The sequence below is a fragment of the Rhizobium sp. L51/94 genome (assembly GCF_019355555.1).
In the GTDB taxonomy this organism is placed as follows: domain Bacteria; phylum Pseudomonadota; class Alphaproteobacteria; order Rhizobiales; family Rhizobiaceae; genus Rhizobium; species Rhizobium rhododendri.
In genome coordinates, this window is sequence record NZ_CP072141.1 from 570,979 (window position 1) to 686,321 (window position 115,343).

The window sequence follows — 115,343 nt, forward strand, 5'->3', positions numbered from 1 at the left end:
AACTGACCATGCTCGGCACGATACTGCTCGTCGTACTCGTATTGCTCCTGGTGGGCGCACTGCCAAACTGGGGCTACAGCAGCAGCTGGGGTTATGGTCCTTCTGGTGGCCTTGGTCTCATCGTCGTCATCATTCTGGTGCTCGTCCTGATGGGGCGGATTTAATTCGTAATTTGTGCTAGACCAATATGGTCTATTATCTAGGGAGCAAGACATGAAAAAACTGATTATCGCAGTTGCACTCATCGGCACACTCGCATCGTGCACGCCGGAAGAGCGCGGCACAGCCATTGGTGCAGGCACCGGTGCCGTCATCGGTGGTGCCGTCACCAATAGCTGGGGCGGTGCTGCTGTCGGCGCCGTTGCAGGCGGCCTCGTCGGTAACCTGATCGGCCACTCGGAACGTCGTGGCTACTGCATCTATCGCGACCGTTATGGCCAGCGCTACGAAGCACGTTGCCGCTAAGCTTCGGCATGAAGTTGGAATTGGGCGCTTCGGCGCCCTTTTTCATGCCGTCAACACACTGTTGACGATGACGTGAACTTCAACCCCTTTCAATTCGGTGTTGCTGTACCGATATTGATGGAACGCGAGCAATATTGTTTGAGCCGGGCTACCGGGTGCTCGCCGAAAGGATCGACTTTTCCATGGTTGAACTCGTCACATATATCGCTGCTTTGGGTGTCATCGCTGCCGCTGCCGTTACCTCGACCGTTGCCGTGCGGGCGGCCCAGCGCAAGGAGCAAAGCCGGGTGCTCGTGCCTGTTCGCTCGCGCCCGCGGAATGCACGCCGCTAGCTCGCCACTTCATAGACGAAGATAAATCCGTCAGACGAAAAGCTGGCCGCCATTTGCCGTGATCGTGGAGCCGGTGATGAACCCGGCGTCATCGGCAACGAGGAATACGACGCAACGGGCAACTTCTTCCGGCTCCCCCAGCCTGCCAACCGGAATTTGCGGCAGGATATAACCGTTCATTACCTTTTCCGGCACCGACAGCACCATCTCCGTGCCGATATAGCCAGGGCAGATCGCATTGACGGTAATGTTCTTGGCAGCGCCTTCTTGCGCCAGCGCCTTGGTAAAGCCGATATCCCCCGCCTTTGCGGCCGAATAGTTGGCTTGGCCCATCTGGCCTTTCTGGCCATTGATCGACGAGATATTGACGACCCGCCCAAAATTTCTCTCCCGCATGCCCGCCCACACATGGTGCGTCATGTTGAAAAGACCGTTCAGGTTCGTATTCACCACCTCATGCCACTGCTGCGGCGTCATCTTGTGGAACATCGCATCGCGGGTGATGCCGGCGTTGTTGACCAGGATCTCCACCGGGCCGACGTCAGCCTCGACCTGGGCAATGCCCTTGCCGCAAGCCTCGTAGTCCGTGACGTCCCAGCGATAGACGGCAATGCCCGTCACGCTGTTAAAGGCTTCGGCTCTTTCATCGTTGCCGGCATAGGTCGCGACGACCCGATAGCCGGCATTGTGCAACGCCATGGAAATGGCGGCGCCGATGCCGCGGGTGCCCCCGGTGATGAGTGCTACTCTGCTCATAGTCCGTTCCCCAGTGCCGCTGCCTACCACGCAGCCCGCAGACCCCATGGCAGACTGTTTAAAACGCCTCGATACACATGGCTACCCCCATGCCGCCGCCAATACACAGGGTCGCAAGACCCTTACGTGCACCGCGCCGCTTCATCTCGAACAACAAAGTGGTCAGAATACGGGCGCCCGATGCGCCAATCGGGTGACCGATGGCAATCGCCCCGCCGTTGACATTGACGATGGCGGGATCGAAGCCCAGTTCGCGGCTGATCGCGCAGGCCTGTGCCGCGAAGGCCTCGTTGGCCTCCACGAGGTCGAGGTCGCCAACCGTCCAGCCAGCTTTTTCCAGCGCCTTCCGCGAGGCCGGAATGGGGCCGGTGCCCATGATTTGCGGATCCACGCCCGCGGTTGCCCAGGAAACGATCCGGCCCAGTGGACGGATTCCACGACGTTCGGCTTCCCCCTCGCTCATCAGCACCGTTGCGGCAGCACCGTCGTTTAGCCCGGATGCGTTGCCGGCGGTAACCGTCCCCTCTTTGTCGAACACAGGACGGAGCCGCGCCATGCCCTCCAGCGTCGATCCGTGGCGGATGTACTCGTCGCTATCGACGGTCACGTCGCCCTTACGGCCGGCGATTGTGAAGGCCACGATCTCATCCCTGAAACGTCCGGCCTGCTGGGCTGCCTCGGCCTTGTTCTGGGAAGCGACGGCAAAGGTATCCTGGTCATCGCGGGACACCTCAAACTGCTTGGCGACGTTTTCGGCGGTGATACCCATGTGATAGCCGTAGAATGCGTCGGTCAGGCCATCCTTGATCATCGTATCGACCATGGTCATGTCGCCCATCTTGGTGCCCGCGCGCAGGTGGGCCGCGTGCGGCGCCATCGACATGGACTCCTGGCCGCCGGCCACGATAATTTTCGCATCGCCAAGCGCAATCTGCTGCATGCCAAGCGCCACGGCCCGCAGGCCCGAGCCGCAAAGCTGGTTCACGCTCCAGGCCGTCGCCTCCTGCGGCACGCCCGCCTTCATCGCAGCCTGGCGCGCCGGGTTCTGGCCCTGCGCTGCCTGCAGCACCTGGCCGAGGATAACCTCGTCCACCTCGGCAGCCTCGATGCCGGCGCGCTCCAGAGCCCCCCGGATCGCCGTTGCTCCCAGTTCGTGGGCCGGGATCGCTGCAAAAGCCCCGTTAAAGGCGCCCACTGCGGTGCGCGCGGCACTGGCGATGACGATGGATGGTTGGCTCATGAAAATCCTCCTCGAGAGCTGGCTCGGCCGGCGAAAACTGTCAAAGGCGGGCTCCCGAGTCAAACACGAAGATTTCAACCCTGCATGTTTTGTTTCGACATGCTGATGGACCGAAAAACCAACCTGCGGAAAGGGATTGCCGCAGCGCACAAACTGATTGTCACCGGCCTTCCTTTCCGTCTACACTCTTTGGTGGAGGAGTATCCATACAATCAGACGGGGTTAGGAGACTGATAATGGCAAAAAACGAGGGCCAGGTCGTAATAAAGAAATACGCCAATCGCCGCCTCTACAACACAGGAACCAGCACCTACGTGACACTGGAAGACCTGGCGGAGATGGTGAAACGGGGGGAGGAGTTTACAGTTCAGGATGCCAAGAGCGGCGATGACATCACGCATGCGGTATTGACGCAGATCATCTTCGAGCAGGAATCGAAGACCAATAATACCCTGATGCCGATTTCATTCCTGCGACAGCTGATCGGCTTTTACGGCGATCAGATGCAGATGGTCGTGCCGAGCTTTCTCGAGCATTCGATGAAGTCCTTTACTGAGCAGCAAGTCCAGATGCGCGAGCAGATGAGCAGCGCTTTTGGCGAAACGCCGCTCGCCAAGAATTTCTCGCTGCCGATCAAGATGGTCGAGGAACAGGTGCGCCGCAACACGGACATGTTTCAGCAGGCCATGGAGATGTTTGCGCCCTTCATGAAGTCACCGCCGAAGGAAACCCGCAAGGCCGAAGCCCGTGACATCGACGAGTTGAAGGAGCAGATGAAGGCGCTGCAGGCAAAGCTCGACAGCTTGTGAGAGACGACTGAAGCAATTGCCCAAGGGCCGCAGCCAAGGCTGCGGTCATCGTCAAAGGCCGATGGAGACATCCCGGCCGGCCGTGCGGATCGAGACGGCAAAGCCGCCGATAACGTCGATAAAGGCGGTGGTCATCAGGATGAAAAATATCTGCGTCGCCGCGTCGCGCACCAGCAGGAATTCCACCAGGAAAGCGATGAAAACCAGCATCGACAGCATGTGATTGGCGAGCGAGCCGACATTGCGGGTGGATTTAAGGATCTCGAAGAACAGCAGCGCCAGCGCGATGACGATGAAAAGATCGCCGAGCGCCATCTTCCAGGTTGCTCCCGACAGCATCGACAACATGATTAGGTCGTTGCCGAGAGCCGCAATGCCGCCACCGCCCATCAGCCCGACCATGGCGAGATTGTAGAGCACGAACGGGATAACCATCAGCGGGAAAGCGGCAATCATGATCGACTAACTCCATCGTGGACGAACGGCCGCACAGCCATAGCGCAAGTCGCATCGCTTTTAAACCTGGGCGAGAAAAGCAAAAAGGCCGGCCAAAGGCCAGCCTCAATACCGATATTGCAACCGCAAGAAATTATGCGGATTCTTTTGGAGTCAGAACCTGGCGGCCGCGGTACATGCCGGTCTTCAGGTCGATGTGATGCGGGCGGCGCAGTTCGCCGGAGTTCTTGTCTTCGACGTATGTCGAAGTCTTGAGCGCATCAGCCGAACGGCGCATGCCGCGCTTGGACGGGCTTGTTTTTCTCTTCGGTACAGCCATTTTCTCATACTCCACTGTGCGGGATAGACATGACAACGGCCAGCCAGGCGGCCGAAACGACATGCAATCGATTTCGGAATTTTGGCGCGCTTATACATCGGGGTTGGGCCTTTGACCAGTCCCTAGCCGCATTTTTTGCGGCAACGGCTGATTCAGGCATCAAGCCTCGTCTTCAGCGACGATCCAGGTTTCTTCCAGCGCCGCCGTCTGCCACTTCTGCCAGGCCGGATGGGCTTTCATGACCGCCATATAGCTCAATGTATCTTCAGCGACAACCAGGTCATAGGCTTCGAAGCGATTGACGACCGGCGCGAACATCGCATCGGCGGCCGAAAAGGCGCCAAACAGGAACGGCCCGCCCGACAGCGCCCGCATCTCGCGCCAGATCGTTTCGATCCGCGCCACGTCGACTGCCACGTCATGGGGCTGATCGAGCAACCGGCGCCTGGGCCGGCGGAAGTTCATCGGGCAGGCGTTGCGCAGACCCCGAAAGCCGGAGATCATCTCCATGGAGATCGACCGCGCCTGCGCCCTGAGAGCTGGGTCCGCCGGCCAGAGACCCGCTTGCGGAAACAATTCGGCGACGTATTCGATGATGGCCAGCGATTCCCAGACCCTGAGGCTCCCGTGGTGCAGCACCGGAACCCGCGCCGTCGGGGAGATCTCGCGGAAGCGCGGATTGCCTGCCGGAAAATCGAAGGGAACGAGCACTTCCTCGAAAGGCACGCCGCACCCCTGCATCGCCAGCCATGGCCGGAAGGACCAGGACGAATAGTTCTTGTTGGCGATGTAGAGGGTGAGCTTGTCCATGGTGCCATCCTGTCTCAGGGCTTGAAGTTAAAGACCAACAATTCTTCGAAATGGTTCATGTCATCGAACGCGCAGAATGCCGGCGGCCTCAACTCGAGGATCGGGCAGCGTTCGAGAACGTCGCTGGCGACCTCGTCGAGCAACTGCTGCCAGCGCGGCAGGGCTTCGTCAGACAGGCGCTCGATGACATAGGCGAAAGTGATGTGAAATGCGTAGCTATCGTGGTCCGGATGACGATAGCCAAGGAGGTCGGCAAAGGCATCGCGCCACCCCCGCATGATGCGTCGATCCTCTGCCGTCGCGCCGTCGACCAGCAGCCCGGCCGGCCGGGCTCGGGTGACGCTGACCTTGAAAGGATCGCGCATCGAAAAGGCCTTCAGCCGCTCACCCATGACCTCGGTCATCTCGTCGATCGGCATGTCGGTCGGTAGGTCCGCCGGCCAGAATTGCCGGTCACGGCGATGTTCGATGATGCCCTGGAAGAGCGTCATGTGCAGGCTGGACATCGCCGTGAAGGTGAATTGTCCGGCTTCCGGCATGGCGAGATATTTGGCGCGCGCGTCGATCAGCGCCTGCTGGGTCTCGGATCCCTCGACGACATGGCAGACGATCGTATTGCCCGGTTCATACTGGAATGTCCCGGAGAGATCAAAGCGCCGCCCCAGATGCACGGAAGGCTCGGGATGGCGGCTCTTGGAATAGAACAGCAGGTCGGGTGACAGGTTTGCGGCGTTCATCGGGGCATCCGTATGTTGATGGAGACAATCCGCCCCTTAAGTCACTCGCAAGAATGGCAGATGACAACAGTCTGTCGAGCCACAAGTTATGATGTCAGTCATAAAGGCATTTGATGTAATCGCCGGCGCCCTGTGCACGTCGCTGGATCAGCGCGGCCAGTTGCCTGAGGCCACGGCCAGGCTTGCTGGCAACCCGCTCGATCGGATTTGGCAGCGACACAGCAAGCAGTGCCGCCTGCCGGGCAGTCAATCGTGAGGCCGGCACCTTGAAATGGTGCTGGGCGGCGGCCTCGATGCCATAGATGCCAGGCCCCCATTCGGCGACATTCAGGTAATTCTCCATCATCCGCCGCTTCGACCAGACGATGGAAGCCGTGACTGCCAGCGGCAGCTCCAGGGTCTTGCGCACGAACGACCGTCCGTTCCAGAGAAACAGGTTCTTCACCGTCTGCATCGGAATGGTGCTGCCGCCGCGGGTTGATTGGCCGTGCAGCGTATCTGCCACCAGCATCCCCATTTCACTCCAGTCGACGCCCCCATGGGAGCAGAACTGCCCATCTTCCGAGACCATCACCGATTTTACCAGCACCGGCGAGATCTGCTCGAAAGACACCCAGCGGCGATCGTAACCGCGCAACAGCACGACATCGCGCAGCATCAGGTTCGAGACAGGATGGACGAAGGGCAGGACGTAAAAAAAGATCAGCACATAGGGCAGCAGCAGAAGACCGAGGAGGCCGATGACGACGCGCTGCCAGATGGGACGGCCGAAAAACCAGGCCAGCCTGTCCCGTTCTTCAGGCACCTCGTCCTGCTCGTCGTTCTGCGTCGATATGTCCAATTCCGAACGCCCGTCCTCGCCTCTACCTCAACGTCATACCGCCTGCTTCCGGCAATGGCCAGAGTGGGGCTGACAGGCAAAAGATCTCTCCCGACAATTTCGTTGCGAGTATCCGGCACTCATGGCAAACAGCGGCAATGGATAGCACGACCACCCTCTTCGAACAGCGTCTCAAGGCCAGCGCCCTCAAGGTGGAGGCGATGCTGGCAGCGCTCATCGACGATACGCCTCTTGCAGACGAGATCGACCGGCCATCAGGGCTGATGGCCGCAATGCGCCACGGCGTACTCAACGGCGGCAAGCGCCTTCGCCCATTCCTGGTGCTCGAGACGACAGCGCTGCTTGGCGGCGATCCGGACGCGGCACTGCGCATCGGCGCCGCCCTTGAAGCCGTCCATTGCTACTCGCTAGTACACGACGACTTGCCGGCGATGGACAATGACGACGTCAGGCGCGGCAAACCGACCGTGCATATCGCCTTCGACGAAGCGACAGCCATTCTCGCCGGTGACAGTCTGCTGACCTACGCCTTCGATATCGTCGCCGCACCCGAGACGACGTTACCTGCGGCCCGGAAGATCGACCTCGTCCTTGCCCTTTCACGGGCTGCCGGCATCGGCGGCATGGCCGGTGGACAGGCGCTGGACCTTGCCGCAGAAAAACAGGCGCCCGGCGAACAGGGCATCAAGACACTGCAGGCCATGAAGACCGGCGCCCTGATCCGCTTTGCCTGCGAAGCCGGTGCCATTATTTCCGGTGCCTCGACAGACGACAGGCAGCGGTTGCGGACTTTCGGTGAAAAGATCGGCCTCGCCTTCCAGCTGGCCGACGATCTGCTCGACCTCACCGCCGATGCAGAAACCATGGGAAAGGCCACCGGCAAGGACGCCGGCCGTGGCAAGGGAACGCTGGTGGCGCTGCATGGCATCGCTTGGGGCGAGGAATATCTGGCACGTCAGGTCCAGGAAGCTGCAGGCTTGCTGGAACCCTACGGAGACAAGGCCGCCGTCCTCGCCGAAGCCGCCCGTTTTATTGCCAGCCGCAAGAGCTGAACCCAGTCATTAGGCAACGGACCGCGATTTGCATTGCAAATCGAGACGCCTGACTTTCGAAACCGGGAGCATGACCGCATGCATGAAGCGTTTGCCTACCTTCCCCAGATCCTGCCTGCCTATGCGGCCTATCTGGTGGCTGCCGCGAGCCCGGGGCCGGCAATCATGGCCATTATTTCGACCTCGATGACTCAAGGCCGCAAGGCCGGCATGATGATCGCCCTTGGTATCTTCGGTGGTTCGATGACCTGGGCGTGCGCCGCCGCGCTTGGTCTTGCGACCCTGCTCCAGACCTACGCCACGGCGCTGGAGATCCTGAAGATCCTGGGCGGTCTGTATTTGCTGTATCTTGCCTATAAGGCATTTCGCGCCATGCGCTCCTCAATCGAAATGCCGCCCGCCGGCACGGTCAGGCGGGATAGCGCCCGATCACTGCTGCTGCGCGGTTACGGCATCCACGTCACAAATCCCAAGGCGATCTTCGCTTGGCTGGCCATTATCACCTTGGGCATGCCGCAGGGAGCGCCGACCTCGGTGGCGGCGCTGATTATCGGCGGCTGCATGATCATGGGGTTCACGACCTTCATGAGCTATGCAGTGATATTCTCAACGCCGCATGCTCTGGAAGTCTACAAAAGTCTTCGACGCTGGATCGAGGGCGCGATGGCGACCTTCTATTGCCTTGCCGGGCTGAAGCTGCTGGCCAGCCGTATTTGAGGCTGACGCCGCTGGCGCTATTCTGCGGCCAGGGTTTTCTGGCCAAAGCGCTTTTCGATGTATTCCGCAACCAGCGCCTCGAAATCGGATGCGATGTTCGGGCCACGCAGCGTCATCGCCTTCTGTCCATCGATGAAGACGGGAGCGGCAGGACTTTCGCCGGTGCCGGGAAGCGAGATACCGATATCGGCATGCTTGCTTTCGCCGGGACCGTTGACGATGCAGCCCATGACCGCGACGTTGAGCGCTTCGACGCCCGGATATTTCTCGCGCCAGACCGGCATGTTCTTGCGCAGGTCGTTCTGAATGTTCTGCGCCAGTTCCTGGAAAACCGTCGACGTCGTGCGACCGCAGCCCGGACAGGCGGCAACAACGGGCACGAACTGGCGGAAACCCATGACCTGCAGCAGTTCCTGCGCCACCTGGACTTCGCGCGTCCGATCGCCATTCGGCTCCGGCGTCAGTGACACGCGGATGGTGTCGCCGATGCCGTGCTGCAGGACGTAGCCCATGGCAGCCGACGAGGCGACGATGCCCTTGCTGCCCATGCCGGCTTCTGTGAGACCGAGATGCAGTGCGTGGTCGGAGCGCTCGGAGAGCATTGAATAGACAGCAATCAGATCCTGAACCTGGCTGACCTTGGCCGAAAGAATAATCCGATTGCGCGGCAGGCCGATCTCCTCGGCAAGCTGCGCTGAAATCAGCGCCGACTGCACGATCGCTTCGCGCGTCACCTGCCGTGCCGATAGCGGGAAGCCTTCGGCCTGGTTCTTGTCCATCAGTGCGGTGAGAAGATCCTGATCCAGCGATCCCCAGTTGACGCCGATACGGACAGGCTTGGAATAGCGGATCGCCATCTCGACGATCTCGGCGAACTGCTTGTCCTTCTTGTCCTTGAAGCCGACATTGCCAGGATTGATCCGGTACTTGGCCAGCGCCTCGGCGCAATCCGGATGATCGGCCAGCAATTTGTGGCCGATATAGTGAAAATCGCCGATCAGCGGCACATCGAGCCCGAGGCGCAGCAGACGATCGCGAATGCGCGGCACTGCGGCCGCACTTTCGTCGCGGTCGACGGTGATCCGCACCATCTCCGAACCCGCCTTGAAGAGCGCTGCCACTTGCGCCACCGTGCCGTCGATATCAGCGGTATCGGTGTTGGTCATCGACTGCACGACGACGGGCGCGCCGCCGCCGACAATGACGCCGCCGACATCGACGGCAACGCTGGCGCGACGGGGTTTCGGATCGAATTCGGTCGGTGAAGACATGAAAAGCTCGTGTTGGCTCAAGGATAATAGGGCTTTCAGGTGGAGTACCGCGTCCGCCTTGTCAACCATATAAGGTATCACATTTCCCGGCTTACGCCTCAATGGCCGGACTGCTCTCCATTGTCGGCATAGCGGGCAAGGCCGGAAAACGCGAGCACGATGAGCAGCAGCAGCGGCAACATCATGAAGACCGCCGAAAAGCCGATATGCTCGGCGGCAAAGCCGATTGCCGAGGGCGCTACCAGCATGCCGGAATAGCCGAGCGTCGTGACCACTGAAATGCCGATGCCAGGCTGCAAGCCGGGAATGTTGCCGCCAGCCGAAAAGGCAATCGGCACCATGTTGGAAATACCGACGCCGCAAAGCGCGAAGCCGAGGATCGCCAGTCCGGCATTCGGCGACAGGGCGGCTATCAGCATGCCGACGATGGCAATCACCGTGCTCACCCGCAGCGTGTTAACGGCGCCGAACCTGTCGCGCACCGCGTCGCCGGCAAAGCGCATGATGGACATGGTCAGCGAGAATGCGGCGAAGGCAAAGCCGGACAGCGTTGGCGTGGCAGCGAATTCCTGGCGAAGATAAAGCGCCCCCCAATCGAGAACGGCGCCCTCGGGAACCATGCAGAAGAGCGCGATCACCCCCAGCAGCCATGGCAGCGGCGTCATCGGCAACTTTGCCTTTTGCTTGACTTCGCCTGGATGCGGCTGATCGCTGAAGATGATCGGCCACGCTGCCACCAGGAAGAGGATGGCGAGACCAGTCGCCACCTCCGCATGCGCAAGCACACCCCAATGGCCGATGAGATAGCCACCGATGCCTGAACCGATGAGGCCGCCAAGGCTCCAGAAGGCATGGCAGGACGACATGATGGCACGGCGCATGGATTTTTCCACCACGACAGCATTCGCATTCATCGCCACGTCCATGGCGCCAACGAACCCGCCGAACAGAAAGAGAGCGATGGCGCCCGTCCAGACATCGGGAACCAGCGACAGGATGATCAGCATCGGCAGAAGCAGGACCGCCGTGACCTTGGCGACGAACTTCGAACCGCGTCCGGCGATCTGGGCACCCGCCACCGGCATCATCACCAGAGACCCGATGCCGAAGAACAGGATCATCAGTCCGAGTTCGAACTTGCTCAGTTGCAGGCGTTCGGCAAATTCCGGAATTTTCGGCGCCCAGCATCCGACGACAAAGCCGTTCAACAGGAACAACAACGATACAGCCACGCGCGTCCGTGTCAGCCAAGGCGTCTTTGCGCCACTCAAAATTTCAGTCGTCTCCACCGATTCTCTCCCCAGCAAATCAGCCCCCACCCTATTTAAATCGATTGAATTCGCAAGCGCTGATCGCCTGTGGCAAATTCACGTTTGATCTCGCGGCGTAACCGGAAGCAATTTGCTCGTTTGATCCAGATTTAGTTGCCAATGAAAAAGGCGACCCCTGCGGGCCGCCTTTGTATCGATTGCAATGCATCTATCAGGATCAGGCCTTGTAGACGACCAGCAGGTCCTTGGCGTCGATCTGGTCGCCGGCATTGACCAGCACTTCGGCAATGGTGCCATCGGCTTCGGCGTGCAGCGCCGTCTCCATCTTCATCGCCTCGATCGAAACGAGGACGTCACCAGCCTTGATCGCCTGTCCCGCCGTCACGAAGACGCGCGAGATGACGCCTGGCATCGGCGCGCCGACCTGAGTGGCATTGCCTGTTTCGGCCTTGCGGCGCACCGCTCCGCCGGCGGCGCCATGCACGCGGTCAGGCACCTTGATATGACGTGGCTGACCGTTGAGCTCGAAGAATACAGTGACCATGCCCTTCTCGTCGGTACCGGTCATCGCCTGGTTGAGAATAACAAGGGTCTTGCCCTTCTCGATCTCGGCAAACAGCTCTTCGCCTTCGGGAAGGCCATAGAAATAAGCGGGCGTCGGAAGGGCCGAAACCGGACCGTAAGTGTCATGCGCCAGCGCGAAATCGGTGAAGACCTTCGGGTACATCAGGTACGAGGCAAACTCGAAATCATTGACCTTGCGCTCGATCTTGGTCTCGATCGCCGCACGCTCGGCATCGAGGTCGGCCGCTTCCAGCAGGGAGCCGGGGCGAACTGTGTAGGGCTTTTCGCCCTTCAGCGCCTTCTTCTGCAACGCCTCCGGCCAGCCGCCGGGCGGCTGTCCGAGATCGCCCTTCAGCATCGAGACGACCGATTCCGGAAACGAAACATCCTTGGCCGGGTTGATCACGTCGGCAACGGTCAGGTCTTGACTGACCATCAGCAGCGCCATGTCGCCAACCACCTTGGAGGACGGCGTCACCTTGACGATATCGCCGAACATCTGGTTGACGTCGGCATAGGTCTGGGCGACCTGATGCCAGCGGCTTTCCAGACCTAGCGAGCGCGCCTGTTCCTTGAGATTGGTGAACTGGCCGCCCGGCATCTCGTGCAGGTAGACCTCCGAGGCCGGCCCCTTCAGGTCGCTCTCGAATGCCGAGTACTGATGGCGCACCGCCTCCCAATAGAAAGATATACGGCGGATCCATTCGGGATCGAGACCAGGATCACGCTCGGAACCGCGCAGCGCTTCGACGATGGAGCCAAGGCACGGCTGCGAGGTATTGCCCGACAGCGCATCCATGGCCGCATCGATAGCATCGACCCCCGCATCGACGGCCGCCAGCACCGTTGCGGCGGCGATACCCGACGTGTCGTGCGTGTGGAAATGGATCGGCAGGCTGGTGGCCTCGCGCAACGCCTTGAACAGCACCGTGGCCGCCGCAGGCTTCAAGAGGCCCGCCATGTCCTTCAGCGCAATGATATGAGCGCCGGCCTTTTCCAGCTCGACGGCTAGATCCGCGTAATATTTCAGATCGTATTTCGGCCGTGCGGAATTCAGGATATCGCCGGTGTAGCAGATCGCCGCTTCGCAGAGCTTGTTCTCTTCGATGATCGCGTCCATGGAGACGCGCATGTTCTCCACCCAGTTCAGGCAGTCGAAAACGCGGAACAAGTCGATGCCGCCCTTGGCCGCCTGGCGAACAAAGTATTTGACGACATTGTCCGGATAGTTCTTGTAGCCGACCCCGTTGGCGCCGCGCAGAAGCATCTGCAGCAGCAGGTTCGGCGCGCGCTCGCGGACCGAAGCCAGCCGTTCCCAGGGATCCTCGGTCAGGAAGCGCATCGACACGTCGAATGTGGCGCCGCCCCAGCATTCTAGCGAAAGCAGTTCCGGCAGCGCCCGGGCGTAGGTGCCGGCCACCTGCGCGATGTCGAAGGTCCGCATGCGGGTGGCGAGCAGCGACTGGTGACCGTCGCGCATTGTGGTGTCGGTGACCAACACGCGCTTTTCGTTGCGCATCCATTCGCCGAACTTCTTCGGACCGAGCTGGTCCAGCCTCTGCTTGGTGCCGTCAGGGATCTTGGCGTCGATATAGGGGAGGACAGGCTTGGCGATATTGTCGGACGGCGCGGGACGGCCACGCGCTTCGGGGTGTCCGTTGACGGTGACATCAGCCAGATAAGTAAGAAGCTTGGTGGCGCGGTCCTGACGCTTGACCTGCTGGAACAACTCCGGCGTCGTGTCGATGAAACGCGTCGTGTACGTATTGTCGCGGAATTTAGGGTGGGTGATGATGGCTTCGAGGAAGGTCAGGTTGGTCGCAACGCCGCGAATACGGAATTCGCGAAGAGCGCGATCCATGCGCGCGATGGCCTCATCCGGCGAGGGCGCCCAGGCGGTCACCTTTTCCAGCAGCGGATCGTAGAAGCGGGTCACGACGCCGCCGGCGTAGGCAGTGCCGCCGTCGAGACGAATGCCGAAGCCGGATGCCTGCCGGTAGGCAGTGATCCGGCCATAATCCGGAATGAAGTTATGCTCTGGATCTTCCGTCGTGATGCGGCACTGCAGGGCATGGCCGTTCAGCCGGATGTCCTTTTGCGCCGGAACGCCCGAGCCAGGCGTGCCGATGGCAAAGCCGTCGAGGATGTGGATCTGCGCTTTGACGATATCGATGCCGGTGACGACTTCGGTGACGGTATGCTCGACCTGAATGCGCGGATTGACTTCGATGAAGTAGAATTTGCCGGTGTCCATATCCATCAGATATTCGACCGTGCCGGCGCCGACATAGCCGGTGGCGTTGGCAATCTTCAGCGAATAGGTAGCCAGCTCCTGGCGCTGCTCCGAGGTAAGATAAGGCGCCGGAGCACGTTCGACGACTTTCTGGTTGCGCCGCTGCACCGAGCAGTCGCGCTCGAACAGATGCACCGCATTGCCATGGGTATCGCCAAGGATCTGGCTTTCGACATGGCGGGCCCGCTCGACCAGCTTTTCGAGATAGACCTCGTCCTTGCCGAATGCGGCCATCGCCTCGCGCTTGGCCTCGGTGACTTCCTTGGCCAGATCCTTGGGGTCGCGGATAGTGCGCATGCCACGCCCGCCGCCGCCCCAGGAGGCCTTGAGCATGATCGGATAACCGATGCTATCGGCCATCCGGGCGACTTCGGCCATGTCTTCGGGCAGCGGCGCGGTCGCCGGCACGACGGGCACGCCGATCTCGATGGCGAGGTTGCGGGCGGCGACCTTGTTGCCGAGGCGCCGCATGGTATCGCCTGTCGGGCCGATGAAGATGATCCCGGCCTCTTTACAGGCATCGACAAATTCCGGGCTTTCCGACAGCAGGCCGTAGCCTGGATGGATGGCATCAGCACCGGACATCTTGGCGACGCGAATGATTTCCTCGATCGACAGATAGCTTTCGATGGGGCCTAGATCACGGGCAAGATGCGGGCCGCGGCCGACCTGGTAGCTCTCGTCAGCCTTGAAGCGGTGCAGCGCGAGCTTGTCCTCCTCGGCCCAGATGGCCACCGTCTTAATGCCTAGTTCGTTGGCGGCGCGGAATACGCGGATCGCGATCTCTGAACGGTTTGCAACCAGGATTTTGGAAATGGGCAAGGCGATCTCCTCGGGGTCGAAACGGGCATGTTGCACCCGCGAAGAAAATTCTTAGCGCCTTGTCACAAGAAGTTCAATTTCCCCGCGAGCCTGCAAATCAAATTTCTTGATTAGACGATTAAGCCATACCGGAAAGCTAAAGCGACGATGTTCTGGCGGTTTTTGGCCTTCATCTTGTCCTGGATGCCATTCATGTACCAGTCGACAGTATGATTGGAGATCTTGAGCAGTTTGCTGATCTCCATCGAGGTCAGACCTTCTGCGAGATAGTTGAGAATCTCCATTTCCCGCCGCGTCATCTGGATATCGACCTCCAGGCCTCGCTCGAGCGCTTCGGCTTCGTTCCGCAACTCGAGGATTTTCCAGAAGGCATTGGAGGCGACGGCATTGAAAAGGCTGATCTCGATCGGCGAAAGATCAATAACGTCGCCACCGAGCGTCATCGTGCCGAGCAAGCCGTTACGCCCGTGGATGGGAAAGATGTAGCCGTCCAGCATTCCGTGATTCCGGGCATCCATCATCATCTGCTCCATCCGCCGGCGATGCGGATCGGCGCGAAATACGGCAATGGTATCTCGCCAGCGAAATGGGCGCTGGGCGCGCGCCAGATAGCGGACGGTTGGGTCGATCAGCACGTATTTCTTGGCGATGTAGAGCGGCGCCCATTTATCGGGCCACTTGCCGGCCAGCACGAGACTCATGGGATCGGCGCTTGGTTTCGGCTGCTTAAGCAAACCATAATAGGCAAATTTGTAAGAATGAACCACGCGTTCCAGTTCGGTAACGACGGCTTCTACAGTGCGGCACTCCTCGAAAATAACCAGCAGTTGAAGTAGGCAATTAATATTCACAAATACCCCCTGGCGCCCGGGTGCGGCAGCCGCGCCGCCATCGTCAGGCGCGGTAACAACACTTAGCCCATGCAATTAACCCCCTCATTTTTGCAGGAAATGCGGGAGGCGTCACCCGCGAATTTTCGCGTATCGATCAAAGGTAAGTCATGCCGGGCGAGAGGGCCTGCAAAACAGCAAGACTGACCGAATGGAGGGACCTCGGAGAACCGGTTTATCGCTGGTCGCGGAGTGGTCCAAAGCGACGAAAATGGTGCCGATAACGCCTTGTCAGGATTCGTTAATCGCCGGTTCAGGTAGCAAATCGTAAAGCTCACAACATCGGAATTCGCAGATGCACAAGAGGTATCGACGTGTCGCTTTTAAGAGTTTACGCAAGAGCTTTGCAATATCTTGCCGCCTACCGGCTCCGCGTTTCTTTTGTCGTGCTCGCAAACATCGTGCTTGCCGCAATCACCATCGTTGAGCCAATCCTGTTCGGCAAGATCATCGATGCAATGTCTTCCAAGGCACCGGTTCAGCCGATCCTCATCATGTGGGGCGCCTTCGCCGTATTCAACACGATCGCCTTCGTGGTGGTCGCGCGTGAAGCCGACCGCCTGGCGCACGGCCGCCGCGCCACGCTGCTGACCGAAGCTTTTGGTCGCATCATTTCCATGCCGCTGTCGTGGCACAGCAAGCACGGCACGTCCGCTGCCCTGCACACCCTGCTGCGTGCCTGCGAAACGCTGTTCGGCCTGTGGCTGGAATTCATGCGCAACCACCTGTCGACGGTCGTCGCACTGGCTCTGCTCATCCCGACCGCGATCTCGATGGACATCCGTCTTTCTGCAGTGCTCGGCGTGCTCGGCGTTGCATATTGGCTGATCGGCCGTGTCGTCATGAGCCGCACCAAGGATGGTCAGGCTTCTGTCGAAGATCACTATCACACGGTATTTTCGCATGTCAGCGACTCGATCAGCAACGTCTCCGTGCTGCACAGCTACAACCGCATCGAAGCTGAAACCCGTTCGCTGAAGGCATTTGCCGACCGTCTGCTGGCTGCCCAGTATCCTGTTCTCGACTGGTGGGCACTTGCCAGCGCCCTGAACCGCATGGCCTCGACCATTGCCATGATGATCATCCTGATCATCGGCACCACCCTGGTCCAGGCCGGTAGCCTGCGCGTCGGCGACGTCATTGCCTTCATCGGCTTTGCCAACCTCTTGATCGGCCGTCTCGACCAGATGCGCATGTTCGCCACGCAGATCTTCGAAGCCCGTGCCAAGCTGGTCGACTTCTACGCCCTGGAAGACTCCGTCCGTGAGCGTGAAGAAGCAGCAGGCCTGGCCGAGATCAAGGACGTCAAGGGTGATGTCGAGTTCCGCAACGTCTCGTTCGGCTTCGGTGGCGAAAGCTCGCAGGGCCTGCACGACGTCAACTTCACGGTAAAGGCTGGCCAGACGGTTGCAATCGTCGGCCCAACCGGCGCCGGCAAGACGACGCTCGTCAACCTGCTCCAGCGCGTCTTCGACCCACAGGTCGGCCAGATCCTCGTCGACGGCACGGATATCTCCAAGGTCACCCGCAAGTCGCTGCGCCGCAGCATTGCGACGGTCTTCCAGGATGCCGGTCTGCTGAACCGCTCGATCAGCGACAACATTCGCCTGGGCCGTGAAGATGCGACGATCGAGCAAGTCATGGAAGCCGCCAATGCTGCTGCTGCCGCCGACTTCATCGAGACACGCGACGACGGCTACGACACCCGGGTGGGCGAACGCGGCAACAAGCTCTCCGGCGGCGAACGCCAGCGGATTGCCATCGCCCGCGCCATCCTCAAGGACGCACCTATCCTGGTCCTCGACGAAGCCACCAGCGCGCTGGATGTTGAAACAGAAAACCGCGTCAAGGCGGCCATCGACAACCTGCGCCAGAACCGCACGACGTTCATCATCGCCCACCGCCTTTCGACGGTCCGCGAAGCCGATATCGTCCTCTTCCTGGAAAATGGCCGGGTCGTGGAAAATGGCAGCTTCGACGATCTGAGCAAGAGCAACGGCCGCTTCGCAGCCCTGCTGCGGGCCAGCGGCATCCTCACGGACGAAGAAGTCCGCAAGGCACACACCACCCACGAAGCCGCCTAAGGGCTTAACATCATACAAAATCGAAAAGGCCGGAAGGATGATCTTCTTCCGGCCTTTTTTGTATATCGGTTTGCTGATTACAGGCTTCGAAAAGACGCCCCCGCGTGCCGCGATGGAAGGCGGTTGCCCTCGCCGAACAGCCTGTTTCGCAACGATCCTTCCGCGTATTCCGTCTTGTAGATGCCGCGATCCTGCAGCGCCGGCACCACGTATTCGATGAAATCCTCGTAGCTCTCCGGCATCACCGTCCGCGTCAGGTTGAAGCCGTCGATCTCACCTTCGACGATCCAGTCCTGGAGTTCGTCGGCAACCTCCGATCCATCACCGACGATGGTCGGATAGCGTCCGCCAATTGTCATTTCAGCGAGCAACTGCCGTCTCGTCCAGCCGCGTTGCTGGGCAACCTGCGCCGCAGATTGGCTGGCATTGGACGGGCCGCCATAGGCAATGTTTTCATCCAGCCCATAGCGGGAAAAATCGATGCCGGTGCTTGCCGAAAAATGCGCCAGACCGGCCTCCGGGTTGGCATAGCGCAGATAGTCCGCATATTTTTCCTGAGCCGCCTTTGATGTGCGTTCGGCAACGACCGTGATGCCGACAAGGATCTTGATGTCGTTGGCGCGTCGCCCGGCTGCCACCAGTTCCTCTCGCAGCAGGCGCGACGTCTTGCGTGCAGCCGCCTTGTCGGTCGCGGTGATGAAAACGCATTCGGCATGACGGATCGCAAATTGCCGCCCTCGCCCCGACGTCCCTGCCTGGTAGATGACAGGCGTCCGCTGGATCGACGGCTCGCTGAGATGATAGCCGCTCATCTGGTAAAAAGGCCCGGCGTGGCTGACGGCATGCACTTTTGACGGATCGGCGTAGATGCGGGCTTCGCGGTCTGCCCGGACTGCGTCGTCGGCCCAGCTGCCTTCCCAGAGCTTGTAGAGTACCTCGAGGTAGTCGTCCGCGCTGTCGTAGCGTGAGTCGTGAGCTGCTTGAGCGTCCTGGCCGAGCGCCCGCGCAGCGCTGTCGAGATAACCGGTGACGATATTCCAGCCGATCCGCCCGCCGGTGAGATGGTCGAGCGTCGACATACGGCGCGCGAAAAGATAGGGCGCCTCGGCATTGACGTTGACCGTCACCCCGAACCCCAGATTCCTGGTGACCGCAGCCATGCCGGATATCAGCAGCGAAGGATCGTTGAGCGGCAACTGGATCGCTTCGCGCAGCGTCAGGTCCACAGAGCTATCGTAGACGTCATAGACGCCAAGGATATCGGCCAGGAAGACCCCATCGAACAGGCCGCGCTCCAGGGTCTTGGCGAGCGATGTCCAATGGTCCAACGTCTTATACTCGACGGACCGGTCGCGCGGATGGGTCCACAGGCCATGGTTGATATGACCCACCGAGTTCATGGTGAAGGCATTGAGGACGATATGCTTTTTTCCAGTCGTCATCGATAAGCCACCAGTCCCTTTTGCTGAACAATTTCAGACCCCATGACATCCCTCCGCGTAACGAACACAGCTGCCGTATGGCGCCGCTGCGCGATCATAGGGTCGATGACAGCCCCGACAAAGGGGGGCGTTCTCTCCAACATGCTTCCTGTGAAAAATTCGACCCAGTTTTCGTGCAACCGAGAAATTCTCGAAGTGCCGCTCGCCACGCCGCAGCAGTAACGAAATCACGCATGATCAGTGGACGCAATTGGCATTGCAATCAGTTGCCCGCTATATGTCGCTCCAGACCCTGAACATAAAATCGAGGCCTTGATGGCAAAGACCGAGACAGACGACAGCGAGGAAACGACGCGCGTGCGCGGTTCCGGCACGCAGAGCGTCTATGCCGCGCTGCGCGGTGAAATTCTAGCCATGGTGCTGGCTCCCGGCAGTCCGCTTGATGAGGTACGATTGTCCGAGCGCTTCAAGATGTCGCGCACACCCATCCGCGAAGCGCTTCTGCGCCTGGCAGCCGATGGCTTTGTTACGACGCTGCCGAACCGTAACACCATCGTCGCCACCATAGATTTTGCAACGCTGCCGACATATTTCGAAGCGCTGGCGCTGATGTACCGCGTCACCACCCGTGGGGCTGCGCTGCGTGGCAAACCTGCAGCCATGGCGAAAATCCGTGCCCATCAGCAGCAGTTCGCCGCTGCCGTCGAGGCGCGCGATGCCTTTGCGATGATTGAGGCCAATCGGGAATTTCACGTAGCGATCGCCGAACTCGGCGGAAATGCCTACTATACCAATTTCTTTGCCCGGCTGCTCGACGAGGGCCGGCGCATCCTCAGGCTCTATTATTCCACCTTCGACGATCGTCTGCCCCGCCAGTATGTCGATGAGCACGAGGAGATGATTGCCGCCATCGAGACGGGCGATGTCGAGCGCGCCGACAGGCTGGCCATCGATCACGCCGCCCAGATCGTTCGCCAGATACAGGATTACGTCGCGCGCCACCTGCAGGAGCCGATCGATCTAAAGATCGGTTGATGGGGCAAACTTTGAATTGGGGAAGCTTTTAGGGACGGCCACGTCGTTTCGCAGCAGCAGGAGAGACGTCAATCTACCCGCCCGATCCTACCCTAAAGCTGATAGCGATCGCGCCCTGCCCTTTCGGACGGGTGGCTTTTGGCAGATTTTTCGCGGCAGCGATATGGCAAATCGCAGCTCTGCTAAAATGTGGAGTTTTTTTCAAAAGCATATACAAACCGAACAGAGGTGACGCCGCTTGCGTTCGATAGCGGCACGAGCATCGGTCGCGCATGGCGATCGCTGCACTGCGGACCGGGGATTGTATTGAAGTCCATCCATCAGAGCATTTACGACGACATCGAAACCAAGATCATGGACGGCACCTGGCAGCCGGGCCAGCGCATCCCGTTCGAACACGAGCTGGAACGGGAGTACGGTTGCTCGCGGATGACCGTCAACAAGGCGCTTACGGCACTTGCCGACCGCGGCATGATCCTGCGCAAGCGCCGCGCCGGCTCCTTCGTCGCACCGCCGCAGATCGACCGGACCGTCATGGAAATCCAGGATATCGGCGCGGATGCCCGGACTGCCGGGCACGACTACACATTTCGGATCCTGTCCAGCAAGATCGAGCGCCTTGGCCCGTCGGAGGCCCTGAAACTCTGCGAGGAGGCCGGCAAGGAACTGTTGCGCCTCACCTGCCTTCACATCGTTGATCACAAGCCGCATGCTATCGAGCATCGGGTCATCATGCTGGACACTGTGCCGCGCGCGCGCTTCGAAACCTTCGAGACCAAACCGCCCGGCAGCTGGCTGCTTGAACAGGTCCCATGGTCGGAGGCCCGGCACGTCATCCGGGCAGTTGCGGCCGACAGCAGCACGGCAAAAACCCTCGATATGCAGAAGGGAGAGCCCTGCCTCGTGCTGTCCCGCCAGACCTGGCAGAGCGGCCGCACCGTGACGTTTGCTGAAATCATTCATCCCGGCGACCGCTATCAGTTCGCAGGTGTCTTCCGCCCCTTGAGTGCAACGGCGTGAGCACCGTACAATCTTATAGACATTAGCCGATGAACAGAACCATGGGGTCAGCATGACCGTCCTTCGTCTCAGCGACTACAAGCGGATGCCCTGGAAAAACGGCGGCGGGGAAACGCTGGAAATCGCGGTCTTTGCATCGGCTGTGCCGAACGCCGATTTCGACTGGCGGATCAGCATGGCAACCGTCGCCTCCGACGGTCCTTTCTCACGCTTTCCGGCGATAGACCGCATCCTCACGGTTATCCACGGCGATGCCATTGAGCTTGCGGTCGAGGGCCGCGCGCCGGCGATGCTCGACCAAAACACCGCGCCCTATGGTTTTCCGGGCGACACTGTGACCTCCGGGCGCCTGCGGGATGGCCCGATCGCCGATCTGAATGTGATGGCGAGACGCGGTATTGCTCATTCTGTCAAAAGGATCGAGGCCTCCGACCTGCCGCAATCGGAAGCAATGTCCCAGACCTCGTTTCTGTTTGCGCTGGCGCCGATGGCATTCCGCATAGGTTCGCAAGAGATCGCGCTGCTGCAACACGACACAGTGGATCTCTCGGGCGCAAGGATGACGGATATTGTCGTCGAGACATCCGGTAAAGGCCTGCTCATCGCCATAGGCTAGGGGAATTCGAGCGCATCAGATGCCGCTCTCTTTGATCGCCTGCATCACCACGAAGGTCGATGTACTCGCGACATGCGGCAGACTTGAAATCTTCTCGCCGAGCACCTGCCGGTATTTCCTGACGTCCGATGTACGGACCTTCAGCAGATAGTCGAACTGGCCGGCAATCATATGGCACTCCTCGACTTCCTTGATCTTCGCGACCCGGCTGTTGAATTCCTCCAGCGCCTTCTCGCGCGTATCGGACAGCTTCACCTCGGCGAAGGCGATGTGATCGAGGCCGAGTTTTTGCGGATCGAGCCTGGCATGGAAGCCAAGAATATAGCCGTCTTCCATCAGCCGTTTCAGTCGCACTTGGCAGGGTGTTTTGGAAAGACCTACCCTTTTCGACAGGTCCGTAATGGTCATCCGCCCGTCTTCGACAAGCGCATCCATGATTTTTCGGTCGAAATGATCAATTTCACCACCACTGGTCTCATTAGGCATCGATTTCACCATAAAATTACAAATAATCAGAGAAACTGCAATATCGTGGGCGACTATAAGGGCAGATCGACTTCGGCCACAATGCTATAAACGATTCACGTGAAATCACGCATTTGGCAGGGATGACCGCGATGCAGACAGCCGTTCCCGAGAAGACCGTCGAAACCGCTGGCAGCATGCCGATATTCGCGGATTTCGCCCCACCCATTTCTCCACCCACACCCCTGCGCCGGGCGATTACAGCGGCCTATCGCATTCCGGAAATGGAATGTGTACCGCGACTGGTGGAAGCGGCAACTCTGCCCGAAGATATCCGCACTACCGCTAGACAGACCGCTACTAAGCTGATCGTCGCCCTGCGCGCCAAGCATAAAGGCTCCGGCGTCGAGGGCCTGGTGCATGAATATTCGCTCTCCAGCCAGGAGGGCGTGGCTCTCATGTGCCTTGCCGAGGCGCTGCTGCGTATTCCGGATACTGCCACGCGTGACGCACTGATCCGCGACAAGATCGCCAATGGCGACTGGCGCTCGCACATCGGCGGTGGTCGCTCGCTCTTCGTCAATGCCGCCACCTGGGGCCTCGTCGTCACCGGCAAGCTGACGTCCACCGTCAACGATCCCGGCCTGTCTGCGGCGCTGACGCGGCTGATCGCCCGGGCCGGCGAACCGGTTATCCGCCGCGGCGTCGACATGGCCATGCGGATGATGGGCGAGCAGTTCGTCACCGGCGAAACCATCGACGAGGCGCTGCGCCGCTCGCGTGCGCTGGAAGCCAGAGGTTTCGGCTATTCCTACGACATGCTGGGAGAAGCCGCGACGACGGCAGCCGATGCGAAACGCTATTTTGCCGACTACGAGAATGCCATCCATGCCATCGGCAAGGCATCCGCCGGCCGCGGCATTTATAGCGGCCCGGGCATCTCCATAAAGCTGTCAGCCCTGCACCCGCGCTATTCGCGCGCCCAGAGCACTCGCGTCATGACCGAACTGCTGCCGGCCGTCAAAAAGCTCGCTCTCATTGCAAAAGGCTACGATATCGGCCTCAACATTGACGCGGAGGAGGCCGATCGCCTCGAACTGTCGCTCGACCTGCTCGAAGCCCTGCGCCTCGATCCCGATCTATCCGGCTGGAACGGCATGGGCTTCGTCGTCCAGGCCTATGGCAAACGCTGCCCCGCTGTGCTCGATTTCATCATCGATCTCGCAGAGCGGGCCAAGCACCGCATCATGGTTCGTCTCGTCAAGGGTGCCTACTGGGATGCCGAAATCAAGCGCGCGCAGGTCGACGGTCTTGCTGATTTCCCGGTCTATACCCGCAAGATCTACACAGACGTCTCCTATATCGCCTGCGCGAAAAAGCTGCTGGCATCGAAAGACTGCGTGTTTCCACAGTTCGCTACCCATAATGCCCAGACACTGGCAACGATCCACGCCATGGCCGGATCCGCCTTCAAGGTCGGCGACTATGAGTTCCAGTGCCTGCATGGCATGGGAGAGCCGCTCTATGACGAGGTCGTCGGCAGCAGCAATCTCGACCGGCCGTGCCGCATCTACGCTCCTGTCGGCACTCATGAAACACTGCTCGCCTACCTCGTCCGGCGGCTGCTCGAAAACGGCGCCAATTCCTCCTTCGTCAACCGAATCGCCGATCCGGCCATTTCCATCGACGAACTGACGGCCGATCCCGTCGAAATCGTCCGCGCAATGCCAACAGTCGGCGCCCGTCATGAGCAGATCAAGCGCCCTGCCGATCTCTACGGCGAACGTCGCAACTCCGCCGGGCTCGATCTCTCAGACGAAACCACGTTGTCCGAATTGTCGAGCGTGCTGCGCGAAGGCACGAAAGTCGAATGGACCGCAGTTCCGCCGCGCGACAACGGCAATCCCGCTTTGCCGGTCCGCAACCCCGCCGACATCAACGACATCGTCGGCACCGTCACAGAGGCGACCGACGCGGACGTAAAGCAGGCCGTCGCTCTCTCCACTGCCGCCACCGCATCCTGGAGCGCCACGCCAACGGCCGAACGTGCCGCGTGCCTGTTACGCGCCGCCGACCTGCTGCAGCAGCGGATGCCGGACCTTTTGGGACTGATCATGCGCGAGGCCGGCAAATCCCTGCCGAACGCCATCGGTGAAGTGCGGGAAGCGATCGATTTCCTGCGGTATTACGCCGAGCAGGCCAACCGCACCCTTGGCCTTGCGCACCACGCGCTGGGCCCCATTGTCTGCATCAGCCCGTGGAATTTTCCATTGGCGATTTTTGCCGGTCAGATTGCAGCGGCCCTGGTGGGGGGTAATCCGGTGCTGGCAAAGCCTGCCGAAGAGACGCCGCTCATTGCCGCCGAAGCGGTGCGTATCCTGCATCAGGCAGGCATTCCGGCAGATGCCCTGCAATTGCTGCCCGGCGATGGCAGGGTCGGTGCCGCATTGGTTGGAGACGACGCTATTGCCGGCGTCATGTTCACCGGCTCGACGGATGTCGCCCGGCTGATCCAGGCTGAGCTCGCAAACCGCCTCTCGGAGAATGGCAAGCCAATTCCTTTTATCGCCGAAACAGGCGGTCAGAACGCCATGATCGTCGACAGTTCGGCCCTTGCCGAACAGGTGGTCGCCGACGTCATCGCTTCAGCCTTCGACAGCGCCGGCCAGCGCTGCTCGGCGTTGCGCGTCCTCTGCCTGCAGGATGAGGTGGCTGACCGCGTGCTCGACATGCTGAAAGGCGCCCTCAACGAACTCGTCATCGGCCGCACCGACAGCCTGGCTGTCGACATCGGTCCGGTGATCACGGCCGAAGCAAAAAGCAATATCGAAAAGCATATCGACGCCATGCGCGACATCGGCGCCAACGTCGAGCAGCTCGCCCTGACAGCAGAAACCGCAAACGGCACGTTCGTTCCGCCGACGATCATCCAACTCCGCCAGTTGTCGGACCTGAAGCAGGAGGTCTTCGGCCCCGTACTGCACGTGCTGCGCTATCGGCGCGACGATCTCGACCGGCTGATCGACGATATCAACGCCACAGGCTACGGCCTGACTTTTGGCCTGCACACGCGACTGGACGAAACCATCGCCCATGTGACAAGCCGCGTCAAAGCTGGCAATCTCTATGTCAACCGCAACATCATCGGCGCTGTCGTCGGCGTGCAGCCGTTTGGCGGCAGAGGGCTATCCGGCACCGGCCCCAAGGCCGGCGGTCCGCTCTATCTCGGCCGCTTGGTCTCGACACCTCCAGTGCCCCCGCAGCACAGCTCTGTCCACACCGATCCGGCGCTGCTCGATTTCGCCAAATGGCTGGATGGAAAAGACGCCAAGGCGATCGGCAGCGCTGCCCGCGAGAGCGGCCTTTGGTCCGCGCTCGGCCTGATATCGGAACTTGCCGGCCCGGTTGGCGAGCGTAACCTCTACGCCCTGCACCCGCGCGGAACGATCCTGCTGATGCCGGAGACGGCGGATGGGCTCTATGGGCAGCTATCCGCTGTGCTCGCCACCGGTAACAACGCCATCATCGACGCATCGACCGGGTTGGAAGCAGCACTGGAGGGCTTGCCAGCCAGCGTTTCGTCCAGGTTTTCCTTCAGTCCGAACTGGACAGCATCGGGGCCGTTTGCAGGTGCGCTGATCGAAGGCGAGGCTGAGCGTATCCGGGCTACCAATACCGCGATCGCCCAGCTGCCGGGGCCGCTGATCATTGTCCAGGCCGCATCGAGCCTGGAGCTGTCAGACAAACCCGACAGCTATTGCCTGCACTGGCTGCTGGAAGAGGTCTCGACCAGCATCAACACGACAGCCGCCGGCGGCAATGCCAGCCTGATGTCGATCGGCTAACCGGCCGCACGCCGATTTGAAAAGTGGCCGCTCGAGGCGGCCACCGATGTCTGGCTTGCAGGATAGGCCGGAATTACTCCGGCGCCTTCTGGGTCTGCATGCACTCGGTCAGGCCCATGAATGCCTTCTCGACACCTTCGAGCGGAAACTCGACGCTGCTGGCATTGGCCTTGACCGCGAGCGTCTTGCCCGTCGTCAACGCCGTGACGGCCTCGGTCGTGTTCGGCACGTCAATGGTGGCGGTGGCGTCGGTATCGGCGGTCGAGGAGAAATCCGTCGGAGCCCCGCCATCCACAGACCACGTACCTTTCACCGCATCGCCTTTGGCAATGGTGAACTTGGGCGAATTGGCAAACAGCACGACCTTGTCGCCGACGGCGAGAAGCCCAACTCCGGCATCTATGTTCTGCGCCAGGCAGCCGGTGAAACTATCGCCGTCCTTCAACGGCATGACCGCAAAATCAGCGGCATCGGTAGCACCGGAAAGCAACAGGGCGGCGAGCGCCATGCTGGAGAATTTGAACCTGTTCACGGATGTTTCCTTTGTGGGAGAGGTTTGGGAGTTCGGCACGACAAGTCATCCACGAGGCAAGACAGCCTGTGCGGATGAAAATTGGACAGCGATGGCTACCCGCTGCAGGCTTAGTGATTATCCCGCGGAATTCCCTTCGTCTGGGCGATACGCTGGTAGTTGACCGCCGGCTCGAGCACCGCGCCGGTTTCCAGCTGACCGACATAGGCGCGCTGTATTTCCTGCCACGGCGTCTGGCTGTCGGGATAGGCATAGCCCCCGGCGGCCTCGAGCGCCCGGCGCCTTGATGCCAGTTCCTCATCATCGACAAGGATATTGGCCGATCCCTTGTTGAGATCGATACGCACGATGTCACCGGTGCGCAGCAGGGCCAGCGTACCGCCGGCTGCGGCTTCCGGTGAGGCATTGAGGATCGACGGCGAGCCTGACGTGCCGGACTGGCGTCCATCACCGATGCAGGGCAATGAGTTGATACCCTGCTTCAGCAGATAATCGGGCGCCCGCATGTTGACGACCTCGGCGGCGCCGGGATAGCCGATGGGACCGGCACCGCGCATGAACAGGATGCTCTTGAGGTCGATCGCGAGCGCCGGATCGTCGATCCGCGCATGATAATCCTCAGGCCCGTCGAAGACGATCGCCCGGCCGGTAAACGCATCCGGATCTTCGGGATTGGAGAGATAGTGCGCTCGGAATTCCGGCGAGATGACGCTGGTTTTCATGATCGCCGATGAGAACAGATTGCCTCGCAACACCCGGAAACCGGCTCGCTCCTTCAAGGGACGCTCGAACGGGCGGATGACCTTTTCGTCTTCTGTCCTGGAGTTCGAATAGTTCTCGCCGACAGTGCGGCCATTCACGGTCATCGCATGGGTGTCGAGCAGGCCGTGCTTGATAAGCTCGCCCATCACGGCCGGCACGCCGCCGGCGTGATAATAATCCTCGCCCAGATATTCGCCGGCCGGCTGCAGGTTGACCAGCAGGGGAACATCCTCGCCGTGGGTCTGCCAGTCGTCGATATCGAGCGCGACGCCGATATGCCGGGCGAGCGCGTTCAGATGGATCGGCGCATTGGTCGAGCCGCCGATGGCAGAATTCACCTTGATCGCATTGACGAAGGCTTCACGGGTGAGGATATCCGACGGTTTCAAGTCTTCGCGAACCATCTCAACGATCCTGAGGCCCGTCTCGTAGGAGATCTCCTGGCGATCGCGGTAGGGGGCCGGGATCGCGGCTGCACCGGGCAACTGCATGCCTAGCGCTTCGGCCAGCGAATTCATCGTCGTCGCCGTGCCCATGGTGTTGCAATAGCCGGTCGACGGCGCCGAGGAAGCAACGAGCTTCAGGAACCCCTTCTGGTCGATTTCACCCTTGGCCAGAAGCTCGCGTGCCTTCCAGATGATGGTGCCGGAGCCCGTGCGCTCGCCGCGAAACCAGCCGTTCAGCATCGGGCCGACGGAGAGCGCGATGGCCGGAATATTGACCGTGGCCGCCGCCATCAGACAGGCCGGCGTCGTCTTGTCGCAACCGATTGTCAGCACCACGCCGTCCAGCGGGTAGCCATAGAGCACTTCGACGAGCCCGAGATAGGACAGGTTGCGATCAAGTCCGGCCGTCGGCCGCTTGCCGGTCTCCTGGATCGGATGGACCGGAAATTCGATGGCGATGCCGCCGGCGTCGCGGATGCCCTCGCGGACGCGCTTGGCGAGCTCCAGATGGTGGCGGTTGCAGGGCGACAGGTCCGAGCCAGTCTGCGCGATACCGATAATCGGCCGCCCCGACTGCAGCTCGTCGAGGCTGAGGCCGAAGTTCATGTAGCGCTCGAGATAGAGGGCCGTCATGTCCGGATTTTGCGGATTGTCGAACCAGGCGCGCGAGCGCAGCGGCACGTCGTCCGGCAACGGGGTCGGAACGGAACGGGGTGTTTTCTTGTCCATTGACGGTATCCACGATTGGCGATGAATCAACCACCAGATTACTGGATCGTGGTGGATTGTATAAGCCAATTCGTATGGCTATGCGGAGTGCAGATCGCCGATTGCACCAATCTTGAGCCACCCGCTTTCGTGAACGACATCGGGGCGTTGACCGGCCGCAAACGGCACCGCCCGTCGGGCAAGCGGTGCCGTCGCCGGTCTCTCTATCAGGCCACGGGGGACGGTGCGCCCTGCAATTGGTCGACCGCTGCAATCACGCCTCGAAGCTCCGCCAGCCCCTTCAGCCGTCCGATGCAGGAATAGCCCGGATTGACGATTTTCTCCTGGTCGTCGATCAGCAGATGCCCATGGTCGGGACGCATCGGAATGACGCAGTCGCTGCGCCCGGTGGCCAGGCGCCGACGCTCCTCGCCGCGCAGCACGGAAATCAGCGACACCATGTTGACGTCGCCGCCGAGATGTTCGGATTCGACGAAGGACCCGTCTGCTTCCTTGCTGACGTTTCGCAAGTGGGCGAAATGAATATGCTCGGCGAAACGGGATGCGAGGCCGACCACATCGTTGCCGGCGCGCGAGCCGTAGGAGCCGGCGCATAGCGTGATGCCGTTGGCGGGTTCATCGACGGCATCGAGAAGGGTCTGGATATCCTCGGCCTGTGAGACAACGCGCGGCAGGCCGAACAGTGAAAACGGCGGATCGTCGGGATGGATCGCCAGCCTGACGCCATTTTCTGCCGCGACCGGCACGACCTCGCGCAGGAACTCGACCAGATTGGCGCGCATGTCATCCGAGGAAAGGTCGTCATAGGAAGCAATCTGGCCGCGAATGGTTTCGCGGGTGTGGCTGTCCTCTCCACCCGGCAGGCCGGCAATGATGTTCTTCTCGAGCGTCAGGATGTCAGTATCCGTCATCGCCTCATGACGGAGGCGGGCAGCCTCGATGATATCGACCGCATAGCTGTCTTCTGCCCCGCGCCGCTTCAGCACAAACAGGTCATAAGCGGCAAAATCCACCATGTCGAAGCGTAGCGCAAAGCCTCCCGCCTCGGTCGGAAAGAGCAGGTTCGTGCGCGTCCAGTCAACGACCGGCATGAAATTGTAGCAGACGACGGGAACGCCACCTTTGCCGAGATTGGCGAGGCTCTCTTTCCAGGCATCGACATAACGCCGCCAGTTCTGATTGCGCAGCTTGATAGCGGAGTTGACCGGAATGGATTCGCAGACCGACCAGACCATCCCGGCCTTTTTCACCAGCGCCATCCGCTCCGCGATATCGTCCGGCGTCCAGACGCGACCGTCATAGATGTGATGTAACGCCGTCACGACGCCATGTGCGCCCGCCTGCCGTGCGTGAGATAGGGTCACGGGATCTTCCGGCCCGAACCAGCGCCAACTTTCCAGCATGTCATCCTCCATGTAATGTTGGGCAATTAAAGCAAGAATATTTCAAATGACAAGTCGAGATCGCATATTGCGCCTTTAAGCCCAACATAATAATCTTGTTAACGGCGAGGAGTGAGGGACAAGGATGGAGGACGGCAGCAGGGCTTCGGCCGTCGACGACGTGGTCCGCCAGATCCGCGAGATGATCCGCGAGCGCGGCATGGGCGTCGGCGACATCTTGCCGGGAGAAGCGGAACTGGCCGTGCAGTTCGCCTCCAGCCGCAATACCGTGCGCGAAGCATTCCGGACGCTAAAAGCCTATGGCGTCGCCGAATCGCGACAAAAGATCGGCGCCGTTCTCACCGACCAGCATCAGCACGCCATGCAGCGGCTGTTCGCATTCGCGATGGATGTGTCGGTCGATGCCTTTCGCGATATCCAGGGCTATCGCCGGCTGACCGAGATGAACCTGTTCGACCCGCTCATGCAACGCCTGACGCCCGGAATGCTGGATGAAATGGACGCGCTCAACCAGACCATCCTTACATCCGAAAACGCCGAGCAGGCCTCCGAGCGCGATTTCCAGTTTCACACCCTGTTGGTCGATGCCGCCGGCAACCGCACGCTGTCGGAAACCTACGGCATGTTGCGGCCGGTCATCCAGCGCCTGATGATGGCCGGCAAATCGCAGCGGCTGACGCTGGAAGCCGTCGTCGGCGAGCATGCGGACATTGTTGCCGCCCTGCGCCATCGCAACCGTATCGCCTTTTCCTACCATATGGACCGACATCTCGACGCCGGTCTTCAATTCATTCCCGAGGCGCCGCGAGCGACGCCGCACGCCAATCGCAGCATGCCGCGTAAAGGACGCCGATAATGCCAGAGTTTAGTAACAAGGTAGCGCTCGTCACAGGAACCACCGGCATTGGCCGCGCCGTGGCCCTGCATCTCGCCCGCGAGGGGGCAGCGGTCGCAGCCGTCGGGATCGACGCGGCGGCAAATATCGAGCTGCAAGGCTTGGCAGACGCCGAACAGCTGTCGCTTATCGTCCTCACCGCAGATGCCTCTATCCCAGAGATGGTAGGCACCGCCGTGACGGAAACCGTATCCCGCTTCGGCGGCCTCGATATCATCGTCAACGCGGCAGCCGTTCACCCCTATGGCGATGCGACGGAGACATCCTTCGAGACCTTCATGCGCTGCATGGCGGTGAATGTCGGCTCGATCCACCTCACCGCGCAGTTTGGCGTGCCGGAGATGCGCAAACGCGGCGGCGGGGCGATTGTAAACCTGTCCAGCGTCCAGGGTCACGCCTGCCAGCAAGGCGTCTCCGCCTATGTGGCGTCCAAGGGTGCAATCCACGCGATGACGCGCGCCATGGCACTGGATTTTGCCGCTGACCGGATCCGCGTTGTCTCGATCAGTCCGGGGTCGGTGCGCACGCCCATCCTCGAACTCGCAGCCCGGACGTTCGGCGGGCCGGATGTCGATATAGACGATGCGTTCCGTCGCTTCGGCGAAGCCCATCCGCTCGGTCGTATCGGCGAACCGGAAGAGGTGGCGGCCTTGGCGGCCTTCCTTGCCTCCGACAAGGCGGCGTTCATCACCGGCTCCGACCACCGCATCGACGGCGGCCTGACCGCCGGCATCGGCGTCAAGTAATCATCAGGCAGGCGGAGACACACTATGACAGCATCGATGAAACGCAGCGAAATCAACAGGATCATCCGCGATGCCGAGGCGTTCATGCGCTCGTTCGGGTACATCCTGCCGCCCTTTGCAAAGTGGTCGCCAAGCGAGATGCAGGCGCGCAAGGCCGAGATCGGCAATATCGTCGATGCGAACCTCGGTTGGGATATCACCGACTTCGGGCTTGGGGATTTCTCCAGATCCGGTCTCTTCCTGTTCACCGCCCGCAATGGCAGGTTTGCGGATCTGCAGAAGGGACGCGGGATGCTCTACGCCGAGAAGGCGATGATTTCCCGCAACGGCCAGGTGACACCGAGCCACACCCATGTGCTGAAGGCCGAGGACATTATCAATCGCGGTGGCGGCACCCTGGTGATCGAACTGTTCGGCGATACCGACGGGCACTGCGACCGCACCAAGGGCACGCAGGTTTTCTGCGATGGCCTGTTACGGACGCTTGCCGCCGGCGAAAAGCTAAGGCTTGCGCCCGGCGAGAGCGTGACGCTGATGCCTGGTGACTGGCATGCCTTCTGGGCTGAAGACGGTGATGTCTTCTTCGCCGAAGTCTCGACTGTCAACGACGATGCCACGGATAACATCTTCGATGATCCCGCCGTGTCGCGCTTTTCCGGCATAGAAGAGGACGAGGCGCCGCTGCATCTGCTCGTTTCCGACTATGCGACATGGCTACGCTAACGGCGAAATTGATTTGTAGGATGGCAAAGGCTATCGATCGTTGAAATCGCAAGCTCAACCATGGAGGCGCTACATGTCCGAGAATTTACAAAACTGGCAGCCACGCCCGCGTCCGGAGCGCAAGATCCTCCAGGGCCGCTATGTCCGCCTGGAGCCCCTCAATGCCGCGAAGCATGGCGATGGCCTGTACGAGGCCTCAGCGGTATCAGACATCGACAGCCGGTTTGCATGGTTGCCGGATTATCCTCCGGAAAACCGGGCGGCCTTCCAGCCATGGCTCGACAATGCCGAAACAAGCAATGATCCACTCTTTTTCACATTGATCGACGAGGTAAGCGGCAAAGTCGCCGGGCGCCAGGCCTTGATGCGGATCGAACCGGCACCCGGAGTGATCGAGATCGGCAATATCTACTGGGGCCCGCTCGTCTCCCGCAAGCCGGCAGCCACCGAGGCGTTCTTCCTGTTTGCCAGCTATATCTTCGACGCGCTCGGCTACCGCCGCTACGAGTGGAAGTGCAACAACCGCAACGACCCCTCAAAGCGCGCCGCCGAGCGATTTGGCTTTCAGTTCGAGGGCATTTTTCGCCAGCATCTGGTGGTGAAGGGCGAGAACCGCGACACGGCCTGGTATTCAATCATCGATAAGGAATGGCCGGCATTGCGCAAGGCCTACATAGCCTGGCTCGACCCAGATAATTTCGACGCGGCTGGAAAACAAAAACGCCAGCTCGAGGAGTTTCGAGCCGGCTGATTATCAGCGCGGATCGCGCCTCGCTGGAAGAGCCATCGCTACAGCGGGAGTGATGCCCCGCGACCGATTCCGCTCTGCGAGACGCTTGGTCTCCAGATGGTCGGCATAATAAAACTGTACGACGATGCCGAACACGACGAACAGCGGGCCGACGACATGGTCGTTGTTGGTAACATAAAGCAGCACCTGACCAGTCATCGCCAGGATCGTGCCGGCCGCAAAGATGTTCAGCGAGTGGCGGCCAAGCACGGTCAAAGGATTGTCTGAAGACAAACGCAGCCAGCGCGAGATGGCGGGGATGTTGATCACCAGATAAGCCAAGGCCAGCACATGCAGCAGTCGCGGCAGCGACAGGAATGTCTTGTCGAAGCCGATGATGACCGGCGGCAGTCCTGTTGAGGCCAGGAACTCGCCCAAAACCCAGAGCTTGAAGGTCACCCAGACGAAGGACAGCGCGACATAGCCGGCGGCGAGGCCAAACAGCGCCGGATGCTGCGGCAGCTTTCCGCCGCGACGAACGTGCATCATGCAGACAACGCCGATGACGAACAGGAACTGCCAGGACAGCGGATTAAGGAACCAGAAGCCTGGAAGCAGGAAGTTGTGAGGCGCGATCTGGTAGACGCCGGCTGCCATCCAGACGGTTGCCGAAATCAGCAACAACAGCTTCGGGCTGAGCGCCTCGAGCCAGAGGATCGCAGGCACCATCAACAGCAATGCGCCGTACATGGGCAGGATGTTGTTATATCCGATCTGGTGACCCAGCAGCAGAAGCGATGGAATACCTGCCGTGAGGTTGGTCAGTACAGGCAGGATGTTGATCTCGCACAGAAGGCCGGGGCGGCTGAACAGCCAGGCTCCGGTGATGAACAGGCCAATGGTCATGAACGTTGTGATCATGTGGGCCATGTACAGCGTTCCAGCCCGCCTAATAGCCTTGTAGGAAGCCGCCAGCCTGTTGCCCACGACGAAGCGCCCGCCGTAGGCAAGCGCTATAGAGATACCCGAAATCAGAACAAAAGCCTCAGCCGAATCAGAGAAACCAAAATTCTTGGTCGTCAGATTTTCGAAGATCTGTCCTGGTACATGATTGATGAAGATTGCGATCAACGCCAGCGCTCGCAGCACGTCGAGTCTGGTATCGCGCCCTCCGGCACCCGCTTGTGGGCCTGTTTTTCCCGTCGACAACGGATTTGTCCTGAGATTGGGAGCCATCAGGTTCTCTCCTGTTCGGGCTTGAAACGCGAAGGCGGCCAAAGGGTTCCCCCTTTTGGCCGCCTGCGTCAATTCGAGTCGGTTCAAAAAAGAGTGACTATTGGCCGATCGCGAATCCTTCGTCGGGATTGGCGATCTCCGTGCCGTTGATAGTGACAAGGTAGCCTTCCGCATTGGACGGTTTTGAGACCGAAATGCGATATTTTGTGTCTGAAAGATCAAGTTCAGCCGTAAAGCCGTCCCATGCCGAGGGCAAGGCGGGCTTCACGTAAAGGTGACCATTGGCGACACGGATCCCCAGCAAACCTTCGATGGCGACACGGTACATCCAGCCCGCAGAGCCGGTGTACCAGCTCCAGCCGCCACGTCCGGCCAGTTGTCCTTCGCCGTAGATATCGGCAGCAACCACGTAGGGTTCGACCCGGTATTGGTCGCTCGCAGCCTTGTCCAGCGCGTGGTTGACGGGATTGAGCAGGTTGAAGCAACGCCACGCATCGTCACCACGACCCATTTCAGCCAGCGCCAGGACAACCCACGTCGCGGCATGGGTATACTGCCCGCCGTTTTCGCGAACGCCCGGCGGATAGGACCGGATGTAGCCGGGGTCGCGTGGCGACTTGGCGAATGCCGGTGTAAACAGCCGGATAATGCCCTTGTCGTCATCCACCAGCCGCTCAAGAACGGCATCCATGGCTTTTTCACCACGAGCCCGGTCGCCTTCGCCGGACAGGATGTTCCAGGATTGGGCAATCGAATCGATCTGGCATTCGAAGTTCTCGTTCGAACCGAGCGGTGTGCCGTCATCGAAATAGCCACGACGATAGTAACCGCCATCCCAGCCTGCCGTTTCCAACGCCTTCTTCAGTTCCGGCAGATGGGCCGACCAGCGTGCAACCCGCTCGCTGTCGCCACGGGCTTCGGCGTAAGGGATGAAGGATGTCAGCGTACCCGCCAGGAACCAGCCGAGCCACGTGCTTTCACCACGGCCGAGCATGCCGACGCGGTTCATGCCGTCGTTCCAGTCGCCACCGAGGATCAGCGGCAAGCCGTTTCCGCCCTTGCGACGGATAGCAAGGTCGAGGGCCAGCGCCGCATGTTCGTAGAGGCTGACCTTGTCCGAAGAAACCTCCGGCTTGTAGAAGGCATCGTGCATCCCCGATGTCAGGGAGGCGCCCTCTACGAAGGCAAGTTCTTCGTCGAGCAGTGCCCGGTCGCCGGTCACGGTGCAGTACTGGTTGATCGCGTAGGCGAGCCAGACCACGTCGTCCGAGATATGCGTCCGGACGCCGGCACCTGTTCCCGGCAGCCACCAATGCTGGACATCGCCTTCGTGGAACTGGCGCGAGGCGGCATTAAGGATCTGCTTACGGGCAAGCTCCGGCGAATGCGTCAGGAACGCCAGCGTATCCTGCAACTGGTCGCGGAAGCCGAAGGCGCCGCTCGCCTGATAGAAAGCGGTGCGTGCCATGATGCGGCAGCCGAGGCTCTGATAGGGGAGCCATGCATTGACCATGTTGTTCATCGCCTTGTCAGGCGTCGAGATCTGCAGCCGACCTGTGAAGCCGTTCCAGAAGGTCTTGCTGGCCTCGAGCAGGTCGTCGAAGCTCTCCGACCGGATTGCCGACACGAGAGTGCGAGCCTCTTCAGTGGACGCAGTATCGCCCATGTAGAAGCAGACATCCCGCTGTTCGCCAGCCTCCAGCGTCACGTCGATGGCCATCGCGGCGCACGGGTCGCCCTCGAGATCGAGTGAGCCGGATAGGACGGCACCAGAGACGACAGCCTGCGGCAGCTGGATCGAACCGGCCCGACCGATGAACTCACGGCGGCTGGAGGAGATGCTACCCACCGTTTCGCTGGCCGCCATGAAGGCAACATGACGCGAATAGTCGATGCTGTAGGGGTTGCTCGCAAACAACGCTCCGGTCTCGGAATCCTGCGACGACAGGATGAACGGCCCCGTCTTGCGCGGATTGTTGCCGAGAACCCATTCTGCATAATTGTAGAGACGCAGGCGGCGAACCGCCGTGCCCTCGTTGCGCAGCCGCAGGCGTGTCATCTTGACAGGACGCGTCCGGTCAACCGTCTGGGTGACTTCGAGCGAGATTTCGTCCTGCACGCTGGTGAAGACCGAATAGCCAAGGCCGTGACGGGCTTCGAATGCAGCGGATGGACGGCGCGACAGGGCCGCATAGGGCGTCATGACAGCACCGCTGACGAGATCGGCGACATAGAGCGCCTCGCCCGGACGGTTGATGACCATGTCGTTGGACCAGGAGGTCAGCTGGTAGTCGCGAGAGTTCGCGCTCCATGTGAAGGCAGCACCTTCGGCCGCGACATGGAAGCCGAAATTCTCGTTGGATATGACGTTGATCCACGGCTGCGGCGTCGACTGGCCACCGAACAGGCGCACGACATATTCGCGGCCGTCGCTGGAGAAGCCGCCATAGCCGTTCCAGAAGTCTAGATCGCCCTTGTCTACCATCGAAGCCGGCGCCGAAACTGGCTGCGTCGTCGTGGCAACCACGGTGGTACGCCGCATTTCGGGTTCACTTGTATGCGTCGATGTCGCAAGCGAAGGCGCACGGGTGATCTGGTCGACGATCGTCCCGTTGCGGGCATGGAAGACGACGCGCGATGCCGCCAGCACTGCCTGGTAGGTTTCAGGCTCCATCAGGTCCTTGCGCGCTGCAAAGATATGCGGGCGCAAGCCTTCGCCCTGGCTCGAATGGCGGACGGATTCGCAAAGCGCATCCAGATCGTGCTGCATGTCCTGCGCATAGGACGCAGCCCGCTCGTTCATGATCACCAGATCGGCGGTGATGCCGCGCGAACGCAGGTATTCCTGGGCACTCAGCGCTTCCTTGGCGATTTCGAGATCGATATCGTCATTGATGCGCAGCGTGAAGATCGGGTGATCGCCGGAGATCGCCAGCGGCCACAGCGCCGACTGCGGCTGCAGCCCTGCGTGGACCACGGCTGCTTCGGCCCTCAGGTGCATATCAGGATAAACCAGATAACGGGCCAGATGCTGGAATATCTTCGCATGTTGCGAAGTCACGCCGATCTGGCGCATCTGAACCTGTGTCCGGGTCCAGGCATGAACCATTTCCTGACCGAATGCATCGGGATTGCGGAAGCGCTCGACAGCCCTGTCGATATCTTCGCGGTTCGGGGCAGCGATCGTCCAGAAGATGACGCTGACCTTCTTGCCGGCCGGAACGCGGATGACACGGCGCAGCGAAAGGCAGGCGTCGAGCGTAAATCCATCGGTGCCGGAGAGGCTTATGCCAGGGTCGAAGGCGGCAGCCTCCCCAAGGCTGCGGCCGCGTCCGATGAAGCGACGGCGATCGGTTTCGAACTCGGTCGGTCGTTCGGAGCCAGCATTGTCGACGACCATGTGGGCCATCGTCATATCCGGTTCGTTAGGATCGCGCTTGTTACGCTCGACACGGATGACATCGCCAAGTTCACCGATTTCGGTCTTGACGAACATCCGGGCAAAGACCGGATGGGCTGCGTCGACATCCTCGTTAGCGATGACGGGCTCGAGATAGGACGTCACTTCGATGAAGCGATCTTCAGAGCCGGCATTGTGCAGAGTGACACGCCGACCTTCGGCATCGTGGTCGGTGGCGATGATGCACTCGACGTCGGAGGTCAGCTCCCCAACCGTCTTGCTGTACTCGGCCTTGTCGTCGCTGAAGATGACGCTGGCCTTCTCGCCCTCGATGCTGCGCGGCTCAGATGTCGCCGACCACCACTGGTGGGAGACCGTATCGCGCAGGAAGATGAAAGTGCCCCAGCGATCCTCCGTCGGATCGGGCTTCCAGCGAGAAACGGCAAGACCGTTCCAGCGCGAGTAGCCTGAACCTGTCGCGGTCAGCATGACGGAATAGTGGCCGTTCGACAGAAGGGCGATCTCGCGGTCCTGGCGCGCAGGATTGCTGATCTTGCGGACTTCCGCCTTCAGCAGGTCCTCCTGGATGTTGGCCGGAGCATCGGTCTCGTGCTTGGCGGCCATGACCGGGATATCGCGCGGTGCCTTTTCCTGAAGCAGCAGTTCGGCGGCCTCGATCACTGGATCGGCGTGGAACAGCTCGCGAAGCCTGCCGTTGAAGGCAACGTTGGCGACGGCTGCGATCGACATGCCATGATGGTGGGCATAATAATTGTAGACGATCGCGAACTTCTTGCCGTCCGGGACGCGGGTGGGCGTAAAATCGACGGCATCGTGGAAGCCGTACATGCCGAGAGCGCCGACCTTGCGCAGTCGGTTGAGGTTTTCGAGCGCTGCCTCCGGATCGTACATGGCGGCCAGCAACGAGGCATAGGGCGCGATGACGGCATTCTGTCCGAGACCACGCTTCAGGCCGAGCGAGGGCACGCCGAAGTTGGTGTACTGATAGTTCATCTGATGGTCGCGGGCGTTGAAAGCCGCTTCCGAGATACCCCACGGCACGCCGAGGCGACGGCCGTAGTTCATCTGCTCGATGACGATCAGGTTGTTCGTCTGGTTGAGAATACCCCCTTGGCGCTCCTGCATGACCAGCGGCGGCATCAGGTATTCGAACATCGAGCCCGACCACGACACCAGCGCACCACGCGAGCCGACCGGCACGACCTGACGGCCGAGACGATACCAGTGCTCCGTCGGCAGGTCGCCCTTGGCGATGGCAAAGAGGCTGGTAAGGCGGGCTTCCGAAGCCAGCAGATCGTAGCAGGCAGCATCGAGCTCACCGCTTTCGACACGGTAGCCAATCGACAGCAGGCGCCGTTCCGGGCGGAAAAGGAAGGCAAAATCCATCGAGAAGGCGATATCGCGGGTGCGATCGCGCAGGTCGATCAGCCGCTGGCGCAGTGCCTCGACATTGGAGAGGTCGAAGACGCTGTCGGCAATATGGGCTTCGCAGACCTGGATCAGCGATTCCGACCAGCGAATGACTTCGGCACTCTGCGGCGACTTGACCTCGTGATCGAGATTGGCCGCGAGCTTCTTGATGTCGCGCGCGAGCACGGCAAGGTTGATGACGCGGATCGAGGCAAACTCGTGCTCGCGCTTGACCGCAGCAAGAGCGTTCTGAAAACCGATGATGCGCTCTTCGAGACGGCGGCGCAGAGGACGCACGGTCTTGCGGTCGTCGGGAAGGTCCGCAAGGATTTCCTGGAGAACGCCGGAGACATCGCCGACGCCATCGAGATTGCCCTGCATATGCGCCGACGGTGCTTCTGCCCAAATACGGCATGCCGAGGAAACGGCGATCAGGTGTCCGGCAAGGTTACCGCTGTCCACGGCCGAGACATAGCGCGGCCCGAGCGTCTTCAACGTGTCCGTATGATACCAGTTGAGCAGGTGACCGCGGTATTTTTCCATCCGATCGACGGTGGCGATCGTCTGCTCGAGACGGGTGATTGTCTCCTCGAACGACAGCCAGCCGAAATGACGGGCTGACACGACCGACAGGAGATAGACGCCGATATTGGTCGGCGACGTCCGCGGGGCGACCACGGCGTGCGGCGTCTGCTGGACGTTGTCCGGCGGCAGGAAGTTCTGCTGCTCGACGACGAAGGCTTCGAAATAGCGCCATGTGCGGCGGGCAATCTTGCGCAACTCGGTCGACACATGCTCGGAGACATGCAGCTGGTCTTCGGTTTCCGCCGACTGGCTAACATAATAGGCAACTGCCGGCGACAGGACCCAGAGGACGACAAAGGGAATGCCGACCAGATAGGCGTTGCTGCCGCTGAGTGCGGCAAGCCCTAGGGCTAGCACCGCCAGAACCGGCGCCTGCCACATGACCTTGTAATGGCCAAGAATAGTCGTCTGGGCCGCGGCCTGGGCGCTTGCAGCCGTACGCCACTGCAGCATGAGCTTGCGGCTGACGAAGGTGCGGTAGATGGACCGGCCAATGGCGTCTGCCATGCCGCAGGCGGAATCCGCCAGGAACACGATACGCAACGCCACTTGGGCATTGGCATCGCGGATATCGGTCCAGACGGTATAGAGGTGAGCGCGGGCGACGATATCGCTGGTGCGAGGGATGATGCCGTTGATAAGGCCGAGCGTCGGGGCGACGAAGAGGCAGAAGATCAGCACGATCTGCCAGATCAGCGCCGAGAACGGCGCCATCAGATACCAGCCTAGCACGGACGCGAAGAACCACGCGATCGGCGTCAGCGAGCGGCGCAGGTTGTCGAACATCTTCCAGCGTCCGAGGCCGGTAATGCCGCGCGAGGGATTGAAGATGTACGGCAGCAGCTGCCAGTCGCCACGCGCCCAGCGGTGCTGACGCGAAACCTCGACCTCATAGCGGATCGGGAAGTCTTCGACGAGTTCGCAGTCGGTGACGAGAGCGCAGCGCGCCATCGAGCCTTCAAGCAGATCGTGGCTGAGAACGGAGTTCTCGTCGATCTTGCCGCGCAGGGCATTTTCGAAGGCGTCGACGTGATAGAGGCCCTTGCCCGTGAACGTGCCTTCGCCAGCCAGATCCTGGTAGACGTCGGAAACGGTGAAGACGTAGGGGTCGAGGCCGCGATTGATCGAAAAGACGCGCTGGAAGACGGACGCGTCCTTGCCCGTCGTCAGTGACGGCGTGACGCGCGGCTGCAGGACACCGTAGCCGCTGATGACGCGCTTGGTTTCCGGATCGACCACCGGCCGGTTGATCGGATGGTAGAGCTTGCCGACGAGCTTTGTCACGGTATCGCGCATCAGGCGCGTGTCGGAATCCAGCGTCATGACATACTGGATGTCCTTCGGGATGACATTGGCGCCAGGAAGGAATGTCGTGTCGCGGTCACCGCGCAGCAGCAGGTTCAACTCGTGCAGTTTGCCGCGCTTGCGCTCCCAGCCCATCCAGACGTCTTCGGCAGGATTGTAGAGGCGACGACGGTGCAGCAGGTAGAACCGAGTCTTGCCGTCGAAATTGTAGCGCTGTGACAGGTTGCCGATTTCGCGGCGCGCATAATCCAGTACTTCCAGATCGGCCGGCGTCTCCTCGACCTTGCTGTCCGGCCAGTCGCTGAGCAGCGCGAAGTAGATTTCGCCGCGCGGGTTGGCGAGATAGTGGACCTCGAGATTGCGCACCAGTTCGTCGACGCTGTCGCGATTGGAGATCAGCGTCGGGACGACGACCAGGGTGCGGGCGTCTTCGGGAATGCCCTCCTTGAATTCGTATCCGACAAGCCGAACTGGCGTCACGAAAAGGGTGATGAGGGTGTTGAAGAGCCCCGTGGCGCCTTCGGAGGCAGGCAGCGAGAACATCAGCAGCAGGACGATGGTCTCGGCCGCACCCATGCCGGCGCGCACCATGAAGGTGCCGACAATGGCCATGGCAAGAATGGTCAGCAGCACGACCGGGCCGGCGATCGCAAACCAGCGAAGTCTGCGGACTTGGCGGACAAAATGCTGCACCGGCAGTGGCTTGTAGTGGATAGCCTCTTCCAGCTTCATGCGCTGTGTGCCGACGAGGAAGCCGCCGACGTTCGGTTCGTGAGACTGGGGCTCGGCAGACGCCTTGGCCGCAGCCGTCATGTCGATGGCAATCTGGGCGATTTCGATTTCGGTCTTGTCAGACCGGCGCGCGAGCTTTTCGATCTGCTTGCGGTATTTGTTGCGCGACCCGGCATCGAGGGCGCCATAATCGGTCTCTGTCCAGAGCAGCTTGTCGACCTGGCTGACCTCCTCGACCCAGACAGACCATTCTGTGTCATCGATTTCGCGCAGGCTGCGGATGATATGCCCCATGGTGGCATTGCCGGCGGCAAGCCGCGTGTGCTCGGCCATCATGACTTCTTCGGAATCGGTACCGGCTGCCGCCATCCGCTGCTCGAGCCAGTCGATGGCGAGGCTCGATGTCTGCGATCCGTCGCGCAGGCGATAGAGGAACTGCGTCGCAAAGGTATTATCCTTCGTCAGCGGCTCCAGCGATTTCAGATATTCTGCGCATTTTGCAGGCTCGGCGAGCCGGATCAGTTCGTCAGCGGCCTCGTTCGCCTTGCCGCGCATGCGGCGGCTGTGCTCGACACGGATCGAGATGCGACGCAGATTGTCGACCAGCACGTAACGCACCAGCGACGGTAACGCCCAGAGCTCGCCGATCTTGAAGATCTCGTGCTCCTGGAAACCGTCGACGATGGCCATCAAGCCCTTGTAGGAGATCTGGCTGTGGGTATGAGCGACATAGAGCCAGGCCACGGCGAGCGCACGTGGCATGACCATGCCCTGAATGGTCATAGTCGGCAGCTGGCGATAGAATTTCTTCGGAAAATCCCGCCGAACTTCCTGGATTGCTTCTTCGACAATGTAGTGATTGTCCAAGAGCCATTCGGCCGCCGGCGTGATGGACTGGCCTGCCTCGACATCCGCTGCGGCCGCGCGATAGACGCGCAGGATTTCCGTTTCGTTTTCACGATGGCGGGCGAAGAATTCGAATGGCTTGAAATTCGGCAGCGTATCGGCGCCGTCACGTGCGAAGGCCTCCCCGCACTCCCTCAGCTGGTCGTTGGACAGGAAGCTTGCGCGTATCGAATCGTTGAGATCGACAAGCTTGGCTTCAGGAGCGCGCGGCGAAGGGGTCGGGGAAATTTCAGCTGACATGGGGCGGTCTGGATCCAAACGGAGTAAAGAGCATTCGCCGACAGAGCCATAAGCGCGATCACCATTCTGAGTTCAAATCCCGGAGCCCACCAGGCGCCAGGTATTTGCAAATGGCAACTTTACCGCTGCATGACCAAATTCGGCGGAGATTTTCACGGACCTCATGAGCCGACGGCATCGCGCCGTGGTTCACCCGCTCCATGAAACCTTGGAAGCACTCAATATAAATCAAGTGAGCGCGGCGGCAAGATTACATCAAGGCGATCAAATTCATCATACATTCCCCAAATTGCACCGCGAATCTCGCCGGCTGGAAGCCAGCGTGAGACGTGCCTACTCCCATAGGCCGGCAAAGATGAACTTAAACTGAACTGAGGCCAGAGATTGTGCATGACGGCAGCCGGGGCCTTATACACCGCTCCTCTCGGGATAGGAAATAATTGACAGAAAGCGGATCGGCAGGGTGATCAGAACCTCTGGACCGTGCGGCGCGTCGGCATCGAAGAACAGGCTGTCGCCCGGCAGCATCGTATAGAGCTTGTCGCCATGGCGGTACTTCACCTCACCCTCGAGCATGTAGATGAGTTCCAGGCCGTCGTGCTGGAAGGCCGGAAAGACATCTGAATCAGCGGTCAAGGTGATGAGGTACGGCTCGACCTGCAGGCCGCTGGCACTGTTGCCGATATGGCCGAGCAGGTTGTACTGGTGCCCGGCACGCGTGCCGCGCCGTTCGATCTCCAGCCCCTCCCCTGCCTTGACGAAAACCGCATTGCGCACCTCTTCAAACCGGCGGAAAAAGGCGGTGACGGGAACGCCCAATGCGGCGGCCAGCGACTGGAGTGTCGTCAGTGACGGCGAGGTGTTGCCGTTTTCGATCTTCGACAGCATGCCGAGCGAGATGCCGGTGGCGGAAGCCAGATCGGCGCCGGTAATGCCGAGGGTTTTGCGGAAAGCACGGACCTCGCGGCCGATGGCCACTTCGAGATTATTTTCCTTGGGGTCGCGCAGGGAATGCGGATCCTGCTTCAGGATCGGCTTGGCTGGGATTGTTTTACTCGACGTTACGGTCGCCTCGACGCTCTTGCGCGTCGCTTTGTTGTTTTCCATCCGAATATCCCATGCTGCTCGACATCCAAGCTTACTTGTTTCGGCAAATGCTTGCTATCGGGCATAGTCAGAATTTCTGAGTCGGCATGGACTTAACAACAAAACGGCGGCCGATGTGGCCGCCGTTTTCAATCGTATTGAATGTCGAAATCAAATCCGTCTTGCATAGACGACAGGACCGCAATCCGCGTGGAAAACGATCAGGTCCCGACGCCGCACACCATGGCAGCAACAAACGCGAACGCGGCAGCAAAAAGCACCACATGCAGGACTGTCTCCCACCGGCGCCGTTTGGAGATACCGGCCGTGACCGCAAGCCGGCGTCGCTCGGAAGACGGACCAAGCTCGTCTACAGACGCATTCGACAGGCCTATATTTGCCATATGCTGCCTCCGTTAGAAAGTTGCGCTCAAGCGCGAGCAGCTGTTATCGGGGATTGATCGTCGCATTGGGAGAGATGGATTTCCGCCCTCTGCCCCGGAGTGAAAAAATTAATCTTCACGAGGGTCAAAACAGAGAATTAGCAAAGAATGCGACGAGCCCAGAGCAGGGTCCGCTCAATGGCTCCGTCGACGACTGTCGGCGCCAACTGCTGGCGCTGTGTGACAGCGGTTTCCTCGTCAGCCACGGAAGCACCGGCTTCGATGCGCTTTGCCCGGACGGGCGGGTGAAGGTAACCAAGGGTCATGCCACCCATGAAAAACATACTGCACCTCCAGACCTTGGCGATCACGAAAGTTAACCGCCGTTAACGAGATCATGACAGAAATGCGGCAGCTGTCAATAGTCTATGGCGTTGGTCGTGTTTAAACCAATCGTTAACCATAACCTAAAAATATACACTTTAAAACAGAGACTTAAGCGCGGGCAAAACCCTTGCTGGCGACCATGAGATTGCGTGTGTACTCTTCCGAGACGCGGCCGGCAGCTAGATCGACCGAGGCAAGCCGCTCCACCACGGAGCCGTTCTGCATGACGGCAAGCCGGTCGCACATGTGGGTGACGACGCCGAGATCGTGGCTGACCATCACGAAGGTCAGATTGCGATCGCGCCGGATCTGCTCGAGAAGATTGAGCACCTCCGCCTGCACGGAAGCATCGAGTGCCGAGGTCGGCTCATCCAGCAGCAAAATCGACGGCTCGACGATCAGGGCCCTTGCAATCGCCACCCGCTGCCGTTGGCCGCCGGAAAGCTGGTGCGGATAGCGGAAGCGAAATCCGGCACCGAGACCGACTTCGTCCAGCGCCCGGGTAATGCGCCGTTCGCCATCGTCTATCCCGTGGATCAGCAGGGGCTCAAGCAGCAGCCGGTCGATCGTCTGGCGCGGATGTAGCGACCCGTATGGATCCTGAAACACCATCTGCACCTCGCGGTAGAAGCTCTTGCTGCGCTTTGCGCCCTTCAGCGTTTCGCCTTCGATGCGGATCGTGCCTTCGCTGACCGGTGCCAGACCCGCAACGGCGCGCAGAAGCGTCGATTTTCCGGAGCCGGATTCGCCCACCAGCCCGAAGGACTGGCCTTTGTCGACGGAGATGCTGACGGCGTTCAGCGCGTAGTAGCCGTCATAGATGACGCTGAGATTGTTGATCGACAGGGTGGTGTTCATAGGGCCCACTCCGGCTTGCGCTCGAGCACCGGCAACGGATGGCGATCCTCGCCGATGACGGGCATGCAGTTCAGCAGGCCACGCGTATACGGATGCTGGGCATTGCGCAGTTCGGACGCCGGCAATTCCTCGACGATCTTGCCGGCATACATGACGATGACGCGATCACAGAACGACGATACCAGCCGCAGGTCGTGCGATACGAAAATCAGCCCCATGCCGCGCTCGGATACCAGCTTGTCCATGATGCGAAGGACATCGAGTTGCACTGTGACGTCGAGCGCCGAGGTCGGTTCGTCGGCGATCAGCAATTCCGGGCCGGCAATCAGCATCATGGCGATCATCACCCGCTGCCCCATGCCGCCGGAGACCTCGTGCGGATGCAGGTCGAAGACCCGTTGCGGCTCCCGGATTTGCACTGCTTCCAGCATGGCGAGCGCCCGGTCGCGGGCCTCCGCCTTGCTGACGCGCTCATGCGTGCGCAAAGTCTCGCAAACCTGCTTGCCGATCGTCATGACGGGATCGAGCGAATATTTCGGGTCCTGCAACACCATGGCGATCCGCTTGCCGCGCAACGCACGCCGCTCCTTCGACGAGGCTTTCAACAAGTCTATACCGTTGAAATTCAAAGCATCGGCGGTGACGATCCCGTGCGACTGGGTGAGGCCCATGATGGCGCGGCCGGTCTGCGACTTGCCGGAGCCGCTTTCGCCGACAATGCCGAGCCGCTCGCGGCCGAGAGTGAAGGAAACACCGCGCACGGCCTCGATCACGCCGGTGCGCGTCGGATAGCTGACCTTCAGATTGTCGACTGTCAGCATGGTCATCGGCCACTCTCCTGCGGATCGAGGGCATCGCGCAAACCGTCGCCGAGCAGATTAAAGCCGAGACTGACGATCAAGATGGCAAAGCCCGGCATTGCCGCCACCCACCATTGGTCGAGGATGAAGCGGCGGCCGGACGCGATCATCGCGCCCCATTCAGGCAGCGGCGGCTGGGCGCCGAGACCGAGGAAGCCGAGGCCGGCTGCGGTGAGGATGATGCCAGCCATATCGAGCGTCACCCGGACGATCAGCGACGAGATGCAGAGCGGCATGACATGGCGAAAAATGATCCGCAGCGGCGAGGCGCCCATCAGCCGGACGGCTGAAATATAGTCGGAGCGCCGCACCGTCATCGTCTCGGCCCGGGCAATACGGGCATAGGGTGGCCAGGAGGTGATGGCGATGGCGATGATGGCGTTCTGGATACCGGGGCCGAGGGCCGCGACAAAGGCGAGCGCCAGCACGAGCTTCGGAAAGGCGAGGAAAATATCGGTGATGCGCATCAGCACCGCATCCAGCCAGCCGCCGACATAACCGGACACCGTGCCGATCAGCAGCCCTATCGGTGCCGAAATGATGGCGACAAGCACAATCACCAGCAATGTCAGACGCGAGCCGTGCATGATCCGCGAAAAAATATCGCGTCCCTGGTCGTCAGTGCCGAGCAGATAGCCCTGGGCACCGGGCGGCAGCAGCCGGGCATTGGCGAGATCGCCGATAACAGGCGACTTGGTGGCGATCACATCGGCAAAGACGGCAATGAACAACAGGCCAAGGATAATTATCAGGCCGAGCACCGCCAGATGGTTGGCGGAAAACTGCCGCCAGGTGATATAGGCGCGGCCAAGCCTCGCCTGCAGCCGCGATTGCGGCCGGTCGGAGAGCAGCCATTGGCGGCGGGTGAGTGGCGCTGTTGGTGAGGTTGGACCCGTCATTGGCGTCGTGTCCTTGGGTCTAGTGTTCGGTAGAGAATGTCGGACAGAAGATTGATACCGATGAACACCGTGCCGATGACGATGGTGCCGCCAAGCACGGCGTTCATGTCGGCGTTCTGCAGCGAGTTTGTGATGTAGAAGCCGATGCCCGGCCAGGAGAACACGGTTTCGGTCAGCACCGACCCCTCGAGCAGGCCGGCATAGGAGAGCGCGATGACTGTCACCAGCGGGACGGCCGCGTTGCGCAGCGCATGCGCCCAGATGACCCGGGTTTCGGAGAGGCCCTTGGCCCGCACTGCGACGATATATTCCTGGCCGAGCTCGTTCAGCATGAAGCTGCGCGTCATGCGGCTGATATAGGCCAGCGAGAAATAGCCGAGCAGGGATGCCGGCAGGATGATGTGGCGGAAGACATCAGCGAAGACGTCCCATTCGCCCTGCAAGGCGGAATCGAGCAGGAACAGGCCTGTGATCGGCGTGAACGTATATTCGTAGGTGATATCGATACGGCCGGGAAAGGCTACCCATTTCAGCTTAGCGTAGAAGATCACCAGCGAAATCAGCGCCATCCAGAAGATCGGCACGGAATAACCGATGAGCCCGATGACGCGCACCAGCTGGTCGATCAGGCTACCACGACGCACGGCGGCCAGCACGCCGAGCGGCACGCCGATCACCGAACCGATGATCGTCCCGAGCGTCGCCAATTCGAGCGTGGCCGGAAAGGCGCGACGGATATCGGTCATGACGGGGTTCGTCGTCAGCACCGAGGTGCCGAAATCGCCAGAAAGCACACCCTTCAGATAAATGTAGAACTGCTCGTAGAGCGGCAAATCGAGGCCAAGCTCACGCCGTACCCGCTCGATCACATGCGCCGGCGCCCGGTCGCCGAGGATAGCGAGAACCGGGTCGATCGGCACCACGCGGCCGATGAAGAAGGTGACGGCCAGAAGACCGAGATAGGTGGTGATGGCGATGCCGACGAAGCGTAGCACGGCCTTGACGATGGGCATGGTGCGGCCAGTCGCGGGCCGCACCTCCATCCTGCGTTCAACTGTACTCAAGCGACCGATCCTTCCGGACTACTCCTTCGATATCGGCCAGACGAAGTTGGTGTCGAAGCTCGGACCGAGCGCAAAGCCCTTCAGGTCCTTCTTGTAAGCGGCGACTTCAATCTGCTGGAAGAGGATCGCAAACGGGCTGTTGTGCAGGAATTTCTTCTGAACGTCCTGGTACATCGCAGCGCGCTTGGTGGCATCCGGCTCGAACAGGGCAGCCCGGGTGATCTTGTCGAGCTCGGGAGTAACGAACGTGTTGCGCCAGGCCAGCGTCTTGGTCTTGCCGTCGTCGGAATTGTCCGGATTGGTGGTGAAGGTTTCCGCGTTGGAATTCGGATCCCAGTAATCCATGCCCCAGTTGCCGATATAGATATCGTGGTTGCGGGCACGATATTTGGTCAGGGTCTGCTTGCCGTCGCCGGGAATGATCTCGAGCTTGATGCCGGCCTGTCCCAGCGTCTGCTGGATCGACTGGGCAACGCCGGTGATCGGCTCGATGTTGCGCACGTCCATGGTAACCGTGAAGCCATCCTTGAGGCCTGCCTTGGCCAGCAGTTCCTTGGCCTTGGCAACATCCAGCGTGAACGGCTTTTCCTCGAGCGCGCCGAGCACGCCCTTCGGCTCGAACGTCTGGCGGATTTCGCCAACACCCTTGATCAGGGTCTTGCCGATGGCATCATAGTCGATCAGGTAGCGGAAGGCTTCCTGGACTTCTGGCTTGGCAAGGTTCGGGTTCTTCTGGTTGAGGCTGATGTAATAGACCGTGCCCTTCGGAGCATTGGTCACGGATACCTTGCCTTCCTTGGTCAGTTGATCGAGATCGCCCGGCTCGAGGTTGCGGGCAACATCGATGTCGCCGTTCTCGAGTGCCAGCCGCTGGCCGGAGCTTTCCTTCATGAAGCGATAGATGACGCGGGCAAGCTTCGGCTTTTCACCGTAGTAATTATCGTTGCGTTCCAGCACGATCGCTTCGTTGGCGCGCCATTCACGCAGCTTGAAGGGGCCGGAGCCCGCATAGCCGGTCTTCAGCCACTCGTTGCCGAAATCATTGTCGTACTTGTAGTCGGCCGACGGGGTGACGGCCTTGACGTGGTCGAGCACGAGCTTCTTGTCGACGACATTGGCGACGGTAGACGTCAGGCAATTGAGAACGAAGGACGGCGCATAGGCCTTGTCGACAGTGAAGGTAAACGTGGTCGCGTCTACAGCCTTCGCCTTGGTAGCGACGTTATCGCCGGTCAGGCCGAACTGTGTGAGGATGAAGGCGGGGCTCTTATCGAGCTTAACTGCGCGCTCGAACGACCATGCGACGTCGTCGGCAGTGATCGGATTGCCTGAGGCGAATTTCAGGCCCGGTTTCAGCTTGAATGTGTAGGTCAGGTGGTCGTCGGACACTGTCCAGCTCTCGGCCAGGTCACCCTTGACCTTGGTGGTGTCGGCTGTGTCGAGCCGGACCAGAAGGCTATAGGTATTCCCGGTGATTTCGGCGGTCGAAAGCTCGTAAGCTTCGCCCGGGTCCATCGAGATGATATCGTCGAAAGCGAAGCCTTCGACCAGCGTATCCTTCGGTGTTGCCGCAAAGGAAGCGACCGGCGCCGATGCCATAACGAGTGAAAACGCAGCGCTTGCCGCAAGGAGGCGGAAGTTGCGGTGGATAGTGCTGATGGTCATTTTCTATTCCCCTGTTTTTTAAAGTCTTATTTCTGCGAAACCTCAGTGACCGCTCGTCTCCCCCCAGGCGGACGCCAGGACCCGAAGCCAGTTTTCCCGGCATAATTTCACCAGATCGTCCTCACCATAACCAACGTTCCGGAGCGCAGCAATCAGCTTCTGGTTGCCGGCGGCATCGCCTATCTCGTCGGGAATGGTTGCCCCATCGAAGTCCGAGCCGAGGCCGACACAGTCGATCCCCATGCGCTGCACGAGATGATCGATATGGCGCACCATATCCTCGAGCGGCGTATCCGCGTCGGAGCGTCCGTCGGCGCGCAGCATGGCAGTTGCGTAGTTCAATCCGACGATGCCGCGGCTTTCCTTGATGGCGTCGAGTTGACGGTCGGTGAGGTTGCGCGCTACCGGCGTCAGTGCGTGTGAATTGGAATGGCTGGCGACCAGCGGCTGGTCGGTGGTCTTTGCCACATCCCAGAAGCCCTTCTCGGTAATGTGCGCGAGATCGATCAAAATTCCGAGCTCGTTGCAGCGCCGGACCAGAGCGAAACCTGCCTGCGTCAGGCCGGGCCCGGTATCCGGCGACATGGGGAAGGCGAAAGGAACGCCGTGGGCAAAGACATTGTTGCGGCTCCAGACCGGACCGAGAGAGCGCAGGCCGGCGGCATGGAATGTTTCCAGCGCGACCAGATCCGCATCGATCGCCTCGCAGCCCTCCATGTGCAGCACCGCGGCAAAGACGCCTTTCGCCATGCACTCGCGGATATCGCTGATCGACCTGCAAAGCTTCCACGCGCCATCACGATCTAGGCGCAGCGCGATCGCAGCCATCTCATGGGCGATGTCCAGCGACGGAGAGCGCTCAAGCGGAGCTGCCATCGGCGTCACGTAATGACCGTTGCGGTCGGGTTCGGCAAAGACGAGATCGCCGGAGGGAATGTAGATGGCGCAAAGTCCACCGGCGAGGCCACCAGCTTTTGCGCGCGCTGCATCGATATGGCCGCTCGTCGTTCCGTCACGGAATTCGGCGACCGGATCGCTCCCCTTTTTCTGGTGCGACCATAGTCGCAGGAGAACATCGTTATGGCCGTCGAACACGAGTTGCATATGCTATCCTGGGCAGGCTGCCGATCCATCGGAAGTGGCCAGCATAAAAAGGCTGACAGGATTCGCCATCCCCCGGAGAAAATAAAAATAGCGGTGGCATCCTGCGTCGAACGCACCACCTAAGGGCGGCAATGACGGCGACCCATCGCCCGCTGCATTACAAGGGAGATTTCCATGGCGCTTTCGATGTACCGCATGAGCATTCCGGTGTTTCAGCGTGGCTTGGCCACACTCACGACCTATCTCGACAAAGCAGATTCCTACGCGACGGAAACGGGCAAGGATCCCGCGACATTGGTCGAGGCCCGCCTGGCACCCGACATGCTGCCGCTGTCAGGCCAGATCCAGCGCGCTTCCGACACGGCCAAGCTGACCGTGTCGCGCCTCTCCGGCATCGAGGCGCCACGCTTCGAAGACACCGAAACGACCATCGCCGAACTGCGCGCCCGCGTGGAAAAGACGACAGCATTCCTGTCCTCGGTTGCTGCCGACGCGCTCGAAGGCAGCGAGACCCGCGAGGTGACGATATCGCCCGGAGGAGTCGCCACGACGTTCCGGGGTGACGACTATCTCGCAAGCTTCGCGTTGCCGAATTTCTATTTCCACGTCGCCATGGCTCACGCCATCCTGCGAAACCAGGGCCTCATCATCGGCAAGAGGGACTATCTCGGCCCGCAAGGCTGACGTCCCGATCTCGCCGATTGCGGATCAGGGCCGGTATGTCACCGGCCCGTCTTCCGTCAACTCCGTATAAGCCAGCGTCTGGTCGAGATGCCGGGCCCGGACAGATAGAAGCCGCTCGGCATAGCGCAGCCGGGTAGCAAGGTAGGCAGGCTCTTCCGCCAGATTGTAGAGCTCAGCCGGATCGGCCTGCAGGTCGAACAGCAGCGGCGGCAGGCCGGCGAAATGGACATATTTGAAGGCCGCATCGCGGATGACCGACAGATTGCATTCGTTGGGCCGCAGACCGAAATGCTGCTCCGGCAGAGAGTGGCGAATATCGCGGAAATCAAACTCCCAGAATGCCGCATCCCTCCAGCCGGCGGGTGCCGCGCCGTTCAGGAACGGCACTAGCGTCTCGCCATCGAGGTGATTGTCCGCATCGAGGCCCAGCCTGTCGCAGAGCGTCGGAAAGATATCCACCGAGCTGGTGAACTGCTCGACGACGGTGCCGTTGCGGGTGGCTTTGGGATCGCGGACCACCAGCGGGATATGATAGCTGCCGTCGAAGAAGCCACCCTTGCCCAGCGTCCAGTGGTCTCCGGCCATTTCCGCATGGTCGGAGGTGAAAATGATGACAGTCTTGTCCCAGACGCCGGCATCCTTCAGCGCCTGACAAGCCTGTCCGATCTGCGCGTCAACCTCGGCAATCATGCCGTAATAGATGGCCCGGATGGCGCGAAAATCCTCTGACGACCAGTCGCTGAGCGGACCGTCGCCACCATGGATATAGTAGCCCTGATTGTTCTGCGGCATCGCATAGGCGAGATAGGGATGCAAAGCATGCTCGGCTGCGACCGTTTCCGCACGCGCAAACTCGGGGCCGTCCTCGGGCGCAAACATCGTGTTGTAGGGCGCAGGCACGGAAAACGGCGGATGTGGCCGCAGCAGCGACACATGCGCAAACCACGGCGCCTCCTGTTCGCCGAGCCAGCGCTCGAACTCGCCGATCAGAAAGGCCGTCTGGGTCTCGTCCTTGGAATAGGACGGCGCACCGTTCGTGATTTCGCCGGGGTTGGCGCCGACCGGAATGTGGATGTCGCGACTGGTCGCCTCCTCATGGCCGCGCGCCCTCAGCCAGGACAGCCACTGCTTTTCGTGCTCCGGCAGCAGTTGGCGGGCAGTAAAGCCTGGCAGGACGCCTTCATAGGTCGTCATATGCGGATCGGCACCTTGGAGGCTGCGCGGGTCGGGCGCCGTATCGGTATAGCCAAAGAGGGTCGGCTCGTAGCCGCCGCGCCGGGCGGCCAGCGCCAGGTTGTCGAAGCGTGCATCCAATGGCGACCCATTGCGGCAGACACGGGTGTTCATCTGGTAGAGACCGGTATAGAGCGTCGCCCTCGCCGGCGAACAGGGTGCGGTGCCGGCAAAGTGGCGCTTGAACAGAACGCCTTCCGCCGCGAGCGCATCGATATTCGGCGTCCGCACAGCAGGATGACCGACAGCAGAAAGACAATCGCCGCGCCATTGATCGGCGGTGATCAGCAGCACATTTGGCCGTTCCGAGATGTCCATGTCAGTGATGATTGGATTTTGCATGCCAGTTCCAAGCCGATTGAATGATCTGCGACAGGTCGTATTGCGGTGTCCAGCCGAGAACGGCTTTGGCATGATCGTTGTTTGCGACGAGCGTCGTAGAATCACCCTCGCGGCGGCCTGCATACTCTACCGGGAACGGCTTGCCGGTGACGTCCTCGATGGCCGACAGCAGTTCCTTGACCGTCGTTCCCGTTCCCGTACCAAGGTTGAGCGCCACGGAATCACCGCCATCGAGCAGGTACTGGACCGCTCGGACATGGGCATCGGCGAGATCGAGCACGTGGATATAGTCGCGCACGCAGGTGCCGTCGCGCGTCTCGTAATCGCTGCCGAACACCTTGAAGCCGGCCCGGCGACCGAGCGCCGCATCGATTGCCAGCGGAATTGCGTGAGTTTCCGGTTTGTGCCATTCGCCGACGCGGCCCTCGAAATCGGCACCGGCGGCATTGAAATAGCGCAGGATCACCGAGCGGAAGCCGGTATAGCGGTCATAGTCGGCGAGCGCCTGTTCGACGATGTATTTGGTCTGGCCGTAGGGATTGATCGGCACCTGCCGATGGGTCTCGTCGAGCGGCACGCTCTGCGGCAGGCCGTAGGTGGCGCAGGTTGAAGAGAAAACGAAAGCTTTTATGCCTGCCGCTTGCGCCGCAGAGAGAAGAGTGAGAGTGCCCACCACGTTGTTTTCATAAAACGCGACAGGATCCTTCACGGATTCGCCCACTTCGATCAGCGCTGCAAAATGCAGGATGGCTGCCGGCTTGTGCCGGGCGATCACCTCGTCGAGGCGGGCGCGGTCACGAATATCGCCTTCCTCGACCGGCCCCCATCTGACGAACTCGCGATGACCATTCGAGAAATTATCGTAGACGACGGGCACGAAACCCTTGTTTGCGAGATCGAGGCAAGTGTGCGAGCCGATATAGCCGGCACCCCCCACAACGAGAATTGTTTCCCCGGCCATGCAACGCTCTCCTCTATCTAAGCTGCGAAAGACTTAGACGAGTTGGGAGACAAGAAAAAGGCATCGGTGGTCGAAAATCAAAGTCTGACCGTCGCGCATCGCTGCGTGACGGATATGGGAGGAAAACCGATCTTACTTGTGCCCATCCCACTGCGATATGAGCGAAAGCGGCTCGACGCTCTTTCCGAGGAGCGCTATCCGAGCCGATTGCATGCAGAAGCGATAGACCTGCCAGTCCAGCCGGACACAGCAAAGCTGCCCATGCCGGCGACATGACCTCTCTCGATTTGAAAATACCGCGTGCTGACAAGGCGATGCTTTTAGGCCCGGCGGGATGCCTACTTGTTGCGCATCAGCCAAATCTTACCAGCCATGGTGATTTCATGGCAGTCCAGTTCGGGCGATTCTTCCTGGTTGCAGCGCTCGATGAGACCCATTTCGCGCAGTTCTTCCAGGGTGGTATTGGTGAGGAATTTAACCTTCTGCGGCCGCTCCTTGAAGCGGTCGGTCTTGGCATAGGTCACGACGGCGTTCAGGTGAGTCCACTTCTTCGGTGGCAGCGGAAAAAGCTTCCCGTCCTTGGCAAGCTTCAACCCTCTGATCTGAGTCGGTGTGAGCGTAATCATCGTGTGTCCTTGGATGCTAAAAGTTGTGCCTGACGGCCAAAAAGAGGGCTTGATCGACCCTCTTGTTTTTCTCTTGAAGCTCTCCCTAGCAGATCAATCGGCAAAAAGATAAGGATCTGTGCACGCCGACAGCGTTTCAGCGCGATCAAGGCTAACGCGACCCCGCAAAATGCGGGAAATGACGTAACTGTGACGCTTGTTGCGCGTGTCCTTGGGAGGAGCCAATGCCCGGCTATGCCACCGGCAATGGTTCACCCCATGTCAAAGTCCACAATGGCTCGCCGGCCGGCATATGCGTATAGGTAAAGCGCTCGGTCACATTAGTGCCAATCACATCGACGATCCATTCCGTCGGTGAGCGGCGACAAAGCGACTTCTGTTTTAACCAGGAACTGAATTGCTGTTTGCTCCCGCAGGCAGTTTCCGTTTGTCCGTTCGGCAGCTCAAAAGCCCAGTGTATCATCGCCATGCTCTAACTTTAAAAAAGTCGGATAGCAGGCAATACTTACGGCTGCCTGAAGGCAGACCGTCCAATAGCACAGACTTTTCGATTGGATTCCTGCAGTGCGCCAAGCGAAACCGGCAGGCCAGGCACAGAAAACGCGGCAACCCTTGGAGGCTGCCGCGTCTATGACACTACTCGGCTGCGTCGGCCGAATCGGCATTGAGCTGCCCGTATTTCTCGGCGCCGATCTTGGCGAAAAGTTCGAGTTGGGTTTCGAGGAAATCGATATGACCCTCCTCATCGGCAAGCAGCGTTTCGAAAAGCTTCATCGAAACATAGTCGCCGGCATCATGACAGATATCGCGCGAAATCTTGTAGGCGGCACGCGCGTCGTATTCGCCAGCGAGATCTGCCTCCAGCACTTCCTTGACGGTCTGGCCGATACGCAAGGGTGCGAGCGTCTGCAGGTTGGGATGGCCTTCGAGGAAAATGATGCGGGCGACGAGCTTGTCGGCATGCTGCATCTCTTCGATCGATTCGGCGCGCTCTTTCTTGGCAAGCTTGGTGTAGCCCCAGTCTTCGAGCAGCCGATAATGCACCCAGTACTGGTTTACGGCACCGAGCTCGAGGAACAATGCCTCGTTAAGCCGCTCGATGACTCTTATGTCGCCTTTCAATGTCCGCTCTCCTTTGGTCTTCGTGGAACTTTTTGAGACGGGACATGAAATCAACTATTTCGACATCCGTCGAGTGGCGACGGGCGTGATAGTCTTCGGTTGTCTGTATGATCAGGTCGACCACGCCGGGAAAACAGCCGCAGCAGCGTCCGCGCTTCGACATCGCATGATAGACCTTCGACGGCACGATCAGCTGCCAACAGTCTTCGTCGAGCAGCTCGTTGATGACTGCCCGGATATCGTGATCGGTGATGTAGTTACAGCTGCAGACCAGCATGGTTCTTCAGTCCGTCAAACATGACACTTGCTATCCTGTTTTTGATAAAGAAGAGACTGGATGTCAAGAAAGATTCTGATACCGGCTTCCACAAGGTGTCGTGAATGTGTCACATCGCCGTGAATGGCGAGTGTTTTCAATGGAAATTCCGACCCCTAGGCATGACACTGGCAGTCCCGGAGACATCCGCAAGATCTGGGACATCCCTTTTCACCGCCTTTTCCCGCGCTAGGCGCTCGAGTTGCAGGGCCAGTTTCTTCTGCCGATGGTCGGCTGTCGGACGCAGCGCCTCGTCCGCTCTCTCGCTCGCGCCGAAACGCCGTGCTTCACGCTGCAGGATACCGAGTGCAGGGGTCAGGTCCTCGAGGTGATCGGCAACCACGTGAATGACGCCATTGGCACTCTGCAGCCGCCCATGGATCTTCACCAGCCGCGCGCCCATCGCAATCGATCGGTATTTTTCGAAGATTTTCGGCCAGACAATAGCGTTGGAAACGCCTGTCTCGTCCTCGAGCGTCATGAAAACGACCCCCTTTGCAGACCCCGGCCTCTGGCGCACCAGCACCAGCCCGGCAATGATCAGCTTGCGGCCGGATGGAACGGTGAGCAGATCGACGTTGCGAACAATGCCCATCGCGGTGAACTCGGTCCGCAGGAATGCTACGGGATGGGCCTTCAGCGATAGCGACAGGGCACGATAATCCTCGATCACCTCTTCGCCTGGTAGCATGGCCGGGAGAGTGACCTCGGGCTCGACCTGCAGATCGGCCGCCCTGTCGGCAAGATCGAATAGCGGCAGGTTCTCCGCCGCATTTTTCGCATCCAGCGCCCGCACCGCCCAGAGAGCCTCCCGCCTGTTGAGACCGATCGACCGGAAGCCATCGGCATCGGCCAGCTTCTCGATATCGCTTCTCGTCAGCCCGGACCGCAGCCAGAGATCGCGCACGGAAACATATCCGGCGCCGCGCCGCGCCACGAGGAGGTTCCGCATGTCGTCCTCCGATACTCCACGCACCTGTCGAAAGCCCAGCCGGACGGCCTTCTGCGTCCGGATCACCCCCTGCATCGATGCATGCCGGGGGTCGATGGCGTTGGGAGAAGGTGCATCTTCTAGGATCGAATCCCATTCCGACAAATTGATATCGACCGGGCGAATGTCGACGCCGTGCTCGCGAGCATCGCGAACCAGCTGCGCCGGCGCGTAAAAACCCATCGGTTGCGAATTCAGCAGCGCCGCACAGAAGACGTCCGGATAATAGGTCTTGAACCAGCAGGATGCATAGACCAGCAAGGCGAAGGAGGCGGCATGGCTTTCCGGAAAACCGTATTCGGCAAAGCCTTCGATCTGGCTGAAGCAGCGCTCGGCAAACTCCTGCGAATAGTTGTTGGCAAGCATGCCCGCGATCATGTCGTCCCTGAATTCATTGACCTTTCCGGATCGCTTGAAAGTGGCCATCGAGCGTCGCAGCCGATCGGCCTTGGCGGGAGGGAAGCCCGCAGCAGTGATGGCGATCTGCATCGCCTGCTCCTGGAACAACGGCACGCCGAGGGTGCGCTTCAGCACCGCCTCCAGCGCCGGGCTCGGATACTCGATCTCCCGGCCACAGCGCTTGTCTTCCCGGCGCTTCAGGTAGGGATGCACCATGTCGCCCTGGATGGGTCCCGGCCTGACGATCGCCACCTCGATCACCAGATCGTAGAACACCCGTGGCCTCAGGCGCGGCAGCATGCTCATCTGCGCCCGGCTTTCGATCTGGAAAACGCCGATCGTATCCGCCCGGCAGATCATATCGTAGACGGGCTCGCCGTCCTGGTGATCGTCGTTACCGAGATCGGCGAGCGTCTTCTTCACCTCGTAGTGCAGCGCCAGCATGTCGAACGCCTTGGCAAGGCAGGTCAGCATGCCAAGCGCCAGGATATCGACCTTCAGGATGTCGAGGACATCGAGATCGGTCTTGTCCCATTCGATCATGTAGCGATCGGGCATGGCGGTGTTCATGATCGGCACGATCTCATCGAGCCGGTCGCGGGTGATGACGAAACCGCCGACATGCTGCGTGAGATGGCGAGGAAATCCCATCAACTCGGAGGCATAGGACAGCACCCGCTGCGTCGTTCGATCCGAAAGATCGAGTTTTGCGGCCCTCGCCTCGCGCTCCGACAGGTCGTCGGACGACCAGCCCCAGACGGTGCTCGCCAGCGCCGACTGCACGTCCTCGGAAAGCCCGAATGCCTTGGCGACCTCGCGGCCGGCTGAGCGGGCGCGATAGCTGGTCACCGCCGCCGTCAGGCCGGCATGGGCGATGCCGTAGGTCCTGTAGATATACTGGATGACTTCCTCGCGACGGGCATGCTCGAAGTCGACATCGATATCCGGTGGTTCGTCACGGTCCATGGAGATGAAGCGCTCGAACAGCAGCGTGCTCCTCTCCGGATTGACCTCGGTAATCTCGAGGCAGTAGCAGAGCGTCGAATTGGCCGCCGAGCCGCGCCCCTGGCAGAGGATATTCAGTTCGTAACGGGCGTGCTGGATGATTTTGTGGACTGTGAGGAAATAGGATTCGTAGCCCTTCTGCCGGATGAGATCGAGCTCATAGGCGATCTGCGTGGAGATTTTCTCCGGCACGCCCCCGGGATAACGGCGCGATGCGCCAAGCCATGTCAGACGCTCCAGGGTTTGCGCCGCCGTTTCGCCCGGTGCACTTTCATCCGGATAATTATGCTTCAGTTCGTCCAGCGAAAACTGCAGGCGGGCAAAAAAGGCCTGCGTATTCTCGACCGCCTTGGGATAGGCCTCGAAAAGCCGCGCCATTTCACGCGGTTGCTTGAGGTGGCGCTCTGCGTTGGGCGCCAAAAGAAATCCGGCATCGGCAATCGTCACGTGCTCGCGGATCGCCGTGACGATATCGGCAAGCGGGCGCCTCTGAGCGCCATGATAGAGAGGCTGGTTGGTGGCAATCAACGGCAACCGCGTCTTCGCAGCCAGCATTGCAAAGGCTTCGAAGACGAAGCGGTCTCGGCCGTCATAGGATGGCGAAAGGGCCAGATGCAGCTGCCGGGAAAAGCGACCGCGCAACCGATCGAGACAGGTCGTCAGCGCTTCCCAGCCGGGAGCATCGGAAATGAGGGCCGGGTCGGGGACAACGGCCAGCATCATGGCGTCCCCCCAGGCACATAGATCCTCTTCATGCAGGATACAGCCGCCCTTTTCCGTTCTGAGGTTGCCCGTACTGAGCAGCCGGCAAAGATGGCCCCATCCGGCCCTGTTCTCCGGGTACGCCAGAACATCCGGCGTTCCGTCGGCAAACACCAGCCGCGCACCGGGCTGGAACCGATAGCCGTTCTGCCGGGCGATCGCGTGGGCGCGCACCACCCCCGAAACGCTGTTGCGATCGGCAATGCCGAGGCCGGTCAGGCCACAGGAGCCGGCCGCCACGACCATTTCCTCCGGACTTGAGGCGCCTTCGAGGAACGAGAAGTTCGTTCTCGCCCCGATCTCGAAGAACATGGGCGCAGGGCGCGGGCTCATGCGAAAACCCCGTGCATCAGCCAGCGGGGCGGCGCGCCATGCCCATAGAGCCCCTCGCGAAACATCCAGAAGCGGTGGCCGCTCTGTACTTCCAGCCTGAAATAGTCGCGGGGCGGGGCCGCTTCGCCATCGATCCACCATTCGCGCGCCAGCCGCTCAGGCCCCTCGGCGCGCAGCACCTCGTGCATCGTGCGCCGCCAGCGAAATCTCTGTGGCGGACCTTCCGGCACCTCGGCCATGAACGTCTCGACCGGCTCCGGCGTCCGGAACAGCCGCAGCGGTCGCTCGGACCGGCCGGCCCCGACCGTCGTGCCGGTGGTCTGCCGCAGCTTGTCGGACAGCACGTCCGCTGCGGGCACGAACAGGGCCGCCCGCTCCGGCACGTGACTTTCCGCCAGTTCCAGTGCCTGCAGACAGGCCCGCCCGAGCCGCGCTGCGACCTGATCGACAAAGGCGGAAAGCGACTGCTCCGATGGTCCATCGGCAGTAAAATCCGCCTGAAGCGCATCGAAAACTTCGTGCTGCAGCACGTTCAGCCGGACAATCTCGTAACCGAAACCGGCATCGAGATCATCATGCACGGCCTTGATGCGCTCGGAAAACAGCGCGGCAATGCGTTTCGGCTCGCGCAACGGCTTCGACGCACCGGCCGAAATCCGGAACACGGCACCGTCGACCCTGAACAGCAGCAGTTCGAACATCCGGCCGCCGATACCACGGGCTTCCAGCCCCGGCTTCAGGGCAGCCCCGAGCTGGCCCGCCAGCAGCAGGATATCCTCCTCGGCCTGAACCGGCTCGATGAGGCGCCGTTCGGCAGAAAGGCTAGCCACCGGACGTCGCGGCGAAATCGGCTCCTCGTCAAGGCCCAACGCCTGATCAAGGCGCAAAAGCAGATGCGCGCCGAACCGTCGTGCCAATGGCGCCCGGGCGGCAGAGATGATATCGCCGACCTGCTTCAAGCCGAGCTTCTGCAGGGCGGCGACGGTCGGTCCGTCGAGCCTGAGCGACGCCACGGGCAATGGCGCCAGCACAGTCTCCATCTCATCCGCTTCGACAATGCCGCTGCGGCCAAAGCGGGCGACGGCCCAGGAGAGGCCCGGCGAAGATGAAATGGCGCCCCGCACCTCCAGACCGAGATGAAACAGCCGGTGCAGCACATCCTTCAGCAGTGCCCGCTCACCCCCGAAAAGATGGGCGCAGCCGGTAATATCGAGGAACAGGCCGTCACGACCATCCAGCGAGACCAGCGGTGTATAGCGGTCGCACCAGTCTGCCATCGCCTCCAGCAGTCGCCGGTCGGCCGCATCATCGTCCTCGACCACATCGAGGTCGGGACAGATGGCCCGTGCTTCGGCGACGCCCTGGCCAGCCTTCAGACCGATGCCCTCGGCCGCTGCTTCCAGGGCTGTCAGCCGCATGGCATTTTTCACCCGTCCGGCGCAAACCAGCGGCGGCGTCTCAGGACGCCCGGTGGTACGCCACGACAGACCCCAGCGCTTGCGCGCGATCCGATCTGTCGACAGCCGGGGAAACGTGAGGGCCAGAATGCGCTGCTGGCCGTTCGACAGCGGCAGGCTGCCGGTTGACAGGGAAAAATTGGCGGTCATGGGCATTCCATTCGAGGACAAATGACAGGGGAGCCGGGTTGCGGCTCTTTTCCAGGGTGAGACGGAAGGACGGGTTTCCGATGCTGCCGCCCAGCATCGATCCGTCCGGCAAAGGCCGCGCCGAGGCCGGCGCGGGTTCGATATGAAGGCGCAGAAGGGCGCTGCTTGCCTCTTCCTGCCCGGCTTGCCTGAGGACAAACAACGGTCGCCCGGCAGCCTTGGCCCGCAGGCTCAGCCGGCGACTTTCCGTCAGGCCGAAATGGGCGGGATTGCCGCGCACCTCGAGCACCACGAGGGTAAAGACGGCACTGGCAAGCGCCTCCTCCGCCAGCCACAGCGCCTCTTCGAGTTTTCGCGGCGCCGCGTGCAGGAAGCCGCGTGGCATGACGCCGAAATCCTGTAGGCCCAAGGCATAGGGCAGGCCTGCTTCCAGCATTACCATCGTCTCGCCGATCCAGAGGACCGGCGAGACGCCGGCATGGTTGTCGCGCGCCCTGAGCCTTGCTGCCAGCGCCAGCACGAAGCCGGTCGCAGCCCCTGCATCGCGCAAGCTGGAGGAGCGTATTTCGGTAAGCGCATCGAGGGGAAAGCCCCCCTTGAGCGCCACATCGAGATCCGCAACACCGCTCGAGAGCAGCGCCTTTCCCCCGGAAGGGACCCGGCCCGAGACAGCACTTTCGTTGCCCAGGCGATCGTGCTCGGCCGCCGAAAGGGCTGGCACGGACTTGCCTTCCAGACGGGCGATGGTTTCGCGCAGGGCAAAAAGCGTCTCCCGCGCCACGGCATTGCTAGCCATGGACGTTAGCTCCTGAGTGGATTGTTCCTGTTATGTTCTTATAGATTCCAGAGCGCTAAAGAAGAGTCAACAGGGATTCTCTGTGAATTTATTCCTGCCTTGAATTGGCTCTCGAAAAGTTTCCCCAAAGCCTCTATATGGGCCGAAAGAAGGGAATGAGATCATGGCCCGCATTGACCAGAGCGACGATTGGCGGGATCGCCACGCGCCGACAATCAGCGCATTCGAATCGCTCGCTGCCGAAGCCTACGGCCATCTGCCGGAGGAATTCCGCGCGCTGACCGGCAACCTGTCAATCGAGGTCGAGGATTTCCCAGATGACGAGATCTTCGATGACATGGCGCTGGAAACGCCCTTCGACCTGCTCGGCCTGTTCGAAGGCCGCGGCATTTCCGAGCGCTTTACGGTAGAGACCGGCGAGATGCCCAACCGCATCCGCCTCTATCGCCGGCCTATCATCGATTACTGGGCCGAGAACGACGAGACGCTGGGCGATATCATCACCCACGTCCTGATCCACGAAATCGGCCACCATTTCGGCCTCAGCGATGACGATATGGAACGCATCGAGGCCAGCGCCGAGGAAGCCACGGATCGCTGACGCCCGCTCTACTGCTCCGAGAGCTTCATCTCTGGATCGTAATCCTTGCCCGGAACATCCTTCACCACGGCCTGGCCGCACTGCATGACGCCGGTTGCGGCGTTGAAGGCATAGGTCGGCGAACCCGATAGCACCCAGCCCTTGGAAAGGGCCGCCGATACCTTGTGACAGAAGGCGGAATCGTCCGGACCGGTGAGGAAGCGATAGAGTTTCATGACGACGTCTTTCGGTCTGCAATGAGATCGGCTTTATGGACCAGTCCCTCCGCCTCGACAAGATGCAGCCGCTCGACCATCTGCCCGTCGAGATCGATGACGTTGAGCCCGGCAGCGGCCGGATCCGCAAACGCCGCAATGATCTTCCGCGCCTGCGCGACAGCGGCCTCATCGGGGCCGAAGTGACGGTTGGCGCCATCGATCTGGGCCGGGTGGATCAGCATCTTGCCGCCAAACCCCATGGCCCGACCTTGGGCGCATTCATCGGCGAATGCGGACAAATCCTTGAAATCGTTGAAAACGCTATCGATCGCGTCGAGCCCGTAGGCGCGCACGGCCAGCACTACCTGCATAAGCCAGGGCACCAGGTAAGTCCGTCCTGGCAGTGCCGGAACGCCGGTTTCCTTGCGCAGATCGTTCAGTCCGACGACGAAGCAATCGAGCCTGGAACCGCCTGTCCGGCCGAATTCGGCAAGGGCGGCAACATTGAGAATGCCCCTTGGCGTCTCGATCATTGCCCAGATGCGCAGCTCCTCCGGCGCGTCGGCATCGGCCAGTCGGTCGCCGACCGCCATGATATCCTGCGGTTCGTCGACCTTGGGCAGCAACACCGCATCCGGCTGTAGCGCCAGTACGAGGTCCAGGTCGGCCTTGCCGAACACGGAATCGAGCCCGTTGATCCGGATGATCAGTTCCTTGCCGGGAGGTTTAGGCCCGGCGAAGAAGGCACGCAGATTGTCCCGCGCTTCTGCTTTACGCTCCGGGGCAACGGAATCTTCCAGATCGAAGATCACCGCATCGCAATCGAGATCGTGGATTTTCTCGAGCGCCCGGCGGTTGATCGCCGGCACGCTGAGGACGGAACGGCGAAGGCGCGCGGAACGGGTGTGCGGAGAACGGCTCATAGACGACTTCTGCCAATCTTTGTCGCAGCAGGCAAGACAACAAAAAGCCACTCTCCTCTTGCATAGCAGCGGGTCTGGGGCCACATTGGCTGCAGAGAAAGGGTCCCAAAGCCATGAAGAATATCCGTTCGCTGTTTCTTGCCCTCACAGGCGTAGCAATCTTTGCAGGCCTGGCCCTACTCACAGTTTCCCTGACGCTGGTCTTTGCTGCCATTCTGACCGTCTTCCTCGCTGTTCGCGTGCTATCGACCCGCGCCAAGCCGGTGCCTGTTCGCGCCACCGCAAATGGCGCAAAGCCGATGCGTATATGGAACGACGGCCGCGGCACAATTATCGATCTCTGATCGCTGACGCTCCCTCGTCCACTCTCGCCATCACCCTCTCGTCATAGCGTGGCGAAATCTTCACGATATTTTTCTTCATTTCCTGCCCAATTTGCTCTATTGGCTGGAAAATTCGTTGATGCGGCGAAATCGTAGGCAGGAATTTCCATGGACAAGTTCGTGAAGCTGACGGGTGTCGCGGCACCTCTCCCGGTCGTCAATGTCGATACCGACATGATCATCCCGAAGGATTATCTGAAGACTATCAAACGCACCGGCCTCGGCGTCGGCCTGTTTGCCGAGGCTCGCTACCGGGATGACGGTACGCCGAATCCGGATTTCGTGCTGAACAAGCCAGCCTATCAGAACGCCAAGATCCTGGTTGCCGGCGACAACTTCGGCTGCGGCTCGTCGCGCGAGCATGCTCCCTGGGCGCTGCTCGATTTCGGTATTCGATGCGTCATTTCCACGAGCTTTGCCGATATCTTCTACAACAACTGCTTCAAGAACGGCATTCTGCCGATCACGGTTTCGCCGGAAGACCTGGAAAAGCTGATGGACGACGCTTCGCGTGGCTCCAATGCTGTCCTGACGGTCGATCTCGAAAACATGGCAATCACCGGTCCTGACGGCGGCTCGATCACCTTCGATCTCGACCCCTTCAAGCGCCATTGCCTGCTGAACGGCCTCGACGACATCGGCCTGACGCTGGAAAAGGGAGCGGCCATCGACCGCTTCGAAAAGTCCAACGCCGTCGCCCATCCCTGGGCCTGATCGTTTAGAAGCAGATATATCCAAGCCGGGCCAGTTGCCCGGCTTTTTTGTGCTTTTTCCGGGCACCACCCGCTCCCTTCACCGGCACCAGAGTGGATCTTTCTGGCACAAGTGGCGGGGACCAGCCGGTGGGCGGCTTAACGGTTTCTTTGCTCGAATCCCTTACCGCTCGCTCCGCTGCGGATAGCTGTGTGTTATCGGGAATAAAAAATGAATAGTTCCAAGAACTTTACCGGCTGGGCACTCGATCGGGCCGAAGCAATCGTTGCCGACCAGGGATTCGACATTATCGAATCGACCTGCGACCACCCTCGGTGGACGAAGGAGCAGAAGGTTGTCCGACTGACCCTGGCGATCATTGAAGCTCTTGTCGATGCTCACAATTTCGGCCGCGAAGACGAGAAACCGAACCGCGGGCTTCATTCCTGAAAACGCCAAAACCATAACAAAGGCAGTGAACAAGCGGCCAGATGGTGATCCCGCCGCATAATCTGGCAAAGCACTCTCACAGCACCCCGCCCATTGAGATAAGCTCATTGCTGTCTATAGCCATCACGTGTATTTTAGCTATGCCTTAAGGCTTTCAAAATAGGGTCGCCGCATCCACGAAAATCCCGGGGCTGGCCATGGACGAGGACGAAATAATTCCACCAGACGTGCTAGCTTCGATGCTGGTGCGGATGTTTGAATTGGCTCCCATCGCAATGGCGATTACCACCAGTGACACACGAACTTCCAGCTATGCGAAGGTCAATGACGCCTATCTTCGGCTGACGGGTCTCAACTGGGACAAGATCCGGGGAAAGAAGCTCATTTCCGAAGGATCGGCGATCGATAGCCCTGCGCGCGACCGTCGTCATCGGTTGCTGGCGGAAGAAGGCAGCTATGTGCTCGAAGAGGTCGATATCGTTCATGTCGACGGCACGACGATACCGACGCTGATCTCGGCCCAGCGCACTGTCGTCAACGGCGTCTCCTTCGATGTCGAAGTCATTGTCGACGTCTCATCGCGCGTCCGGCAGCAACGCGAGATCGAGAACGCCCTGAAGGCGTCGGCCTTGACGGATGCTCTTTCGGGACTTCCGAACAGGGCCAGCTTCGACGCTGTGATCGCCGACCATCTCAACGAAAATAGGCCGACTAGGAATATCCTGGCTCTTGCCTTCATTGATCTGAACGGTTTCAAGGCAGTCAACGACAGGCTGGGCCACGGCGCCGGCGACGAGGTCTTGCGAATTATAGCTGCCCGTTTGCGCGAGCACTCCCGCGCCAACGACTTTATCGCCAGGATCGGCGGCGATGAGTTCGCAATACTGATCGAGGCCGATCTGGCCACCGCATCGACATTACCGCAGACAATCCGCGAAACCATGGAGCGCGTCTTCAAGCCTATCGCCATTGAAGGGCATGTCACCGATACCGGCGCTGCGGTCGGCGTCGCATTTCTCGGCGCCGACGACGATCCCGCCTCCTTCGTCAAGCGGGCAGATGAGTTCATGTACCTTGCCAAGACGACGGAGCAACGCGTTGCGGTCGTCTGCTCCGGTCAGATCCTGACGCCGGTATCACCAATCGCGCGCGCGCGATAAGCGGCACCAACCCCTCGATAATCAATGGCCGCCGGCCGGCGCCCCGCCGGTCAGGTCGATCTTGCGCAGGATCAGCGCCAGCGGAATGACACAGAGTGAAATCACCATCAACGTATGGAAGACGTCGATATAGGCGAGATAACTCGCCTGGTTCTGAACCTGCGTGCTGATCCAGGCTAGCGCCCGCGATTGCGCATCCACCATGCTGGAGCCCCGGTCAACAAAATACTGGGTGACCGACTGCAGCGTGCTGGTATAGCCGGGATCCGAGGGGACCACCCCCTCGATCAGCCGGCTCTGATGGAATTGCTCCCGATGCGCAAGGACATTGGAGGCGATCGATACGCCGATGGAACCACCGGTATTGCGGGCTGCATTGATGAGCGCGGACGCCTGGTCCGTCTGATCTGGTCGCAACCCGTCGTATGAGGCCGATGTGATCGGGATGAAGATCAGTGGCAAACCGAGCCCGAGATACATACGCGACCAGACGAAAAAACCGAAGTTGAGATCGGCGTAGAGCCTCGTCATATACCACATGGCAAAAGCGATGATGCCGCCGCCGATGGCGATCAGGTATCGCGGCTGGACCTTAGTCGCCAGACGGCCGCAGACGAACATCATCATCATCGTAACCACGCCGCCGGGCGACAGGGCAAGCCCGGCCCAGGTGGCGGTATAGCCGAAGTTCTCCTGCAGCACCTGCGGAATGAACTGGGTCGTGGCAATGAGGATGGCGCCGGTCGCCAACATGACGATGAAGCAGGAGCCGAATTGCCGGCTGGCCAGCAGTCCGACGTCGATCACCGGATTTCGCTTTGTCAGCAGCCACGGAATAGCCGCCAGAAGCGCGGTTGCGCAAAGAGACGTGGTGACGACGATGAAGTTCGAATCGAACCAGTCTTCCGTCTGGCCGCGGTCGAGCACCATTTCGAGAGCGCCGAGGAAGGTGGCCACGAGAAGGAAGCCGATAATATCGAAGCGGATACCTTTCTTTCGCATCTCGGCCCGCTCCTTGCGGAGCTTTTCGGGCTCCTTCACCAGCATATAGACCAGGGCGAGAGCCAGCACGCCGACGGGACCGTTGATCAGGAAGCACCAGTGCCAGGAAAAATTATCAGACAGGTATCCCCCCAGCGTCGGGCCAACGACCGGGGCAACAACGACAGCCACGCCGAACAGCGCAAAGGCCTGCCCGCGCTTGGCCGGCGGAAAGGAGTCAGCCAGGATCGACTGCGAAATCGGCACCATGCCGCCTCCTGCAAAACCCTGGATCATGCGGAAGAGCAGCAGCGATTCGAGATTCCACGCCAGTCCGCACAGAATGGAGGAGATTGTAAAGACGGCGAGGCAGGCGAGATAGAAGCGCCGGCGTCCGTAGCGCTTGGCGATAAAGCTGCTGGCCACCAGCACGATGGCATTCGACACCAGATAGGTCGTCACCACCCAGGATGCCTCATCGGAGCTGACCGCAAGGCCGCCCGAGATGTAGCGCAGCGCTACGTTGGCGATCGTCGTGTCCAGCACCTCCATGAAGGTGGCGAGCGACACCACCATCGCAATCAGCCACGGATTGACGACCGGTGAAGACTTCTCAGCCGCTCCGCCGGCGGTAGTAGCGGCGCTCACCGTCAGTGCCTCGGCCGAACGGTGACGACCGGAATGACCGACATTCCGGGGCCGATCGAGACATCCGCCGGCCAGCTGTCGACGAGGATCTTGACCGGTACGCGCTGCGTCACCTTGACGTAGTTTCCGGTGGCGTTTTCAGCCGGCAGCAACGAGAAGGCGGTGCCCGAGCCGGGCTGTACTGAGGCTACCTTGCCTTTGAGCACGTGATCCGGATAGGCATCGATCGTGACATCCACCGGCTGGCCCGGACGCATGTCGGTAAGCTGGGTCTCCTTGAAATTGGCCGTGACCCAGATTTCGTCCGGCACGAACATGGCGACGGCCTGTGCCGCCTGGACATATTGGCCTTTTGAGCCGCTGAGACGGACGACGCGGCCGGGCTGAGCAGCCGAGATCGTCGTATATTTGAGGTTTTGCTCGGCTGTCTCGACCTGAGCCTCGGCCTGATGGAGGTCGGCGACGGCGCTGGCGCGCTGTGCCTCGGATGCGACCTTGTTCTTGACCGCAGAGGTGACGCTTGCCTGCGCCTGGGCAAGGTTGGCCTCGTTCTGGCGCAGGGTCGATGTTGCCTGCTGCTGGGTCTGCTGCGAGCCGGCGCCTGATTTCAGCAGCTGGTCCTGCCGGGTGGCCTCGTCCCTGGCAAATTGCAGGGCTGCCGCTGCCGACGCAAGCTGCGCCTTCTGCTGGTCGATCGATGCCGCGCTGGCGGCAATCTGCGCATCGGCGCTGGCAATCGCAGCATTCGACACGTCGATCTGGCTTTTCGCCTGATCGAGAGCAATCTGGTAGTCTCGCGGGTCGATCTTCAGGATGACATCGCCGGCGTTGACGTGCTGGTTATCGGTGACCGGCACTTCGGAGACATAGCCCGAGACCTTGGCGGCGACTGAAAAGCTGCGCGCGTCTACAAAGGCGTCGTCCGTCGTCTCGTAGGGATGCACGTAGATGAGCCAATAAACGTAGCTGCCGATAGCCAAAAGGATGATGGCGACGATCACCAGCAGCACGATGAACGGATGGCGGCGGAGGACAGAGGGTTTCTTCTCCTCATCCTGCTGCTCTGTGTCGTCTGCGGCCTTCGTGTCTGCGTCGTCCTCGACTGCGTCTTCAGGCCTCGCGGCGCGGCTGGTCGGAGCGTGCGGGTTGTTGTCCAACGTGACATTCCTGAGATTGTGAAGAATGGGCTTCAAACGTCGACGAAATCATTAGGTTCCCAATCGAATCCGCGGACCCGCCTTACTCGGTTTCGAAAAACACGAAGGACCGGTCCGCAGCTTCCAGCAGGGTATCGGCAATTGCGCCGTAGGAAAGCCGCTCCCCTGCCCTGCGGCTGACACCGAGCACGATGAGGTTGTAATCGCCCTTGCGCGCATGGCGAAGGATCGACAGCTCGGGCGCGGCCCCTTCCTGAACGATCTTGCGGACCTTGACCCCGTTGTAGAGAGCGATCTCGTCGATCTTCTTGAACGCGGCCACATGGGCATTGCTGGCGTCACTGACGCGCGGCAGCGAGCGGATCTGCTGCGGTTCGCGGATATAAAGCACCGAAATCTGGCACTCCGTCGCCTTTGCAATGACGAAAGCAAGCTCGGCGGCGCGCGTCGAACGTTCCGTGCCGCTGATCGGCACCAGGATGCGCAAATTCTTGTCGACCGGCAGTTCGCCCCGCGAGGACACGATCGCCGTCGTTCCCCTGAAGGCCGATGTCATGACCGACAGTTGCTCGTGGAAGCCACCGGCAGTATCGACCGTCGGCTCGACTCCGATGAACAACAGGTCGTGGCCCTTCTCCGCACCCTCGCCGAGGATCTTGCGCAGGTTGGCATCCTTGATTTTCGTAGTGATATGGATGTCGGTAGTTTCCGGCTGGTGCGGATCGGTGGTCGTTGCCACCGCGTCGTCGGCCGCAGCCTTGACGCGCTCTGCCCCCTCCTCGGCCCGGGCGACGGCTGCCTTCGGATCGCTATCGCCGGCAGCTTCCGGCTTTGCCGCCGGAGCCTCCTCGCCGATGATGTCGAGCACCGTCACCGGTGTCTTGCGCACCGCAGCGAAATGGCCGGCAATGCGCGCGGCCAGATGGCTGCTCGCGGAAACGTCGATCGCCAGCAGGATCCGTTCAAATTTCTGCAGGAAGCTGCGCTCCTCGAATTCCTCCTGTTTCAGCCGCTCGCGCTCCTCGTCGCGCATCGGCAGACGCGCCAGTGCCCAGCGCAGCGTCGGCGGCATTGCCATGGTCGTCACCACGGCCATGGCGACGATGACCGAGAACAGTCGCTCGTCGAGGACGCCGACGGAGAGACCGATAGTGGCGACGATCACTTCCGTCGAGCCGCGCGCGTTCATGCCGCAGCCGAGCGCCAGCGCTTCGGCATTCGAAAACTTGCCGATCTTGGCGCCGGCAAAGGCACCACCGAACTTGCCGAGGCTGGCAATGACGATCAGTCCGACGGCGAGCATCAGCGTCGAGGGATCGCCGAGCACGCTGAGGTCGGTATGCAGGCCGGTAAGCCCGAAAAACACAGGCATGAACAACGCCGTCGTCAGCGCCCGCAGCTGCTCGTCGATCTGGCGCGTCAGTATCGGCGATTCGCCGACCAGGATACCGGCCACGAAAGCGCCAAGTACCGTGTGGACGCCGATAGCATTGGTGATGATCGCCATGCCGCCCATGATGGCAATGATCGCACTCAGCACAGGCAGGTCGCTGCGGAACCGGTCATTGGTGAAGCGGATGATCTCGAACACCAGTTTTCGGCCGATGGTAAAGCTGAAGGCCATGAAGGCCAGCGTGCCGATGACCGCCTTGGCGAGCGTCGGCAGGTCGACGGCACCCTTTTCCGCCAGGCTGAAGGTCACGGCAATGATCACCCAGCCGACCGTATCGTCAATGATCGCCGAGGCGACGATCAGTTGACCGATGTTCCGGCGCATGAAGTCCATCTCGCGAACGACGGAGGCGACGATCTTTACCGACGAGATCGATAGCGCAGTACCGAGAAACAGCGACGTCACCAGCCGCTTGCTGGCATCCGGGAGGAACTCTGCGGGGATAAGCTGCCCCAGCGCGAAACCGGCGGCAAACGGCACGGCAATACCGGTCAGCGACACGCCGAGGGCTGCCCGCCGCAGCCGCTTGGCGAGCCCGAGATCGGTTTCCATACCGGCCAGCAGCAGCAGGAACAGGATACCGAGCTGCGCCACGGCATCCGTCATACTCTTCTGTTCGGGAGACGTCGGGAAGATATGCGCCTGGGCATCTGGCCAGATCTGGCCGAGGATCGAAGGGCCGAGAATGATGCCACCGATGATCTGCCCCATGATCGATGGCTGGCCGATCCTCACCATGGCCTCGCCGAGCAGGCGGCCGACGACCACGAGGATGACGATCTGGATCAGGAACAGACTTTCCGACGCGCCTCCCTTGGCGCCCTCTTCAGCAAATGCAGTTGCGGGCGCCATGAAGAAGCAGGCCGCTGCCGCTGTCTGTAGAATGCGATTTCGGGAGAGGTCGGATAATCTGGGGAAACGTATCAATAAGAAAGCCTCGCTATGTCTGCCAGCAACGTCGGATGGGACGCCGCGTTCCCTGGCATTAGCCTTGCAGATGGGTCGTATCCAGAAAAATCAACCCGGTAATCTTCCGCTGGCGTTGATGACTGCCGGCGCCGGCCCGCCGACCGGAACCGCGCATCAAAGCCGCAGCCGCGAGAGACACCCTTGCATAGAGGCTGCCCGAAGCCTAAATCGGCGCTTGCACAGACAGGATCGGAGACCAGATGAACCCGCTCGCCAAGCCGCAACGCGAAGGAAAATATCGCGACAGGGATATCGACTGCCAGGAGGCTTTGGAAAAGGCGTTCATGGAAATCGCCGGCGTCCAGTCCAACACGGTGGTCGCCGCTGCCGGCGGCACCATGTCTCCTGCATTGGCGGCCCTGGCGAAAAGCGCCGAGGCCGTCGGCTGGTCGCTTGAAGAGGCAGAAGTCGCCATCAGCGAACTGGCGCAGAACCTGCTGGATGAAGACGCTGCCGGCGCCGGCGAAGAGGAATAAGCAGATGTCCGAAGCGACGCCGTCAGCCTGCCAGGATGGCGTCGGCTTCGTCTGCACTCATCTCGAAGACCGCATTGCCGATCGTGAAGCCGAACCCGTTACGGGCGAACGCCGATAGCTCCTTGGCCTTGCGCTTGTCGTCGGCCTCTCCCCGCCGGTACGGGCCGAAGGCGCGCTTTCTGGCAAAGACCACAGCCGCATAGAGATCGTCGGTATCCTTGAGTGCCGAAGCAGCGACGTCCGTATCCACACCCTTTGCTGAGAGCGTCTGCGCAATGAACCGCTTCGACTTGCCGTTGCGCACGGCAGCATCCGTCTTCTGGCGGGCATAGGCGCCGTCATCCAGCGCCTTCTGTTCATAGGCCAACGCGACTGCCGCAGCGGAAATTGCACGCAGTTGGTCGCCTGTGATGTCTTCGAATTTCGCCTTGGCTTTTTTGACGATAGCTTCGGAAAGCTCTTTTTCCGTCATCATCCGCCGCTCGAGACGGGAGAGCGTTGCATTGCGCGTCCACGCCAGCATCCGGGGCGTTGGGACTGAACCCTGGTCCTCTTCGGGGACTTCCGGTGGACGCGCCCTGGCCTTCGGAAATTCGATCAGAATCGCCGCAGACCCCATTCGCGCTCGAATTCCGCGTCGGCATCGATTTCCTGAACAACAACAGGGGTAGGGCTGCGTTTCTGCTGCACGGGAGCCTCGACCTTGGCAACAGGAGCAGGCGGCGCGATCATCACCAGGTTCTCGGCGAAGACCTTGCCGTTCTTGTCGCCCAATGTGTATTCCAGGGATGTGCCGGGTTCGAGGGGCGGCAACTTGGCTTCCTCGATTTTCCGCAAATGCAGGAAGACATCAGCGCTGCCATCGTCCGGCGTGATAAAACCATAGCCCTTGGTTACGTTGAACCATTTCACCTTGCCCGTGGCCAAATCCGGCTTTCCTCATTCGCTGCAAATCATTTAACCCATAGTGGCACTACGGCCGGCAAAATTCAACGCCATGACCGTTTGAAGCCCCGAGTAACCGCGATTATTGTTACTATCCGGCACAAGAAATACGTCGGTTGCGGGTGCGCGGTCGCCGCTTCGTGACTGGTCCTTCGTCAGAGCTCAACTATAATGCTTCGAATACGGCGGAGATCGCCTGTAGAACCATCGACGAGGAAGAGGAAGCACCGTGAGCAAGAAGCGTCCCGAAGGCATCGAAACCTACGACGCGCCGGCCGGCGGCTGGGGCGCATTACGCGCCGTCGCCAAGACGCTCTCCCAGCAGCAGGTTGTGGCGCAAGGCACGACGACGTTGCTGAAAGCCAATCAGCCCGATGGCTTCGATTGTCCGGGTTGCGCCTGGCCGGACCCGAAACACACCTCCTCGTTCGAATTCTGCGAAAACGGCGCCAAGGCCATCACTTGGGAATCGACGGCAAAGCGCGTCGGTCCCAGCTTCTTTGCCGACAACAGCGTAAGCGATCTCTGGCACTGGACGGACCACAAGCTGGAAGGCGCCGGCCGGCTGACCCATCCGCTGGTCTACGACCGCGACAGCGACCGCTATGTGCCGATTGAATGGGACGAAGCCTACCGCCTGATCGGCGCCGAACTGAACAAGCTGCCTGATCCGCACATGGCCGAATTCTACACCTCGGGCCGCGCCTCGAACGAGGCTGCCTTCCTGTTCCAGCTCTTTGTGCGCGCCTACGGCACCAACAATTTCCCCGACTGCTCGAACATGTGCCATGAGGCGACCAGCGTCGGACTGCCGAAATCGATCGGCGTCGGCAAGGGAACGGTGACGCTGGAGGATTTCGACCACTGCGACGCGATCTTCAGTTTTGGCCACAATCCCGGCACCAACCACCCCCGCATGATGGGAACGCTGCATGAGGCAGCCCGTCGTGGCGTACCGATCATCGTCTTCAATCCGCTGAAGGAGCGGGCGCTGGAGAAATTCGCATCGCCACAAAGCCCGGTAGAGATGGCGACCTTCTCCTCGACGCCGATCGCCTCCGCCTATCACCAGGTCCGCACCGGCGGCGACCTGGCTGCCCTGAAGGGCCTGATGAAATCGATCTTCGAGCGCGATGCCGCAGACCTCGCCGCCGGCGGAACGGGCGTGCTGGATCGCGAATTCATCGAGACCCACACCGTTGGCCTGGAAGCTCTGAAAGCCGATATCGACGCCACCAGCTGGGACACCATCCTCGAGAGCTCCGGCCTGACGCGGGCAGCGCTCGAGAGCGCGGTCGATGTCTACCTCAATGCCAAAAAGGTCATCCTCTGCTACGGCATGGGCATAACCCAGCACGCCAACGGCACCGCCAATGTCCAGCAACTCGCCAACTTCCTGATGCTGCGCGGCAATATCGGCAAGGAGGGCGCCGGCATCTGTCCGCTGCGCGGCCATTCCAACGTCCAGGGCGACCGCACCGTCGGTATTACCGAGATCCCGACCAAGCCGCTGATCGACGGCATCGAGCGTGCCTTCGGCTTCCGCCCGACCATGGACAAGGGGCACAATGCCGTCGAAGCCGTCGAGGCAATCCGCGACGGCAGGTCGAAGGCGCTGATCTGCCTCGGCGGCAACTTGGCCGTCGCCATGCCCGATCCCGATGCCACCTTCGCTGCCATGCGCAAGCTGGATCTGGCGGTCCACATCACCACCAAGCTCAACCGCTCGCATCTGCTCTTGGCAAAGACCTCGATCCTGCTGCCGGTCTTCGGCCGTACCGACCTCGACACCCAGAAATCCGGGCCGCAATCGGTGACCGTCGAGGACTCGATGTCCATGGTGCACGCCTCACGGGGCTTCCTCAATCCACCAAGCGAGCACCTGCGCTCCGAACCCTCCGTCGTTGCCGGCATGGCAAAGGCGACCCTCGGAGATCGCTACGGCATAGACTGGGACGGCATGATCGAGAATTACGACCGCATCCGCGACAAGATTGCGATTGTCTTCCCGGATTTCCACGACTTCAACGCCCGCGTCCGCGTCAAGGGCGGCTTTCGCCTCGACATTCCAGCAAGCTATCGCCAATGGAAGACCGAAAGCGGCAAGGCAACCTTCCTCGTTGCCCCCGGCGTCGATGAGGATCCGCGCCTGTCCAGCGATAGCGTGCTGGTGCTGACGACCCTGCGCAGCCACGACCAGTACAACACCACCATCTACGGCATGAACGACCGCTATCGCGGTGTGTTCGGCAGGCGGGATGTCGTCTTCATGAACAAGGACGACCTTTCCGCACGTGGCCTCACGGAAGGCGACAAGATCGATATTATCGCGGCCCCCTATCCGAACGAAAGCCCGTCGGCCGGCAAGACGGTGCGTGGCTTTACCGTCGTCACCTACGATATCCCCAAGGGCTCGGTGGCCGGCTATTACCCGGAAATGAACAGCGTCATCGCGCTTGGCCATTACGACCGGAAGTCCGGTACTCCGGCCTATAAGGGGGTGCCGGTCGAGGTGCGTCGCGCCGTCTGACCACACGGGCAAGGCTTTCCATCCCGACTGGCCCGCAGCAGGGGACAGTGGGGATGGAAGTCACAAAAAGATCCCCGCAAGGAGAATCGCCGGGAGAGCTTAAAACTGTGATCTGCAGTCCCTATATGAGGAACGTCACAGTTCCGTGCCTCATAGGAGAAGCAATGTCCGCTGCCTCGCGTTTCGCCAAATTCGCTCTTATCGCCGTCGTTTCAGCGGCCAGCGTCTTTGCTACCATCGGTGATGCGGATGCCCGGCGCGCCGGCGGCGGCATGAGCTTCGGAAGCAGAGGCACCCGCACCTATACGGCGCCGCCAGCCACCAGCACGGCCCCGACCACTGCCGCGCCGATCGAGCGCTCGATGACACCCCAGACCTCGCCGCAATTTCAGCCGCAGCCTGGCGTCAACGCGCCCCGCACCGGCGGAATGTTCGGTGGCTTCGGCCGCTCGCTGCTCGGCGGCCTTGCCATCGGCGGCCTGCTCGGCATGTTCCTCGGCCACGGCTTTGGCGGTGCTGCCGGCTTCCTCGGTATGCTTCTGCAGATCGCCATCGTGGGCGGCCTGATTATGCTTGCGATGCGCTTCTTCGCCAATCGCCGGCAGGGTGCAGCCTCACCGTCGGCAGGCAACGCCTATGCCGGCCCGTCGCCAATGACGCCGTCCTTCCGCATTCCGACCTTGGGCGGCTCAGCTTCAGGCTACGGTTCCGGCAACGCCGCGCCGAAGACCTCGGCCAAGCCGAGCGACGAAATCGGCCTGTCGCCAACCGACTACAGCCGCTTCGAGGCCCTGCTGACCAAGATCCAGACCGCCTACGGCGCCGAGGACTATGGCGCCATCCGCGCCCTGACGACGCCTGAAGCGATGTCCTATCTGGCCGAAGAACTTGGCGAAAACGCCACCAACGGCGTCCGCAACACTGTATCGCAGGTGAAATTGCTGCAGGGCGACGTATCCGAAGCATGGCGCGAAAATGGTGTCGACTATGCGACCCTCGCCATGCGCTATTCCAGCATCGACGCCATGGTCGACCGCAACAGCGGCAAGCTCGTCGACGGCGACGACCGCAACCCGAGCGAATCCACCGAACTCTGGACCTTCACCCGCAAACCCGGCACCGAATGGCTCCTCTCCGCCATCCAGGGCACTGAGCCTGCAAGGCACTAAGGCGAACTGCGATCGCGGCCGGGGATCAATCCCGGCCGCATGAGCATCGGCAGAAAATTGCGATAACGTGCAATGGCCTGTGAGTGACACACGCCAATCTCTTTAGTGAGCACATCAGCAAAAAAACTGGAAAATAATGCGAGCTACCGCAGATAGCCGCTAAAGATGGCGGAATCCAAATCAGGAATTGGCGGAGAGGGTGGGATTTGAACCCACGGTGCCCTTGCAGGCACGCCGCATTTCGAGTGCGGTACATTCAACCACTCTGCCACCTCTCCGCGGAACCGGTTGACGCTGTGAAGCGCGCCGTCCTCATACCGATAGAAAGTCCGGATGGCAAGGGTGAAAGTCGAAGCTTTTCACCCTTTTGCCTTGACACAATTTGACCCCTCGCGTATGTGCCCGATCCAATAGGTGCGGAGAAGTCCGCTCCCTTTGCGCTTCCGCGTTCCGCGCAAGCATCACCGGCAGGCCGGTTCGGGCACAAGGCCCGCCTCGCCTGCTCAATGTCGACTGATAAAAAGACGGCCCCCAAAGCGGGAGAGCCGGAACGAACATGAAAGGATAACCAATGTTCGCAGTCATCAAGACCGGCGGTAAGCAGTACCGTGTGGCAGCAAACGACGTGCTGACCATCGAGAAGCTCGACGTCATCGCCGGCGATATCGTAGAATTTAACGAAGTCCTGATGATCGGCGTCGGCGCCGACGCTTCCATCGGCGCGCCCTTCGTTGTCGGCGCAACCGTCAAGGCTGAGGTTGTCGAACACAACCGCGCCCGCAAGGTCATCGCCTTCAAGAAGCGTCGTCGTCAGAATTCCAAGCGTTCGCGCGGTCATCGTCAGCATCACACGGTTGTCCGCATCACCGACATCGTCGCTGCCGTTTAAGATCACGGACAGGTTTAAAGGAGAAATCCCATGGCACATAAAAAAGCAGGCGGTTCGTCGCGCAACGGTCGTGATTCCGAATCCAAGCGTCTCGGCGTGAAGAAGTTCGGCGGCGAAGCTGTGATTGCAGGTAATATCATTCTGCGCCAGCGTGGCACGCAGTGGCATCCGGGCGCCAATGTCGGCCTCGGCAAGGACCACACGATCTTCGCGCTCACTCCCGGTAACGTCGCCTATCGCACCAAGGCCAATGGCCGCGTGTACGTATCCGTGATGCCGAAAGCCGAAGCAGCAGAATAAAGCCGGAAGCGTTTAAGCAGCCGGCGTCTCATCGACCCGGCTGACCGCATCAGGTTCAGTCTTTGAAAACGGGGAGATGGGGCGCCATCTCCCTTTTTTCTTTTCCCACAAGGAGGACTGAACGATGCAAAGCGAACTGTTAAGGGAGGACCAATCGCGGTCGCCCGAAGACCGGTTGAGGCCGGAGAGGTTAAGACCCGATTGCCCCGTCTTGTTATCGGAGCGGCTCGTTCTGCGCGCGCCCCACAAAGACGACATCGAAGCCCTTGCCCATCTCGCCAATAACGCCAATGTCGCCACCATGGTCTCGCGCATGCAGCACCCGTATACGACCCGGGACGCCGCCGATTTTGTGCGCCGCACGACGTCTGGCGAGATTGGCAAGTGCCTCTATGCGATCACCAAAATGGAAAACGGCGCCTTTCTCGGCTGTTGCGGCATAGAACCGGGCCAGGATCCGACGACTGTCGAAATCGGCTACTGGCTGGGCGAGCCCTACTGGAACCAGGGCTTCATGACGGAAGCGGCTCACGCGCTGATAGACATGGTGTTCCGCACGCGGCCTGAGGTCGACCAGATCGATGCCCGCTGCCGGGTCACCAACGTCGCCTCTCGTCGGGTGATCCACAAGTGCGGGTTCCAGTTCCAGGGCGCCGGGCTGGCAGCGTCCCTGGCGCTTGGCAGCACGGTCTCCGTCGAATGGTTCCGGCTGGATCGCCGCACCTGGATGTCGTTGCGCAGCTGGGGGGCACTGAGATGAACGCCGCTGTCCTCTCGCGCCGGTCGCAGCAGATCGCGGCACCCGGCCCGGAACCGGTTATCCGCACCGCCCGGCTGACACTGCGGCCGCATCGCCTTGGCGACGCTGACGCGATTACGGGATCTCTGTCGGATTTCGCGGTCACCCGCATGCTGGCGCGTGTGCCGGTCCCTTACCACCGGCAGGACGCGCTCGACTGGCTGGTGCCGCGAGCCTCCGGTCTGCTCGCGGACTGGGCGCTGGCGATTACCGAGGGCGATGACGATGTCCACATCGGCACGGTCGGCATCGAACTGCGCCACGATCGCTGGCACGTCGGCTACTGGCTGAACCGCTACTACTGGCGGCGCGGGTTCATGGGCGAGGCTGTGGCAGCCGCGCTGGAACGCTTCAGCCGGCGGATGCCAGGCGAAGACATCCATTCCGGTGTTTTCGTCGACAATCCGGCGTCGCTGAAGCTGCAGGAGAAACTCGGCTTCCGCATCACCGGTTGCGCGGAAGTCTTCAGCTTTGCCCGCAGCACCATGGTTCCGCACGTCGAAACCCTGCTGTTGCCGGGCGATCTGCGCACCAGCGCTAGTGCCAGTGCCTGACGCAGACAGAGCCTGACATAGACAAAACCGTCGCCGGTTCGCCGGCGGCGGCTTCTTATAGACCAGACAGCAAGACCCCCGCAGGCGGCTATGCTATAGCTGCTGCAGATGACGATAATCTTTGACCTCCGGCAGAACCGCCTATATCGAAGGCGGCATGACGGGCGCAAACTGACCGAATAGCGAAGAATACGATGAAATTTCTTGACGAAGCAAAAGTCTACATCCGCTCCGGCGACGGCGGTGGCGGCAGCGTCTCATTCCGCCGGGAAAAATTCATCGAGTTCGGCGGCCCCGACGGCGGCGACGGCGGACGCGGTGGCGACGTCTGGGTCGAGGCGGTCAACGGCTTGAATACGCTGATCGATTTTCGTTTCCAGCAGCATTTCAAGGCGCAGATCGGTACCCATGGCATGGGCCGCAACCGCACCGGTGCAAACGGCGAGCACGTCACGCTGAAGGTGCCGGTGGGCACGCAGGTCTTCGAGGAAGACGCCGAGACGATGATCTGCGACCTGACCTTCGAAGGCCAGCGCTTCCGCATCGCCGCCGGCGGTAATGGCGGCTTCGGCAATGCCCATTTCAAATCCTCTACCAACCAGTCGCCGGATTGGGCCAATCCTGGTCTCGAGGGCGAGGAAAAGACCATCTGGCTGCGGCTGAAGCTGATCGCCGATGCAGGCCTCGTCGGCATGCCGAATGCCGGCAAGTCGACCTTCCTCGGCGCAGTTACGCGTGCCCGCCCGAAGATTGCCAATTACCCCTTCACCACGCTGCATCCCAACCTCGGTGTCGCAACCGTCGACGGCACGGAATTCATTCTAGCCGACATTCCGGGCCTGATCGAAGGCGCCCATGAGGGCGTCGGCATCGGCGACCGTTTCCTCGGCCATGTCGAGCGCACCCGCGTGCTGCTGCACCTGGTCTCCGCCCAGGAAGAAAAGGTCGGCAAGGCCTACAAGACAGTCCGCCACGAGCTCGAGGCCTATGATGAGGCGCTGGGCGAAAAGCTGGAAATCGTCGCCCTGTCGCAGGTCGACATTCTCGACGATGCGGAACTGAAGAAGAAAACGAAGGAGCTTGCCCGCGCCTGCGGTCACACGCCGTACCAGATTTCGGCGATCACCGGCAAAGGCATGACGGACCTTTTGCGCGCGCTGCGCGACATCATCGCTATCGGCGAAACCGAAGACAAGCCGATGAAGGCGCTGAAAAACCGCCACCGGGATACGGTCGACCTGGTCGCGGATGAAGCCAACGAAAGCGGGGACGAGGAGCGCGAGGGATGACAGCCCGACAACCGCTCGACCGCTACCGGCGAATCGTCATCAAGATCGGCTCGGCGCTGCTGGTCGACCGCGGCACCGGGTTGAAGAAGGCCTGGCTCGATGCGATCTGCGCCGACATCGCCGCGCTGAAGGCAAAGGGCGTCGATGTCCTTGTCGTCTCCTCGGGAGCCATCGCGCTCGGCCGCTCCGTGCTCGATCTTGCCAGCGGCGCGCTGAAGCTCGAGGAGAGCCAGGCGGCTGCGGCGGTCGGGCAGATTGCGCTCGCCCGCGCCTGGTCGGGAAGCCTTTCCCGTGACGACATCGTTGCCGGCCAGATCCTGCTGACGCTTGGCGACACCGAGGAGCGACGCCGCTATCTCAATGCCCGCGCCACCATCAGCCAGCTCCTGAAACTCGGTGCGGTACCGATCATCAATGAGAACGACACGGTCGCCACCAGCGAAATCCGCTATGGCGACAACGACCGGCTGGCCGCGCGCGTCGCCACCATGACCGGCGCAGACCTGCTGATCCTGTTGTCCGATATCGACGGCCTCTACACCGCCCCGCCTCACCTCGACCCAAATGCCCGGTTCCTCCACACGATTGCTGAAATCACGCCCGAAATCGAGGCGATGGCCGGCGGCGCTGCCTCGGAACTATCACGCGGCGGCATGCGCACCAAGATCGATGCCGGCAAGATCGCCACCGGTGCCGGCTGCGCCATGATCATTGCATCTGGCAAGACTGACCGGCCTCTTTCCGCCATCGACCAAGGTGCCCGCTCCTCCTGGTTTGCGCCCTCTGGCACACCGGTCACAGCGCGCAAGACCTGGATTGCCGGGCAGCTGCAGCCGGCAGGCGAACTGCATGTCGATGCCGGCGCCGTCACCGCGCTCGGTGCAGGCAAGAGCTTGCTGCCTGCTGGCGTGCGCTCCGTGATCGGTCACTTCGGACGCGGCGATACCGTCGCCGTCATCGGTCCCGCCGGCCGCGAGATCGGCCGTGGCCTTGCCGGCTACGATGCCGAAGAGGCACGGCAGATTACCGGCCGCAAGTCGGCGGAGATCGAGGCCATTCTCGGCTATGCCGGCCGCGCCGCCATGGTTCACCGCGACGATCTGGTAATGACGGCGTCGGGAACGCAAGGCACAGCAAGCCGAAAGGACGAGGCGCATGCTTGATCACGTAGCAGCCAGCCCTGATATCGACCGGCTGATGGATGAAATCGGTCGCCGGGCCCGCGCTGCGGCGCGTCCGCTGTCGTTTGCCTCTGCTCAATCGAAAACCCGCGCCCTCAATGCCATGGCGGATGCCATTCTTTCAAAGCGGGACCACATATTGGCTGAGAATGCCAGGGATCTTGGCGACGTGGAAGGCACCGGCATGCTCGCATCGTCGATCGACAGGTTGACGCTGACCGAGGCACGCATCGACGCCATGGCCGACGGCATCCGCACGATTGCCGCACTGGCCGATCCGGTCGGCGAAGTCATTGCCGCCTGGGAACGCCCGAACGGGCTGCAGATCGAGCGCGTCCGCACGCCGCTCGGCGTCATCGGCGTCATCTTCGAAAGCCGCCCCAACGTTACCGCCGATGCTGGTGCACTCTGCCTGAAAGCCGGCAATGTCGCCATTCTGCGCTGCGGCAGCGATTCGCGCCGTTCCTCGCAGGCAATCCATGCCTGCCTCGTCGAGGGATTGAAGGCGGCAGGCTTGCCGGAATACGCGATCCAACTTGTCCCGGTTACCGATCGGGCAGCCGTCGGCGCAATGCTGTCCGGGCTCGATGGAAATATCGACGTCATCGTCCCGCGCGGCGGCAAAAGCCTCGTGGCGCGGGTGCAAAGCGAGGCCCGCGTTCCGGTCTTTGCCCACCTCGAGGGTATCTGCCACATCTACATCGATGCGTCTGCGAAACTGGAAATGGCAAAGCAGATTGTCGTCAACGCCAAGATGCGCCGTACTGGCGTGTGTGGCGCGGCCGAGACGCTGCTTGTCGACCGGGCGGCAGCGGCAACCCACCTCAAGCCGCTCGTCGACGCTCTTGCGGCGGCCGGCTGCGAAGTTCGCGGATCGGCCGACGTGCTTCATGCTATCCCCGCATTGAAGGCTGCCACCGAGGAGGATTGGTCGACGGAGTATCTCGATGCCATTATATCGATTGCTATGGTTGATGGCATCTCGGGCGCTATCGAACATATAGCCCGCTATTCATCCAATCACACCGAGGCTGTCATTGCTGAAGACCCCGAAGTGGTGGGGCGCTTCTTCACGGAGGTGGATTCAGCAATCCTGCTGCACAACGCGTCGACGCAATTTGCCGATGGCGGTGAGTTCGGCATGGGCGCGGAAATCGGCATTGCCACCGGAAAGATGCATGCGCGCGGACCTGTCGGCGTCGAACAACTGACGTCGTTCAAATACCGGGTACGCGGCAGCGGACAGATACGGCCCTGATGTGACAGCAGACAGGATCGACGCCCACTATCTTCGTATGCCCCATGCCGAGCGCGGAATGGTCGTCGGCCTGTTCGGCGGCTCCTTCAATCCGCCGCACCCCGGCCATGTGCTGGTTGCAGAAATTGCCATCCGCCGGCTGGGCCTCGACCAGCTCTGGTGGATGGTGACGCCCGGCAACCCTTTGAAGAATACCAATCAGCTCGCCCCGATGGCAGAGCGCATCGCACTCAGCGAAAAGATTGCGATCGATCCCCGCATCAAGGTGACCGGCTTCGAGCAGGCGCTCAACATGCGCTATACGGCCGATACGCTGGCCCGCGTCAAGGCGCTGAACAGCCACGTGCATTTCATCTGGATCATGGGCGCCGATAGCCTGAACACGTTCCACAAATGGCAGAAGTGGCAGACCATCGCCAATACTTTCCCGATCGCCGTGATCGATCGGCCGGGTTCGACGCTCTCGCACCTGTCGGCAAAGATGGCGAAGACCTTTCACTACGCCCGTGTCGACGAAGACGACGCAAGGGTGCTGTGGAAGAAGCGTGCACCGGCCTGGACATTCATCCACGGTCCGCGCTCGACGCTGAGCTCGACCGCTCTCCGCGAAGAGCAGCAGAAAACCTGAATTTCCGAAATTTGAAATCCTCAAAAATGAAAAGCCCGACGGGGGAGGAGATCCGTCGGGCCTATCAAAACTGATCGACAACCGGGAGGAGGAGTGTCATCGATCCAAAATCGAATGGCGCTGGGAGGAGGAGTGCGCCGTTCGATGAGTTAAATCTAGCACAGCTGTCGAGAAGTAAAATCGTTGATATCGCAACGCAGCCATGCATTTTACAAATGACAGAAAAGTGCAAATGCACAAAATTAAATCTTTCGTAAGCTTTCGCGCGAGATCACACCGACCACCTACGCTGTTGACGACGCCCTGCCCCCAAAAGACGCTGGGGCGCCATGTTGCAGCCCGATGGATGTCACAGGGGCCTACAGAGCCATGCGAAATCGACCAAGTCAGTAGGGAATAGCAATCGGCGAAATCTCTGAAATCATTGTCGATTAATCGTGTTGACGAAACCGACGCTGGTCAAATCGCGCGAAGCGATATATTCCTGAAAATACTTCGCCAATTTGGAGATTACCATGCCGACCCGCCGTTCCTGGATGAAACTTGCCGCTGTAGCCATTGTCGCCGGCTGGCTCGGATTGACCACCGGCGTCTCTCCCTCGGCAGCGGCGGAAAAAATAACCGTGTTCGCTGCCGCCAGCATGAAGAACGCCCTCGACAGCGCAAACGCCGCTTACACCGCCCAGAGCGGCAAGCAGATCACCGTGTCCTATGCCGCGAGTTCGGCGCTGGCAAAGCAGATCGAGAGCGGCGCACCTGCAGATATCTTCATTTCGGCCGACACCGACTGGATGGCATACCTCGGCAACAAGAACCTGCTGAAGCCGGATACGCAGGTAAACCTATTGGGCAACCAGATCGTGCTCGTTGCCCCCCGCGACAAAGCGAAGCCGGTTGATATCAAGGCCGGCATGGATTTCTCCGCCCTCCTCGGCGACGGTCGCCTGGCGATGGGCCAGGTCGATTCCGTGCCAGCCGGTAAATACGGCAAGGCAGCCCTCGAAAAACTGGGGATCTGGCCGTCGGTCGAAAGCAAGGTTGCCGGTGCCGAAAGCGTGCGCGCTGCGCTGGCGCTGGTATCGCGCGGCGAAGCCCCCTACGGAATTGTCTATCAGACGGATGCCGCCTCCGACCCGGGCGTCGCCATCGTCGGCACTTTTCCAGCAGACAGCCACCCGCCCATCATCTATCCGCTCGCCATCACTGCCAGCAGCAGGAACAAGGATGTCGATGCCTATTACGACTTCCTCAAGTCGTCCAAGGCGGAGCCTTTCTTCGAGCACGAAGGTTTCACCATCCTGAACTGAACATCGCCTGCCTGCTGCATGACCGGCGGACCAACAGGGAAAGAGAGCGGTTTTGGAGGGATGGCATTTAAGCAGTGACGAGTGGACGGCGATTCTGCTTAGCCTGCGCGTCGCTAGCGTGGCCATGCTGGTGAGCCTGCCATTCGGGGTCGCCGCAGCGCTGCTTCTCGCTCGCGGCCGGTTCTTTGGAAAATCGCTGCTGAACGGCATCATCCATATGCCGCTGATCCTGCCGCCGGTCGTCACCGGTTTTCTGCTGCTGATCCTGTTCGGTCGCCGCGGCGTCATCGGCGCCTTCCTCGACAACCATTTCGGCATCGTCTTTTCTTTTAGATGGACCGGTGCCGCGCTCGCCTGCGGAATCATGGGGTTCCCCCTGATGGTACGCAGCATCCGGCTGTCGCTGGAAGCCGTCGACCGCAAGCTGGAGGAGGCTGCAGGAACGCTGGGTGCCAGTCCTGTGTGGATATTCCTCACCGTCACCTTGCCGCTCACGCTCCCCGGTATCATTGCCGGCATGATCCTCTCATTTGCCAAGGCGATGGGGGAATTCGGCGCCACCATCACCTTCGTCTCCAACATTCCTGGCGAAACCCAGACGCTTTCGTCGGCAATCTATACCTTCACTCAGCTCCCCGGCGGCGATGCGGGCGCGCTGAGGCTCACCGTCGTCGCGGTGCTGATTTCCATGACCGCACTGCTGGCGTCCGAGTTTCTTGCCCGTTGGGTCGGCCGCAGGGTGGACGTCTGATGACGCTGACGGTGAACATCCGCCACAGGCTCGGCGCTTTTGCGCTGGACGCTGCCTTTACCGCAGAGGGCGGGGTTACGGCCCTGTTCGGCCGCTCCGGCTCTGGGAAGACCTCGCTCATCCGCAGCATTGCCGGGCTGATCCACCCCGACCACGGCCACGTTGCGCTCGATGGCAGGGTGCTGACGGACACGGACCAAAATATCTTCGTGCCCCGCCATCGCCGCCGTTTCGGCTACGTCTTTCAGGAGGCACGGCTGTTTCCGCATCTGTCGGTTCGCCACAACCTCGGCTATGGCCGCTGGTTCGCGCCGAAAACGACCGACCGCGACGATTTCGACAGCGTCGTCGATCTACTCGGGCTCGGCCCGCTTCTGGAGCGCCGACCCGGCAAGCTGTCGGGCGGCGAAAAGCAGCGGGTGGCAATCGGCCGTGCCCTGCTCTCCAACCCGCGCCTGTTGCTGATGGACGAGCCGCTGGCGGCACTCGACGAGGAGCGCAAGGCAGAGATCCTGCCCTATCTTGAACGGCTGCGCGACGAGACGAAAATCCCGATCGTCTATGTCAGCCACGCGATTGCAGAGGTCGCGAGGCTCGCAAGCCGCGTCGTCCTTTTGCGCGACGGCCATGTGGAAGCGGTCGGCAGCGCCGTCGAGGTTTTGAGCCTGCCATCGACGGCGGAGGGCGCCGAGCGCCGCGAGGCCGGCGTGCTGCTGGAAGGCCGCATCGACAGCATCTCGCAGACCCATCTCCTATCGACCGTCGCCCTGAAGACCGCGAAACTGCAGGTGCCGGGGACAGGATTTCCGGTCGGCAGGATGGTGCGGATCCACGTCCCCGCCCGCGATGTGATGCTGGCGACCGTGCGCCCGGAAGGCCTCAGCGCGCTCAATATTCTCGAAGGAACGATCACCTGGATCGGCGTGGTCGCCAACGGTGCGCTGGAAGTCCGCCTCAACTGTGGCGGCGACCCGATCCTGTCGCGGATTACCCAGCTGTCAGGCGAAAGACTGCGCTTGGCAGTGGGCATGACCGTTTTTGCAGTCATCAAGACAGTCGCCCTGCAAAACGGATGACCGGTGTTATCACGCTTCCGGCAACCCCTGCGGACGGTAGTGCTCCTGCAGCCACAGCAGATCGTCGGCGAGAACGAGGGCGACCGCCCGCTCCATCGCCCGGAACCGCTCGAGCAGCGCCTCGCCGAAGGGTGTCAGCACCGCACCGCCACCCTTCTGGCCGCCCCGCTGCGATTCGACCGAGGGCACGTCGAACATGCGGTTGAGGTCGCTGACCAGAAGCCATGCGCGGCGGTAGGACATATCCATGGCTCGCCCCGCCGCCGAAATCGAGCCCGTCCTGCGGATGTGCTCAAGCAGCTCCATCTTGCCCCGGCCAAGCCGATCCTGTCCCGTGAAACGGATGCGCAGGATGGCGTCTATCGTGTCGTTGGAATGTCTGGTCATGGCCCGCAGCTTTTGAGCGTTGTTCCCTATACGCGCAGCACTCTTGGCTGTATACGGCCGTACCCGAGGCATCGATATGGGCCAATGGGAAGGCCGACGGGCAAAAATTCGCAGATCGGTGCCGAAAACGCATCGCTGGCCGAGAAACTGAGCCCCGACCGCCGATGCCGAGCTGCACGCGTCTTGAAACCTTAGTGCTTTGATGCCTATCTTGAGAACTGATTTGAACGACAGTTCGAATCAATCGCGTGCATGTTCTGTTACTCCTGAAAGGAAAAGCACTGACAACAGTACACGCCAAGGGACGAACGCTAGCCGTTGCCCCGAAGAGCCCGGAACGTGGCGTTGATGCCGCCGCCCGCGCCCTGCAAGCCGTCCTCAACAGCCTTGAGGACTCCAAAGCTGAAGACATCGTCACCATCAACATTGCGGGCAAATCCGCGCTGGGCGACTACATGGTTGTGGTCTCCGGGCGCTCAAACCGCCATGTCCTGGCGATCTCCGATCACCTCACGTCCGATATCAAGGGCGAAGGTCTCGGCAACCCGCGCGTCGAAGGTCTCGACGCAGGCGACTGGGTTCTGATCGACACTGGTGACATCATCGTCCACGTCTTCCGTCCGGAAATCCGCGAGTTCTACAACATCGAAAAGATGTGGGCCGCGCCGGATCTCGACGAGGGCACGATACACTAGCAGATCCGGTTTCCCCGGCTGCTGCGCAGGTTTGACTGGCCGCAACGGCATCTGTCGCGCGGCTAAGAAATATGTGCGGCCGTGCTGGCCATCGTCTCTGGAGTGAACATGCGGATTGGATTGTTTGCCGTTGGCCGGCTGAAGACCGGCCCGGAGAAGGATCTCGCGGCCCGCTATTTCGACCGGTTCGCCAAGACGGGCCCAGCCATCGGGCTGGATTTCTCGCGCGTCACCGAAGTCGCGGAAAGTCGTGCCTCGAACGGCGAAACGCGCAAGCGCGAGGAGGCGGCCATGCTGCTGAAATCGCTGCCGGACGCCAGTATCCTCATGCTGCTCGACGAGCGCGGCAAAGCGATGGACAGCGAGGCATTTGCTGCGCTCCTTGGCCAGTACCGGGACCAGGGCAAGCGCGACCTGACGATCGCCATCGGCGGCGCGGATGGCCTCGATCCTTCGCTCTACGACAGGGCAGACAGCACGATCTGTCTCGGCAAGATGACCTGGCCACACCAGCTTGTGCGGATTCTTATTGCCGAACAGCTCTACAGGGCGGTCACCATTCTCTCCGGCCACCCCTACCATCGCGTCTGAAAGTGGCGGATCGCTCACACAGCCGTGTTTTGATTTCGTCACCGAACTGGCGATATGTCTTGGCCATCGGCGGCAAATCAGCTTACGCCTTGCGCGATAGAGAAATCCTAAGCCATCCGCGATGAAACGATCCGCCGCCCCTCTGCCGCGTCTGCTCCCGCCGCCTCTCGCGGCAGGTACCCGTGCGGCCTTTTTGTGTGCAGCCGTAATGCTCGCGGCAGCTCCGGTGATCCAGGGATATCAGGCGCGCGCCGAGGATGGCGCTGCCGATCCGACGTCGTCGCGGTTGCCACCGGACCAGCAAACCGCCCCCGATACAGCCACCGCAAACCCGCCGGCGCCCGATCCGGCAGCCGACCTTGCCGAAAAACGCGACCAGACACGAGCCGAACTCGATAGCCTGTCGAAGACGATCACCCTCTCTGCCGAAAAGCAGAAGCAGCTTCAGGAAAGTGTAGCGGCGCTCGACAAGAGCAATGCCAGCCTGCGCCAGGCGCTGATCGATTCGGCATCGCGCCGCAAGACGATGGATCGCAAGATCGAAGACAGCGAAAGGGCGCTGACCGATCTGAAGGTCAAGGAGGGCGGCGTCCGTCGCTCGCTTCACGAACGGCGCGGTCTCCTGGCCGAGGTTTTGGCAGCGCTGGAGCGCATGGGCCGCGACCCGCCTCCGGCCCTGCTCGTCAGCCCCGACGACGCCCTCAATTCGGTGCGAAGCGCCATCCTGCTCGGCGCCGTGGTGCCCGGCATGCGCAAAGCGACTGAAAAGCTGCTTGCAGACCTCGGCGAACTGTCGACGCTGGAAGCCTCCACGGCCAAGGAAAAGGCAAACCTTTCCGCAACGCTCACGTCCAGTCTGGAGGAAGAGCGGCGTATGGATCTGCTGATCGCCGAGAACGACCGGCAGAGCAGGGAAAGCGCCGCTCAGATAGAGGACGAGCGCAAGCGTGCCGAGCAACTGGCAGGTAAGGCAACCAGCCTGGAAGGCCTTGTAGCCTCTCTCGAAAGCCAGATCGGCTCGGTGCGCAGCGCGGCAACGGCTGCCCGCGAGGAAGAACAACGCCGGCAAATGATGACCGACGAGCAGCGTGCCGAAGCCAAGGCCCTGGCCGAAAGCGGGGTGCCCGATAAAAACCGCATTGCCCCCGCATATCGATTTTCAGACCTAAAGCAGAAGCTCGAGCTGCCTGTGGCCGGTGATATTCTTCGGCACTTTGGAGACGACGACGGAACGGGACACACGGCCGCTGGCATGACGCTCGCAACCGGCCCCGGCGCGCTCGTCACGGCGCCCGCCGATGGCCTGGTGGTGTATGCCGGCGCTTTCCGCAGCTACGGCCAGATGATCATCCTCGATACCGGCGACGGCTTCCACATGGTTCTGTCCGGAATGGACGCCATCAAGACGCGCCAGGGAAAATTTGTTTTCGCCGGAGAACCGGTTGCGGTGATGGGCGAGAAAAGAGTGGCAAGTGCGACAGCATTGGCGCTGGAAACAAACAAGCCAACGCTTTACATTGAATTGAGAAAAGACGGAAAACCGGTTGATTCCCAACCCTGGTGGACCGCAAAGGATACTGGAAAGGCACGCAATGATTCGTAGGGCTTCTCTTGTCGTCATCGGCGCATTGATGGGTGCGACCGCCATGGGCGTCATTTACTCAGCGGGAGTCCCGGCGGAAGCTGCGAGCGGTTCCACGTATAAGGAATTGTCGGTATTCGGCGATGTCTTCGAGAGGGTTCGGGCGCAATACGTTACGCCTCCCCAGGAAGACAAGCTCATCGAGGCGGCCATCAATGGCATGCTTGCCTCGCTCGATCCGCATTCGAGCTACATGAATGCCAAGGATGCCCAGGACATGCGCACCCAGACCAAGGGTGAGTTTGGCGGTCTCGGCATCGAGGTAACGATGGAGAAGGACCAGATCAAGGTCGGCTCCACGATCGAGAATACCCCCGCCGACAAGGCCGGCGTCAAGGCTGGCGACTTCATCACCGCAATCGACGGATCGCCTGTAAAGGGCCTGAAACTCGAAGATGCCGTGCTGAAGATGCGCGGCGAGGTCAAGACGCCGATCAAGCTGACACTGCAGCGCGTCGGTGTCGATAAGCCGATCGAACTGACGATTGTCCGCGACATCATCCCGGTCGCCGCCGTCCGCTCGCATGTCGAAAACGATGTCGGCTACATCCGGATCCTGCAGTTTACCGAGAAGACCACACCGGATCTCGAAGCTGCCATCCAGAAGATCAAGCAGACCGTGCCAGCCGACAAGCTCAAGGGCTATGTCCTCGACCTGCGCCTCAACCCGGGCGGCTTGCTCGACCAGGCGATCAACGTCTGCGACGACGTCCTGGAGCGTGGCGAAGTGGTCTCGACCCGCGGCCGTAACCCGGACGAAACCCGCCGCTACAACGCCGGTCCGGGCGATCTGACAGACGGCAAGCCGATCATCGTGCTGATCAATGGCGGCTCCGCCTCCGCATCGGAAATCGTTGCAGGCGCCCTGCAAGACCTGCGCCGTGCCACGATCCTCGGCACGCGCTCCTTCGGCAAGGGGTCGGTCCAGACGATCATCCCGCTCGGTGAGAACGGTGCCTTGCGCCTGACCACGGCGCTCTATTACACGCCATCGGGCCGCTCGATCCAGGGCACCGGCATCACGCCTGACATCAAGGTCGACGAGCCGCTGCCGGACGATCTCAAGGGCAAGATGGTCTCCGAAGGCGAATCCACCCTGCGCGGTCACATCAAGGGCCAGTCTGAAACCGACGAAGGATCGGGCTCGGAAGCCTATGTGCCACCGGAGGTCAAGGACGACGTTCAGCTGAACTACGCGCTCGACCTGCTACGTGGCGTCAAGAAAGACCCCGCCTTCCCGCCAAATCCGGACAAGGCTGTAGTCGCCAAGTAAGACGTCGTATAGTAGGACGTCGCCAAGACAGAAAATGGCGCCGGGCTGGAAACAGACCCGGCGCCTTCACGACGCGGAACGACGATTTCCGATGTGGGGCGGACAAGGAAATTGGGAACGGACCTACACGCACCGCTGGGACAGAACCGCCCGCCTCGCCGCAATAGGCGCCTGCCGCCGGTGGGCCGTATGCTGGCAGCCCTCTGCCTGATCGCAATCGCCGGCTTCTCCCTCTACACCGCGCTGATCCGCGATCCCTTCCAAAAATCTCCCCCCGTCGAAACCGCCGCCAAGGCACCGCCACCGGCTGAAACCGGGGATACGCCGTCGGAGGATGCGGCAGCCGTGTCGACGGGCATGCCGCAGGCAGACCCGCAATCCGGCGCCAACGTCGAGCGCAACCTCACCGGCGACGGTTCTGTTGTGACAACCTACACGCCAAAGCCGCGGGACGGCTCAGGGCCGGTCCTCGTCAGGGCCAACCAGATCGGCCAGGATCCCCGCATGGCGGCAACGCCCAATGATGCGTTGCTGGAAAACTCACCGTTCGGCCGGCTCCCCATCACCTCTCCCGCCGGCCTGCGGCCGATGGATCAATATGCGCGGCCCTGGTCCGGCGCCCACGGCACGCGCATCGCCATCGTCGTTGGCGGCCTCGGCCTCAGCCAGACCGGTACGCAGCGGGCCATAAAGCAGCTGCCGGAGGAAGTAACCCTTGCCTTTGCGGCCAGCGGCAACAGCCTGCAGCGCTGGATGCAGGACGCCCGTCGCAGCGGCCACGAAATCCTGCTGCAGGTACCGCTGGAGCCCTTCGATTATCCGGCCAACAACCCCGGTGCCGATACGTTGTTGACATCGCAGCCAGCGGCGAAAAACGTCGAAAACCTGCACAAGGCGATGGCTGAAATCACCAATTACACCGGCATCATGAATTATCTCGGCGGCCGCTTTCTGTCGAACCCGACCGCTTTGGAACCGGTTCTGCGCGATGTCGGCAAACGCGGCCTGCTATTCCTTGACGATGGCTCATCTGCGCAATCGAAATCCGGCACGATCGCCAAGGCGCTCGCCGTGCCGTATGCTTTTGCCGACATCCAGCTGGACAGCGAACTGAATGGCGACGCGATCACCCGGAAACTGGACGAGCTTGAGCGTATCGCCCGCCGCAACGGCTCGGCAATCGGCGTCGCATCCGCATTCGACGAAAGTGTCGACGCAATTTCCGCCTGGAGCGAGAATGCCGCAACGCGCGGCATCGAGATCGTTTCCGTCTCGGCGCTCGCCAACGATCCGAAACATCCCTGACCGGAGGATATGATGAGCAAGAATCCTAATCCCGTAAAAGCCGAGGACCTGCCTTATCGCCCCTGCGTCGGGGTGATGATCCTCAACGCCGAGGGCCTCGTCTGGGCCGGCCGGCGCATTCCCATCGGCAATTCCGAATATGATGGCTCGGAAAATCTCTGGCAGATGCCGCAAGGCGGCATCGACGAGGGCGAAGATCCGCTGGAAGCGGCCTATCGCGAACTCTACGAGGAGACGGGGATGAAAACCGTCACCCTGCTTGCCGAAGCCAGCGACTGGATCAACTACGATCTGCCACCCGAACTGATCGGCATCGGCCTGAGGGGGAGGTTTCGCGGCCAGACACAGCGCTGGTTCGCCTTCCGCTTCGATGGCGACGAAAGCGAGATCGCCATCAACCCGCCACCCGGCGGCCACGAGCCGGAATTCGACCAGTGGGAATGGAAGCCTATGGAGGAATTGCCGGAACTGATCGTCACCTTCAAGCGTGGCGTCTACGAGCGCGTCGTTGCCGAATTCCGCCATCTGGCCACACTTGGCAAGAGCAGCGACTGATCGACGTTGCCTGAAGCACAATCGGTATAGCTCTACCCTATAACGCCAGACCCCGGCAAAAGCCGGGGTCTGATACATGCAAACATCGATAAGACCTCAGTACTGGTCTTCGTCCTCGTCCTTCGGGGCGCGAAGGGACTTGAGCTTGGCGAAGACGGCATCGGCGTCGATCGCCTTTTCCTTTTCTTCGCGCTCGTAGGAGAATGGCAGCTTTTCGGTTTCCTGCGACGGCTGCAGGGTTGCGCCGAGTTCGGCAGCTGTCGGCAGCGGACGGCCCTTGGCAGCCTTCTCGACTTCCATGTCGAGGTCGATCTGGCTGCATAGACCGAGCGTCACCGGATCCATTGGCGCAAGGTTGGTCGAATTCCAGTGGGTGCGGTCACGGATCTGCTCGATCGTCGACTTGGTGGTGCCGACCAGGCGCGAGATCTGCGCGTCCTTCAGTTCCGGGTGATTGCGCACCAGCCAGAGGATCGCATTGGGGCGGTCCTGGCGCTTCGACACCGGCGTATAACGCGGGCCGCGACGCTTGGATTCCGGAACGCGCACTTTCGGTTCGGAAAGCTTCAGCTTGTAATCCGGCTTGCCTTCGGCGCGGGCGATTTCCTCGCGCGACAGCTGGCCGGTGGAAATCGGGTCGAGGCCCTTGATGCCCTGCGAGGCTTCGCCATCGGCAATGGCTTTGACTTCCAGCGGGTGAAGCTTGCAAAACTGCGCGATCTGTTCGAACGACAAGGCGGTGTTGTCGACAAGCCAGATGGCCGTAGCTTTCGGCATAAGCAGTTGTTGAGCCATGGGTATAGTCCTTCTGTCCGTCCGCGCCGGGGTCGCGGTCCGTGGGTGTTTTCACCACTGATGTCCGGGAAATGACGCCCTGTATATCCTCAGTGCCGCATAATTGCAATTCTTTGCGGATGAAATGCTCTTTGTCCAATGGACGCCGTATCTTAAGGTGCTATCTGTGGGGACAAAGACCGCAGTTTTTGTGAAAAAACGCGGGCCTAGCCGGACATTTCGAGGAGGAATCATGTCTGAAAAAATTTATCCGGTCACAAAGCCGGCCAGGCAGAATGCGCTGATCACCAAGGAAAAATACGAGACCTGGTACGCAGACAGCATCGCCGATCCCGACGCCTTCTGGGGCGAGCACGGCAAGCGCATCGATTGGTTCAAGCCCTACACCAAGGTCAAGAACACATCGTTCACCGGCAAGGTGTCGATCAAGTGGTTCGAGGACGGGCTGACCAACGTTGCCTATAACTGCATCGATCGCCATCTCGAAAAGCGCGGCAACCAAGTTGCCTTCATCTGGGAGGGCGACAATCCTTACATCGACAAGAAGATCACCTATAACGAACTCTACGATCAGGTTTGCCGGCTTGCCAACGTGCTGAAGAAGCACGGCGTCAAGAAGGGCGACCGCGTCACCATCTACATGCCGATGATCCCGGAAACCGCCTATGCGATGCTCGCCTGCGCCCGCATAGGCGCCGTGCACTCCGTCGTCTTCGGCGGCTTTTCGCCGGACGCGCTGGCAGGCAGAATCGTCGATTGCCAATCGACGTTCATCATCACTTCCGACGAGGGCGTACGCGCCGGCAAGCCAGTGCCGCTGAAGGACAACACCGATACGGCAATCCACATCGCCGCCCGCCAGCAGGTCATGGTCGACAAGGTGCTGGTCGTGCGCCGCACCGGCGGTAAGACCGGCTGGGCGCCCGGCCGCGACCTCTGGTACCACCAGGAAATGGCCGCCGTGACGGCGGATTGCCCGCCTGCGAAGATGAAGGCCGAGGACCCGTTGTTCATCCTCTACACCTCGGGCTCGACCGGCAAGCCGAAGGGCGTACTGCACACGACGGGCGGCTACCTCGTCTATGCGGCCATGACGCACGAATACACCTTCGATTACCATGACGGCGATATTTACTGGTGCACCGCCGATGTTGGCTGGGTCACAGGCCATTCCTATATCGTCTACGGTCCACTCGCCAACGGCGCGACATCTGTCATGTTCGAGGGCGTGCCCAATTTCCCCGACCAGGGCCGTTTCTGGGAGATCGTCGACAAGCACAAGGTCAACATTTTCTACACTGCGCCAACCGCAATCCGCTCGCTGATGGGGGCAGGCGACGAGTTCGTTACTCGCGCCTCACGCGCCAGCCTGAGGCTGCTCGGCACAGTCGGCGAACCCATCAACCCGGAAGCCTGGAACTGGTATTACAATGTCGTCGGCGATGGCAGATGTCCGGTGGTCGACACCTGGTGGCAGACCGAGACCGGCGGACACATGATCACGCCGCTGCCCGGCGCTACGGATCTGAAACCGGGCTCGGCCACCAAGCCGTTCTTCGGAGTCATTCCCGAGCTGGTCGATGCCGAGGGCAGGGTGCTCGAGGGTGCCGCAGACGGTAATCTCTGCATCGCCGACAGCTGGCCCGGCCAGATGCGCACGCTCTATGGTGACCACAAGCGTTTCATCGAGGCCTATTTCTCTACCTACAAGGGCAAATACTTCACCGGCGACGGCTGCCGGCGCGACGCCGATGGCTATTATTGGATAACCGGCCGTGTGGACGACGTACTCAACGTCTCCGGCCACCGGCTTGGAACGGCGGAGGTCGAATCGGCGCTGGTGTCGCACAACCTTATCTCGGAAGCCGCTGTCGTCGGTTACCCTCATGCAATCAAGGGGCAGGGGATCTACTGCTACGTGACGCTGATGTCCGGCCACGAAGGCACCGATGCGCTGAGGGCCGAGCTCATCAAGCATGTGCGGACCGAGATCGGCCCAATCGCCACGCCAGACAAGATCCAGTTCTCGCCGGGCCTTCCGAAAACGCGCTCGGGAAAGATCATGCGCCGTATCCTGCGCAAGATCGCCGAGGACGATTTCGCGGCGCTGGGAGATACCTCCACCCTTGCCGATCCCGCCGTCGTCGACGACCTCATCGCCAACCGCCAGAACAAGGCAGAGGCAGCCTGACGACAGTGGTCTTACCTCTTGCGCTTCCGGACGCTGGCGGAACCAATCCTGTACCAGTTCGTTAGCTGATTAGAAGTTCAAAGGAGAAGTCACATGGGTAGCACATCAGACAAGGCCTCGGGTCTCGCCAATGAAGCCGTCGGCAACGTCAAGCAGGGCGTTGGCAAGCTTGTCGGCAACGAAAAGCTGCAGGCTGAGGGCAAGCTGCAGGAAATAAAGGGCGAAGGCCAGCAGGCACTTGGCGACGCCAAGGACACCGTCAAGGACGGCGCCGCAGCAGCTTCGGACTACGCCAACAAGAAGCTCTGAGCTTTCTAGAGACACAGAATTTTAAAAGGACGGGGATCGCATCTCCGTCCTTTTTGCATTCGGAGCGGAAGTGTCGTGACTGCCTGAGCATGGTCGAAGCAGGCCCCTTCTATAAACCGGCAGATATGTCAACCTCGCCATGCAACCTTTTCTGCACTGGCGCATTGTATAGGCAGGAAAACAAGGAAGATCACAATGACCGATTATGATGTAAACCAGCTCAAGTCCTCTTGCTTCACAGCCATCGTATTCATGAGCGTTGCTGCTGTTGCTCTCGGCCTGATGTTCCACCTCGTCAACGCCTGATTACGGAAGTCGCTATACTCGGCGACTGACAACGTTTACTTCGCCACCAATACTGGCGATTAGCATTCCATAGGTCGGCGCGGCTCATCTCTGAGATTTGACGATGGAAATGCAAGAAGAAAAACCATTACATTATTTATGCGACCCGCCGCGCTAACGAGCGTGTAACTATTGCAGTACGATGCAGGAAATCCGTTGCGTCAGCATCTTATGCAGCTTGGTGGGCATTGACCTCTTTCACGGCTGGACTCTTGACTCTTTCGCAAAACATTTTATTACCTGCGACGGAATAGGAAGACGGTCCATGGCTCGTTTCGAACAGATCCGCGACTGCGACCGCCTGGCAGCCCCTGCCGGGTCGCATAGCCGTTTTCCGATATCTTCCAACACCAAGGCCAAAACCACGACGAAAACCGTCTGACGTTTCCTGGCCTGCCGCTCTCTCCCCGGCTCGGCTGGGGACAGGGAACCGCTGATCGCGGCTCCCCCTCACCGGATAGCGGAGAGATGAGAAAGAGAGCATAAAATGGGTTTCAAAGTCGCAATCGCAGGCGCTACCGGCAATGTCGGTCGTGAAATGCTCAACATCCTCTCCGAACGCGGCTTTCCCGCCGACGAAGTCGTGGCGCTGGCCTCGGCCCGCAGCCAGGGAACGGAAGTGTCGTTCGGCGACCGGACGCTGAAGGTCCAGAACCTCGAAAACTACAATTTTGCCGATACCGACATCTGCCTGATGTCGGCCGGCGGCGAAATCTCTAAGAAGTGGTCGCCGAAGATCGGTGCGCAGGGCTGCGTCGTCATCGATAATTCGTCGGCCTGGCGCTACGATCAGGACGTGCCGCTGATCGTGCCGGAAGTGAATGCCGACGCTATCGACATGTTCACCCGCCGCAACATCATTGCCAATCCCAATTGCTCGACTGCACAGCTTGTCGTCGCCCTGAAGCCGCTGCATGATTTTGCCAAGATCAAGCGCATCGTCGTATCGACCTACCAGTCGGTGTCGGGCGCCGGCAAGGATGGCATGGACGAACTGTTCAACCAGACACGCGCTGTCTTCGTTGCCGATCCGATGGCCAACAAGAAGTTTCCAAAGCGCATCGCCTTCAACGTAATCCCGCACATCGATGTGTTCATGGAAGACGGCTACACGAAGGAAGAGTGGAAGGTGCTGGCCGAAACCAAGAAGATCCTCGATCCGAAGATCAGGGTGACCTGCACGGCCGTGCGCGTTCCGGTCTTCATCGGCCACTCGGAATCAGTCAATATCGAGTTCGAGAACGAAATTAGCGCCGATCAGGCGCGCGACATCCTGCGCGAAGCGCCCGGCTGCATCGTCATCGACAAGCACGAGGACGGCGGCTACATGACGCCATACGAATCGGCCGGCGAGGACGCGACCTATATCTCGCGCATCCGTGAGGACGCGACCGTCGAGAATGGCCTCAACATCTGGGTCGTCTCCGACAACCTTCGCAAGGGTGCCGCCCTGAACGCCATCCAGATCGCCGAGCTGTTGATCAATCGCGGGCTCATCAAGCCCCGCAAGCAGGCCGCCTGAGAGGACTACTTTTTATAAAGGTCTAGCCTATATAACCCTGCGGTTCGCTTGCGAACGGCGGGGTTTTTCACGGATACCGGAGGTCGGGCGGCAGCGTCCACGCCCGAGGGATGGTTTTGGACGGATCAAAAGGACATCGGACGTTGGCGGGGCCGGCGCGGATGTCGAAACACAGGGACGAGGAATGCGCATGAAGAAGTCTGGTTGGGCGGCGCTCGCAGCCGTGCTCATGATAACGGCGCCGGTGGCAGCCGAGGCTGCGCAGTGCGGCAACACGGCAGCCGGATTTCCGGCCTGGGTCGGTGAGTTCAAGCAGGAAGCGGCAGCCAAGGGCATCAGCCCCCAGGTTCTCGACCGCGCCTTTGCCGATGTCCACTACAACCAGCCGACGATCCGTGCCGACCGTGGCCAGAAGAGCTTCAAGCTGTCGTTCGAAGAGTTCATGAAGAAGCGCGGCGGCCAGACGGTCATCAATCGTGGCCGCGGCATGAAGCAGGCGAACGCCGCATTGTTTGCCAACATCGAGCGCAAATACGGCGTGCCGGCCGGTCCCCTGATCGCAATCTGGGGCATGGAAACAGGCTTTGGCAGCTATATGGGCAATGAGCACACGATGTCCGCCGTCTCGACGCTGTCCTACGATTGCCGCCGCAGCGACTATTTCACCGATCAGCTTTATGCAGCGCTGAAACTGGTTGGCGAAGGCTATCTCAGCCCGTCGGCACGTGGCGCAGCCCATGGCGAAATCGGCCAGACGCAGTTTCTGCCACGCAATGTCGTCAATTTCGGCGTTGACGGCGACGGCAATGGCCGGATCGACATGGTCGGCTCGAAGGCCGATGCGCTCGCCTCGACTGCCAACTTCCTGCGCGGCCACGGCTGGCGTCCAGGCGAGGGCTACCAGCCCGGCGAACCGAATTTCAATGCCATTGCCGGCTGGAATGCTGCCGTCGTCTATCAGCAGTCGATCGCCTATATCGGTAAGCAGATCGACGGAAAGTAAGCTTCATACTTCGTGTGAATGGTGGGCTCCGGGAAACCGGGGCCTTTTTTATTTTCGCGTTTCACAGAAACGCAGGATGTCCTGCAGCTTTTATGTAAGCCGCATATGCGCGCGACGGCGTTAGGCCGGGCTGCTACGGCGTCTCTCGACGATGCCTGAGGTGGCGACGTAGTTCCGGCCGCTGGCCTTAGCTGCGTAGAGCGCCATGTCGGCTTTCTTGATCAGGTCCTCGAAATGATCGCCGTGCGCCGAATAGGTCCGGGCAGCGCAGCCAAAGCTGGCGGTGACATCGACGACGCCGCCGTCGGGCAGCGGAATGCGGGCGTCCTGCACCGCGCGCCGCATCCGCTCGGCAACCGATGCAGCTTCATCCTTGCTGGTGTCGGGCAGCAGGGCTGGAAACTCTTCGCCGCCGTGGCGCACCAGCAGGTCGACGCCGCGAAAATTGCGCTTGGCAATGGCGGCCACCTGCCGCAGCACATCGTCTCCCACATCGTGGCCATGCTGGTCGTTGATCTTCTTGAAATGATCGAGATCGAAAAGCACGACAGCAACCGGACGGGCGCGATCCTTGCCAAGCAGCGCCTCTGCAGCAGCCTCGAAGCCACGGCGATTGTAGAGGCCTGTCAGCAGGTCCGTCTGCGAGGCGCTGCGCAGTTCGGTCACCAGTTCCTCACGCTCGCGGGTCAGCCGGTCGAGCAGACGCATCCCCTTGACCGCGAGACCGCCGACGATGGCCGCCAACAGCGACAGGATGAGTGCCAGACCTACCACTGCCAGCAAATGATAGTGGGCACGCCGCGATAGTTCGTCGCCGGTATCCTGGAGATTTTGCGTCACGGAGAGGATGTTCTGCCGCAGGAACGCCAGCCGTCCCTCCTCAGCCACCGTCCAGAGGTTGCGCAGCTCCGGCGTCGGTCGCAGGACGCCGGAGAGGATCGCCTGCGAATAAACATCGGCGCGCTTTTCGCCCGGCTGGTTGAGGAAGTCGATGATGCCGCGTATGACCGGCGAAGAGGTGTGAAAGCGCAACCGGTCCGTACCCAGGCGCCGTGTCACGTCGCCTTGCAGCAGCTGCTCGCGCGACATGGCGGAAAAACCGATCTGTTCGAGGTAATGGCTGCCGATATTGTTGACCACGAGCTCGCCGTGATAGGTCAGAAGGATGCTCATCAGCTCATTCGACTTGCGCAGCAGCAATGGATCGTGGATCAGGGCTGAGAGGCTGTCGCCAAGGCCCAGCTGGCGAAGTGCTGCCTGCCGGTACATATAGCCGACATTGGCATGGCGGCCGTAGCGCCCGTCGTCGATGGCCGACCTGAGGCCGACGATCCGGCTGTAACCGAAGCGCAGCCGTGACAGCTGGCCATTGATGCCACCGGAAAATTTGTCCGCTGAGGGCAGTCGCGCAAAGAAGTGCCTGCGGGCGCTGTCGACGGCATCCCTTGTGCTGCGCATTGCTGCTGCGGTGTCGGGATTTCTATCGAGCAGGAAGGCCTGCGTTGCCACCATTTCGGCCGGAATTTCCGTCGAGGCAATGGCGCCGCCGTGCGCCAGCATTTCGGCTACCAGCCGGTCTGCCTCCAGCGTCCGGTACTGCTCGAAGGACGACGCGATCAGCAGAAGTCCGGCCGCCATCATGAAAGCAAACGGCAGGAGGATCGCAGCAAGGACTGTTTTCTTGATGGTCTGGAATTGCATGGATGCGCCTTTACGGGTCCATCCATTTCCTGCCAGCGGATGCACTCATAGCGATATTAACAGATATCGCTTGAAAAGTGACCACGTAAATAGGGGGGGTATCAAGCGCCGGGACGGATGAAGTCGCCGGTTTCGCCGTCCATGACCCACAATTCGCCCGTCGAGATGTCGAACCATGCGCCGTGAAGCTGCAACTGGCCCTCTTTTTCGAGTTCGCGGATATCCGGGAAGCTGCGCAGATTGGCGATCGAATTGCGAATGGAAACGCGCTCGAGTGCCGTCTGACGCTCGCCCTGGGTCATCATGTCGTTGTTCTGGATCTGCTCGGCCGCAGTGGAAACCAGCGACATCCAGCGACCGATGAAATCACCGGGAGAAAGCGGCTCGGAGCTCGGGTCGAGGGCAGCACGGATACCGCCGCAGCGACCGTGGCCCATGACGACGATGTTCTTGATCTTCAGCGCCTGCACGGCAAACTCGAGTGCTGCCGATGTCGCATGGAAATTGCCATCCGGCTCATAGGGCGGCACGATGTTTGCGACGTTGCGGATGACGAACATCTCGCCGGGACCGGCATCGAAAATTGTTTCCGGGGCTGCCCGCGAATCGGAACAGGCAATCACCATTGTCGAGGGGCTTTGGCCCTGCTCCGCAAGGCTGCGATAGCGCTCGCGCTCGTCAACGTAGCGCCCGCCCATGAAGCTGTTGTAGCCGTCGATCAGGAAAGAAGGAAAAGTGTGCATGCATCCCGATTAGCGCGGCGAGACGCCGAGATCAACAGTCGAGATGTTAAAAATTTGTGTCACCGCCGCTAGCGCTTGCGACGGTGGGCCGGATGCATGAGGTGGCGCATCTGCACCATGGCCATCGGTGTCGACAGGCTGGCCGCGTCGGCCGCCAGCGTCAGTTCGTCACTGCCGCGCTTCACGGCACGGGCGAGCACCTCGTAGACGCTGGCTGTTGCCAGCTGCAGCGCCCGCTCCTCTTCCATGCCGGACATCAGCCGCGACAGGAACAGTGCCGCCAGCAGGTCGCCGAGACCGTTCGGGGCGTTGTCGATTGCCCGGTGTTCGGCCAGCAGCGCGTTGCGACCGCTGAGATAGAGATTGCCGGTGCCGCCGGCCATCATCGGCACCGCCGAAGTCACGAGCATGCGCGACGGACCGAGCGCCAGGGCTGCTTCCATCACGGCATTGTTGTCGTCGAGCGGCGCACCGGAAAGCCAGGCAAGCTCGTAGCGGTTCGGCGTTGCCAGCGAGGCGAGGGGCAAGAGATGGTCGCGGATGGCTTCCGCCGTCGGCTGCGGCACGTAGAGCCCGCCGAGATCGCCGATGACGGGATCGCAGGCATAGAACAGGTCCGGCGTCTTTTCGCGCATCGCCGTGATCAGCCGGGCGACCGAATGTGCCTGGGCGGCATTGGCGAAGTAGCCGGACAGCACGGCCTTGACCTCCGGAAGCCAGGGTGCCGCCAGCAGGTCATCGATGGCAAGGTCGAAATCGGCTTCAGGAAATGTCAGCCGTGTCGATCTTCCATGGCCGGGGTGCCATGGCAAAACAATGGTTGGCAGCGCCCAGACGGGATGCCCCAGCGTCTCCAGCGCAAAGACGGCAGCGCGGTTACCCACCGAGCCCCGCACCACGTGGCTGGAAATGACAAGGACCGCGCCCTCTGCTGTGTCCGACATGGTGATGACTTTCGGTGATGGCTGGCCGTGTTTACGGAATGTTTGATGAGGCGTTCGCGGTTGCCTGTCAACGAAGATTGACGTTGCCTGGCAGACCGCGCCAAAATCACGGTCGCGTCGGCCACTCGGGAGGTCCGGGCCTGCGCCGCCTGGAACGTTACAAGTAGCGCTGCACCCTGGCCTGCAAAAGTGCGATGAGCCTTTGGTCCATGAAGGTGTAGTCGTCCGGAATGTCGAGGCAGATGATCCGCTTGCCCTTCAGCACGGATCGGTATCGGCGCTGTATCTTGGATCGATGGATTTTCTCCATCGCGAAGATGATGTCTGCCCATTCGACCAACTCCGTCGACAGAGGATTTTCGGCATCGTTGTTTGTGCCAGCCGACATAACCTCGATGTCACGCCTGCCGGCAAATACCTGCTCGGCCGTCGGACTGCGAAGCTTGTTTTGACTGCAGACGAAGAGGATGTTTTGCATGTCGAGATCTCTGTGTAATTAAATCGAACGCGGTGACCGTAGCGCCGGTGAAGCCAAAACGCGGTTCGATCTTACCACCCCGTCATAATCTTTTGCGGTTGCATCTCTATCGCTTCTGAAGTCTGCTTGGGAGCAGGATGCGTCGGGAGAGTGCAATCATGGCCAGAATGAACCCCAAGCGGGAAAAGCTGATCGAGGCGGCGGTCAAGGCGGCCGAAGCGTCGGGCAAGACCTACCTCGATCCGAAAATCCTGTTCGGGCAGGCCAGCAACGACGACATGGCCCGCTACAGCGCCGAAATGCTGGCACTGACCGCCATTCACACCGCAGACGAACTCGGCCGCTGGTCCGGCGAGGCCCGTATCACCGTTGCGCCGATAGAGGGAGTCGCACCCGGCGGCGTTGCTGTCTCGGTGCTGTCGATCACCGACCGCAACATGCCGTTTCTCTACGAATCGGTGATGGGCGAAGTCACCAGCACCTACCGCGACGTGGCGATGGCCGTGCACCCGATCCTGTCGCTGCAGCCGGACGGCACGCCGGCCCTGAAGGCGGCGCAGGCCGGCGATCCCGGCCAGCGCGTCAGCCATATCCAGCTGCACTTGGCGCCGTTGACGGCGGAGCAGGCAGATGCCCTCATCGTCCGCGTCAGGACGGTACTGGAGCAGACACATCTCTCGGTGGGCGACTGGCAGCCGATGCTGGCGCGGCTCGACACTGTCATCGACGAACTCAGCGCACATGCCGCTGGGCGCCGTGCGGCAGAGCGCGACGAGGCACTGGCCTTCCTGTCCTGGCTTCGGGACGACAATTTCACCTTCCTCGGCATGCGTGACTACGTCTATTCCGGCAAGGGCAAGCAAGCGACCGTCGAGCGGGACCGTGGCACGGGCCTTGGCATTCTCGCCAATCCGGACGTCCGCGTGCTGCGCCAGGGGAGCGATGCCGTGACCACGACGCCAGAAATCCTGGCGTTCCTCGATGGCCCGGATTTCCTCATCGTCACCAAGGCCAACGTCAAGTCGCTGGTACATCGCCGCGCCTACATGGATTATGTCGGCGTCAAACGTTTCGACGAGAAGGGCAATGTCGTCGGCGAACTGCGCATCGTCGGGTTGTTCACCTCGATTGCCTACACCGCCGAACTGTCGGACATTCCGCTGCTGCGGGCCAAGGCCCAGAAGGTCACGGACCATTTCGGCTTCGATCCGACCAGCCATTCCGGCCGCATGCTGCAGAACACGCTGGAATCCTATCCCCGCGACGATCTCTTCCAGATCGACACGAGCCTGCTCGCCACCTTCTGCGAGCAGATCAACGACCTCGCCGACCGGCCTCGAGTGAGGGTCCTGCCGCGCATCGACCATTTCGACCGCTTCGTGTCCGTCATCGTCTATGTGCCGCGCGAAGAGTACGATTCGGTCGTCCGCGAAAAGATCGGCGCCTATCTGCGGACCGTCTATGACGGCCGCGTTTCGGCCTATTATCCGGCCTTTCCGGAAGGCGGCGTGGCGCGCGTGCATTTCATCATCGGCCGCACCATCGGTCGCACGCCGCATATCGCGCAAGCCGTGCTGGAAGATGCCGTCCGGGCAATCGCTGCCCGCTGGATCGACCGGCTGGAGGCGCTGGCCGGCCCGGCAGCGCCCGGCCTCACCGTCAGCCAGGCGTTCCAGGAGGCCTTTTCCCCGGAAGAGACCGCGGCCGACCTGCCGGCCATCATGGCCTGCGCCGGCGATGCGCCGATCCGCATCGGCTTCTACAGGCGCTCCTTCGGCGACACCGACGTGCTGTCGCTAAAAATCTTCCACGGCGAGGGCAACCTTGCCCTGTCGCGTCGCGTACCGCTGCTTGAAAACCTGGGCTTCAATGTGCTCAGCGAACGCACCTTCGACATCCACGTCGAGGGGTCCGGGATCAGCGGCGATGTGGTGTTGCACGACATGGAGCTGGAGGCGCGCGACGGCGTCGCCTTCGATCTCAAGCGCCACGGCGCAGCCCTCGAGGAAGCCTTTCTCGCGGCTTTCGAAGGCAGCATCGACAATGATGTTTTCAACCGGCTTATCGTCTCGGCCGACCTCACCGCGCGAACCGCCAATATCCTGCGCGCCTACGCTCGCTATCTGCGCCAGGCCGGCATCGCCTATTCGCAGGACTATATCGCCACGACACTCGACAAATATCCTGCCATTGCGGCCAGCATCGTCCGGCTGTTTCACGATTCGCTCGACCCGACGCTGGAGGAAAAGCCGCGCCTGAAACGCTTGGCGACCCTGCATGCAGCGATCGAAACCGACCTCGCCTCCGTGCCGAGCCTCGATGACGACCGCATTTTGCGGCGCTATGTCAACGCCGTCGACGCGACGCTGCGCACCAACTATTTCCAGCGCAGTGCCGACGGTTCTCCAAAGGCGATGTTCGCGATCAAGCTTGACCCGAAGCAGCTTGACGGATTGCCGGAACCCCGGCCCTTCCGCGAGATCTTCGTCTACGGCGTCGAGGTGGAGGGCGTGCATCTGCGCTTCGGCAAGGTGGCCCGCGGCGGCCTGCGCTGGTCCGACCGGGCGGAAGACTACCGCACCGAGGTGCTCGGGCTCGTCAAGGCGCAGCAGGTGAAGAACGCCGTTATCGTGCCTGTCGGTGCCAAGGGCGGCTTCTATCCGAAACAATTGCCGGCCGGCGGCAGCCGCGATGCCATCTTCAATGTCGGCCGGGAGGCCTACAAGACGTACATCCGCACGCTGCTTTCGATCACCGACAATATCTCCGGCGCCGATATCATTCCGCCTCCGGATACATTGCGGCTGGACGGCGACGATCCCTATTTCGTCGTTGCAGCCGACAAGGGAACCGCGACATTCTCCGATACCGCCAACGGTCTGGCGCAGGAGGCCGGCTTCTGGCTCGACGACGCCTTTGCCTCGGGCGGATCGGCCGGCTACGACCACAAGAAGATGGGGATCACCGCGCGCGGCGCCTGGGAGACCGTCAAGCGACATTTCCGCGAACTCGATATCGACATCCAGACGACGCCGTTCAGCGTTGTCGGCGTCGGCGACATGTCGGGCGACGTGTTCGGCAACGGCATGCTGCTGTCGCCGAAAATCCGGCTGATCGCCGCCTTCGACCACCGCGATATCGTCATCGACCCCGATCCCGACATGGCCGCGACGCTCGCCGAGCGCCAGCGCCTGTTCGACCTGCCGCGCTCCAGCTGGCAGGATTTCGACAAGAGCCTGCTGTCTGCGGGCGGCATGATCATTCCGCGTTCGGCGAAGTCTGTGACGCTCACCAGGGAAGCCGCGGCTGCCATCGGGCTCGACAGGACGGTTGCCACGCCGTTCGAAATCATTACCGCCATCCTCAAATGCCAGGCCGACCTGCTATGGTTCGGCGGTATCGGCACCTATGTGAAATCGCCGACCGAAACCGACGCCGATGTCGGCGACCGTGCCAACGATCCGATCCGCATCAATGCCGACGAGGTCCGCGCGCGGGTGATCGGCGAGGGCGCCAATCTCGGCGTCACGCAAAAGGGCCGCATTGCCTATTGCCTGAAGGGCGGCCGATGCAATTCCGACGCCATCGACAATTCTGCGGGCGTCAACACGTCCGACGTAGAGGTCAACATCAAAATCGCCCTTGCCTCCGCCATGCAGGACGGTCGCCTGACACGCGCCAGGCGTGACCAACTCCTCGCATCGATGACCTCAGAGGTCGCAGCCCTAGTGTTGCGTAACAACTATCTGCAATCGCTGGCTATTTCGCTGACGGAGCGTAAGGGAACCGGCAACGGCCTGGAGCTCGGCCGCTTCATCAGCGTGCTTGAATCCGCCCGCAAGCTCAGCCGCAAGGTCGAGACGCTGCCGGATGAGGCGACCTTCGCCGAGCGCTACGCCAACGACCGGCCTCTCACCCGACCGGAAATCGGCGTGCTGCTCTCTTACGCCAAGATCGTGCTGTTCGATGCACTGCTCGAGAGCGCCCTGCCGGACGATCCCTATTTTGCCGCAACGCTGACCGGCTATTTCCCGCAGAAAATGCATCGCGGCCATGCAGCCGATATCGCCGGACACCGGCTTCGGCGCGAGATTGTCGCTACCAGTCTTGCCAACGAGGCGATCAATCGCGGCGGTCCGGCTTTTGTCGTGTCGATGATGGATGCAACGGCGGCCGCCGCTTCCGAGGTCGTCAAGGCAGCCGTGCTCGCCCGCGACGGGTTCGATCTCGACCGGCTGTGGGATAGCGTCGACGGGCTCGACGGCAAGATCGGCGGCGAAGTGCAGAACCGGCTCTACGGCGACATCGGGCAGATCTACACCGTGCTGACCCGGCTGCTGTTGAAGACAAGCATGGTCAAGTCAGAGATCGGCGAGACCGTTGGCCGGCTGCAGGCGGCAGCGAAAAAGCTGCGGCCCTTACTGTCGAGCCGGATCCCGGCCGAATTTGCCGCCGAGATCGATGCCCGGCGCAACGATTACGCAGCGGCCGGCGTGCCCGAAGGCCTTGCCGGCGAGATTGCCGCACTCGGTACGTTCCTGCTGGTACCCGATGTCATGCAAATTGCCGAACAGACGGGCGAGGCGCTAGCGCGCGCCGCAGAAACCTACTTCGAGGTGTCGCAGACCTTCCGGGTCAGCCGCCTGCTGGTTTCCGGCAGCCGCATTGTCACCGGCGATCACTACGAAAACCTGGCGCTCGCCCGCAGCCTCGACCGCATCGCCACGGCGCGTCGCGACATCGTCATCTCGGCGCTCAATGCCCACCCCCAGGACCGCCAGCCGCTTGCCGCCTGGCACGCCAGCGACCGCATCCGCATCAACCGCATCGCCGAGGAACTGGCGGGCCTTAGCGAAGGCGGCGAGGCAAATCTCGCCCGCATCACCGTCGCCGCCGGCCTGCTCGGCGACCTCGCCCACGATTTGCCGAGGTGATTGCCACGACTTCCCTCATCTCTGTGCTCGTCACAGAGATCCAGTCACGGCGCGGCTGCGCCGTGCGATGACCTTGGCGGCAAGGGAAGTTTGCCCAATGCGCCCATGAATTCGGAGGCGTCGGATTACTCAAACGAGCACGTTTGCGAGCGCCTAAACCGGCCTCAGGTTGCTTGCGCGGGGCCTTTCGGGATGACAAGGTCCGGCGGGAGGCTGGCGGAATAGCAGGGATATAGCTGTGGCGATTGCAGAGCGTGACGATGCCCAGGCGGCGAGAGTTCCGGCGCGCGGTATCTGGGGGTGGATGCTGTTCGACTGGGCGGCGCAGCCTTTTTTCACGGTGGTCATCACCTTCATCTTCGGCCCCTATTTCGTCGCCCGGCTAACGGCCGATCCGGTCGGCGCCCAGGCGATGTGGAGCAACATGGCGACGATCAGCTCGATCGTTATCGCCGTACTATCGCCCATTCTCGGATCGATTGCCGACCAGTCCGGCGCCCGCAAACCATGGATCGCCTTTTTTGCGGTCATCCAGATTATCAGCATGTTCTGCCTGTGGTGGGCAGCACCTGGCTCGCCGATCATCTATCCGTTCATCTTCATCATCCTCGCCTCCATTGCAGCCGAGTTCTCCATCGTCTTCAACGATTCGATGATGCCGCGACTTGTCAGCAAGGACGATGTCGGAAAACTGTCGAACACCGCCTGGGGCCTCGGCTATCTCGGCGGCATGATCGTACTGATCACAGTTGTCGCACTACTCGCGGGTAATCCGGAGACAGGGCGCACCATCCTCGGACTGAAGCCGCTGTTCGGCCTCGACGCCGTTCTCGGCCAGGATGCGCGCATCACCGGCCCGATTGCGGCCGTGTGGTACCTGATCTTCATCCTGCCGATGTTCCTGTTCACGCCCGATGCGCCGCGCGGGCTTCCGATGCGCTCCGCCGTCGGACTGGGGATAGGCGAACTGGCAAGGACGCTGAAGTCGCTACGCCATCGGCCGGGCATCAGCCGCTTCCTGATCGCGCGCATGATATACCAGGACGGCGTCAACGGCGTCGTTATCCTCGGCGGGACCTTTGCCGCCGGAATGTTCGGTTGGCCGACCATCGAAATCGGCATTTTCGGCATCATCCTCAACGTCGTCGCCATCTTCGGATGTCTTGTGGCCGGCCGGCTCGATGCGCGGCTGGGGTCGAAGACCATGGTCGTCATCGGGCTGGTCATGCTGCTGATCGCCACCATCGGCTTCATCTCCACGGGTCCCGGCTTTACGCTGTTCGGCCTGATCAAGCTGTCGACAGTCGATTCAGGCGGACTATTCGGCACGACGGCGGAAAAAGCCTATGTGATGTACGGGCTACTGATCGGCCTCGCCTTCGGCCCGGTGCAGGCCTCGTCGCGCTCCTACCTGGCGCGCAGCGTCAGCCTCGAGGAATCCGGCCGCTATTTCGGCATCTACGCGCTGTCAGGTCGCGCCACCAGCTTCATGGCAACCCTGATGTTTTCCATCGTCACCAGCTTTTCCGGCTCGGCCCGGCTCGGCATGGCGACGCTGATCCTTTTTCTGGCCGGCGGTCTGCTATTGCTACTACCCACCCCATACCCAGCCGACGCACGGGAATAAGAAATCCCGGCGCAGCGAAAGCTGGCCGGGATATACAAATTTACAGATCGGATATCCGCTACGTGCGGATATCGTTCAGTGGCGGAAGTGGCGGACGCCGGTGAACACCATCGCGACATTGTGGGCGTCGGCAGCGGCGATGACCTCGGCGTCCCGCATAGAGCCGCCCGGCTGGATGACGGCGGTGGCGCCAGCGGAGATTGCCGACAGCAGGCCGTCTGCGAACGGCAGAAACGCTTCGGAGGCGACGGCTGAGCCACGGGTCATCGGCTCCGCGAGACCCAGTGCCCTTGCCGCGTCCTCGGCCTTGATGCCGGCGATGCGGGCCGAATCGACGCGGCTCATCTGGCCGGCACCGATGCCGGCAGTCTGGCCGTTCTTGGCATAGACGACGGCATTCGACTTGACGTGCTTGGCGACCCGAAAGGCAAAGCGCATGTCTTCGAGTTCCTGCGCCGTCGGCGCCCGCTTGGTCACCACCTTCAGTTCGAGATCGTCGACCATGACGTTGTCGCGGCTCTGCACCAGCAGCCCGCCCGAGACGGTCTTGGCGGTGATGCCACGGGCGCGGGGATCGGGCAGGGCGCCGACCGACAGCAGACGCAGGTTCGGCTTGGCGGCGATGATTGCCCTCGCCTCGTCGCTGACTGCGGGGGCGATGATCACTTCGGTAAACAGTTTGACAATCTCATGCGCCGTCTCGGCATCGAGCAGGCCGTTGAGCGCGATGATGCCGCCGAACGCCGATGTGCTGTCGCAGGCGAGCGCCCGGCGATAGGCTTCGGCCAGCGTCGGCCCGGTGGCTACGCCGCAAGGATTGGCATGCTTGATGATGGCGCAGGCAGGTCCTTGTTCCGGCGGGAATTCCGCCACAAGCTCGTAGGCGGCATCGGTATCGTTGATATTGTTGTAGGAGAGTTGCTTGCCCTGCAACAGCGTCGCGGTCGCAACACCGGGGCGATTGTCGCCGGTGACGTAGAAGCCGGCCGTCTGGTGGGGGTTCTCGCCGTAGCGCATTTCCTCGCGCAGCACGCCGCCGATCGTCCGGTGGTGCGGCGTGGTGATGTCGAGGGCGTCAGCGAACCAGTTGGCAATCATCGTGTCGTAGGCAGCGGTGCGGGCGTAGGCCTTGGCGGCCATCTGCTGGCGGAAGGCATAATGGGTATGCCCGGCGTCGGTGGCAAGCTGTTCGAGCAATGCCGGATAGTCGGCCGGGTCGGTGACGATGGTGACATAGGCGTGGTTCTTGGCCGATGCGCGGATCATGGCTGGGCCGCCGATATCGATGTTCTCCACGGTCGTCGGATAATCGCCGCCGGCAGCGCGGACCTCCTCGAATGGATAGAGGTTGACGATCACGAGGTCGATCGCCTCGATGCCGTGCTCCTTCATCGCCGCCTGGTGCTCGGCATCATCGCGGATGGCCAGCAGCCCGCCATGCACGCGTGGATGCAGCGTCTTGACACGGCCATCCATGATTTCCGGGAACTCGGTGATTTCGGAGACGTCGATGACGGCAATCCCAGCATTGGCGATCGCCTTGTGAGTGCCGCCTGTCGACAGCAGGCGGACGCCCTTGTCGTGCAGCGCCTGGGCCAGCTCGACGATGCCCGCCTTGTCGGAGACCGACAGCAGTGCGGTCTTGACCTTCACCTTGTCGGGAGCTGGAATTTTCTTGGAAACAACGGCCATGACGTTCTCCGGTTCTGTCTTCGCAACGCGTCCGGCTGGGACGCTCGGGATGATGGCGTCGCGTTAGCACAGGCGGCCGGACGATTAAACCGTCGCCGTCTCAGCGGCGGGATAAAAACCAGCGGATCTCGGTTTTTTCCGCGAGCGAAAACGCGATCTCAAGCAGTTCCGAGGCGCGTACGCCGGAGGAATCGGCGAAAAAGACGTCCTCTCCGATCAGCACTTCGTTGCCGGGCGAGGAGAATGTCCAGCTTTCGCCGTCCGGTGCCGTCAGGGTCACCTGATCCGGCTGCGTCTGGCCGATGGTGATCGACGGGTGGATATGGAAGCGGGCCGAAGCGTGGTGCTCGGCGCCAGCTTTCTTCCTGGATGCCTTTTTCGTGTCCGGCGCAAAGAAACGATCGTGCCCGGTGATGATGGTGCCGGCATGGTTCAGCGCCACTTCACGCTCGTGCATCAGCCCGAATGCAGCAAGATAGCCGTCATGGGCCGCCTTGACGCTATCGCGGCCATCGCCGGTGTCGAGGCGCTCGACCGAGACTTCGCTGACGCCGCCGGTCATGACGGGGCCGAGCACCTTCGAGCGGGAAAACGTCAGCGACGATGTGTCGTCCAGCGTCACGGTCGAATGCGCTGCAGTCGCGCGCGCCATCTGGACATATCGGGACCCGGCAAATTTCGGCGAGCCTGCATTGATGATGATCCGGTGCCGCCCCGACGACATCTCGAACGACAGGCAGCCGGCATGGGCAGTCCGCGACAGGTCGACCGAGAGAGGGCCGCCGGTATCCATGATGACCAGCGTCTGGCCGGCGGACAGCCGCTGGTAATGGGCGTGAGGAAGCGCCTTGAACGTCTGGCCCGAAGTCTCGTCGTAGCGCAGCACCGACATCAGCTCGTTGGCAAAGGTCGAGGTGGCGCCGTTGAACAGGGCGAGATCGCCGTCCTGGTGGCGGAAGAAGCGCAGCGCCGGATACATGCGGTCGATGCCGGCGATCAGCCGTGCGGGGGCATCATGGCCGAGATTGATGTAGGTCTGGCGCAGCGGCAGGAGGTCCAGCAGCAGTTCCAGCGCCGCGCGCGGATTGCGCGAGATGTGGGAGCCGTCGGCGAGGATCTGTCGCTCGATCTCCCGGTCCAGCGCCTGGCCGGCCCGCTTGATGGTCGCAGTCCGTGCCGGCATCGCCACGGACGACATGGCAAGCGCAATGCGGACGCGGAAGCGCACCTCGCCATCGGCCGCAGTCGCTGCCACATGGCGGAGATAGCGGACGTGGTGGGTGAGCGAACGCATGAACCTGCGGTAGAAGCTGCTGTCGGTGCCCTGTAGCACCACCGGAGAGTGGGACAGCCAGGCAATCAGCCGCTGGGCGGCGATATCCGGATCCCAGGCAAGACCGTCGGTCTTGCGGCCGTGAAGGCCTATCCACTCGTTGACCATTGCGCGGGCCAGCGTGCTGCCCTGGCCGCTCTTGTCGGCGCGCATATGGCGCAGCCAGCTGAAACAGTGCAGCCGGGCGGCAAAGGTTTCGGACGGCAATTCCTGCGAGAACGGCGAGCGACCGTTGGTTTCCAGCACGCGTCCGGCCAGCGGAATCCGGCCGTCGATCATTTCTTCCGCCACAAAGGCATCGATGCTGCGCAAATCGGTCGGCGCGACGATCAGCCGTTCCGGCACACGCACGGTGTGCCGGGTGAGGCGCAGGCGTGTCAACGCTGCGCGACGCGATATTCGCCGCCATGCCTCCCGCGCGTACAAATTCACAAAGCGCCCGCCAAAACCTCTAAATTATAGATAACGATTGTCCGTCTCCAGCGTTAAGAGAGCGTTAGCAGACGCCCTTGCTATCCGGGTAATGATCCAGATTGACGCAGATAGGGCGCAAAACCCGCATGGCCATTAGCCGCGGCGGCGAAGAACGCTGGCGAAAAATCCATCCAGTCCCGGCAGAAAGCCTTCGGGCAGGGCCAGCATAGCCGGTGTCGTGCGGAAATCGCCGTCAGGTGAAATGGCTGTCTCAAGACCGGGCCAATCCTCAGGGCGGATGGCGATGCGCTCGACATCCGGGCTGTCGGCGAGAATGCGGGCGATAATGTCCTCGCCTTCGGACGGATCGAGCGAGCAGTTGGAAAACACCACCGTGCCACCGGGTTTCACCAGGGTCAGCGCATGGCGCAGCAGGCGCTCCTGAAGCGCTGCCAGTTTGGCGATATCGTCCCGGCCCTTGGTCCACAGCACGTCCGGATGACGGCGCGTCGTGCCGGTCGAGGAACACGGCGCGTCGAGAAGTGCCGCATCGAAAAGATCGTCGGGCGCAAATTTCGCCATGTCGGCGACCAGCGTTTCCGCTTCGAGGCCGAGGCGGGCAAGGTTTGCCGACAGGCGCCGCAGCCGGCTCTCCGACTGGTCGAGCGCCGTGACCTTGCCGCCAGCCATGACCAGCTGCGCCGTCTTGCCACCCGGTGCGGCGCAGAGATCGACGACGCGCTTGCCGGCAAGCGAGCCGAACAGCTTTGCCGGAATGCTCGCTGCCGCGTCCTGAACCCACCATTCGCCATCGGCAAAGCCTTCAAGACCCGGAATAGTCCCGTCGAAAGCGGCGAGCCGGACGCTGCCGGTCGGAAGAACCATGCCGTTCAGCCGCTCGGCCCATCCCTCCGGGTCGGATTTGACCGTCAGGTCGATCGCAGCCGGCTGCAACTGCGTGTCCGAAATCGCCAGCGCCTCAGCGCGGCCGTAGGCCTGCTCCAGCCGCGACAGAAACCAGGCGGGCATGGCCGGTATCGATGCCGTGCGGGCGAGAATATCGTCTTTCTCGCGCCCCATGCGCCTGAGCACGGCATTGACCAGCTTGGCAAAGCGGCGATTGCGCGGGTCCTGGTTCGCCTGCTCGACCGCGAGGTCGACGGCGGAATGATCGGGAATATCGAGATAGAGCATCTGCGCGGCAGCGACGACCAGCACGTGATGCAGGGCGCGGGCCCCCTCCGGCAGCGGCGCGTCGATCAGCGACGCGATGGCGGCCTCGATGCGCGGCAGGTGGCGAAGAGCGGAGTTCAGGATGGCGCGCACCAGGGCACGGTCGTTATCCTCAAGCACGCGATAGGCCGGATTACCGTGGTCGCCATCGAGCATGCCGTCGAGCGGCGTCTTGCGATCGACGACGGCAGCGAGAATCTTCGAGGCTGCAGCCCGTGCTGCAAGACCCGGTTTCACCGGACCGCTATCGGCAGGCCGGCGAGTACGACGTTCGCCTTCATTGGTGTTGGCTTGCGGGCGGGCGGGCCGGCGGCCAGCGGATTTACTGTCGTCTGACGTCAAGACCAGGGTCCTTTGGGTGGTTGTGGACCACCGCGACTGGACCCCGTATCCGGCACCGAGCGCGATTTGCGCACCGCATTAGCAGG

97 protein-coding genes, 1 tRNA gene and 2 pseudogenes (1 of these 100 running past the window's edge) are annotated in these 115,343 nt (G+C 61.1%); 47 read left to right on the forward strand and 53 right to left on the reverse strand.

The window, feature by feature from the left end:
• Window positions 1–8 precede the first annotated feature (8 nt).
• The 3 genes from J5274_RS02815 to J5274_RS02825 all read left to right on the forward strand — a co-directional run bounded on the left by J5274_RS02815 (window position 9) and on the right by J5274_RS02825 (window position 797).
• The gene (locus J5274_RS02815; protein ID WP_142824603.1) at window positions 9–164 is read left to right on the forward strand and encodes a DUF3309 family protein; all 156 of its coding nucleotides are present in this window, start codon (window positions 9–11) and stop codon (window positions 162–164) included.
• Window positions 165–213: 49 nt separating this feature from the next.
• A complete protein-coding gene (locus J5274_RS02820) occupies window positions 214–465 on the forward strand; it encodes a YMGG-like glycine zipper-containing protein (RefSeq protein ID WP_111219518.1) in 252 nt (83 codons plus the stop codon).
• A gap of 182 nt (window positions 466–647) precedes the next feature.
• On the forward strand, window positions 648–797 hold the full coding sequence (locus tag J5274_RS02825; protein ID WP_153816473.1) for a hypothetical protein: 150 nt from the start codon (window positions 648–650) through the stop codon (window positions 795–797).
• 30 nt (window positions 798–827) lie between these two features.
• Here J5274_RS02825 and phbB read toward each other — a convergent pair whose 3' ends face one another.
• Both phbB and J5274_RS02835 read right to left on the reverse strand, forming a co-directional pair.
• On the reverse strand, window positions 828–1,553 hold the full coding sequence (gene phbB / locus J5274_RS02830) for an acetoacetyl-CoA reductase (RefSeq protein ID WP_142824602.1): 726 nt from the start codon (window positions 1,551–1,553) through the stop codon (window positions 828–830).
• Window positions 1,554–1,611: 58 nt separating this feature from the next.
• On the reverse strand, window positions 1,612–2,793 hold the full coding sequence (locus J5274_RS02835) for an acetyl-CoA C-acetyltransferase (protein WP_219274747.1): 1,182 nt from the start codon (window positions 2,791–2,793) through the stop codon (window positions 1,612–1,614).
• A gap of 236 nt (window positions 2,794–3,029) precedes the next feature.
• Between J5274_RS02835 and phaR the strand changes: the two genes are divergently transcribed.
• Complete coding sequence (phaR, locus tag J5274_RS02840) at window positions 3,030–3,602, forward strand: polyhydroxyalkanoate synthesis repressor PhaR (RefSeq protein WP_111219510.1); 573 nt, start codon at window positions 3,030–3,032, stop codon at window positions 3,600–3,602.
• A 51-nt stretch (window positions 3,603–3,653) separates the two neighbouring features.
• Here the strand turns inward: phaR and J5274_RS02845 are convergent, their stop codons facing one another.
• The 5 genes from J5274_RS02845 to mtgA form a co-directional block, all read right to left on the reverse strand.
• The gene (locus J5274_RS02845) at window positions 3,654–4,058 is read right to left on the reverse strand and encodes a hypothetical protein (protein ID WP_142824600.1); all 405 of its coding nucleotides are present in this window, start codon (window positions 4,056–4,058) and stop codon (window positions 3,654–3,656) included.
• A 133-nt stretch (window positions 4,059–4,191) separates the two neighbouring features.
• Window positions 4,192–4,377, reverse strand: a complete 186-nt coding sequence (gene rpmF, locus J5274_RS02850) for a 50S ribosomal protein L32 (protein ID WP_111219506.1) — start codon at window positions 4,375–4,377, stop codon at window positions 4,192–4,194.
• 159 nt (window positions 4,378–4,536) lie between these two features.
• The gene (locus J5274_RS02855) at window positions 4,537–5,187 is read right to left on the reverse strand and encodes a glutathione S-transferase family protein (RefSeq protein ID WP_142824599.1); all 651 of its coding nucleotides are present in this window, start codon (window positions 5,185–5,187) and stop codon (window positions 4,537–4,539) included.
• A gap of 14 nt (window positions 5,188–5,201) precedes the next feature.
• A complete protein-coding gene (locus J5274_RS02860) occupies window positions 5,202–5,924 on the reverse strand; it encodes a DUF1868 domain-containing protein (protein ID WP_142824598.1) in 723 nt (240 codons plus the stop codon).
• A 94-nt stretch (window positions 5,925–6,018) separates the two neighbouring features.
• Window positions 6,019–6,765, reverse strand: coding sequence for a monofunctional biosynthetic peptidoglycan transglycosylase (mtgA, locus tag J5274_RS02865; RefSeq protein ID WP_142824597.1), 747 nt, complete (start codon window positions 6,763–6,765; stop codon window positions 6,019–6,021).
• A gap of 137 nt (window positions 6,766–6,902) precedes the next feature.
• Here mtgA and J5274_RS02870 point away from each other — a divergent pair, with 137 nt between their 5' ends.
• Both J5274_RS02870 and J5274_RS02875 read left to right on the forward strand, forming a co-directional pair.
• On the forward strand, window positions 6,903–7,817 hold the full coding sequence (locus tag J5274_RS02870) for a polyprenyl synthetase family protein (RefSeq protein WP_142828767.1): 915 nt from the start codon (window positions 6,903–6,905) through the stop codon (window positions 7,815–7,817).
• A 78-nt stretch (window positions 7,818–7,895) separates the two neighbouring features.
• Window positions 7,896–8,534 carry a LysE family translocator gene (locus tag J5274_RS02875; protein WP_219274748.1) on the forward strand — a complete coding sequence of 213 codons (639 nt, stop codon included), beginning with the start codon at window positions 7,896–7,898 and terminating at the stop codon, window positions 8,532–8,534.
• Window positions 8,535–8,551: 17 nt separating this feature from the next.
• Here the strand turns inward: J5274_RS02875 and ispG are convergent, their stop codons facing one another.
• The 4 genes from ispG to J5274_RS02895 form a co-directional block, all read right to left on the reverse strand.
• Window positions 8,552–9,805: a flavodoxin-dependent (E)-4-hydroxy-3-methylbut-2-enyl-diphosphate synthase gene (gene ispG, locus J5274_RS02880; RefSeq protein WP_142824594.1), complete on the reverse strand. Its 1,254-nt coding sequence runs from the start codon at window positions 9,803–9,805 to the stop codon at window positions 8,552–8,554.
• Window positions 9,806–9,903: 98 nt separating this feature from the next.
• A complete protein-coding gene (locus J5274_RS02885; protein ID WP_142824593.1) occupies window positions 9,904–11,094 on the reverse strand; it encodes an MFS transporter in 1,191 nt (396 codons plus the stop codon).
• Between the two features lie 199 nt (window positions 11,095–11,293).
• The gene (pyc, locus tag J5274_RS02890; protein ID WP_142824592.1) at window positions 11,294–14,755 is read right to left on the reverse strand and encodes a pyruvate carboxylase; all 3,462 of its coding nucleotides are present in this window, start codon (window positions 14,753–14,755) and stop codon (window positions 11,294–11,296) included.
• Window positions 14,756–14,865: 110 nt separating this feature from the next.
• Window positions 14,866–15,606: a LuxR family transcriptional regulator gene (locus J5274_RS02895; protein WP_142824591.1), complete on the reverse strand. Its 741-nt coding sequence runs from the start codon at window positions 15,604–15,606 to the stop codon at window positions 14,866–14,868.
• Window positions 15,607–15,959: 353 nt separating this feature from the next.
• Here J5274_RS02895 and J5274_RS02900 point away from each other — a divergent pair, with 353 nt between their 5' ends.
• Window positions 15,960–17,729 carry a glucan ABC transporter ATP-binding protein/ permease gene (locus J5274_RS02900; RefSeq protein ID WP_142824590.1) on the forward strand — a complete coding sequence of 590 codons (1,770 nt, stop codon included), beginning with the start codon at window positions 15,960–15,962 and terminating at the stop codon, window positions 17,727–17,729.
• A gap of 77 nt (window positions 17,730–17,806) precedes the next feature.
• Here J5274_RS02900 and J5274_RS02905 read toward each other — a convergent pair whose 3' ends face one another.
• Window positions 17,807–19,171: an LLM class flavin-dependent oxidoreductase gene (locus tag J5274_RS02905; RefSeq protein WP_142824589.1), complete on the reverse strand. Its 1,365-nt coding sequence runs from the start codon at window positions 19,169–19,171 to the stop codon at window positions 17,807–17,809.
• 315 nt (window positions 19,172–19,486) lie between these two features.
• Here J5274_RS02905 and J5274_RS02910 point away from each other — a divergent pair, with 315 nt between their 5' ends.
• The 3 genes from J5274_RS02910 (at window position 19,487) to J5274_RS02920 (ending at window position 21,842) form a co-directional block, all read left to right on the forward strand.
• The gene (locus tag J5274_RS02910) at window positions 19,487–20,206 is read left to right on the forward strand and encodes a GntR family transcriptional regulator (RefSeq protein WP_142824588.1); all 720 of its coding nucleotides are present in this window, start codon (window positions 19,487–19,489) and stop codon (window positions 20,204–20,206) included.
• Window positions 20,207–20,512: 306 nt separating this feature from the next.
• Complete coding sequence (locus J5274_RS02915; protein WP_142824587.1) at window positions 20,513–21,226, forward strand: UTRA domain-containing protein; 714 nt, start codon at window positions 20,513–20,515, stop codon at window positions 21,224–21,226.
• A gap of 52 nt (window positions 21,227–21,278) precedes the next feature.
• Window positions 21,279–21,842, forward strand: coding sequence for a HutD family protein (locus tag J5274_RS02920; RefSeq protein WP_142824586.1), 564 nt, complete (start codon window positions 21,279–21,281; stop codon window positions 21,840–21,842).
• Between the two features lie 15 nt (window positions 21,843–21,857).
• On the opposite strand, the gene J5274_RS02925 is transcribed toward J5274_RS02920, so the two are convergent.
• Window positions 21,858–22,328: an Lrp/AsnC family transcriptional regulator gene (locus J5274_RS02925; protein WP_142824585.1), complete on the reverse strand. Its 471-nt coding sequence runs from the start codon at window positions 22,326–22,328 to the stop codon at window positions 21,858–21,860.
• A gap of 131 nt (window positions 22,329–22,459) precedes the next feature.
• Here J5274_RS02925 and putA point away from each other — a divergent pair, with 131 nt between their 5' ends.
• Window positions 22,460–26,152 (forward strand): trifunctional transcriptional regulator/proline dehydrogenase/L-glutamate gamma-semialdehyde dehydrogenase, encoded by a 3,693-nt coding sequence (gene putA, locus J5274_RS02930; RefSeq protein WP_244615199.1) that lies wholly within the window; start codon window positions 22,460–22,462, stop codon window positions 26,150–26,152.
• A 73-nt stretch (window positions 26,153–26,225) separates the two neighbouring features.
• On the opposite strand, the gene J5274_RS02935 is transcribed toward putA, so the two are convergent.
• The 3 genes from J5274_RS02935 to uxuA form a co-directional block, all read right to left on the reverse strand.
• Window positions 26,226–26,684 (reverse strand): hypothetical protein, encoded by a 459-nt coding sequence (locus tag J5274_RS02935; RefSeq protein WP_142824583.1) that lies wholly within the window; start codon window positions 26,682–26,684, stop codon window positions 26,226–26,228.
• 110 nt (window positions 26,685–26,794) lie between these two features.
• The gene (locus tag J5274_RS02940; RefSeq protein ID WP_209185350.1) at window positions 26,795–28,621 is read right to left on the reverse strand and encodes an IlvD/Edd family dehydratase; all 1,827 of its coding nucleotides are present in this window, start codon (window positions 28,619–28,621) and stop codon (window positions 26,795–26,797) included.
• 206 nt (window positions 28,622–28,827) lie between these two features.
• On the reverse strand, window positions 28,828–30,024 hold the full coding sequence (gene uxuA, locus J5274_RS02945) for a mannonate dehydratase (RefSeq protein WP_142824581.1): 1,197 nt from the start codon (window positions 30,022–30,024) through the stop codon (window positions 28,828–28,830).
• Window positions 30,025–30,148: 124 nt separating this feature from the next.
• Here uxuA and J5274_RS02950 point away from each other — a divergent pair, with 124 nt between their 5' ends.
• The 4 genes from J5274_RS02950 to J5274_RS02965 all read left to right on the forward strand — a co-directional run bounded on the left by J5274_RS02950 (window position 30,149) and on the right by J5274_RS02965 (window position 33,139).
• Window positions 30,149–30,880 (forward strand): FadR/GntR family transcriptional regulator, encoded by a 732-nt coding sequence (locus J5274_RS02950; protein WP_142824580.1) that lies wholly within the window; start codon window positions 30,149–30,151, stop codon window positions 30,878–30,880.
• The gene (locus J5274_RS02955; protein ID WP_142828765.1) at window positions 30,880–31,665 is read left to right on the forward strand and encodes an SDR family NAD(P)-dependent oxidoreductase; all 786 of its coding nucleotides are present in this window, start codon (window positions 30,880–30,882) and stop codon (window positions 31,663–31,665) included. The genes J5274_RS02950 and J5274_RS02955 overlap by 1 nt, the downstream gene beginning before the upstream one ends.
• Before the next feature lie 36 nt (window positions 31,666–31,701).
• Window positions 31,702–32,388: a D-lyxose/D-mannose family sugar isomerase gene (locus tag J5274_RS02960; RefSeq protein WP_142824853.1), complete on the forward strand. Its 687-nt coding sequence runs from the start codon at window positions 31,702–31,704 to the stop codon at window positions 32,386–32,388.
• A gap of 73 nt (window positions 32,389–32,461) precedes the next feature.
• Window positions 32,462–33,139, forward strand: a complete 678-nt coding sequence (locus tag J5274_RS02965; RefSeq protein ID WP_142824578.1) for a GNAT family N-acetyltransferase — start codon at window positions 32,462–32,464, stop codon at window positions 33,137–33,139.
• 3 nt (window positions 33,140–33,142) lie between these two features.
• On the opposite strand, the gene J5274_RS02970 is transcribed toward J5274_RS02965, so the two are convergent.
• The 11 genes from J5274_RS02970 to J5274_RS03020 all read right to left on the reverse strand — a co-directional run bounded on the left by J5274_RS02970 (window position 33,143) and on the right by J5274_RS03020 (window position 51,259).
• Window positions 33,143–34,354 (reverse strand): OpgC family protein, encoded by a 1,212-nt coding sequence (locus J5274_RS02970; protein ID WP_142824577.1) that lies wholly within the window; start codon window positions 34,352–34,354, stop codon window positions 33,143–33,145.
• 97 nt (window positions 34,355–34,451) lie between these two features.
• Window positions 34,452–42,953, reverse strand: a complete 8,502-nt coding sequence (locus J5274_RS02975) for a GH36-type glycosyl hydrolase domain-containing protein (protein WP_219274749.1) — start codon at window positions 42,951–42,953, stop codon at window positions 34,452–34,454.
• Between the two features lie 408 nt (window positions 42,954–43,361).
• Window positions 43,362–44,060, reverse strand: coding sequence for an XRE family transcriptional regulator (locus J5274_RS02980; RefSeq protein WP_224127867.1), 699 nt, complete (start codon window positions 44,058–44,060; stop codon window positions 43,362–43,364).
• Window positions 44,061–44,260: 200 nt separating this feature from the next.
• Window positions 44,261–44,443 carry a hypothetical protein gene (locus J5274_RS02985; RefSeq protein WP_142824575.1) on the reverse strand — a complete coding sequence of 61 codons (183 nt, stop codon included), beginning with the start codon at window positions 44,441–44,443 and terminating at the stop codon, window positions 44,261–44,263.
• A gap of 137 nt (window positions 44,444–44,580) precedes the next feature.
• A complete protein-coding gene (locus tag J5274_RS02990) occupies window positions 44,581–44,766 on the reverse strand; it encodes a hypothetical protein (RefSeq protein WP_142824574.1) in 186 nt (61 codons plus the stop codon).
• A 151-nt stretch (window positions 44,767–44,917) separates the two neighbouring features.
• A complete protein-coding gene (locus J5274_RS02995; protein ID WP_142824573.1) occupies window positions 44,918–45,667 on the reverse strand; it encodes an ABC transporter ATP-binding protein in 750 nt (249 codons plus the stop codon).
• Complete coding sequence (locus J5274_RS03000; RefSeq protein ID WP_142824572.1) at window positions 45,664–46,494, reverse strand: ABC transporter ATP-binding protein; 831 nt, start codon at window positions 46,492–46,494, stop codon at window positions 45,664–45,666. Before J5274_RS03000 ends, J5274_RS02995 begins: the two co-directional genes overlap by 4 nt.
• Window positions 46,491–47,426, reverse strand: a complete 936-nt coding sequence (locus tag J5274_RS03005) for an ABC transporter permease (protein WP_142824571.1) — start codon at window positions 47,424–47,426, stop codon at window positions 46,491–46,493. The genes J5274_RS03000 and J5274_RS03005 overlap by 4 nt, the downstream gene beginning before the upstream one ends.
• Window positions 47,423–48,490, reverse strand: a complete 1,068-nt coding sequence (locus J5274_RS03010; RefSeq protein ID WP_374113729.1) for an ABC transporter permease — start codon at window positions 48,488–48,490, stop codon at window positions 47,423–47,425. Before J5274_RS03010 ends, J5274_RS03005 begins: the two co-directional genes overlap by 4 nt.
• A gap of 18 nt (window positions 48,491–48,508) precedes the next feature.
• Complete coding sequence (locus J5274_RS03015; RefSeq protein ID WP_142824570.1) at window positions 48,509–50,155, reverse strand: ABC transporter substrate-binding protein; 1,647 nt, start codon at window positions 50,153–50,155, stop codon at window positions 48,509–48,511.
• A gap of 42 nt (window positions 50,156–50,197) precedes the next feature.
• A complete protein-coding gene (locus J5274_RS03020; RefSeq protein WP_142824569.1) occupies window positions 50,198–51,259 on the reverse strand; it encodes a dipeptidase in 1,062 nt (353 codons plus the stop codon).
• Between the two features lie 174 nt (window positions 51,260–51,433).
• Between J5274_RS03020 and J5274_RS03025 the strand changes: the two genes are divergently transcribed.
• Window positions 51,434–51,943, forward strand: coding sequence for a DUF1993 family protein (locus J5274_RS03025; protein ID WP_142824568.1), 510 nt, complete (start codon window positions 51,434–51,436; stop codon window positions 51,941–51,943).
• Window positions 51,944–51,967: 24 nt separating this feature from the next.
• Here J5274_RS03025 and J5274_RS03030 read toward each other — a convergent pair whose 3' ends face one another.
• The 8 genes from J5274_RS03030 to J5274_RS28710 all read right to left on the reverse strand — a co-directional run bounded on the left by J5274_RS03030 (window position 51,968) and on the right by J5274_RS28710 (window position 62,436).
• Window positions 51,968–53,518, reverse strand: coding sequence for an alkaline phosphatase family protein (locus J5274_RS03030; protein ID WP_142824567.1), 1,551 nt, complete (start codon window positions 53,516–53,518; stop codon window positions 51,968–51,970).
• Complete coding sequence (gene galE, locus J5274_RS03035; protein ID WP_142824566.1) at window positions 53,496–54,479, reverse strand: UDP-glucose 4-epimerase GalE; 984 nt, start codon at window positions 54,477–54,479, stop codon at window positions 53,496–53,498. Before galE ends, J5274_RS03030 begins: the two co-directional genes overlap by 23 nt.
• A 338-nt stretch (window positions 54,480–54,817) precedes the next feature.
• Window positions 54,818–55,105 carry a hypothetical protein gene (locus J5274_RS03040; RefSeq protein ID WP_111222061.1) on the reverse strand — a complete coding sequence of 96 codons (288 nt, stop codon included), beginning with the start codon at window positions 55,103–55,105 and terminating at the stop codon, window positions 54,818–54,820.
• A gap of 636 nt (window positions 55,106–55,741) precedes the next feature.
• Window positions 55,742–56,227 (reverse strand): bacterioferritin, encoded by a 486-nt coding sequence (gene bfr / locus J5274_RS03045; protein WP_111222062.1) that lies wholly within the window; start codon window positions 56,225–56,227, stop codon window positions 55,742–55,744.
• The gene (locus J5274_RS29260) at window positions 56,193–56,504 is read right to left on the reverse strand and encodes a (2Fe-2S)-binding protein (protein ID WP_111222063.1); all 312 of its coding nucleotides are present in this window, start codon (window positions 56,502–56,504) and stop codon (window positions 56,193–56,195) included. The genes bfr and J5274_RS29260 overlap by 35 nt, the downstream gene beginning before the upstream one ends.
• Window positions 56,505–56,640: 136 nt before the next feature.
• On the reverse strand, window positions 56,641–60,033 hold the full coding sequence (locus tag J5274_RS03055; protein WP_219274750.1) for an error-prone DNA polymerase: 3,393 nt from the start codon (window positions 60,031–60,033) through the stop codon (window positions 56,641–56,643).
• Entirely contained in the window at window positions 60,030–61,607 is a 1,578-nt protein-coding gene (locus J5274_RS03060) for a DNA polymerase Y family protein (protein ID WP_224153324.1), read from the reverse strand. The genes J5274_RS03055 and J5274_RS03060 overlap by 4 nt, the downstream gene beginning before the upstream one ends.
• The gene (locus J5274_RS28710; protein WP_224127859.1) at window positions 61,492–62,436 is read right to left on the reverse strand and encodes an ImuA family protein; all 945 of its coding nucleotides are present in this window, start codon (window positions 62,434–62,436) and stop codon (window positions 61,492–61,494) included. Before J5274_RS28710 ends, J5274_RS03060 begins: the two co-directional genes overlap by 116 nt.
• Window positions 62,437–62,599: 163 nt before the next feature.
• Between J5274_RS28710 and J5274_RS03065 the strand changes: the two genes are divergently transcribed.
• The gene (locus J5274_RS03065) at window positions 62,600–63,037 is read left to right on the forward strand and encodes a metallopeptidase family protein (protein ID WP_111222066.1); all 438 of its coding nucleotides are present in this window, start codon (window positions 62,600–62,602) and stop codon (window positions 63,035–63,037) included.
• An 8-nt stretch (window positions 63,038–63,045) separates the two neighbouring features.
• Here the strand turns inward: J5274_RS03065 and J5274_RS03070 are convergent, their stop codons facing one another.
• Window positions 63,046–63,252, reverse strand: a complete 207-nt coding sequence (locus J5274_RS03070; protein WP_142824563.1) for a DUF1737 domain-containing protein — start codon at window positions 63,250–63,252, stop codon at window positions 63,046–63,048.
• The gene (locus J5274_RS03075) at window positions 63,249–64,157 is read right to left on the reverse strand and encodes a CoA ester lyase (RefSeq protein WP_142828763.1); all 909 of its coding nucleotides are present in this window, start codon (window positions 64,155–64,157) and stop codon (window positions 63,249–63,251) included. The genes J5274_RS03070 and J5274_RS03075 overlap by 4 nt, the downstream gene beginning before the upstream one ends.
• Window positions 64,158–64,270: 113 nt before the next feature.
• Between J5274_RS03075 and J5274_RS03080 the strand changes: the two genes are divergently transcribed.
• The 4 genes from J5274_RS03080 (at window position 64,271) to J5274_RS03095 (ending at window position 66,843) form a co-directional block, all read left to right on the forward strand.
• The gene (locus tag J5274_RS03080) at window positions 64,271–64,501 is read left to right on the forward strand and encodes a hypothetical protein (protein ID WP_142828761.1); all 231 of its coding nucleotides are present in this window, start codon (window positions 64,271–64,273) and stop codon (window positions 64,499–64,501) included.
• 147 nt (window positions 64,502–64,648) lie between these two features.
• Entirely contained in the window at window positions 64,649–65,254 is a 606-nt protein-coding gene (gene leuD / locus J5274_RS03085) for a 3-isopropylmalate dehydratase small subunit (RefSeq protein WP_142824560.1), read from the forward strand.
• Between the two features lie 210 nt (window positions 65,255–65,464).
• A complete protein-coding gene (locus J5274_RS03090) occupies window positions 65,465–65,683 on the forward strand; it encodes a hypothetical protein (RefSeq protein WP_142824559.1) in 219 nt (72 codons plus the stop codon).
• Window positions 65,684–65,880: 197 nt separating this feature from the next.
• A complete protein-coding gene (locus tag J5274_RS03095) occupies window positions 65,881–66,843 on the forward strand; it encodes a sensor domain-containing diguanylate cyclase (protein ID WP_224127856.1) in 963 nt (320 codons plus the stop codon).
• 21 nt (window positions 66,844–66,864) lie between these two features.
• Here J5274_RS03095 and J5274_RS03100 read toward each other — a convergent pair whose 3' ends face one another.
• From J5274_RS03100 to J5274_RS03110, 3 genes are all read right to left on the reverse strand, one after another.
• Window positions 66,865–68,472 (reverse strand): DHA2 family efflux MFS transporter permease subunit, encoded by a 1,608-nt coding sequence (locus J5274_RS03100; RefSeq protein ID WP_224127853.1) that lies wholly within the window; start codon window positions 68,470–68,472, stop codon window positions 66,865–66,867.
• 2 nt (window positions 68,473–68,474) lie between these two features.
• Window positions 68,475–69,629 carry an HlyD family secretion protein gene (locus tag J5274_RS03105; RefSeq protein ID WP_224127850.1) on the reverse strand — a complete coding sequence of 385 codons (1,155 nt, stop codon included), beginning with the start codon at window positions 69,627–69,629 and terminating at the stop codon, window positions 68,475–68,477.
• A gap of 82 nt (window positions 69,630–69,711) precedes the next feature.
• Window positions 69,712–71,934, reverse strand: a complete 2,223-nt coding sequence (locus J5274_RS03110; RefSeq protein WP_142824558.1) for a cation:proton antiporter — start codon at window positions 71,932–71,934, stop codon at window positions 69,712–69,714.
• Between the two features lie 317 nt (window positions 71,935–72,251).
• Between J5274_RS03110 and J5274_RS03115 the strand changes: the two genes are divergently transcribed.
• Window positions 72,252–72,527, forward strand: coding sequence for a hypothetical protein (locus tag J5274_RS03115; RefSeq protein ID WP_142824557.1), 276 nt, complete (start codon window positions 72,252–72,254; stop codon window positions 72,525–72,527).
• Window positions 72,528–72,549: 22 nt separating this feature from the next.
• On the opposite strand, the gene J5274_RS03120 is transcribed toward J5274_RS03115, so the two are convergent.
• Complete coding sequence (locus tag J5274_RS03120) at window positions 72,550–73,050, reverse strand: regulatory protein RecX (RefSeq protein WP_224127913.1); 501 nt, start codon at window positions 73,048–73,050, stop codon at window positions 72,550–72,552.
• A 212-nt stretch (window positions 73,051–73,262) separates the two neighbouring features.
• Window positions 73,263–73,454: pseudogene (locus J5274_RS28715) on the reverse strand (cold-shock protein); the annotation flags it as partial.
• 247 nt (window positions 73,455–73,701) lie between these two features.
• Here J5274_RS28715 and J5274_RS03130 point away from each other — a divergent pair.
• Together J5274_RS03130 and J5274_RS03135 are read left to right on the forward strand one after the other, a co-directional pair.
• Window positions 73,702–76,002: an FdhF/YdeP family oxidoreductase gene (locus J5274_RS03130; RefSeq protein ID WP_142824554.1), complete on the forward strand. Its 2,301-nt coding sequence runs from the start codon at window positions 73,702–73,704 to the stop codon at window positions 76,000–76,002.
• Window positions 76,003–76,166: 164 nt separating this feature from the next.
• On the forward strand, window positions 76,167–77,171 hold the full coding sequence (locus tag J5274_RS03135; RefSeq protein ID WP_142824553.1) for a Tim44 domain-containing protein: 1,005 nt from the start codon (window positions 76,167–76,169) through the stop codon (window positions 77,169–77,171).
• A 188-nt stretch (window positions 77,172–77,359) separates the two neighbouring features.
• Here J5274_RS03135 and J5274_RS03140 read toward each other — a convergent pair.
• Window positions 77,360–77,449, reverse strand: a tRNA-Ser gene (locus J5274_RS03140).
• Between the two features lie 293 nt (window positions 77,450–77,742).
• Between J5274_RS03140 and rplU the strand changes: the two genes are divergently transcribed.
• From rplU to modC, 11 genes are all read left to right on the forward strand, one after another.
• Complete coding sequence (gene rplU, locus J5274_RS03145) at window positions 77,743–78,060, forward strand: 50S ribosomal protein L21 (protein ID WP_111222079.1); 318 nt, start codon at window positions 77,743–77,745, stop codon at window positions 78,058–78,060.
• Window positions 78,061–78,090: 30 nt separating this feature from the next.
• Window positions 78,091–78,360, forward strand: a complete 270-nt coding sequence (gene rpmA / locus J5274_RS03150; RefSeq protein WP_142824524.1) for a 50S ribosomal protein L27 — start codon at window positions 78,091–78,093, stop codon at window positions 78,358–78,360.
• Between the two features lie 124 nt (window positions 78,361–78,484).
• Window positions 78,485–79,120: a GNAT family N-acetyltransferase gene (locus J5274_RS03155; protein ID WP_142824523.1), complete on the forward strand. Its 636-nt coding sequence runs from the start codon at window positions 78,485–78,487 to the stop codon at window positions 79,118–79,120.
• On the forward strand, window positions 79,117–79,713 hold the full coding sequence (locus tag J5274_RS03160; protein WP_142824522.1) for a GNAT family N-acetyltransferase: 597 nt from the start codon (window positions 79,117–79,119) through the stop codon (window positions 79,711–79,713). The genes J5274_RS03155 and J5274_RS03160 overlap by 4 nt, the downstream gene beginning before the upstream one ends.
• A gap of 194 nt (window positions 79,714–79,907) precedes the next feature.
• Entirely contained in the window at window positions 79,908–81,002 is a 1,095-nt protein-coding gene (gene obgE, locus J5274_RS03165) for a GTPase ObgE (protein ID WP_111222083.1), read from the forward strand.
• Window positions 80,999–82,165: a glutamate 5-kinase gene (gene proB, locus J5274_RS03170; protein ID WP_142824520.1), complete on the forward strand. Its 1,167-nt coding sequence runs from the start codon at window positions 80,999–81,001 to the stop codon at window positions 82,163–82,165. Before obgE ends, proB begins: the two co-directional genes overlap by 4 nt.
• Window positions 82,158–83,441: a glutamate-5-semialdehyde dehydrogenase gene (locus tag J5274_RS03175; RefSeq protein ID WP_142824519.1), complete on the forward strand. Its 1,284-nt coding sequence runs from the start codon at window positions 82,158–82,160 to the stop codon at window positions 83,439–83,441. Before proB ends, J5274_RS03175 begins: the two co-directional genes overlap by 8 nt.
• Window positions 83,442–83,478: 37 nt before the next feature.
• Entirely contained in the window at window positions 83,479–84,069 is a 591-nt protein-coding gene (locus tag J5274_RS03180) for a nicotinate-nucleotide adenylyltransferase (protein ID WP_142824846.1), read from the forward strand.
• A 515-nt stretch (window positions 84,070–84,584) separates the two neighbouring features.
• Window positions 84,585–85,376 carry a molybdate ABC transporter substrate-binding protein gene (gene modA / locus J5274_RS03185; protein ID WP_142824518.1) on the forward strand — a complete coding sequence of 264 codons (792 nt, stop codon included), beginning with the start codon at window positions 84,585–84,587 and terminating at the stop codon, window positions 85,374–85,376.
• Between the two features lie 52 nt (window positions 85,377–85,428).
• Window positions 85,429–86,127, forward strand: coding sequence for a molybdate ABC transporter permease subunit (gene modB / locus J5274_RS03190; protein ID WP_142824517.1), 699 nt, complete (start codon window positions 85,429–85,431; stop codon window positions 86,125–86,127).
• Entirely contained in the window at window positions 86,127–87,203 is a 1,077-nt protein-coding gene (modC, locus tag J5274_RS03195) for a molybdenum ABC transporter ATP-binding protein (protein WP_142824516.1), read from the forward strand. The genes modB and modC overlap by 1 nt, the downstream gene beginning before the upstream one ends.
• Before the next feature lie 9 nt (window positions 87,204–87,212).
• On the opposite strand, the gene J5274_RS03200 is transcribed toward modC, so the two are convergent.
• Window positions 87,213–87,590 carry a winged helix-turn-helix domain-containing protein gene (locus J5274_RS03200; RefSeq protein WP_142824515.1) on the reverse strand — a complete coding sequence of 126 codons (378 nt, stop codon included), beginning with the start codon at window positions 87,588–87,590 and terminating at the stop codon, window positions 87,213–87,215.
• 252 nt (window positions 87,591–87,842) lie between these two features.
• On the opposite strand from J5274_RS03200, the pseudogene rsfS reads away from it, so the two are divergent.
• From rsfS to J5274_RS03230, 6 genes and pseudogenes are all read left to right on the forward strand, one after another.
• A pseudogene (gene rsfS, locus J5274_RS03205) lies at window positions 87,843–88,285 on the forward strand (ribosome silencing factor).
• A gap of 108 nt (window positions 88,286–88,393) precedes the next feature.
• Complete coding sequence (gene rlmH, locus J5274_RS03210) at window positions 88,394–88,876, forward strand: 23S rRNA (pseudouridine(1915)-N(3))-methyltransferase RlmH (protein ID WP_142824514.1); 483 nt, start codon at window positions 88,394–88,396, stop codon at window positions 88,874–88,876.
• 151 nt (window positions 88,877–89,027) lie between these two features.
• On the forward strand, window positions 89,028–90,479 hold the full coding sequence (locus J5274_RS03215; protein ID WP_374108287.1) for a murein hydrolase activator EnvC: 1,452 nt from the start codon (window positions 89,028–89,030) through the stop codon (window positions 90,477–90,479).
• On the forward strand, window positions 90,469–91,791 hold the full coding sequence (locus J5274_RS03220) for a S41 family peptidase (protein WP_142828751.1): 1,323 nt from the start codon (window positions 90,469–90,471) through the stop codon (window positions 91,789–91,791). The genes J5274_RS03215 and J5274_RS03220 overlap by 11 nt, the downstream gene beginning before the upstream one ends.
• Before the next feature lie 111 nt (window positions 91,792–91,902).
• Window positions 91,903–93,096: a divergent polysaccharide deacetylase family protein gene (locus J5274_RS03225; RefSeq protein WP_219274751.1), complete on the forward strand. Its 1,194-nt coding sequence runs from the start codon at window positions 91,903–91,905 to the stop codon at window positions 93,094–93,096.
• Between the two features lie 12 nt (window positions 93,097–93,108).
• Window positions 93,109–93,651: an RNA pyrophosphohydrolase gene (locus J5274_RS03230; RefSeq protein ID WP_142824510.1), complete on the forward strand. Its 543-nt coding sequence runs from the start codon at window positions 93,109–93,111 to the stop codon at window positions 93,649–93,651.
• 96 nt (window positions 93,652–93,747) lie between these two features.
• On the opposite strand, the gene J5274_RS03235 is transcribed toward J5274_RS03230, so the two are convergent.
• Window positions 93,748–94,446 (reverse strand): DUF1013 domain-containing protein, encoded by a 699-nt coding sequence (locus J5274_RS03235; RefSeq protein ID WP_111222093.1) that lies wholly within the window; start codon window positions 94,444–94,446, stop codon window positions 93,748–93,750.
• Window positions 94,447–94,678: 232 nt separating this feature from the next.
• Between J5274_RS03235 and acs the strand changes: the two genes are divergently transcribed.
• From acs to J5274_RS03255, 4 genes are all read left to right on the forward strand, one after another.
• Entirely contained in the window at window positions 94,679–96,637 is a 1,959-nt protein-coding gene (gene acs / locus J5274_RS03240; RefSeq protein ID WP_142824509.1) for an acetate--CoA ligase, read from the forward strand.
• Between the two features lie 93 nt (window positions 96,638–96,730).
• Entirely contained in the window at window positions 96,731–96,946 is a 216-nt protein-coding gene (locus tag J5274_RS03245; protein ID WP_142824508.1) for a CsbD family protein, read from the forward strand.
• Between the two features lie 832 nt (window positions 96,947–97,778).
• Window positions 97,779–98,813 (forward strand): aspartate-semialdehyde dehydrogenase, encoded by a 1,035-nt coding sequence (locus J5274_RS03250; protein ID WP_111222096.1) that lies wholly within the window; start codon window positions 97,779–97,781, stop codon window positions 98,811–98,813.
• Between the two features lie 184 nt (window positions 98,814–98,997).
• Complete coding sequence (locus tag J5274_RS03255; RefSeq protein ID WP_142824507.1) at window positions 98,998–99,816, forward strand: lytic transglycosylase domain-containing protein; 819 nt, start codon at window positions 98,998–99,000, stop codon at window positions 99,814–99,816.
• Window positions 99,817–99,936: 120 nt separating this feature from the next.
• Here J5274_RS03255 and J5274_RS03260 read toward each other — a convergent pair whose 3' ends face one another.
• From J5274_RS03260 to J5274_RS03275, 4 genes are all read right to left on the reverse strand, one after another.
• Complete coding sequence (locus J5274_RS03260; RefSeq protein WP_142824506.1) at window positions 99,937–101,517, reverse strand: diguanylate cyclase; 1,581 nt, start codon at window positions 101,515–101,517, stop codon at window positions 99,937–99,939.
• A gap of 101 nt (window positions 101,518–101,618) precedes the next feature.
• On the reverse strand, window positions 101,619–102,260 hold the full coding sequence (locus J5274_RS03265; protein WP_142824505.1) for a carbonic anhydrase: 642 nt from the start codon (window positions 102,258–102,260) through the stop codon (window positions 101,619–101,621).
• A 68-nt stretch (window positions 102,261–102,328) separates the two neighbouring features.
• Window positions 102,329–103,204: a pyridoxal kinase PdxY gene (gene pdxY / locus J5274_RS03270; RefSeq protein ID WP_142824504.1), complete on the reverse strand. Its 876-nt coding sequence runs from the start codon at window positions 103,202–103,204 to the stop codon at window positions 102,329–102,331.
• A 157-nt stretch (window positions 103,205–103,361) separates the two neighbouring features.
• Entirely contained in the window at window positions 103,362–103,682 is a 321-nt protein-coding gene (locus J5274_RS03275; protein ID WP_142824503.1) for a low molecular weight protein tyrosine phosphatase family protein, read from the reverse strand.
• A 155-nt stretch (window positions 103,683–103,837) separates the two neighbouring features.
• On the opposite strand from J5274_RS03275, the gene J5274_RS03280 reads away from it, so the two are divergent.
• Window positions 103,838–108,616: an NAD-glutamate dehydrogenase gene (locus J5274_RS03280; RefSeq protein ID WP_142824845.1), complete on the forward strand. Its 4,779-nt coding sequence runs from the start codon at window positions 103,838–103,840 to the stop codon at window positions 108,614–108,616.
• A gap of 238 nt (window positions 108,617–108,854) precedes the next feature.
• A complete protein-coding gene (locus J5274_RS03285; RefSeq protein WP_224127847.1) occupies window positions 108,855–110,243 on the forward strand; it encodes an MFS transporter in 1,389 nt (462 codons plus the stop codon).
• Window positions 110,244–110,318: 75 nt separating this feature from the next.
• Here J5274_RS03285 and purH read toward each other — a convergent pair whose 3' ends face one another.
• From purH to htpX, 4 genes are all read right to left on the reverse strand, one after another.
• On the reverse strand, window positions 110,319–111,935 hold the full coding sequence (gene purH, locus J5274_RS03290; protein WP_142824502.1) for a bifunctional phosphoribosylaminoimidazolecarboxamide formyltransferase/IMP cyclohydrolase: 1,617 nt from the start codon (window positions 111,933–111,935) through the stop codon (window positions 110,319–110,321).
• A gap of 100 nt (window positions 111,936–112,035) precedes the next feature.
• On the reverse strand, window positions 112,036–113,694 hold the full coding sequence (locus J5274_RS03295) for a heparinase II/III family protein (protein ID WP_162854753.1): 1,659 nt from the start codon (window positions 113,692–113,694) through the stop codon (window positions 112,036–112,038).
• A gap of 141 nt (window positions 113,695–113,835) precedes the next feature.
• Entirely contained in the window at window positions 113,836–115,263 is a 1,428-nt protein-coding gene (locus J5274_RS03300; RefSeq protein WP_374113739.1) for an RsmB/NOP family class I SAM-dependent RNA methyltransferase, read from the reverse strand.
• Window positions 115,254–115,343: the final stretch of a zinc metalloprotease HtpX gene (gene htpX, locus J5274_RS03305; protein WP_142824500.1), read on the reverse strand. Its footprint extends 894 nt past the window's final position; 90 of the gene's 984 nt are visible here — the last part of the coding sequence; its start codon lies beyond the right edge, outside the window; the stop codon is at window positions 115,254–115,256. The genes J5274_RS03300 and htpX overlap by 10 nt, the downstream gene beginning before the upstream one ends.

Coding starts and splice junctions, on each gene's coding strand:
- J5274_RS02815 (WP_142824603.1), top strand. CDS start 9: ATGCTCGGCACGATACTGCTCGTCGTACTCGTATTGCTCCTGGTGGGC.
- J5274_RS02820 (WP_111219518.1), top strand. CDS start 214: ATGAAAAAACTGATTATCGCAGTTGCACTCATCGGCACACTCGCATCG.
- J5274_RS02825 (WP_153816473.1), top strand. CDS start 648: ATGGTTGAACTCGTCACATATATCGCTGCTTTGGGTGTCATCGCTGCC.
- phbB (WP_142824602.1), bottom strand. CDS start 1,553: ATGAGCAGAGTAGCACTCATCACCGGGGGCACCCGCGGCATCGGCGCC.
- J5274_RS02835 (WP_219274747.1), bottom strand. CDS start 2,793: ATGAGCCAACCATCCATCGTCATCGCCAGTGCCGCGCGCACCGCAGTG.
- phaR (WP_111219510.1), top strand. CDS start 3,030: ATGGCAAAAAACGAGGGCCAGGTCGTAATAAAGAAATACGCCAATCGC.
- J5274_RS02845 (WP_142824600.1), bottom strand. CDS start 4,058: ATGATTGCCGCTTTCCCGCTGATGGTTATCCCGTTCGTGCTCTACAAT.
- rpmF (WP_111219506.1), bottom strand. CDS start 4,377: ATGGCTGTACCGAAGAGAAAAACAAGCCCGTCCAAGCGCGGCATGCGC.
- J5274_RS02855 (WP_142824599.1), bottom strand. CDS start 5,187: ATGGACAAGCTCACCCTCTACATCGCCAACAAGAACTATTCGTCCTGG.
- J5274_RS02860 (WP_142824598.1), bottom strand. CDS start 5,924: ATGAACGCCGCAAACCTGTCACCCGACCTGCTGTTCTATTCCAAGAGC.
- J5274_RS02870 (WP_142828767.1), top strand. CDS start 6,903: ATGGATAGCACGACCACCCTCTTCGAACAGCGTCTCAAGGCCAGCGCC.
- J5274_RS02875 (WP_219274748.1), top strand. CDS start 7,896: ATGCATGAAGCGTTTGCCTACCTTCCCCAGATCCTGCCTGCCTATGCG.
- ispG (WP_142824594.1), bottom strand. CDS start 9,805: ATGTCTTCACCGACCGAATTCGATCCGAAACCCCGTCGCGCCAGCGTT.
- J5274_RS02905 (WP_142824589.1), bottom strand. CDS start 19,171: ATGACGACTGGAAAAAAGCATATCGTCCTCAATGCCTTCACCATGAAC.
- J5274_RS02910 (WP_142824588.1), top strand. CDS start 19,487: ATGGCAAAGACCGAGACAGACGACAGCGAGGAAACGACGCGCGTGCGC.
- J5274_RS02920 (WP_142824586.1), top strand. CDS start 21,279: ATGACCGTCCTTCGTCTCAGCGACTACAAGCGGATGCCCTGGAAAAAC.
- J5274_RS02925 (WP_142824585.1), bottom strand. CDS start 22,328: ATGCCTAATGAGACCAGTGGTGGTGAAATTGATCATTTCGACCGAAAA.
- putA (WP_244615199.1), top strand. CDS start 22,460: ATGCAGACAGCCGTTCCCGAGAAGACCGTCGAAACCGCTGGCAGCATG.
- J5274_RS02940 (WP_209185350.1), bottom strand. CDS start 28,621: ATGGACAAGAAAACACCCCGTTCCGTTCCGACCCCGTTGCCGGACGAC.
- uxuA (WP_142824581.1), bottom strand. CDS start 30,024: ATGCTGGAAAGTTGGCGCTGGTTCGGGCCGGAAGATCCCGTGACCCTA.
- J5274_RS02950 (WP_142824580.1), top strand. CDS start 30,149: ATGGAGGACGGCAGCAGGGCTTCGGCCGTCGACGACGTGGTCCGCCAG.
- J5274_RS02955 (WP_142828765.1), top strand. CDS start 30,880: ATGCCAGAGTTTAGTAACAAGGTAGCGCTCGTCACAGGAACCACCGGC.
- J5274_RS02960 (WP_142824853.1), top strand. CDS start 31,702: ATGAAACGCAGCGAAATCAACAGGATCATCCGCGATGCCGAGGCGTTC.
- J5274_RS02965 (WP_142824578.1), top strand. CDS start 32,462: ATGTCCGAGAATTTACAAAACTGGCAGCCACGCCCGCGTCCGGAGCGC.
- J5274_RS02970 (WP_142824577.1), bottom strand. CDS start 34,354: ATGGCTCCCAATCTCAGGACAAATCCGTTGTCGACGGGAAAAACAGGC.
- J5274_RS02975 (WP_219274749.1), bottom strand. CDS start 42,953: ATGTCAGCTGAAATTTCCCCGACCCCTTCGCCGCGCGCTCCTGAAGCC.
- J5274_RS02980 (WP_224127867.1), bottom strand. CDS start 44,060: ATGGAAAACAACAAAGCGACGCGCAAGAGCGTCGAGGCGACCGTAACG.
- J5274_RS02985 (WP_142824575.1), bottom strand. CDS start 44,443: ATGGCAAATATAGGCCTGTCGAATGCGTCTGTAGACGAGCTTGGTCCG.
- J5274_RS02990 (WP_142824574.1), bottom strand. CDS start 44,766: ATGTTTTTCATGGGTGGCATGACCCTTGGTTACCTTCACCCGCCCGTC.
- J5274_RS02995 (WP_142824573.1), bottom strand. CDS start 45,667: ATGAACACCACCCTGTCGATCAACAATCTCAGCGTCATCTATGACGGC.
- J5274_RS03000 (WP_142824572.1), bottom strand. CDS start 46,494: ATGACCATGCTGACAGTCGACAATCTGAAGGTCAGCTATCCGACGCGC.
- J5274_RS03005 (WP_142824571.1), bottom strand. CDS start 47,426: ATGACGGGTCCAACCTCACCAACAGCGCCACTCACCCGCCGCCAATGG.
- J5274_RS03015 (WP_142824570.1), bottom strand. CDS start 50,155: ATGACCATCAGCACTATCCACCGCAACTTCCGCCTCCTTGCGGCAAGC.
- J5274_RS03020 (WP_142824569.1), bottom strand. CDS start 51,259: ATGCAACTCGTGTTCGACGGCCATAACGATGTTCTCCTGCGACTATGG.
- J5274_RS03025 (WP_142824568.1), top strand. CDS start 51,434: ATGGCGCTTTCGATGTACCGCATGAGCATTCCGGTGTTTCAGCGTGGC.
- J5274_RS03030 (WP_142824567.1), bottom strand. CDS start 53,518: ATGCAAAATCCAATCATCACTGACATGGACATCTCGGAACGGCCAAAT.
- galE (WP_142824566.1), bottom strand. CDS start 54,479: ATGGCCGGGGAAACAATTCTCGTTGTGGGGGGTGCCGGCTATATCGGC.
- J5274_RS03040 (WP_111222061.1), bottom strand. CDS start 55,105: ATGATTACGCTCACACCGACTCAGATCAGAGGGTTGAAGCTTGCCAAG.
- J5274_RS29260 (WP_111222063.1), bottom strand. CDS start 56,504: ATGCTGGTCTGCAGCTGTAACTACATCACCGATCACGATATCCGGGCA.
- J5274_RS03055 (WP_219274750.1), bottom strand. CDS start 60,033: ATGAGCCCGCGCCCTGCGCCCATGTTCTTCGAGATCGGGGCGAGAACG.
- J5274_RS28710 (WP_224127859.1), bottom strand. CDS start 62,436: ATGGCTAGCAATGCCGTGGCGCGGGAGACGCTTTTTGCCCTGCGCGAA.
- J5274_RS03065 (WP_111222066.1), top strand. CDS start 62,600: ATGGCCCGCATTGACCAGAGCGACGATTGGCGGGATCGCCACGCGCCG.
- J5274_RS03070 (WP_142824563.1), bottom strand. CDS start 63,252: ATGAAACTCTATCGCTTCCTCACCGGTCCGGACGATTCCGCCTTCTGT.
- J5274_RS03075 (WP_142828763.1), bottom strand. CDS start 64,157: ATGAGCCGTTCTCCGCACACCCGTTCCGCGCGCCTTCGCCGTTCCGTC.
- J5274_RS03080 (WP_142828761.1), top strand. CDS start 64,271: ATGAAGAATATCCGTTCGCTGTTTCTTGCCCTCACAGGCGTAGCAATC.
- leuD (WP_142824560.1), top strand. CDS start 64,649: ATGGACAAGTTCGTGAAGCTGACGGGTGTCGCGGCACCTCTCCCGGTC.
- J5274_RS03090 (WP_142824559.1), top strand. CDS start 65,465: ATGAATAGTTCCAAGAACTTTACCGGCTGGGCACTCGATCGGGCCGAA.
- J5274_RS03095 (WP_224127856.1), top strand. CDS start 65,881: ATGGACGAGGACGAAATAATTCCACCAGACGTGCTAGCTTCGATGCTG.
- J5274_RS03110 (WP_142824558.1), bottom strand. CDS start 71,934: ATGGCGCCCGCAACTGCATTTGCTGAAGAGGGCGCCAAGGGAGGCGCG.
- J5274_RS03115 (WP_142824557.1), top strand. CDS start 72,252: ATGAACCCGCTCGCCAAGCCGCAACGCGAAGGAAAATATCGCGACAGG.
- J5274_RS03120 (WP_224127913.1), bottom strand. CDS start 73,050: ATGCTGGCGTGGACGCGCAATGCAACGCTCTCCCGTCTCGAGCGGCGG.
- J5274_RS03135 (WP_142824553.1), top strand. CDS start 76,167: ATGTCCGCTGCCTCGCGTTTCGCCAAATTCGCTCTTATCGCCGTCGTT.
- rplU (WP_111222079.1), top strand. CDS start 77,743: ATGTTCGCAGTCATCAAGACCGGCGGTAAGCAGTACCGTGTGGCAGCA.
- rpmA (WP_142824524.1), top strand. CDS start 78,091: ATGGCACATAAAAAAGCAGGCGGTTCGTCGCGCAACGGTCGTGATTCC.
- J5274_RS03155 (WP_142824523.1), top strand. CDS start 78,485: ATGCAAAGCGAACTGTTAAGGGAGGACCAATCGCGGTCGCCCGAAGAC.
- J5274_RS03160 (WP_142824522.1), top strand. CDS start 79,117: ATGAACGCCGCTGTCCTCTCGCGCCGGTCGCAGCAGATCGCGGCACCC.
- obgE (WP_111222083.1), top strand. CDS start 79,908: ATGAAATTTCTTGACGAAGCAAAAGTCTACATCCGCTCCGGCGACGGC.
- proB (WP_142824520.1), top strand. CDS start 80,999: ATGACAGCCCGACAACCGCTCGACCGCTACCGGCGAATCGTCATCAAG.
- J5274_RS03175 (WP_142824519.1), top strand. CDS start 82,158: ATGCTTGATCACGTAGCAGCCAGCCCTGATATCGACCGGCTGATGGAT.
- J5274_RS03180 (WP_142824846.1), top strand. CDS start 83,479: ATGCCCCATGCCGAGCGCGGAATGGTCGTCGGCCTGTTCGGCGGCTCC.
- modA (WP_142824518.1), top strand. CDS start 84,585: ATGCCGACCCGCCGTTCCTGGATGAAACTTGCCGCTGTAGCCATTGTC.
- modC (WP_142824516.1), top strand. CDS start 86,127: ATGACGCTGACGGTGAACATCCGCCACAGGCTCGGCGCTTTTGCGCTG.
- J5274_RS03200 (WP_142824515.1), bottom strand. CDS start 87,590: ATGACCAGACATTCCAACGACACGATAGACGCCATCCTGCGCATCCGT.
- rlmH (WP_142824514.1), top strand. CDS start 88,394: ATGCGGATTGGATTGTTTGCCGTTGGCCGGCTGAAGACCGGCCCGGAG.
- J5274_RS03220 (WP_142828751.1), top strand. CDS start 90,469: ATGATTCGTAGGGCTTCTCTTGTCGTCATCGGCGCATTGATGGGTGCG.
- J5274_RS03230 (WP_142824510.1), top strand. CDS start 93,109: ATGAGCAAGAATCCTAATCCCGTAAAAGCCGAGGACCTGCCTTATCGC.
- J5274_RS03235 (WP_111222093.1), bottom strand. CDS start 94,446: ATGGCTCAACAACTGCTTATGCCGAAAGCTACGGCCATCTGGCTTGTC.
- acs (WP_142824509.1), top strand. CDS start 94,679: ATGTCTGAAAAAATTTATCCGGTCACAAAGCCGGCCAGGCAGAATGCG.
- J5274_RS03245 (WP_142824508.1), top strand. CDS start 96,731: ATGGGTAGCACATCAGACAAGGCCTCGGGTCTCGCCAATGAAGCCGTC.
- J5274_RS03250 (WP_111222096.1), top strand. CDS start 97,779: ATGGGTTTCAAAGTCGCAATCGCAGGCGCTACCGGCAATGTCGGTCGT.
- J5274_RS03255 (WP_142824507.1), top strand. CDS start 98,998: ATGCGCATGAAGAAGTCTGGTTGGGCGGCGCTCGCAGCCGTGCTCATG.
- J5274_RS03260 (WP_142824506.1), bottom strand. CDS start 101,517: ATGCAATTCCAGACCATCAAGAAAACAGTCCTTGCTGCGATCCTCCTG.
- J5274_RS03265 (WP_142824505.1), bottom strand. CDS start 102,260: ATGCACACTTTTCCTTCTTTCCTGATCGACGGCTACAACAGCTTCATG.
- pdxY (WP_142824504.1), bottom strand. CDS start 103,204: ATGTCGGACACAGCAGAGGGCGCGGTCCTTGTCATTTCCAGCCACGTG.
- J5274_RS03275 (WP_142824503.1), bottom strand. CDS start 103,682: ATGCAAAACATCCTCTTCGTCTGCAGTCAAAACAAGCTTCGCAGTCCG.
- purH (WP_142824502.1), bottom strand. CDS start 111,935: ATGGCCGTTGTTTCCAAGAAAATTCCAGCTCCCGACAAGGTGAAGGTC.